Annotated in this window: 106 protein-coding genes and 1 other RNA gene (2 of these 107 running past the window's edge); 56 read left to right on the top strand and 51 right to left on the bottom strand. The window is 31.9% G+C overall.

Translation table 11 applies throughout. The features are described from left to right. On the top strand, nucleotides 1–694 hold the 3' portion of the coding sequence (locus GQR97_RS14595; protein ID WP_158849678.1) for an AraC family transcriptional regulator. It extends 203 nt beyond the left edge of the window; only the last 694 of its 897 coding nucleotides appear in the window; its start codon lies off the left edge, out of view; its stop codon occupies nucleotides 692–694. Nucleotides 695–702: 8 nt separating this feature from the next. Here the strand turns inward: GQR97_RS14595 and GQR97_RS14590 are convergent, their stop codons facing one another. Continuing rightward, nucleotides 703–3,075 (bottom strand): tail fiber domain-containing protein, encoded by a 2,373-nt coding sequence (locus GQR97_RS14590; protein ID WP_158849676.1) that lies wholly within the window; start codon nucleotides 3,073–3,075, stop codon nucleotides 703–705. A gap of 95 nt (nucleotides 3,076–3,170) precedes the next feature. Between GQR97_RS14590 and GQR97_RS14585 the strand changes: the two genes are divergently transcribed. Then, the gene (locus GQR97_RS14585) at nucleotides 3,171–3,401 is read left to right on the top strand and encodes a hypothetical protein (protein WP_158849674.1); all 231 of its coding nucleotides are present in this window, start codon (nucleotides 3,171–3,173) and stop codon (nucleotides 3,399–3,401) included. Between the two features lie 26 nt (nucleotides 3,402–3,427). On the opposite strand, the gene GQR97_RS14580 is transcribed toward GQR97_RS14585, so the two are convergent. The 7 genes from GQR97_RS14580 to GQR97_RS14550 all read right to left on the bottom strand — a co-directional run bounded on the left by GQR97_RS14580 (nucleotide 3,428) and on the right by GQR97_RS14550 (nucleotide 8,866). Then, entirely contained in the window at nucleotides 3,428–3,829 is a 402-nt protein-coding gene (locus GQR97_RS14580) for a group III truncated hemoglobin (RefSeq protein WP_158849672.1), read from the bottom strand. A 10-nt stretch (nucleotides 3,830–3,839) separates the two neighbouring features. Continuing rightward, complete coding sequence (locus tag GQR97_RS14575) at nucleotides 3,840–6,062, bottom strand: nitric-oxide reductase large subunit (protein ID WP_158849670.1); 2,223 nt, start codon at nucleotides 6,060–6,062, stop codon at nucleotides 3,840–3,842. Between the two features lie 33 nt (nucleotides 6,063–6,095). Continuing rightward, the gene (locus GQR97_RS14570) at nucleotides 6,096–6,437 is read right to left on the bottom strand and encodes a cupin domain-containing protein (RefSeq protein WP_158849668.1); all 342 of its coding nucleotides are present in this window, start codon (nucleotides 6,435–6,437) and stop codon (nucleotides 6,096–6,098) included. Between the two features lie 59 nt (nucleotides 6,438–6,496). Further along, nucleotides 6,497–6,808 (bottom strand): hypothetical protein, encoded by a 312-nt coding sequence (locus GQR97_RS14565; protein ID WP_158849666.1) that lies wholly within the window; start codon nucleotides 6,806–6,808, stop codon nucleotides 6,497–6,499. Beyond that, nucleotides 6,792–7,265 carry a hypothetical protein gene (locus GQR97_RS14560; protein WP_158849664.1) on the bottom strand — a complete coding sequence of 158 codons (474 nt, stop codon included), beginning with the start codon at nucleotides 7,263–7,265 and terminating at the stop codon, nucleotides 6,792–6,794. Before GQR97_RS14560 ends, GQR97_RS14565 begins: the two co-directional genes overlap by 17 nt. Before the next feature lie 41 nt (nucleotides 7,266–7,306). Beyond that, complete coding sequence (locus GQR97_RS14555; RefSeq protein ID WP_158849662.1) at nucleotides 7,307–7,738, bottom strand: RrF2 family transcriptional regulator; 432 nt, start codon at nucleotides 7,736–7,738, stop codon at nucleotides 7,307–7,309. 207 nt (nucleotides 7,739–7,945) lie between these two features. Next, nucleotides 7,946–8,866, bottom strand: a complete 921-nt coding sequence (locus GQR97_RS14550; RefSeq protein WP_158849660.1) for a YHYH protein — start codon at nucleotides 8,864–8,866, stop codon at nucleotides 7,946–7,948. Between the two features lie 165 nt (nucleotides 8,867–9,031). Here GQR97_RS14550 and GQR97_RS14545 point away from each other — a divergent pair, with 165 nt between their 5' ends. Together GQR97_RS14545 and GQR97_RS14540 are read left to right on the top strand one after the other, a co-directional pair. Beyond that, on the top strand, nucleotides 9,032–11,416 hold the full coding sequence (locus tag GQR97_RS14545; RefSeq protein ID WP_158849658.1) for an outer membrane beta-barrel family protein: 2,385 nt from the start codon (nucleotides 9,032–9,034) through the stop codon (nucleotides 11,414–11,416). A gap of 11 nt (nucleotides 11,417–11,427) precedes the next feature. Further along, the gene (locus GQR97_RS14540) at nucleotides 11,428–12,192 is read left to right on the top strand and encodes a M15 family metallopeptidase (protein WP_158849656.1); all 765 of its coding nucleotides are present in this window, start codon (nucleotides 11,428–11,430) and stop codon (nucleotides 12,190–12,192) included. 2 nt (nucleotides 12,193–12,194) lie between these two features. On the opposite strand, the gene GQR97_RS14535 is transcribed toward GQR97_RS14540, so the two are convergent. The 6 genes from GQR97_RS14535 to GQR97_RS14510 form a co-directional block, all read right to left on the bottom strand. Continuing rightward, nucleotides 12,195–13,241, bottom strand: coding sequence for a glycosyltransferase family 9 protein (locus tag GQR97_RS14535; protein WP_158849654.1), 1,047 nt, complete (start codon nucleotides 13,239–13,241; stop codon nucleotides 12,195–12,197). 64 nt (nucleotides 13,242–13,305) lie between these two features. Further along, entirely contained in the window at nucleotides 13,306–14,124 is an 819-nt protein-coding gene (locus GQR97_RS14530) for a DMT family transporter (protein ID WP_158851841.1), read from the bottom strand. 16 nt (nucleotides 14,125–14,140) lie between these two features. Then, a complete protein-coding gene (locus GQR97_RS14525) occupies nucleotides 14,141–15,055 on the bottom strand; it encodes an EamA family transporter (protein WP_158849652.1) in 915 nt (304 codons plus the stop codon). 116 nt (nucleotides 15,056–15,171) lie between these two features. Further along, on the bottom strand, nucleotides 15,172–15,624 hold the full coding sequence (locus GQR97_RS14520) for a cold-shock protein (protein WP_158849650.1): 453 nt from the start codon (nucleotides 15,622–15,624) through the stop codon (nucleotides 15,172–15,174). A gap of 208 nt (nucleotides 15,625–15,832) precedes the next feature. After that, a complete protein-coding gene (locus GQR97_RS14515) occupies nucleotides 15,833–16,939 on the bottom strand; it encodes an MBL fold metallo-hydrolase (protein WP_158849648.1) in 1,107 nt (368 codons plus the stop codon). 109 nt (nucleotides 16,940–17,048) lie between these two features. Continuing rightward, the gene (locus tag GQR97_RS14510; protein ID WP_158849646.1) at nucleotides 17,049–18,602 is read right to left on the bottom strand and encodes a DEAD/DEAH box helicase; all 1,554 of its coding nucleotides are present in this window, start codon (nucleotides 18,600–18,602) and stop codon (nucleotides 17,049–17,051) included. A gap of 151 nt (nucleotides 18,603–18,753) precedes the next feature. Between GQR97_RS14510 and mgrA the strand changes: the two genes are divergently transcribed. After that, a complete protein-coding gene (gene mgrA, locus GQR97_RS14505) occupies nucleotides 18,754–19,767 on the top strand; it encodes an L-glyceraldehyde 3-phosphate reductase (protein ID WP_158849643.1) in 1,014 nt (337 codons plus the stop codon). Nucleotides 19,768–19,818: 51 nt separating this feature from the next. On the opposite strand, the gene GQR97_RS14500 is transcribed toward mgrA, so the two are convergent. Then, nucleotides 19,819–20,496 carry a hypothetical protein gene (locus GQR97_RS14500; RefSeq protein ID WP_158849641.1) on the bottom strand — a complete coding sequence of 226 codons (678 nt, stop codon included), beginning with the start codon at nucleotides 20,494–20,496 and terminating at the stop codon, nucleotides 19,819–19,821. Between the two features lie 365 nt (nucleotides 20,497–20,861). Next, nucleotides 20,862–23,216 carry a hypothetical protein gene (locus GQR97_RS14495; protein WP_158849639.1) on the bottom strand — a complete coding sequence of 785 codons (2,355 nt, stop codon included), beginning with the start codon at nucleotides 23,214–23,216 and terminating at the stop codon, nucleotides 20,862–20,864. Nucleotides 23,217–23,772: 556 nt separating this feature from the next. On the opposite strand from GQR97_RS14495, the gene GQR97_RS14490 reads away from it, so the two are divergent. Beyond that, entirely contained in the window at nucleotides 23,773–24,327 is a 555-nt protein-coding gene (locus GQR97_RS14490) for an ExbD/TolR family protein (RefSeq protein ID WP_158849637.1), read from the top strand. Between the two features lie 61 nt (nucleotides 24,328–24,388). On the opposite strand, the gene GQR97_RS14485 is transcribed toward GQR97_RS14490, so the two are convergent. Next, the gene (locus GQR97_RS14485) at nucleotides 24,389–26,380 is read right to left on the bottom strand and encodes a thiamine pyrophosphate-dependent enzyme (protein WP_158849635.1); all 1,992 of its coding nucleotides are present in this window, start codon (nucleotides 26,378–26,380) and stop codon (nucleotides 24,389–24,391) included. 123 nt (nucleotides 26,381–26,503) lie between these two features. On the opposite strand from GQR97_RS14485, the gene GQR97_RS14480 reads away from it, so the two are divergent. From GQR97_RS14480 to GQR97_RS14455, 6 genes are all read left to right on the top strand, one after another. Further along, on the top strand, nucleotides 26,504–27,454 hold the full coding sequence (locus GQR97_RS14480; RefSeq protein WP_158849633.1) for an isopenicillin N synthase family dioxygenase: 951 nt from the start codon (nucleotides 26,504–26,506) through the stop codon (nucleotides 27,452–27,454). Between the two features lie 70 nt (nucleotides 27,455–27,524). After that, nucleotides 27,525–27,854 (top strand): translation initiation factor, encoded by a 330-nt coding sequence (locus GQR97_RS14475; protein WP_158849631.1) that lies wholly within the window; start codon nucleotides 27,525–27,527, stop codon nucleotides 27,852–27,854. A gap of 3 nt (nucleotides 27,855–27,857) precedes the next feature. Continuing rightward, complete coding sequence (locus GQR97_RS14470) at nucleotides 27,858–28,790, top strand: DUF1835 domain-containing protein (protein ID WP_158849629.1); 933 nt, start codon at nucleotides 27,858–27,860, stop codon at nucleotides 28,788–28,790. After that, nucleotides 28,791–29,666, top strand: a complete 876-nt coding sequence (locus GQR97_RS14465) for a nucleoside phosphorylase (protein ID WP_158849627.1) — start codon at nucleotides 28,791–28,793, stop codon at nucleotides 29,664–29,666. It begins immediately after the preceding gene. A 12-nt stretch (nucleotides 29,667–29,678) separates the two neighbouring features. Further along, nucleotides 29,679–30,533 carry a substrate-binding domain-containing protein gene (locus tag GQR97_RS14460; RefSeq protein ID WP_158849625.1) on the top strand — a complete coding sequence of 285 codons (855 nt, stop codon included), beginning with the start codon at nucleotides 29,679–29,681 and terminating at the stop codon, nucleotides 30,531–30,533. A gap of 15 nt (nucleotides 30,534–30,548) precedes the next feature. After that, the gene (locus tag GQR97_RS14455) at nucleotides 30,549–31,925 is read left to right on the top strand and encodes a TlpA family protein disulfide reductase (RefSeq protein ID WP_158849623.1); all 1,377 of its coding nucleotides are present in this window, start codon (nucleotides 30,549–30,551) and stop codon (nucleotides 31,923–31,925) included. Between the two features lie 100 nt (nucleotides 31,926–32,025). On the opposite strand, the gene GQR97_RS14450 is transcribed toward GQR97_RS14455, so the two are convergent. Beyond that, nucleotides 32,026–33,579: an NAD(P)H-hydrate dehydratase gene (locus GQR97_RS14450; protein ID WP_158849621.1), complete on the bottom strand. Its 1,554-nt coding sequence runs from the start codon at nucleotides 33,577–33,579 to the stop codon at nucleotides 32,026–32,028. A 343-nt stretch (nucleotides 33,580–33,922) separates the two neighbouring features. On the opposite strand from GQR97_RS14450, the gene thrA reads away from it, so the two are divergent. The 3 genes from thrA to thrC all read left to right on the top strand — a co-directional run bounded on the left by thrA (nucleotide 33,923) and on the right by thrC (nucleotide 38,740). Next, nucleotides 33,923–36,367 carry a bifunctional aspartate kinase/homoserine dehydrogenase I gene (gene thrA, locus GQR97_RS14445; RefSeq protein WP_158849619.1) on the top strand — a complete coding sequence of 815 codons (2,445 nt, stop codon included), beginning with the start codon at nucleotides 33,923–33,925 and terminating at the stop codon, nucleotides 36,365–36,367. Nucleotides 36,368–36,426: 59 nt separating this feature from the next. Continuing rightward, on the top strand, nucleotides 36,427–37,347 hold the full coding sequence (locus GQR97_RS14440; RefSeq protein ID WP_199269859.1) for a homoserine kinase: 921 nt from the start codon (nucleotides 36,427–36,429) through the stop codon (nucleotides 37,345–37,347). A gap of 100 nt (nucleotides 37,348–37,447) precedes the next feature. Continuing rightward, the gene (gene thrC, locus GQR97_RS14435; protein ID WP_158849615.1) at nucleotides 37,448–38,740 is read left to right on the top strand and encodes a threonine synthase; all 1,293 of its coding nucleotides are present in this window, start codon (nucleotides 37,448–37,450) and stop codon (nucleotides 38,738–38,740) included. 136 nt (nucleotides 38,741–38,876) lie between these two features. Here thrC and GQR97_RS14430 read toward each other — a convergent pair whose 3' ends face one another. Beyond that, nucleotides 38,877–40,613, bottom strand: coding sequence for an ATP-binding protein (locus GQR97_RS14430; RefSeq protein WP_158849613.1), 1,737 nt, complete (start codon nucleotides 40,611–40,613; stop codon nucleotides 38,877–38,879). A gap of 245 nt (nucleotides 40,614–40,858) precedes the next feature. On the opposite strand from GQR97_RS14430, the gene gcvT reads away from it, so the two are divergent. From gcvT to GQR97_RS14400, 6 genes are all read left to right on the top strand, one after another. Continuing rightward, nucleotides 40,859–41,938 (top strand): glycine cleavage system aminomethyltransferase GcvT, encoded by a 1,080-nt coding sequence (gene gcvT / locus GQR97_RS14425; RefSeq protein WP_158849611.1) that lies wholly within the window; start codon nucleotides 40,859–40,861, stop codon nucleotides 41,936–41,938. Nucleotides 41,939–41,941: 3 nt separating this feature from the next. Further along, complete coding sequence (locus GQR97_RS14420) at nucleotides 41,942–42,856, top strand: glutaminase (protein WP_158849609.1); 915 nt, start codon at nucleotides 41,942–41,944, stop codon at nucleotides 42,854–42,856. Nucleotides 42,857–42,896: 40 nt separating this feature from the next. Further along, nucleotides 42,897–43,730 (top strand): sugar nucleotide-binding protein, encoded by an 834-nt coding sequence (locus GQR97_RS14415; protein ID WP_158849607.1) that lies wholly within the window; start codon nucleotides 42,897–42,899, stop codon nucleotides 43,728–43,730. Nucleotides 43,731–43,785: 55 nt separating this feature from the next. Beyond that, entirely contained in the window at nucleotides 43,786–44,082 is a 297-nt protein-coding gene (locus tag GQR97_RS14410; RefSeq protein ID WP_158851839.1) for a 4a-hydroxytetrahydrobiopterin dehydratase, read from the top strand. A gap of 148 nt (nucleotides 44,083–44,230) precedes the next feature. After that, nucleotides 44,231–44,950, top strand: a complete 720-nt coding sequence (locus GQR97_RS14405) for a YebC/PmpR family DNA-binding transcriptional regulator (RefSeq protein WP_158849605.1) — start codon at nucleotides 44,231–44,233, stop codon at nucleotides 44,948–44,950. A 48-nt stretch (nucleotides 44,951–44,998) separates the two neighbouring features. Continuing rightward, entirely contained in the window at nucleotides 44,999–45,973 is a 975-nt protein-coding gene (locus tag GQR97_RS14400; RefSeq protein WP_158849603.1) for a Gfo/Idh/MocA family protein, read from the top strand. Between the two features lie 11 nt (nucleotides 45,974–45,984). Here the strand turns inward: GQR97_RS14400 and GQR97_RS14395 are convergent, their stop codons facing one another. The 8 genes from GQR97_RS14395 to GQR97_RS14360 all read right to left on the bottom strand — a co-directional run bounded on the left by GQR97_RS14395 (nucleotide 45,985) and on the right by GQR97_RS14360 (nucleotide 53,072). Beyond that, nucleotides 45,985–46,731 (bottom strand): NYN domain-containing protein, encoded by a 747-nt coding sequence (locus tag GQR97_RS14395; RefSeq protein WP_158849601.1) that lies wholly within the window; start codon nucleotides 46,729–46,731, stop codon nucleotides 45,985–45,987. 404 nt (nucleotides 46,732–47,135) lie between these two features. Further along, nucleotides 47,136–47,684, bottom strand: coding sequence for a 1-acyl-sn-glycerol-3-phosphate acyltransferase (locus GQR97_RS14390; RefSeq protein ID WP_158849599.1), 549 nt, complete (start codon nucleotides 47,682–47,684; stop codon nucleotides 47,136–47,138). A 1-nt stretch (nucleotide 47,685) separates the two neighbouring features. Further along, nucleotides 47,686–48,768, bottom strand: a complete 1,083-nt coding sequence (locus GQR97_RS14385; RefSeq protein WP_158849597.1) for an iron-containing alcohol dehydrogenase family protein — start codon at nucleotides 48,766–48,768, stop codon at nucleotides 47,686–47,688. Nucleotides 48,769–48,816: 48 nt separating this feature from the next. After that, complete coding sequence (locus GQR97_RS14380; RefSeq protein ID WP_158849595.1) at nucleotides 48,817–49,434, bottom strand: CatA-like O-acetyltransferase; 618 nt, start codon at nucleotides 49,432–49,434, stop codon at nucleotides 48,817–48,819. Nucleotide 49,435: 1 nt separating this feature from the next. Then, nucleotides 49,436–50,140, bottom strand: a complete 705-nt coding sequence (locus GQR97_RS14375; protein ID WP_158849593.1) for an HAD family hydrolase — start codon at nucleotides 50,138–50,140, stop codon at nucleotides 49,436–49,438. Then, the gene (gene kdsB, locus GQR97_RS14370) at nucleotides 50,131–50,859 is read right to left on the bottom strand and encodes a 3-deoxy-manno-octulosonate cytidylyltransferase (RefSeq protein WP_158849591.1); all 729 of its coding nucleotides are present in this window, start codon (nucleotides 50,857–50,859) and stop codon (nucleotides 50,131–50,133) included. Before kdsB ends, GQR97_RS14375 begins: the two co-directional genes overlap by 10 nt. Before the next feature lie 106 nt (nucleotides 50,860–50,965). Continuing rightward, nucleotides 50,966–51,532, bottom strand: coding sequence for a DUF4126 domain-containing protein (locus tag GQR97_RS14365; RefSeq protein ID WP_158849589.1), 567 nt, complete (start codon nucleotides 51,530–51,532; stop codon nucleotides 50,966–50,968). A gap of 103 nt (nucleotides 51,533–51,635) precedes the next feature. Next, nucleotides 51,636–53,072 (bottom strand): ATP-dependent RecD-like DNA helicase, encoded by a 1,437-nt coding sequence (locus tag GQR97_RS14360; RefSeq protein ID WP_158849587.1) that lies wholly within the window; start codon nucleotides 53,070–53,072, stop codon nucleotides 51,636–51,638. A gap of 129 nt (nucleotides 53,073–53,201) precedes the next feature. Here GQR97_RS14360 and GQR97_RS14355 point away from each other — a divergent pair, with 129 nt between their 5' ends. From GQR97_RS14355 to rsmD, 3 genes are read left to right on the top strand one after another with little or no spacing between them, the layout of a single operon-like run. Next, complete coding sequence (locus GQR97_RS14355; protein ID WP_199269858.1) at nucleotides 53,202–53,939, top strand: hypothetical protein; 738 nt, start codon at nucleotides 53,202–53,204, stop codon at nucleotides 53,937–53,939. After that, the gene (locus tag GQR97_RS14350; protein WP_158849585.1) at nucleotides 53,923–54,759 is read left to right on the top strand and encodes a DUF3822 family protein; all 837 of its coding nucleotides are present in this window, start codon (nucleotides 53,923–53,925) and stop codon (nucleotides 54,757–54,759) included. Before GQR97_RS14355 ends, GQR97_RS14350 begins: the two co-directional genes overlap by 17 nt. Beyond that, nucleotides 54,759–55,298: a 16S rRNA (guanine(966)-N(2))-methyltransferase RsmD gene (rsmD, locus tag GQR97_RS14345; RefSeq protein WP_158849582.1), complete on the top strand. Its 540-nt coding sequence runs from the start codon at nucleotides 54,759–54,761 to the stop codon at nucleotides 55,296–55,298. Before GQR97_RS14350 ends, rsmD begins: the two co-directional genes overlap by 1 nt. A 73-nt stretch (nucleotides 55,299–55,371) precedes the next feature. Here rsmD and rnpB read toward each other — a convergent pair. Next, nucleotides 55,372–55,715: RNase P RNA component class A (gene rnpB, locus GQR97_RS14340), an RNA gene on the bottom strand. 343 nt (nucleotides 55,716–56,058) lie between these two features. On the opposite strand from rnpB, the gene dnaX reads away from it, so the two are divergent. Next, nucleotides 56,059–57,792 carry a DNA polymerase III subunit gamma/tau gene (gene dnaX / locus GQR97_RS14335; protein ID WP_158849580.1) on the top strand — a complete coding sequence of 578 codons (1,734 nt, stop codon included), beginning with the start codon at nucleotides 56,059–56,061 and terminating at the stop codon, nucleotides 57,790–57,792. Nucleotides 57,793–57,932: 140 nt separating this feature from the next. Further along, nucleotides 57,933–58,982, top strand: coding sequence for a hypothetical protein (locus tag GQR97_RS14330; protein ID WP_158849578.1), 1,050 nt, complete (start codon nucleotides 57,933–57,935; stop codon nucleotides 58,980–58,982). A gap of 775 nt (nucleotides 58,983–59,757) precedes the next feature. On the opposite strand, the gene GQR97_RS14325 is transcribed toward GQR97_RS14330, so the two are convergent. The 3 genes from GQR97_RS14325 to GQR97_RS14315 form a co-directional block, all read right to left on the bottom strand. Beyond that, the gene (locus GQR97_RS14325; protein ID WP_158849576.1) at nucleotides 59,758–60,234 is read right to left on the bottom strand and encodes a hypothetical protein; all 477 of its coding nucleotides are present in this window, start codon (nucleotides 60,232–60,234) and stop codon (nucleotides 59,758–59,760) included. A 146-nt stretch (nucleotides 60,235–60,380) separates the two neighbouring features. Further along, a complete protein-coding gene (locus GQR97_RS14320; RefSeq protein ID WP_158849574.1) occupies nucleotides 60,381–60,857 on the bottom strand; it encodes an Hsp20/alpha crystallin family protein in 477 nt (158 codons plus the stop codon). A 228-nt stretch (nucleotides 60,858–61,085) separates the two neighbouring features. Beyond that, complete coding sequence (locus GQR97_RS14315) at nucleotides 61,086–62,207, bottom strand: DUF3095 domain-containing protein (protein WP_233267548.1); 1,122 nt, start codon at nucleotides 62,205–62,207, stop codon at nucleotides 61,086–61,088. A gap of 240 nt (nucleotides 62,208–62,447) precedes the next feature. Here GQR97_RS14315 and GQR97_RS14310 point away from each other — a divergent pair, with 240 nt between their 5' ends. Further along, on the top strand, nucleotides 62,448–63,017 hold the full coding sequence (locus GQR97_RS14310) for a hypothetical protein (RefSeq protein WP_158849570.1): 570 nt from the start codon (nucleotides 62,448–62,450) through the stop codon (nucleotides 63,015–63,017). Nucleotide 63,018: 1 nt separating this feature from the next. Then, complete coding sequence (locus tag GQR97_RS14305) at nucleotides 63,019–63,600, top strand: tRNA-(ms[2]io[6]A)-hydroxylase (RefSeq protein WP_158849568.1); 582 nt, start codon at nucleotides 63,019–63,021, stop codon at nucleotides 63,598–63,600. 47 nt (nucleotides 63,601–63,647) lie between these two features. On the opposite strand, the gene GQR97_RS14300 is transcribed toward GQR97_RS14305, so the two are convergent. The 4 genes from GQR97_RS14300 to GQR97_RS14285 form a co-directional block, all read right to left on the bottom strand. Beyond that, nucleotides 63,648–64,175, bottom strand: a complete 528-nt coding sequence (locus GQR97_RS14300) for a porin family protein (RefSeq protein ID WP_158849566.1) — start codon at nucleotides 64,173–64,175, stop codon at nucleotides 63,648–63,650. Nucleotides 64,176–64,261: 86 nt separating this feature from the next. Beyond that, entirely contained in the window at nucleotides 64,262–65,167 is a 906-nt protein-coding gene (locus tag GQR97_RS14295) for a Ppx/GppA phosphatase family protein (protein ID WP_158849564.1), read from the bottom strand. A 1-nt stretch (nucleotide 65,168) separates the two neighbouring features. Beyond that, on the bottom strand, nucleotides 65,169–67,235 hold the full coding sequence (gene ppk1 / locus GQR97_RS14290) for a polyphosphate kinase 1 (protein WP_158849562.1): 2,067 nt from the start codon (nucleotides 67,233–67,235) through the stop codon (nucleotides 65,169–65,171). A gap of 160 nt (nucleotides 67,236–67,395) precedes the next feature. Further along, nucleotides 67,396–67,881: a SixA phosphatase family protein gene (locus GQR97_RS14285; RefSeq protein WP_158849560.1), complete on the bottom strand. Its 486-nt coding sequence runs from the start codon at nucleotides 67,879–67,881 to the stop codon at nucleotides 67,396–67,398. A gap of 451 nt (nucleotides 67,882–68,332) precedes the next feature. Between GQR97_RS14285 and GQR97_RS14280 the strand changes: the two genes are divergently transcribed. From GQR97_RS14280 to GQR97_RS14250, 7 genes are all read left to right on the top strand, one after another. Then, complete coding sequence (locus GQR97_RS14280) at nucleotides 68,333–68,863, top strand: hypothetical protein (protein ID WP_158849558.1); 531 nt, start codon at nucleotides 68,333–68,335, stop codon at nucleotides 68,861–68,863. A gap of 32 nt (nucleotides 68,864–68,895) precedes the next feature. Continuing rightward, nucleotides 68,896–75,585, top strand: coding sequence for an HYR domain-containing protein (locus tag GQR97_RS14275; RefSeq protein WP_158849556.1), 6,690 nt, complete (start codon nucleotides 68,896–68,898; stop codon nucleotides 75,583–75,585). Between the two features lie 11 nt (nucleotides 75,586–75,596). Beyond that, a complete protein-coding gene (locus GQR97_RS14270; RefSeq protein ID WP_158849554.1) occupies nucleotides 75,597–76,523 on the top strand; it encodes a type IX secretion system membrane protein PorP/SprF in 927 nt (308 codons plus the stop codon). A 76-nt stretch (nucleotides 76,524–76,599) separates the two neighbouring features. Further along, entirely contained in the window at nucleotides 76,600–78,525 is a 1,926-nt protein-coding gene (locus tag GQR97_RS14265) for an OmpA family protein (RefSeq protein WP_233267547.1), read from the top strand. Between the two features lie 72 nt (nucleotides 78,526–78,597). Then, entirely contained in the window at nucleotides 78,598–80,529 is a 1,932-nt protein-coding gene (locus GQR97_RS14260; protein ID WP_158849552.1) for an OmpA family protein, read from the top strand. A gap of 227 nt (nucleotides 80,530–80,756) precedes the next feature. Further along, nucleotides 80,757–81,290 carry a DUF3124 domain-containing protein gene (locus GQR97_RS14255; RefSeq protein WP_158849550.1) on the top strand — a complete coding sequence of 178 codons (534 nt, stop codon included), beginning with the start codon at nucleotides 80,757–80,759 and terminating at the stop codon, nucleotides 81,288–81,290. 205 nt (nucleotides 81,291–81,495) lie between these two features. Continuing rightward, nucleotides 81,496–81,975: a hypothetical protein gene (locus tag GQR97_RS14250; RefSeq protein WP_158849548.1), complete on the top strand. Its 480-nt coding sequence runs from the start codon at nucleotides 81,496–81,498 to the stop codon at nucleotides 81,973–81,975. 85 nt (nucleotides 81,976–82,060) lie between these two features. Here GQR97_RS14250 and GQR97_RS14245 read toward each other — a convergent pair whose 3' ends face one another. The 3 genes from GQR97_RS14245 to GQR97_RS14235 are packed head-to-tail and all read right to left on the bottom strand — an operon-like array spanning nucleotide 82,061 to nucleotide 84,686. Next, the gene (locus GQR97_RS14245; protein WP_158849546.1) at nucleotides 82,061–83,554 is read right to left on the bottom strand and encodes a hypothetical protein; all 1,494 of its coding nucleotides are present in this window, start codon (nucleotides 83,552–83,554) and stop codon (nucleotides 82,061–82,063) included. A 12-nt stretch (nucleotides 83,555–83,566) separates the two neighbouring features. Beyond that, on the bottom strand, nucleotides 83,567–84,151 hold the full coding sequence (locus tag GQR97_RS14240) for a hypothetical protein (protein ID WP_158849545.1): 585 nt from the start codon (nucleotides 84,149–84,151) through the stop codon (nucleotides 83,567–83,569). Further along, a complete protein-coding gene (locus GQR97_RS14235) occupies nucleotides 84,135–84,686 on the bottom strand; it encodes an RNA polymerase sigma factor (protein WP_158849543.1) in 552 nt (183 codons plus the stop codon). Before GQR97_RS14235 ends, GQR97_RS14240 begins: the two co-directional genes overlap by 17 nt. Nucleotides 84,687–84,888: 202 nt before the next feature. Between GQR97_RS14235 and GQR97_RS14230 the strand changes: the two genes are divergently transcribed. Next, nucleotides 84,889–85,443: a DUF2911 domain-containing protein gene (locus GQR97_RS14230; protein ID WP_158849541.1), complete on the top strand. Its 555-nt coding sequence runs from the start codon at nucleotides 84,889–84,891 to the stop codon at nucleotides 85,441–85,443. Nucleotides 85,444–85,615: 172 nt separating this feature from the next. Here the strand turns inward: GQR97_RS14230 and GQR97_RS14225 are convergent, their stop codons facing one another. From GQR97_RS14225 to GQR97_RS14190, 8 genes are all read right to left on the bottom strand, one after another. Beyond that, complete coding sequence (locus GQR97_RS14225) at nucleotides 85,616–86,188, bottom strand: phosphatase PAP2 family protein (protein WP_158849539.1); 573 nt, start codon at nucleotides 86,186–86,188, stop codon at nucleotides 85,616–85,618. A gap of 114 nt (nucleotides 86,189–86,302) precedes the next feature. After that, the gene (locus GQR97_RS14220; RefSeq protein ID WP_158849529.1) at nucleotides 86,303–86,530 is read right to left on the bottom strand and encodes a hypothetical protein; all 228 of its coding nucleotides are present in this window, start codon (nucleotides 86,528–86,530) and stop codon (nucleotides 86,303–86,305) included. A 15-nt stretch (nucleotides 86,531–86,545) separates the two neighbouring features. After that, complete coding sequence (locus GQR97_RS14215; protein WP_158849527.1) at nucleotides 86,546–87,922, bottom strand: MATE family efflux transporter; 1,377 nt, start codon at nucleotides 87,920–87,922, stop codon at nucleotides 86,546–86,548. Between the two features lie 94 nt (nucleotides 87,923–88,016). Next, a complete protein-coding gene (locus GQR97_RS14210) occupies nucleotides 88,017–88,958 on the bottom strand; it encodes an NAD(P)H-dependent flavin oxidoreductase (protein ID WP_158849525.1) in 942 nt (313 codons plus the stop codon). Further along, nucleotides 88,958–90,607 (bottom strand): S8 family peptidase, encoded by a 1,650-nt coding sequence (locus GQR97_RS14205; RefSeq protein ID WP_158849523.1) that lies wholly within the window; start codon nucleotides 90,605–90,607, stop codon nucleotides 88,958–88,960. Before GQR97_RS14205 ends, GQR97_RS14210 begins: the two co-directional genes overlap by 1 nt. Before the next feature lie 24 nt (nucleotides 90,608–90,631). Beyond that, nucleotides 90,632–91,819: a tRNA 2-thiouridine(34) synthase MnmA gene (gene mnmA, locus GQR97_RS14200; RefSeq protein ID WP_158849521.1), complete on the bottom strand. Its 1,188-nt coding sequence runs from the start codon at nucleotides 91,817–91,819 to the stop codon at nucleotides 90,632–90,634. Nucleotides 91,820–92,037: 218 nt separating this feature from the next. Continuing rightward, nucleotides 92,038–92,739 (bottom strand): toxin-antitoxin system YwqK family antitoxin, encoded by a 702-nt coding sequence (locus GQR97_RS14195; protein ID WP_233267546.1) that lies wholly within the window; start codon nucleotides 92,737–92,739, stop codon nucleotides 92,038–92,040. Between the two features lie 92 nt (nucleotides 92,740–92,831). After that, nucleotides 92,832–94,409, bottom strand: a complete 1,578-nt coding sequence (locus GQR97_RS14190) for a S41 family peptidase (RefSeq protein WP_158849519.1) — start codon at nucleotides 94,407–94,409, stop codon at nucleotides 92,832–92,834. 311 nt (nucleotides 94,410–94,720) lie between these two features. Between GQR97_RS14190 and smpB the strand changes: the two genes are divergently transcribed. Both smpB and GQR97_RS14180 read left to right on the top strand, forming a co-directional pair. Beyond that, on the top strand, nucleotides 94,721–95,179 hold the full coding sequence (gene smpB, locus GQR97_RS14185; RefSeq protein WP_158849517.1) for an SsrA-binding protein SmpB: 459 nt from the start codon (nucleotides 94,721–94,723) through the stop codon (nucleotides 95,177–95,179). A gap of 6 nt (nucleotides 95,180–95,185) precedes the next feature. Beyond that, nucleotides 95,186–95,743 carry a hypothetical protein gene (locus tag GQR97_RS14180; RefSeq protein ID WP_158849508.1) on the top strand — a complete coding sequence of 186 codons (558 nt, stop codon included), beginning with the start codon at nucleotides 95,186–95,188 and terminating at the stop codon, nucleotides 95,741–95,743. An 18-nt stretch (nucleotides 95,744–95,761) separates the two neighbouring features. On the opposite strand, the gene GQR97_RS14175 is transcribed toward GQR97_RS14180, so the two are convergent. Then, nucleotides 95,762–96,367 carry an SPOR domain-containing protein gene (locus tag GQR97_RS14175; protein WP_158849506.1) on the bottom strand — a complete coding sequence of 202 codons (606 nt, stop codon included), beginning with the start codon at nucleotides 96,365–96,367 and terminating at the stop codon, nucleotides 95,762–95,764. A gap of 297 nt (nucleotides 96,368–96,664) precedes the next feature. Here GQR97_RS14175 and nhaC point away from each other — a divergent pair, with 297 nt between their 5' ends. The 5 genes from nhaC (at nucleotide 96,665) to GQR97_RS14150 (ending at nucleotide 99,936) form a co-directional block, all read left to right on the top strand. Continuing rightward, nucleotides 96,665–98,131 carry a Na+/H+ antiporter NhaC gene (nhaC, locus tag GQR97_RS14170; RefSeq protein ID WP_158849505.1) on the top strand — a complete coding sequence of 489 codons (1,467 nt, stop codon included), beginning with the start codon at nucleotides 96,665–96,667 and terminating at the stop codon, nucleotides 98,129–98,131. Nucleotides 98,132–98,273: 142 nt separating this feature from the next. Further along, nucleotides 98,274–98,912 carry a peroxiredoxin gene (locus tag GQR97_RS14165; RefSeq protein ID WP_158849504.1) on the top strand — a complete coding sequence of 213 codons (639 nt, stop codon included), beginning with the start codon at nucleotides 98,274–98,276 and terminating at the stop codon, nucleotides 98,910–98,912. Nucleotides 98,913–98,978: 66 nt separating this feature from the next. Further along, nucleotides 98,979–99,287, top strand: coding sequence for a thioredoxin family protein (locus GQR97_RS14160; protein ID WP_158849503.1), 309 nt, complete (start codon nucleotides 98,979–98,981; stop codon nucleotides 99,285–99,287). 47 nt (nucleotides 99,288–99,334) lie between these two features. Continuing rightward, on the top strand, nucleotides 99,335–99,592 hold the full coding sequence (locus tag GQR97_RS14155) for a DUF6952 family protein (RefSeq protein WP_042503452.1): 258 nt from the start codon (nucleotides 99,335–99,337) through the stop codon (nucleotides 99,590–99,592). 122 nt (nucleotides 99,593–99,714) lie between these two features. Continuing rightward, nucleotides 99,715–99,936: a hypothetical protein gene (locus GQR97_RS14150; protein ID WP_158849502.1), complete on the top strand. Its 222-nt coding sequence runs from the start codon at nucleotides 99,715–99,717 to the stop codon at nucleotides 99,934–99,936. Nucleotides 99,937–99,956: 20 nt separating this feature from the next. Here GQR97_RS14150 and GQR97_RS14145 read toward each other — a convergent pair whose 3' ends face one another. After that, nucleotides 99,957–100,694 carry an SDR family oxidoreductase gene (locus GQR97_RS14145; RefSeq protein WP_158849501.1) on the bottom strand — a complete coding sequence of 246 codons (738 nt, stop codon included), beginning with the start codon at nucleotides 100,692–100,694 and terminating at the stop codon, nucleotides 99,957–99,959. Between the two features lie 96 nt (nucleotides 100,695–100,790). Between GQR97_RS14145 and GQR97_RS14140 the strand changes: the two genes are divergently transcribed. The 13 genes from GQR97_RS14140 to GQR97_RS19900 all read left to right on the top strand — a co-directional run bounded on the left by GQR97_RS14140 (nucleotide 100,791) and on the right by GQR97_RS19900 (nucleotide 112,027). Beyond that, nucleotides 100,791–101,135 carry a winged helix-turn-helix transcriptional regulator gene (locus GQR97_RS14140; RefSeq protein ID WP_158849500.1) on the top strand — a complete coding sequence of 115 codons (345 nt, stop codon included), beginning with the start codon at nucleotides 100,791–100,793 and terminating at the stop codon, nucleotides 101,133–101,135. 7 nt (nucleotides 101,136–101,142) lie between these two features. Next, nucleotides 101,143–102,411, top strand: a complete 1,269-nt coding sequence (locus GQR97_RS14135; RefSeq protein ID WP_158849499.1) for a hypothetical protein — start codon at nucleotides 101,143–101,145, stop codon at nucleotides 102,409–102,411. A 40-nt stretch (nucleotides 102,412–102,451) separates the two neighbouring features. Further along, a complete protein-coding gene (locus GQR97_RS14130; protein ID WP_158849497.1) occupies nucleotides 102,452–103,687 on the top strand; it encodes a serine hydrolase domain-containing protein in 1,236 nt (411 codons plus the stop codon). 114 nt (nucleotides 103,688–103,801) lie between these two features. Then, nucleotides 103,802–104,830, top strand: a complete 1,029-nt coding sequence (locus tag GQR97_RS14125) for an L-dopachrome tautomerase-related protein (RefSeq protein WP_158849495.1) — start codon at nucleotides 103,802–103,804, stop codon at nucleotides 104,828–104,830. Nucleotides 104,831–104,959: 129 nt separating this feature from the next. Further along, nucleotides 104,960–106,174, top strand: coding sequence for a serine hydrolase domain-containing protein (locus tag GQR97_RS14120; RefSeq protein WP_158849492.1), 1,215 nt, complete (start codon nucleotides 104,960–104,962; stop codon nucleotides 106,172–106,174). A 125-nt stretch (nucleotides 106,175–106,299) separates the two neighbouring features. Further along, nucleotides 106,300–106,662 (top strand): hypothetical protein, encoded by a 363-nt coding sequence (locus tag GQR97_RS14115; RefSeq protein ID WP_199269857.1) that lies wholly within the window; start codon nucleotides 106,300–106,302, stop codon nucleotides 106,660–106,662. Nucleotides 106,663–106,915: 253 nt separating this feature from the next. Next, nucleotides 106,916–107,518: a toll/interleukin-1 receptor domain-containing protein gene (locus GQR97_RS14110; RefSeq protein ID WP_158849490.1), complete on the top strand. Its 603-nt coding sequence runs from the start codon at nucleotides 106,916–106,918 to the stop codon at nucleotides 107,516–107,518. Beyond that, a complete protein-coding gene (locus GQR97_RS14105; protein WP_158849488.1) occupies nucleotides 107,518–108,129 on the top strand; it encodes a TIR domain-containing protein in 612 nt (203 codons plus the stop codon). Before GQR97_RS14110 ends, GQR97_RS14105 begins: the two co-directional genes overlap by 1 nt. A 40-nt stretch (nucleotides 108,130–108,169) precedes the next feature. Beyond that, nucleotides 108,170–108,712 (top strand): TIR domain-containing protein, encoded by a 543-nt coding sequence (locus GQR97_RS14100; RefSeq protein ID WP_158849486.1) that lies wholly within the window; start codon nucleotides 108,170–108,172, stop codon nucleotides 108,710–108,712. Nucleotides 108,713–108,718: 6 nt separating this feature from the next. Next, nucleotides 108,719–109,279: a TIR domain-containing protein gene (locus GQR97_RS14095; protein WP_158849484.1), complete on the top strand. Its 561-nt coding sequence runs from the start codon at nucleotides 108,719–108,721 to the stop codon at nucleotides 109,277–109,279. A gap of 45 nt (nucleotides 109,280–109,324) precedes the next feature. Continuing rightward, nucleotides 109,325–110,497, top strand: coding sequence for a toll/interleukin-1 receptor domain-containing protein (locus tag GQR97_RS14090; RefSeq protein WP_158849482.1), 1,173 nt, complete (start codon nucleotides 109,325–109,327; stop codon nucleotides 110,495–110,497). Nucleotide 110,498: 1 nt separating this feature from the next. Beyond that, a complete protein-coding gene (locus tag GQR97_RS14085; RefSeq protein ID WP_158849480.1) occupies nucleotides 110,499–111,434 on the top strand; it encodes a hypothetical protein in 936 nt (311 codons plus the stop codon). A gap of 134 nt (nucleotides 111,435–111,568) precedes the next feature. Beyond that, nucleotides 111,569–112,027: a VF530 family DNA-binding protein gene (locus GQR97_RS19900; protein WP_158849478.1), complete on the top strand. Its 459-nt coding sequence runs from the start codon at nucleotides 111,569–111,571 to the stop codon at nucleotides 112,025–112,027. Between the two features lie 50 nt (nucleotides 112,028–112,077). Here the strand turns inward: GQR97_RS19900 and GQR97_RS14075 are convergent, their stop codons facing one another. The 3 genes from GQR97_RS14075 to katG all read right to left on the bottom strand — a co-directional run. Then, on the bottom strand, nucleotides 112,078–113,139 hold the full coding sequence (locus tag GQR97_RS14075) for a flavin monoamine oxidase family protein (RefSeq protein WP_158849476.1): 1,062 nt from the start codon (nucleotides 113,137–113,139) through the stop codon (nucleotides 112,078–112,080). Between the two features lie 101 nt (nucleotides 113,140–113,240). Then, entirely contained in the window at nucleotides 113,241–113,711 is a 471-nt protein-coding gene (locus GQR97_RS14070; RefSeq protein WP_158849474.1) for an ankyrin repeat domain-containing protein, read from the bottom strand. Between the two features lie 68 nt (nucleotides 113,712–113,779). Then, nucleotides 113,780–115,343 carry the 3' portion of a catalase/peroxidase HPI gene (gene katG, locus GQR97_RS14065; protein WP_158849472.1) on the bottom strand. Its footprint extends 611 nt past the window's final position, so only the last 1,564 of its 2,175 coding nucleotides appear in the window; the start codon falls outside the window, past its right edge; the stop codon is at nucleotides 113,780–113,782.

Below are 115,343 nucleotides of genomic sequence, written 5' to 3'. Positions count from 1 at the left end.
AATAGCGCAACCTACACAATTTGTATTTCTGAAATTTACAGATTCATTCTTTAAAAATATAAATCGTATTACTATTGATAGAAATGAATGGTTTAAAGAAGCCTCCTATATCTTATCAAATTACAACCAATTACCAGGAGATATTATTAAGAATGATATAGATAGAAACCATCTAGAAAGTTTAATAAGTATGATTTTGCAAGAATCTAGAAACTACGGAGAATCGTCTATAAACCTTGTGACAAGCCTAATGACTAGCATTCTTGAAATACTAATTAGGAACATAAAAAAAGGTAGCTATTTTGAATTACCTAAAAATAATTCGGATGATAGAATTACAAAAATGTTAACTTATATTAATGAAAACATTGATAAAACAGAGTTGCTTAAAGTCGAAAACTTAGCTGATGTTTTTATGATGTCTCCCACTTATGTTAGTGAGTTTTTTAAAAAACAAGTACATATGTCTTTGCGAGAGTATATTATTAAAGCAAAACTTAAACTTGTAGAAATACGTTTATTGAACTCTGATTTCACATTAACACAAATTGCAGACGAGCTTGGTTTTACAGATGTTAGTCATCTCTCTAAAACCTTTAAACGCTACGCTGGTACATCTATCCGAGAGTTTAAAAATAATGGTGAATACATGCTGCTAAAAAGAGGTGCTTGTGCTTCTAGTATTAGAGCTTAACGACTAAATTATTTCTTACTTAATAATAATTTTTTGATTTCTTTTAAATCGTTTTCCATGGTTAACTGCCTTAACTTTAAGGCTTCATTTTCAGATTTTAAAACTTGAATTTCTTTAGTTTGTTGCTGAATAGCTTTTACCATTGGCGCCATTAAATCGTTATACCTTACACTTAACATGCCTTCGGAATCTTCTGTAATAATTCCGTTTATTTTTGAACTACTTGTTTTTAAAGCTTGCTTTAACTCCTGAGCTATAAAACCGTATTCTAATTTATTCCTTTTGTCGTTGTTTCTAAAATAAGATACTGGGCGTAATTTATTAATAAAGTCTAATCCTAAGTCTGAATCTTCAATAGTGTTTTTCCATCTTCTATCTGAAGTAATATCCCACGCTACTTGCACTCCTGCGTATGTTATTGCTGTCCCACCAATTCTTACTTGGTTATCTGCTGTTGGATCTGGCACTGAAGATAAGTAACCTATTGCGGTGTTATTACTACCTGTTGTTACGTTATCTAAGGCTCTGTAACCAATACCTGTGTTATTATTACCTGTAGTATTTAACCTAAGCGACTGATAACCAAATGCTGAGTTAAAATCACCTTCAGTGTTAGCACTAAGTGCTATATATCCCATGCCTGTATTGTTACTTCCAATAGTATTTCCTGATAAAGAGCTATAACCAGAAGTGGTATTGCGCAGTCCTGTAGTATTACTCCCTAGAGAAGCTCCACCAGTAGCAGTATTAAAATCACCTGTGGTGTTAGCATTAAGTGTATTTACACCAATTCCTATATTATAATTACCTTCTAAATTACCACTAAGGGCTCCTTGCCCTATAGCAGTGTTGTATAAGCCAATTGTATTATTTAAAAGTGAATTTACGCCACTAGCTGTATTACCTGATCCTGTAGTATTGTACAACATTGAATTAACACCACTTGTTGTATTATTATTCCCTGTAATATTATTGCTAAGTGCATTAGTTCCCATTGCCGTATTATTAACTCCTGTAGTATTATCCCTAAGAGAAGAACTACCTATCGCTGTATTATTCCCACCTGAAATATTACTGTAAAGTGAATTTGCTCCCATTGCAGTATTACTAGCTCCTGTCAAATTAGAATAAAGCGAATTTGCACCCATAGCTATATTACTACTTCCTGTAGTATTATTTGTTAACGAATTATACCCGTTGGCCGTATTATAACTTGCTGTTGTATTAGATGCCAAGGCATTTACTCCTGTTGCAGAATTATAATGCCCATTATTGGTTGAAAGCGCTAACACTCCTAAAGCCACATTACTACTTCCAGTTGTATTCGATTGAAGTGTGTTTTCTCCAAATGCGGTATTGTTGCTAGCTGTTATGTTCGATTGTAAAGCATTTGTTCCCATTGCTGTATTTCGAGTTCCTGTTGTATTCGAAAAAAGAGAATTTGCTCCAACTGCAGTATTTTCATTAGCAGTCTTATTAGAATACAAAGCATTAGTACCAACAGCGGTATTGTAATCACCACTAGTATTGAGAGTTAAAGATTCTGACCCACTTGCTGTGTTATGTGTTCCTGTTGTATTATCAAATAAAGAGAAAATACCAGTTGCAGTATTATTAGTTCCTGTTGTGTTTTTAGTTAGTGATTGCATACCTATTGCAGTATTGTTTCCTCCTGTAGTATTTTGATTTAAGGTTAACGACCCAACTCCTGTATTACCAGAACCAGAAGTATTATTAACAAGCGAGCTTGATCCAATTCCTGTATTAGAACTCGCAGTATTTGCAATAAGCGTATTAAAACCTACTGCAGTATTACTACCTCCACTTAGGTTATCTCTTAAAGCGTTTTGGCCAACAGCTGTATTTTGTCCTCCAGATGTATTAGAAGACATAGCATTTACACCAAAACTTGCATTATCTGTACCTGTAGTACTAAGCGGTAAACTATTAACCCCAAATGAGACATTATTAGCATCTAATAAACCAGCCTGTACATTATTGCGTTTAAAAACCAAATCTTGATCATCTGTAGTTCCAATAAAATTGACGGTGTCATCAGTTCCAGAATTACCTAAAATACTCCAGGCTCCACCAAATGTTGTCGATGTTGCTAATTTCAACCATTCTGTCCCATTCCAATAATAATATCCTGGAGTTACATCTGCAATAGTAGCGGTATTATAAACTAACAAACTAGTTAAAGGTGAAGTTATGGTAGCAACATCTGTTTTTGATAATAAACTTATTCTTGGAATTAAAATTCCTTTATCGGAACTAGTAACATCTAAAATAGAAGACGGATCTGGTGCAACTGTATTTACACCTACCTGAGAGAAAATATTAATACTAAAAAACAGTATTAATAAGGTTAAGTTTTTCATTTTATATAGCATTTATCTTTAAAAAAGCGAATTTAATCGACAAAAAAGTGCATTACAACGATTTAAATTAAAAAATCAAGCTGATTTAATAAAAAATGCTTTTTAACGAATTAATTTACCTTTTATCGATTTTAAATATAATTTACCATATGATTATAATGTCTCTAAAACCTTTATATAACAAAATAAAAACAGATCCAAAAAACTCAATACCCATAACAACTATTAAAGAAGTTGCTTTTCTGATAAACCGAAAACTAAATAATAATCTTTGGATTAATACAGTAAGTATTGAATTTAAAGGATCCGTTTTAAAAGAATCTTAATAAAATAAATATTCTATTTCATAATTTTAATGTTTACAATCTTCTGGTCTTTTTTTATAAACATGAGCAAATTGCCCCATGGCCATACGTTGTGATGCATCTTTAGCTCGATTTGCTAAAGCGCCTTCAAATAAACTATCAATCGTTGCTGCCCAAAGTTTTAACCAACGATTAAAATGGTCTTGGTGCATACCATAATTTAAGTTTTTATCCACTTTTACGTGCGCTTGGCTTGGATTTCCTTTAAAACAGGCTTCTCCAAATAAACTGGTCACCCAGAAATCGGTAAGTTTTTCAATATGCGGCGGCCATTGTTCATCTGTTAAATGATGATTAAAAATAGGACCTAATAAATCGTCTTTCCTTACAATTCTATAAAATTCGGATACTAGTTTATTTACGTCTGCTCTGTTTTCTATTTGCTTCATTTTAAATTAATTAATTCGTTTTTCTTTTTAAACAGTAAATAGTTTCTTTTATAGTAAACCAGCAGAAATAAAATATACCTACAGAGAAAATTACATCACCTATCATACGCATCCATTTTAAAGTTTGAACTGTTGGAGAGTATAATAAATCGGCACTACGTGCAAACGAATATCCTTTTGTTATAGACGTGTAAGCTTGTATTATTCCAACAGGCAACATACTAAAAACAACCATAGCAACTAAACCAATGTTTAAGAGCCAAAAGGCACGTTTTAGTTTTGTAGACTCCCAAACACGATCGGAATAAAAACGTAAGCAAATAATAATGAATCCCATACCTAGCAAGCCATAAACCCCAAATAATGCGGTGTGAGCGTGTACTGCTGTAGTATTTAATCCTTGAATATAATACAAAGCAATTGGAGGATTAATTAAGAAACCAAACACACCAGCTCCAACCATGTTCCAAAAAGATACCGAAATAAAGAAGAAAATAGGCCATTTGTATTTTTGCATCCATTTATGTTCTTTTAAAAGGTTCCAGTTTTCACGAATTTCAAAGCCCATTAAGGTTAACGGCACTACTTCTAAAGCACTAAACGTGGCTCCTAAAGCAATAGCTTGTACAGGTGTGCCTGAATAATATAAATGGTGAAGTGTTCCTATAATTCCACCGGCTAAAAATATAGTAGCAGAGGCTATAGATGCACGTCCAGCTGTTTTAGCTGAAAGAATCTTCATTCTTAAGAAAATAAACGCGATTATTACGGTTGCAAAAACTTCAAAGAACCCTTCTACCCAAAGGTGAACTAACCACCATCTCCAATAATTAATTACAGGTAAACTACTGTTTTCACCATACATTAATCCTGAAAAGAAAAACATACCAATAGCAATTACAGAAATCAATAATATAATTAGTAAATGTTTAGAATCGTCATTTTTCTTGATAGCAAACACTACATGTCTACCAACCATTAACACCCATAAAACAAGCCCAATGGCTAAGAATATTTGCCAGAAACGCCCAAGATCCATATACTCGTAACCTTGATGACCAAAGAAGAAATTGGTTGTTAAATCTAAAAATTGGTGTACGCCTAACCATTCACCTACTAGCGAACCTAAAACGATTACTAATAAAGCACCGAAAAGGAAATTAATACCAAATACTTGAAATTTCATTTCTTTACCACTAATCATGGGTGCTAAAAATAATCCTGTAGCCAACCATGTCGCAGCTATCCAAAACACGGCTAATTGTGTATGCCAAGTTCTTGTTATTGAATATGGTAAAATACTTGATAAATCCATACCAAAAAAGGCTTGACCTTCTACAGTGTAATGCACTGTTACCGCTCCTAAAACAACTTGCAAAGCAATTAATAATGAAATAACTATGAAATATTTTAAAACCGATTTTTGCGATTTAGTAAGAATAAGAGTGTCTAATGGATCTTCTTTTGGATGAATAATGGCATCCCCTTTTTCATGTTTTCTAAGATAGTAATACGCTAGAATTCCAATAAAAAGAATTAACAATACTACCGAAAATCCAGACCACATTTGAGAGTCGGGAGTTATAGTATTACCAATTAATGGCTCGTGTGGCCAGTTAGATGTATATGTATAATCTTTTTCTGGACGGTTTGTACTTGCAGCCCAAGAAGTCCAAAATAAAAATGCGTTTAATTGTTCTAGCTTTTCAACATCAACTAAAGCGCCTTCTGGAATAGCATATTTTTCATGTCCATTAGAAAAAATATCAGCATAATGTTTTGAGTTTTCTACAATAGCATCATATCTATCTTTTGTAATGGTAACACTTTCATCTAATGGATTATACGTGTTTGTTTTTATTGTTTTAATTAAACGTGCTTTTAAAGCCGCTTTCGGTTCTACATCTAAACTTTCGTAGCTTGTATTAAAGTCTTTTTTCGCCCAAGTATCAAGTAAAAAAATGGCTTCTTTGTGTATCCAATCGGCACTCCAATCTGGCGCCACATAACTACCATGCCCCCAAATGGAACCTACTTCCATACCTCCAATAGACTCCCAAACATTTTGCCCTATTTGAATATCTTCTTTAGTAAATACAGTTTCTCCTGTTTCTTTTATAATAACCGTTTTAGGAATCGGCGGTTGTTTTTGATACACTTCTGTTCCTACCCAAATTAATGCGATAAAGGAAAGAATTACGACGCTGGAAAATGCGATCCAAACTTTTTTCATTGTGATTGTTTTTTATTAGTTTTTTTAAAAAAATTATAATTTAGTAACGTCTTCTACACGTTGTACTTTATCTGCGATAGAAATGGATAGTCTAATAATAGAATCTTCTAATCCCTTTAAATCGTGAGGCACATTGGCGTCTAACGCTAAAATGGCTCCTTTTTTTAATATTTGTTGTTCTCCGTTTACTCCAAATTCAATTTCACCTTCAAAAATCTCCACTACTATAGGGAACGGTGCTTTGTGTTCCTTCATAAGTTGTCCTTTTTTGAACGCAATTCTAATTTCTCTAGTTGTGTCTGTTTTTAATAAAATTGTTACAATTGGTCTATCTTCACTATAAATAAGGTTTTCTGTTATTGATGCTGTTTTCATAATAGTTTCTATTTTAATTGTTATGCAAAATTGCGCTGAGGTTATCAGTTTATATTGTTTTAATCTCTATCTAAAATTCTAAATGTGTGATTGTTTATATTTTTATCAACTATAATCTGGCATGCAAATAAATAGTCCATAGTTTCTGGTGTGTTTATAAAACTTATATTATTTATATCTTTTTCAATTTCATTTTCAATAGGTTCTACAAAACAGGTTTTGCACATAGCACGTCCTTTACAATCCCCAATATCATCATAAGTATTATCGATAATTAGCTCCATGAGGTTAGGGTATTCAAAGCGCTTAAAATTAATGGCATGACTTTCACCTATAGTATCGATTATGGTTACTTTATATAAACAAAGCATAATCATTTTTTATAAATTTTGTTTTACTAATTTTAAATTTCGAAATACCATAAAGTACTAAACACGTCACCTTTATAACTTCACATAAAACAAACCATAAATGCAAACTACTTTTTGGAACGCTTTGGTTATTCATTACTAAAACGGCACGTTCATCTAAAGCTGGTAATAACCAAAAGCTTTGTAATAACACAATAAACACAGTGATAATAAAAAGCCATTTAAAATTATTTTTTGGGTTTTCTTTATAGCTTAAGCTTATTACGATAATTAAGGCAGCACATATAATCTCTACCTTATTAAGCGCATTAAACACTAATTGCCCAATGCCTAAACCTAATTCTATTGTGATACCGGGCGCTCTAAATTTTAGCCATGCTTCCATAAAACTAATGGCACATATATACCCTACCCATATAAAGGTGATTTCAATAATAAATGTTGTTCGCTTTTCCATACAAGACTAAAAGACCTTTTTATCTTTTATTTAATTAAATTTTATCGTTTTAAAATGAAACTACCCAAACTTAAATCATTAGTTAATGCTCTAAGAGACGTGTTTTCTAACATGCTCTTAAGATTATCTCTAATTTCTATAAATTTGAAATGCAGCGGACAAGGCGAGTTTTCATCACACTGTTTCAATCCTAATCCACACCCATTATATATCGAATCACCATCTAACAAACTTACAACTTCACTAAGCTTGGTTTCCATTTTGGGTTCTTCAATAGTAAACCCGCCATAAGGTCCTTTTATAGATTTTACAATGCTACTTTTAGTAAGTTGTTGTAAAATTTTAGCAGTAAAAGCAGGTGGCGAACTAATTTCTTTAGAAATTGTCCCCATACTAACCTTTCCCCCTTTAGAGCTCTGCTCTGCAATAAAAATTACCGCTCGAAGTCCATATTCACAAGATTTTGAAAACATATTTCTATTTATTTATGTGGCAAATATAATCATTTTATATAAAAGACAAAATTATCCGCTATAAAATCATTTAAAAAACACAATTACTTAATTAACTATAAATCAACGCTAAACGCTATATGAAAGAAAAAAAAAGGAACTATTTCTTTTAGAAATAATTCCTTTTTTAAATCATAAATTTTACTTCTATTTATGTTTGATATTTTCTCATCGATTTCTTGGTGGCCGCTGGCCTCTTCCTTCACGTCCAGGAGGTGGACCAGGATGTCTTTCTTCTTCAAACTCACCCATTAAACACCGACCAACATATGGATATGTATCCGTAATAATATACATATAAGTACCATTTAGGTAAATACCATTACATTCATCTAGATCTCCTTTACCTTTAACAAATTCCCAATCGGATACAAAAGTACCATCAAACTCATCACCATCCAATTCAACATCTATACTTGTTTTAGGATTAGAGTATGTACAATCGGTTGCAGAATAAGTACCATTAATAATTTGATAACTCGGTTTATATATTCCGCTTTTTGAATAATATATTGGAAACCCATCTTTAGCAAAACCAAGATGTACTAAATCTTCACTGCTATCAAAAGCCTCTACTAATCCCTCGGCAATACCATGATAATGATATTCTCCTGTAGGTTGCACATGGGCATTATTAAAATCTAAACCTAAATCTATTAAATCTTGTACGGCTTCTACTTTAAAGTTTTCTCCGCTATCACAAATTACCATTTCTGCAGTTTCTGGCTCAAATTTCACACCATTTAAGGCAACACCTGGTTCTCTTGCCCATTTGGCTATTCCTGTAAAAATAGGTTTTAAAGGGATTTTGTAGGTTTTATTTTGTGCAGAAATTTTATTTGGATTCCCTTTTCTTGGGTACTCACCCGTTTCGTGATTTGGTAATGCATTGGTAGTTATTAAACGGTAATCACCATCTATAACTACACTAGTTTTTGTCCCAAACGTTTTGTTATTTAACGTGTAGTTTCCAAAATAGTCGGTATTTGTTTCTGTGGGTTTCTCTTCACTATTTATATTGCTTTTTTGTGCATGACAGCTATAAAAAAGAGCAGATATAAAAATCATTAAAATAATTTTATAATTCATTTTGTTCTTATTTTTAATTAGTTAGACCAGAAAAAACTTAAAAACTTGTGCTACAATCTTTTTATTTTTCAAAATGTCTATTTTCTTCGGAATAAAAGCTTCAAAATTAACATAAAAAGAAATCGATGCCATTTATCTTTGTAAGATAGCCAAATAACTCATTTTATGATTTCAAAATACCCAAAACATATTATTCTTTTCTTATTCTTTATAGGAAGTATTTTGGTTAACGCTCAAAATACTGTTATAGAAATTACGGGAAAAGTGATAGAAACTGAAAGTAAACAGCCCATTGAATACGCCACGATTTCAATATTGGATTCTACTTCAAATAAACCAATAACAGGTACGATAAGTAATGAAAGCGGTGTTTTTTCAATTGATGTAAAAGCTACTAAATTTTATATTGAAGTGAGTTTTTTAGGATTTACAACTAAAACATTTCGAGATTTTAAAATAATAAAGAATAAAATTGATTTAAAAACCATTTCCCTTTCTGAAGATTTAGAAGCTTTAGGTGAAGTTTTAGTTAGAGCCGAAAAATCGCAAACCGAATTTAAACTAGATAAACGTATTTTTAATGTAGGATCGGATTTAAGCTCTACTGGTGCTGGTGCGTTAGAGGTTTTAAACAATGTGCCATCGGTAAATGTTAGTATTGAAGGTGAAGTAAGCTTACGCGGAAACTCGGGTGTGCAAATTTTGATTAACGGAAAACCATCAGTTTTGGCTAGTGCAGATGGTAATGCATTAGGTACAATTACTGCCGATATGATTGAAAAAATTGAAGTTATCACAAATCCATCAGCTAAATATGATGCTGCTGGAACTTCGGGAATTATAAATATTGTAATTAAAAAATCTGAAAAAAAAGGACTTAACGGTTCGGCTTCTTTAAATGTTGGTGTGCCAAATAGTAACAGTTTTGGTTTGAGTTTGAATCGAAGAACTGAAAAATTTAATCTTTTTAGTCAATTAGGTTTTGGTTTACGTACCTACCCTACCGAAACCGAAAGTATAAATCGTGATCTATTAGATAATACCGAAATAAATAGTTTTGGAGATAGCGAGTTTGACGAGAAATTCAGTAATATTCTTATCGGAACAGATTATCACATTAACGATAGAAATGTAATTACCTTAACAGGATCTTATGCTTATGAGGTTGAAGATCAAAATTCGCAACAAAATTATACGGGTTTAGACACTTCAAACAACACAACTACCGATGCCTGGTTGCGTGATGAAAAAACAGAAGCTACAAACCCAAAACTAAGCTACGAATTACAATATAAAAAGGATTTTAAACGTAATAAAGATCAAAGTTTACTTTTTAGTGCATTAGGAAGTTCGTTTAAAAAAGACCAATCGTCTAACTTTAATAACACCACGAGCATTGGAAGTTTGCCCGATTCGGAACAAAATACAAGAACCGATTACAAACTAGAAGATTATACTTTTAAGTTAGATTATGTTCATCCATTCTTAAAACATTACACCATAGAAACAGGTTCTCAATATGTAATTAATCAAGTTTCAAACGATTTTGCAGTAAGTGACTTAGAAAATGGTGTTTGGGTAGACAATGTCGATTTAACTAATGTTTTCAATTTCGATCAAAATGTACTCGGAGTTTATACTACTGCCGCTTACGAAGGCGAAAAATGGGGTGTTAAAATAGGCGTTCGATTAGAAGACACTAAAACTGAAACCTTGTTGGAGACTACAAATCAAAAAGATTCTAACAATTACACCAACCTTTTCCCTAGTGCACATACATCTTATACTGTTAACGAAGATTTCTCATTACAAGCCGGTTATTCTCGGCGAATAAACCGACCTAATTTACGATCCTTAAACCCGTTTTCTAACATTAGAAATAATTATAGTATATCTACTGGGAATCCCGATTTGCAACCAGAGTACACCAATTCTTACGAGTTAACAAGTATTCATAAAATTGGAAAGGCCTCATTAAATTTCAGTTTATACAATCGTTACACTACCGACGTTATTGAAAATATTACTGAATATGAAGACGATATTAGTACCTCGAGACCAGAAAATATAGGAACAAGCAATACTACCGGTTTTGAGTTTAATGGTAAATATAATCCTGTAAATTGGTTTTCTTTAAGTGGTGAATTCAATATTAATTTCTTTGATCGTAATGGTGTTTTTGAAGATGAATCTTTCGATTTTAAGGGTAACAGATGGACGTCTAGCTTAACAACAAAATTTAAATTACCTTTGGATTTTGATTTAGAAATGTCTGGCGATTATCAATCTAAATTTAAAAGTTTACAAGGTGAAACCTATGATAATCTGTATGCCGATTTGGGTATTAGAAAAAAAATATTAAAAGGAAAAGTAATACTAAATATGAGTATTCGAGATGTTTTTGCTTCTCGTAAAAATCAATCTGAAACTACACAACCAGAATTTTATTTATACAACAGTCGTAAACGTGGACGTTTTGTTTCCTTCGGTGTAAGCTATGGATTTGGAAAAGGTGAAGCCATGGAATTTTCTGGCAGACGCCATCGTTAATTATTTTTAATATGAAGAAACCATTATTATACATTTTTGTCGTAATATTAACTGTATTGAATTCGTGTAAAAACGAAAAACCAAAACAAATTGTAGAGAATTTGATAGTTGAAACTATTCCGATAGAAATACCTAAGAAAACCATAGATACAATGATTACCAAAGAATTTGTTTTGGGTAAGTTCGATTACCGAACGCATCATGCATTTGAAAAGGTAAGCGTATCCCATTCATCCAAAACCATCTATTTGAACAAAAAATGTTATGAAGCTTTTATAAAGATGTATAACCATGCGAAAGCAGATAGCATCGATTTAATAATTATCTCAGGAACACGAAATTTTTACGAGCAAAAAAGTATTTGGGAACGTAAATGGAAAAAATATGCCAGTTTAAAACCTAAAACGCGTGCCTTAAAAATTTTAGAATACAGCTCAATGCCTACTTCTTCACGTCACCATTGGGGAACCGATATGGATTTAAATAATCTAAACAATAGTTATTTTGAAAAAGGTAAAGGTTTAAAAATTTATAACTGGTTAGAAAAACATGCCAAAACTTATGGTTTTAGTCAGGTTTACACAGATAAAACAGGTGGAAGAACTGGTTATAATATGGAAAAATGGCATTGGTCGTTTATGCCATTAGCTGAAACATATTTAGAATTTTACAATAACAATATTAGCTATACTGATATTACTGGCTTTGAGGGATCAGAACAAGCAAAAGAGGTTGATATTATAAAAAACTATGTTAACGGAATATCTAAAAAGTAATTCTATCTTAATATACCATCGATAGATTTTATCCAATCCTCAATATCAGTATGGTTAGTATTAAGTGCCACACTTCCGTTTCCGTAAGGTGCATAAATATTTTCATTAGTAACAGAAAAGAAGCCAACGCAAGGTGTTAAACTAGCACTTGCCAAATGCATTACACCATTATCGGCTGCTATGAATATGCTTGTGTTTTTTATAATTCCCGCCATTTCTCGAATATCTTTACTATAGAAATTCGGAGATTTAAAGTTGATTTTAGAAATGTTTTCAATAGGTAGCATTTCGATAATATTAAAATCAGGATATTCCGCTTTTAGACGTTCATAAAAAGTTTCCCACCAAGTCTCCGAATAACATTTATTTCCTGTTGCATTGGTATAAATACAAATGGTTTTTTTATCATTTTTAATAATATCATCTAGGATGGCTTTTCCTTTTGCTATTTCGGATACATCCAACTTTATATCCAAAACAGGTAACGGACTCATATTTTTTTTAAAACCTAACCGTTCTAAATCATATCTTAAATTATAAATGGGATATTTAGAGATATGCCTATGATCGCTATATTCATTCTGAATACTTTCATTTACATCTCCAAAAATTTTGACTTTAGCTTTTGCTAAATTGGTAAGTAAACGCCCAGAAGATGAGTTTTTATCACCGTTAATAACCATATCGTAAGATTTCGATTTAACAGAAATCCAGCTTTTGGCATATTTATATATATTGCTAAATGGTTTTCTAGGCAGTTGGATAATTTTAGAAACCTCATTGTAATTTTCAAACACTGGATATGCTACACCTCCTTTTACAAACAAATCGATTTCGCAATTAGGAAAGGTATTAATAACTTCTTGAACTAGTGGTGTAAGTAACAATTGGTTTCCTAATCTATGATTAGGACGAATAATTAAAACACGTTTAACATCTTCAATTTTAATAGAGCCTTTTTCTGGCTCGTTATAAGAACTGCCCACATTTTTAGTAATGCCGCGCATTATATTTCTTCTTATATTATTAACACGTTTTTTAAAAGTCATCTATTAAATTATCTAGAATAATATTGCGAAATTACAAATAAGGAAACAGCTTGGCAAAAAACTATTAAGACTTATATTTTTCTTTGTACAAAATATTTAAAACAAGACCTCCAATTATTAAAGCAATACCAAGTAAACTCCAAAATGTATAAACTTCTCCAAAAATAAAAGTTCCAAAAAGCAGTGTAAAAACAACTTCAATATATTTTAATGGTGCTACTTGACTTGTAGATGCCATTTGAAAAGCCTTGGTCATGTAAACCTGTCCGAAATAGCCAAACACTCCTAATATGCAAAGTAAAAACCATTCTTTACCAACGGGTATAACCCAATTATTAATAGAGCCAACTAAGCCAACAATTGTAGATATTATCATAAAATAATTAACAACAACTACTGGGTGTTCACTTTTTCCTATTTTACTCAATATAATGTAAACAAGACCACTAAATACAGCAGAAACAAATACGAGTAGTAAGCCATAGCCACTAACCTCTTTATCAAATCCTTTTAAGACTAAAACGCCCGCAAAGGCCAATGCAAAAAATAACCATTGCACTGCTTTAATTTTTTCCTTCAATATTATAACGGCAAAAATAGCTGCAAAAACAGGAGCCAAATAACGTAAAGATACCGCACTTCCAATAGGTAAATATTTGGTAGACATAAAGAACAAACTCATAGAAGTAACTCCAACTAACCCACGAAGAATTAATAATTTCTTGTTATTCCCTACAAATGAAATCTTGTTTTTTATTAAGAAACCAAATGTAAAAAACAAAGAGCCTATAGAACGAAACAGAACAATTTGAAAGGCACTAAAGCCACTTAAATATTTTACCGTTGTATTCATGCAAGCAAAGGCTAATGTACTAATAAGCATGAATTGTAAAGCTTTTTTAACGTCCAAGAGATCGGGGTTTAAATTTACGTTTCGAATTTATAAAATAGACACCAGTTAATAGTATAACGGCAGCAATAATTGATTGTGTTGTTAAATTTTCGTCTAAAACAAACCAACCTAAAAACAAGGCAATCACCGGGTTTACATAGGTTGACGTCGATACTTTTTCTGGTGAAACTTCTTTTAGTAAATAATTAAACGCTGTAAAAGCGATAATACTACCAAAAATAATAAGCATAAGCATAGACCAAAGTACTGGCGTACTCCAAGTTGTTGGCGATGTCCACTCTTCCCCAAAACATACACTTGCTATGGCTAACATTACGCCACCAGAAAGCATTTGGTAGCCTGTGTTCACAAAAAAGTTTTTAGGAAGGTTTGCTTTACCTACAAATATACTGGCATAAGCCCAACTAATCATACATACAAAAATCATGATCATTCCTAAAATTTGTCCGTCTTTGCTAATTATTTGCTTCTGGCTCACTAATAGAAATATACCGATAAAGCCAAGTGCCACACCAATGTAAGACATGGCAGATATCTTTTTGCCTTGTAAAATGCGCATTAATATAAGTACAACAAGAGGTTGAGCAGAAACTTCTAAAGCAGTAAAACCACTATCTACAAACTTGAGCGCCCAAACTACAACGCCGTTGCCAAAAGCCAAAAATAAAAAACCTGCAATAATAGCATTTTTTAGTTGCGTTCTGGTGATGGAGAGATCTAGTTTTAAAATTTTAGCAATTATAAAAATAAGAATACTAGCCGTTATAAAACGCATGGAGCCTAACATAAATGGCGGCAATTCTGTTACCGCTATTTTATTAAGTAAATATGTGGATCCCCAAATAACATAAATAGCAAAAAATGCCAATAAAATAGTAATCGATTTACGTGAAACAGCCATTAAAAACCTTTTTAAAAAGAAATAATCCTCACAGTTTAACTGTTGAGGATTATTTTAAAATTTACTTTAAATAAAACGTGCTTAGCTCTTTAAAAAGAACTGGCTAACGAATAAAATTATATTTTCTTTACTCGAACGGCATTCATACCTTTTTGACCACGTTCAAGATCATAAGTTACTTTGTCGTTTTCTTCAATATCGTCTAATAAACCGCTAACATGAACAAAATATTTTTCTTGATTCACGCTATCGATAATAAAACCAAAACCTTTAGAATGATCAAAAAATGATACTTTACCTTCCTTAATTACTGGTTCTTCTTCAATACGGTCTTCCTTTTTAGGGATTCCCAATTCAATACTTTCGGCTTCAACTTTTTCACGCATAGCCGGGTCTGGCGGCGTATCGGTTAAATTTCCGTTAAAATCAACATAAGCAAACTGGATGCCTTGAGGGTTTTCTTTAGCCTCAGCCTTACGAGCGTCCTTTTTCTTTTGCTTTTCCTCTCTTTTCTTTAAGCGTTTTTTTTCTTTTTCAATTTTGTTAAATGTGACTTGCGATTTTGCCATAGTTTAAAATATCCTACTTTTTTTTGTAAATTAATAAGGGATAAAGATACGGCTTATTTTTATGATGTAATAATATTCAGTATATTAAAAATTAAGCGAGACAAAAATATTTTAAAACCATTGTATTTATTCAATCTTTCTGTGGTTCTCACAAGTCTCAGTCTTTATAATTAGGTTACCATTTAAGAAGTACAAATAATTAACATCTTTATCTACCACTTCCTAACTCATTTTCTGTTATAAACCCATCATTGTTACTATCTCGTTTGGTAAAATTCTCTTTTAATTTACCTTTTGCTTCTGTTTTAGAAATTTTGCCATCTTTATCGGCATCCATTCTATTCAACATATTCCTAAAATTAGGAGATTGATTGGTTTTATTATTATTTCTCGATTGTTTAGATGGTTCTATATTACCTTCCAATTTTGGAAAGCTCATTAAATCTTCAGCATAAAAAATAGTTCCAGTATAGTTTTTATTTAATTCCGCACTAGTTGCCGCTTCATCAATATTAGTAAAAGTAAAATGTGTAAGCACTAGGTTTTTAACTTTAGCCTCGTTTGCCATGCGAGAACTTTCATCTAAATTAACATGTGCATGCTCTTTATTACTACGAGCTTTACCATTTCCTTTTTTTGTATTTGTCTTTCCAAGCTCAAGACTTCCTCCCGAATCTATAATTAAATAATCGGCTTGTTTGGCTAGAATTGGTAAACTTTCGGAATATGATAAATCTCCCGAAATAACAATAGATGTTCCTCCGGCATCAAACCGATACGCCATAGTGGAAATAGTATGTTTTACAGGTGTGCAAGAGATACTTATTTCTCCAATAGAAAACGTTTCCCCTCCTTTTAATTCCTTAACGGAAAAATTAGAAGCAACATCATTAAAAGTGCGTTGTTTTTTAGAAAGACGATAAGCAATGTCCTCTTCGTAGTTTTTTAAAATACTATTAACTAAATCGTTAGTCGGTTTTGGCCCGATAACTTCAAAATCATTTCCGCTTAATAAAGTTTTTATAAAAATTGGAGTAAATTCCTCATTATGATCTAAATGATGGTGCGTAAAAAGTAACGCATTGAGGTCCTTGGTTTTAATGTGTAATTTTTCCAAATTAGCTTGTGCTCCATTCCCCATATCAACCAATATATTGGTGTTTTTATATGAAATTAACACAGAAGGTCCTGCCCGCTCGATATTATATTTTGGCGATCCAGAACCAATAATCGTTGCCGTTAATTGGTTTTGAGAATATGAAAATAATTGAAAACTTAAACAGAAAATTAAAGCAGCTATATACTTCGTCATCATTAAATATTTTCTATTAAGACCTTCAATTTTACAAAAGGTTTAAAATTCTGAATAAAAATAAATAATGTACTTATTAAACTAAGCTAAAAATTAATTAAACTAGATTGGTTTATTCCTCTGGTGGAAATCCATGAATTTGTTCGAAAACTTCATCAAAATTAGTACGTAAATAGGAGTTCAACTTTTTACGATAATCCCCTTTCAACCATTCTACAAAGTTAAATGTACTTTTACTAATACATTTAGTGTAACGCTGTATACGGAAGTCTATATCGTCTCCCAACATTTTAGCCAAGCCTAAAGCATCATAAACATCTTCACTATTTTCTATACAAATTTTAGCATGATGTTCGATAGAACGTTCTAAAACTACTTTTGAAGATTCGCCATTTCTAATAGAGCTTACATACGTTTTTTGAATATCGAAATACACATCTTTAGATTTAGCAAATTCGGCGCGTAAAGCATCCGGCATTTCATATCTAAAATTGCTTTCTAATTCATCATCACTTAAAATAGCATCTAAATAATAGTTTGGTGAACGGAAAATACGTTGCCAATCTAAATCTTCTCCCCAAGGGCCAAATCGATGGAAGTTATTACCTAAATCAATAACAGCAAAGCTCTTCTTATCTTTCAGAATACGAGAACCACGACCAATCATTTGGTAATAAAGTGTTAACGATTTTGTTGCACGGTTTAAAATAATACTTTCTACTGTAGGCTCATCAAAACCAGTGGTTAAAATACTAACCGAAGTTAAAATTGCTCCAGGCGTTTTCTTAAACCATTTCAAGATCATAGAACGCTCCTTTTTGGAGTTCGTATTATCTAAGTGAGCTACAGGGTAACCAGCGCGCCTAAAGGAATCGTAAACGTGCAAAGACGTATTAATACCATTATTAAAAATCAATGTTTTTTTACCTTTGCAACGTTCTTCATAAGCTTGTACTAACTTAGAAAGCATATCGGTTGCCGTATATAAATCTTCAGAAGATTTTACTGTATAATCACCATTGGCACCAACAACTAAAGACGTTAAACCTACATTATATGAAAACATATCGGCACGAGCCAAAAAGCCATTTTCTATAAGAGATTCAATACTTTCTCCAACAATTAACTCATCGTAATTATCGGTCATTGGTAATTCCATACTCGAACTTAAAGGTGTTGCTGTAACTCCTAAAATAAACGATTGGCTAAAGAATTTGAATAATTTTGTAAACGAGTTATAGTGTGCCTCATCAATAATAACTAAACCAATATCCGAGATATCAAGTTTGTCATCGTTCAAACGGTTGTTTAAGGTTTCAACCATAGCCACAAAACAGCTAAAATCGGCTTGATCGCTCAAATCGGCTTTACTATCAACCACTTTATTGTTTACACCAAACTCGGTAAGTACATTCGATGTCTGACGGCACAATTCAATACGGTGCGTCATTACTAACACCTTCTTTTTGTGCGTTTTTAAAAATTGTCGAACAATTTCAGAAAATATTACCGTTTTCCCACCTCCTGTTGGAAGCTGATATAGTAAATGATAATCGGCTGGAGATTCTTCAAAACTTGTAAAAATTTTGTCAATAGCACCTTTTTGGTAACTATATAAATCTTTCCCTGCTTTTCTTTCTTCTAATTCTGTTTTGGAAACGGACATGAAATATTCTTTAAAGTGGCTGCAAAAATAACACCTTTAAAGGGTTTTTACTGTATGTTCTTAGTGAAAATTTAAAATGAATTTTGATTTCTCAGTTTGAAGCAAATTTGAAAACTAATTTATACATTTACATTATCTAAATTTAAAGAACATGCAAATTAACGATAAGTCGGGAGATCAAAGCTATTTAGCAAACCCCAAACGATATGATACCATGACCTATAAAAGGTCTGGAAACAGTGGTGTTTTACTACCTGCTATTTCATTGGGTTTATGGCATAACTTTGGTTTTATTGATAATATTCAAAATGCTAGATCCGTTTTACGATGTGCATTCGATTTAGGAATTACACATTTTGATTTAGCCAATAACTACGGACCTCCTTATGGTTCTGCCGAAGAAAATTTTGGTACCATCTTTAAAAATGATTTTAAAAATTATAGAGATGAAATGTTTATTGCCACCAAAGCAGGTTACGATATGTGGCCTGGACCTTACGGGAATTTAGGTTCTAGAAAATACTTGATTTCTAGTATAGACCAAAGTTTAAAACGTATGAATTTGGATTATGTTGATGTTTTCTATCATCATCGTCCAGATCCTGATACACCTTTAGAGGAAACCATGGGAGCACTTGCCGATATTGTGAGACAAGGAAAAGCCTTATATGTTGGTATTTCTAATTATCAGCCAGCAGAAACACAACGTGCTGCTGAGTTATTGCGCGAATATAATGTACCTTTTATTTTACACCAAGCGAGGTATTCTATGTTAGATCGTTGGGTTGAAGATGGCCTTTTAGATACCTTAGAAGATAATGGCGTGGGTTGCATTACCTTTTCACCATTGGCACAAGGTATGCTTACCGATAAATATCTACATGGTATTCCTAAAGATTCGAGAGCGGCAAAGGATTTAACGTATTTAAACACAGAAACCGTAAACGAGAATATTGAAAAGATAAAGAAACTTGCTGAAATTGCTGAATCTCGCGGGCAAAAACTATCACAAATGGCTATTGCTTGGATTTTAAGACAAAAGCAAGTGGCGTCGGTATTAATTGGTGCGAGTTCTACAAATCAATTAAAAGAAAATGTAAAGGCTTTAGATAATTTAGAATTTACTGAGGAAGAATTAAAACGTATTGAAGAGGTGCTTTCTTAAAGGGAAGACCATACAATTTAAATAAAAAAGTTATTGTTGTTCTGGGTGAAACTAATCCTTAACCACCACAACAGTAACTTTCACTCCTTTTTCTAATGCCCATACTTTACTAGCTATAACAGCGCCTGTATCATCTACAATACGATATTCAGCAGTATTTGGTCCAGAAGCTCCTGTATTGATGGCAAAAAAATCAATTTTATTAGAGCCCTCCAATAATTTTAGCGTAAAACCACTAAAACCTCTGGTTAAATATACATTAGACCTTATAACATCTCCATTTACATAGACACGCAATAAATCACCATCAACAGCACTATAATCCCTATATTTAACTTGTATAGATAAAGATTTTGTATGGTAATCTCCCCAAAATGCATCTTCTTTTAATCCAGCATTTTCACCATAACCATCGGGTAATACTGCTTTAGCTTGTCGGTCTAGATTTTTGGCGTATAATTCTCCAGGGTTTCCAAACTCTTCTTCAGGAAACATAGATAATTGTCTTTTTGGAGTACTTAAATCTATTGAAACTCTTGGAGCATTCATACCACTTAAAGGATCACTCTTTGCTTCAATAGGTGTTGAAGGTTTTGGAATTTCCGCTTTTAAAGAATCATTTTCCCTTTCAATAACAGGGAATGGCGTAGACTTATTTCTACTATCTATTTGGGCAAAACTAGAGATAGTGAAAAATAAAAGTATAAAAAATGAATAATAAAACTTCATTGGTTGTTCGGTGTCTTTTAATTATAATAGGCAACAAATTTGCTATAATTATGTTTCAAAGATAAATGTTATCATTTAAATCGCAATTATACCCGTTTCTATTTAGGAAAAAATTAATACAATAACCGTTCCTAAAATATATCAACGTTTATAATCACATGATTATTAGTGACAAATTATTATATTTCATTTAAATGAACACTTCTTCTAATAAGGAAAATTGAATTTATGAGAATGCTAAACGGCTTATAATATTCTTTGTAAGAATAAATTATATAAAACAACTACATCTGTATAATACATTTTATGGGCATAATTTGTCTTCAATATAATTTTCATAAAAACTTGATGCGAAAAAAATAAGCCTATCTCGCTAAGTTAATAGATTCTCTTTTAGACCATAAATAACCTTCGGCAGACATACCTTCAATATAAAGTTTTATACTATCTGAATCATAATTTGGAACTTTAAAAGTTAATTCTCCTTTATCATTAGGTGTAATATTTGGTATCCAATGAATAGTTCCAAATTTTAAGAACGTATCTGAGCTAGTATTTTTATAATTAGGCTTATAATATTCTTTAGGAACTGAAAATCCAAATATATTATCAATAGTGTGATATTCATCATCGGTAGTACTCACGCCACCTCCGTTTCTGGTAAATATTTTGATGGTTCCAGCTGGTGAATCCCCAGGATTTGGCATGCGACTAATATACATATCTTCAACATCCAAAGCTCTAAGACCTACTAATGTTCTAAAATCATCAAACAGTGGCATGTTATCCACATAAATAGACGGTACTGGATTCCCAGGCACTATTCGTTTGGTACGAATAACCACATTATCAAATGTAGTAACAACATCAAATCCATTTTTTCTAATTATACTTGCTAAAGTCTCATTTTGAAAATCAGATTCGGCTAAATTAATATATTTGGCCCCATGCATGGATATTAATGGCTTGTTTTTAGGTGTCTTATTTTTAGCGCGAGCTTTTAATAATACAGTATCTAAAAGCGTAGACGCTATGAGATTATTAAATGTTTTTTCCGTTTGTTGATTGCGTAATTTATTTTTGGGATAAGTACTTAAATCTTCTAAGTTATCTTTAATACCTTTTGGAAATATATTAACGTATAAAAATGGTTTTGTTAATTTCCCGTTTTTATTTTTTAAACTAAAATTAACACTTGTATCATCCGCTAAAAATAAATTTTCAAAACTAAAAGTTGAATTTTCAATAACGGCTGATTCATGAATTTGATTTGCCGAAGAAGACAACACCATCAAATCTCCTGTTTTTTGTTTGTAATTATTAAGACTTCCCTTTATTTGAAATCCTGTTTCAAATGCATAATTAGCTCTTGGCTGATCTTTAAAGATATTATCCCAATTATACCTACTCCATCCTTGGTTTAATAATAACAAATCTAAATCATATAGCGTCTTGTGATCAATATCACTGAAATAATAATACGGCTTTTCTATATGGCCTTTAATATATGGAGCTAATAAAAATGATACCATTATCGTAGACTGATTCTTGTAGGATTCATTAGACGCTGGCAAAACTGATACACTAAAGCTCGGATTAATTTCTGTTTTAATATTTGTTTTAAGTTTTACCGTGCTCGAATCTTTTTGTGTTACTACACTTGCAACTTCAATGTCTTTAATTGGAGTTTTTAAATTATTAAATATTAATCTTTCTGCTATAGGTTTATAATTTTCATTAACTAAAGTGAGTATATTTATACCTGGTAACAATTCTGGCTTTTTTACATTTAGAAAATAGTTTAGTTTACCTTCTTCAAAATCAATTTTTAATTTTATGATCTGGCTGTCTCTATGTATCAATAAATAGTAAGGTTTACCTATTAAATCATTAATAGTAAATGGGTTGGTTTCCAAAGCAATAATTACATTGTTACCATTGGTAACCGCAACTTTAAAAGAGATACCTTTTTTCTCAATCAATCCAACTGGTTTGCTAATGGTTTTACCGTTTGTCATAGTAACATTAACAGTGTAATTATTGTTTTCTTTAGCATTTAGCACAAATTTCCCTAACCCAAATTGATTGCTTTTAAAAGTTGTAATTATATTTTTGTTTTTATCAAAAACAGTTCCTTCGCTAATTACAACACCATTCCCCTGTTCATCGAGTAATTTAAAACCAATAGTATTGTTTACATTTTCAACAATATGACCACCTTCGGGCAAAAACTGTAAATCATATTTATTTTCACTTACTACGTTTTTAGTGTCTTCTTCTCCTTTGCCCATAATTTCAATTATTTGAACATGAGACAAGTCTTCTTTAAAATTTTTCATCCAATTCGTGGTGGTCTTCACGTAATAAATCCCAGGAGTGAATTTCTTGTCAATTAAAAAATTTCCATTCACATAACCATTTGAGGCATAGAGAAGTTTTGAAGTTATTATACTGCCGGTTTCATTAAAAATACTGACATATATATTAGTGGTGCTTTCGTAAGGTGTTTGATATTTATTATTATTATAAATATAACTTTTAAACCAAATTTCTTCACCTTCAAAAAATATTGACTTATTTAAGTGCGTAAATATTGTTTCTCGTTCTAATTCAAAATATTTATTATATTTTTTTATTAGATCCTCAGAAGATTTAATTTGAGAAAAAACTGTTGAAGAAAAATTAAGAAATATTAGGAGTAAAAGAAAGTGTTTTTTCATAATATTGATTTGCGAAATTACTTATACAAATTTAGAAAAAAATATAAGTTAAGGTGAGAACATTTAAGCTTAAATCGTTTCAGTCCATTAATTTTTTCCATTTGAGAAGGGGTTAAATTATATTTTAATAGAATTATGGATTAAATAATTATTTTAATACGGTAATTTAAAGAACGGTATACTGGGAATAATAATTGATGTCTAGAAACGCTATTACATTATTTTTTTTAATTGATTTATGTTCTATTTACTGTAAAACTAAACAGCGTTATAATATCTCTAAGACCCCATTAACAGCAGGCAATACAATAATTTTAACATTAATATGGTAACCAGTAGTTCCCTTTTAAAAAAGATGAATTTTTAAATAACTTTAAAGATAAAAAAGCCCATTTTCAACAAGAAACTCTCGTTAGAATCTGATTTAAAACACTTTAAACTTCCATACTGTTTATTCGAACAACTAGTGCAATCTTGTTTTTCAGCAATTATCTTCTTTTTATGGTATCGTTTTTGTGTGTCTTGATTTCATATTAACATTTAAATTTTAACATTTATGAGACATTCAAAAGAAGTACCAGAAGTTAATGCGGGTTCTATGGCCGACATTGCATTTTTACTACTTATTTTCTTTTTAGTAACAGCAACTATTTCCTCCGATGCAGGAATTAATCGCGTTTTGCCAGCCGAGTGCCCAACTGGAGATTGTGAAAGCTTAAAACATGAGCGCAACATTTTACGCATTGTTATTAATAATAACGATGAAATTATGGTTGAAAATGAAAAAGTAGCTCTAGCCAATTTAAAAGAGGCTACAAAAGTCTTTTTGGATAATAATGGAGACGCTACTTGTTTGTATTGCAACGGTAATAAATTCCCAAATGCTTCTGATAACCCGAAAGATGCCGTAGTTTCTCTTCAAAACGGAAAACAAACTACTTACAAGCAATTTGTGGCTGTTCAAAATGAATTATCGAAAGCTTATTATGAATTAAGGAGTAATTATGCTGCCAATGTTCTAAAAAAGTCGGTTGATAATCTATCCAAAGCAGATTTACAGAAAGTAAAAAATGCTTACCCGTTTATTCTATCGGAAGCTGAAACCAAATAGAATTAAAACAAGTTAGATATTGAGTTATTTTGCGGCAACAGAATAACTCAATATTATTTTATTAATAATTTAATAACGTAATTAACGCCTCTTCAAATCTATTTTTAGGCAAATATTGATCTTCTAAATCTTTTATAAATGGAATGGGTGTGTCCATACTAGCCACTCGTTTTACTGGAGCATCTAAACTCTCAAAACAATGTTCCATAATTTCTGCTGAAATATCACTAGCAATCCCACCAAATAAGGAGTCTTCTTGAAGAATAATTACTTTTCCTGTCTTTTTTACTGAATTAAAAATAGTTTCTAAATCTAAGGGCTGTAGTGTTCTTAAATCTATCACATCTGCTGAAATATTGGGATTGTTATTTAAAGTTTCTAAAGCCCAATGTACAGCAGCTCCATAACTAACAATTGTAATTTCGGTACCGGTTTTTATTAATGCAGCTTCTCCTAATGGGAGCGTATAATAATCTACAGGAACTTCTTGCCGAAGACTTCTATACAAGCCTTTATGCTCGTAAAACAGCACCGGATTGGGATCGTTAATAGCAGAAGTTAATAAACCTTTAGCATCAAAAGGAAAAGCTGGATATACCACTTTTAAACCTGGAGTTTTTGTAAACCAAGCCTCGTTAGTTTGCGAATGGAATGGTCCTGCACCAACATCTCCGCCACATGGCATTCTAATAACCACATCGGCATTTTGATTCCATCGATAGTAAGATTTAGCCAATAAGTTTACCACAGGGTTAAAGCCTGAACTCACAAAATCTGCAAATTGCATTTCAACAATACTTTTAATTCCTGCAATCGATAATCCATAAGCCGTTTCAATTATAGCAGATTCGCAAATGGGTGTATTCCTTATTCTATCTTTTCCAAAGGCTTCAATAAAACCTTGAGTTATTTTAAATGCGCCACCGTATTCTGCTATATCTTGCCCCATAATAACCAAATCCCCATAACGCTGCATACTTTGTTTTAAACCATCGGAAATAGCATCGATAAAACGAATTTCTTTTGAATTACCACTTGATTTAATTGACTCATTTTTAACTATTTGAAAAACATCATTTATTTCATTATCTACACTTGGAATAATTTTATCTTCATTAAAAGCAATATCTAAATGTTCATTAATTTCATTTAAAATTTCATCTTTTAATCGTTTGTTTTCTTCTTCATCTAAAATATTATTTTCTTTTAAAAACGATTCAAAATTATGGATAGGGTCTTTTTTCGACCAAGATTCTAGAAGTTTATTAGGAACATATTTAGTACCACTTGCCTCTTCATGACCGCGTACTCTAAAGGTTTTAAATTCTATTAAAATAGGTCGAGGATTATTCCGAACGCTTTCAGCAATTTCATTCACTTTAGTATAAACTTCAACTATATTATTCCCATCAATAATATGCGATTCTATGCCATAACCTTGTCCGCGATCGGCAATATTAACACAATTATATTGTTCATTTGTTGGCGTAGATAAACCATACCCGTTATTTTCAACACAAAATAAAACGGGTAACTGCCAAACGGAGGCCACATTTAAAGCTTCATGAAAATCACCTTCGCTTGTACCACCTTCACCAGTAAAAACAACTGTAACTTCTTTTTTATCTTTTAGTTTAGAAGCTAATGCAATACCATCGGCAACACCTAATTGCGGACCTAAATGCGAAATCATTCCAATTATTTTATACTCCTGTGTGCCAAAATGAAAAGAGCGGTCTCGACCTTTAGTAAAACCAGATAATTTGCCTTGCCATTGCGCAAATAAACGCCTTAACGGAATATTCCTCGTAGTAAAAACCCCTAAGTTTCGGTGCATTGGTAGTATATATTCATTTGGCTTTAATGCCATTGTTACACCTACCGATATGGCTTCTTGGCCAATACCCGAAAACCATTTACTAATTTTACCTTGGCGTAATAAAACGAGCATCTTCTCTTCTATAAGTCTAGTTTTCAGCATGTTTTTATATAATGCTAGCAAAAGAGAATGATCCAGATTGTGTTCTTGATAATTGATGTGGCTAGAAGTCATAAAAGAATCCGTTTAGTCTATCAAATATAGTCTAATTAGCCAAATTATGAATATGAAATAGAGATTACAAAACTCCCCAATGTTTTTGTACATTTGTATTACATAGATTAAAATTACTTAATAATGAATATTATACCTAGCGTTAATTTAAAAGATTTTACTTCGGGCGATAGCACCAAAAAACAACAATTTGTTGATGCCATTGGTAAAGCATATGAAGAGATTGGATTTGTAGCATTGAAAGGTCACTTTCTAAATGATGCTCTAGTCGAAAATTTATATCAAGAAGTAAAGAACTTTTTTGAGTTACCAACTGAAACTAAACGGAAATACGAAATCCCTGGAATTGGTGGTCAACGTGGTTATGTTTCTTTTGGAAAAGAAAGTGCTAAAGGTAAAAAAGAAGGTGATTTAAAAGAATTTTGGCATTTTGGACAATATGTAGATGATAATGACGAGCTCAAAGCTGAATATCCAGAAAACGTTACCGTTAAAGAGCTGCCTAATTTTAATAAGATAGGCGAAGAAACCTATAGAATGTTAGAGAAAACGGCTAAATATGTGCTACGTGCATTAGCTTTACACCTTAACCTAGAAGAGACTTATTTTGATGATTATATACACAACGGAAATTCTATTTTACGCCCAATACATTATCCTCCAATTAATGAAGAGCCTAAAGAAGCTGTTCGTGCCGCTGCACATGGTGACATTAATTTAATCACACTGTTAATGGGAGCACAAGGTCGCGGTTTACAAGTACAAAATCACGAAGGTGAATGGATTGATGCCATTGCAGAAGATGATGAATTAATGATTAATGTTGGTGATATGCTATCGCGACACACAAATAATAAATTAAAATCAACAATACACCGTGTTGTAAACCCTCCAAAAGAACTTTGGGGTACATCACGTTATTCTATTCCGTTTTTTATGCACCCTGTAAGTGCCATGAAATTAGATGTTTTAGAAGGTTGCATAGATAAAAACAATCCTAAACAATTTGATGATATTACAGCCGGAGAATTTTTAAACGAACGCTTAATTGAATTAGGACTGAAGAAAAAGTAAAAGACCTTAGTTGTAGTTTTTAGTTGAAAAACAAATGAATGCGACTTATACTGCCACCCAAAAATAAAATATGGATTTACAAGACCAATTAAAAAACCTCTTTCCAGAACATATTGAAGAAGAAACTCCCGAAAGTGAGCAGAAAACTTCTGATATTTGGATGCAAGATGATCCTATTCTTTGCAAATACGAAAAGCGAAAAGGTAAGCCAATAACCATTTTAGAAGGCTATACTGGAGCTACAGAAGATTTTAAAATTTTAGCTAAAGAAATTAAAACAAAACTTAGTGTTGGTGGAAGTTTTAAGGACGATAAAATAATTATTCAAGGCGATTACAGAGATAAAATTATGGCTATGTTAAAAGAAAAAGGATTTAATGTAAAACGCGTTGGAGGATAACTTATGAGCAAAAAAATATTACATATCACCAATGGAGGTCGAGTAACTTCTAGGTTAAATGAATTAAAAATAGAGGGTGAACGTTTTACATTACAAGAAATGTTTTGCGAAGGGCCAACTGTAGAGCAAATAAGAAATCAAGAATTTATAGATCTAAGATCTAAATTTTTTAACGATTTTTACGATATTGATTTAGACTTAAAGAAGGTTAATACTGAAATAAAAAAGCTTAATGATGCCAATGACAAGTATTCCCATATTGTTTTATGGTTTGGGTACGATCTATTTTGCCATATTAACATGATAACTGCAATTAATCTTTTACATCAAGAAAAAATTAAACTCCCCATATATTTAGTTTGTAGCGGACGTATTAAAGGCAGTAAAAATCTACAAAACTTAGCAGAGATAAGTAAAGAACAGTTTTTAAGTCATTATGAAAACAAAGTGCTTTTAAAACCTGAGGACATCGATTTTGTTACTAGCGTTTGGGGAATTTATTGTGGTAAAGATCATAATTTATTAAAACCTTATATAGTAAAACCCTCTAATTTCGCCTATTTAAGTAATTGTTTAAAAGCGCATTTAGAGCGCTTTCCTGATTCCGTAGATGGCCTTAATATTTTAGAGCGCAATATATTATTAATTGTAAATAATAACACCATAAAATCCAAACATCATTTATTAGGTTATGCCTTAAACTATCAAGGATATTATGGATATGCAGAACTTCAACTAACCAGGATTATAGAAAAATTAAATATTTTCTTTACGGAAGAAGAAAATAGTCTTACATTAAATACAAAAGGTCATGAAGCGCTTTTGGGCAAACATAATTTTTCTGCCGAACTAAATAATCAAATGATTTATGGTGGTATTAAAAAGCATGATTTTGAGTTTGATAAAAAATTAAACAAACTAATAAAAACCGTATAGATGCCAATTAAAGAATCTGAACTTATATTAAATCCTGATGGTAGCGTTTATCATCTAAATCTGAAACCAGAAAACATAGCAAGAACTATTATACTTGTTGGTGATCCCGATCGTGTTTCTAAAATAACACAACACTTCGATTCTATAGAATTTACAACGCATAAGCGTGAGTTTAAAACCCAAACAGGTCTTTATAAAGGCAAACGTTTATCAGTAATTTCAACAGGAATTGGTCCTGATAATATAGATATTGTTCTAAATGAATTGGATGCTCTTGTAAACATAAATCTTGAAACCAGAGAAGTTAATAAAGAACTAGTAAGTCTTGATATTATAAGGGTTGGTACTTCTGGATCTTTACAAAGCGATATTCCTGTAGATTCAATTGTGTTGAGTTCTCATGGTTTGGATATTAATGGCACGCTGCATTCATATAAAACAGAAAGTATTTCGCATCCGGAAATTGAAGATGCTTTTATTGAGCAAAGTGATTGGAGTAAGAATAAAGCAAGACCAATTATTGTAGAAAATAGTAATAGTTTAGCAGAGAAATTTCAAGATGCAAATCAAAAAGTTTTTAAAGGCATAACAGTTACGGCAAACGGTTTTTATGGTCCACAGGGTCGCGTACTTCGTTTAGAGCTTCAAGACTCAGGCTTAAACAAAAAAATAGATTCTTTCAAATTTAAAGATTACCGTTTTACAAATCTAGAAATGGAAACATCGGCTATATATGGTTTATCTAAACTATTAGGCCATCGTGCGGTTTCACTAAACGCCATTATTGCCAATCGTGCAAATGGTACTTTCAGTAAAGATCCTAAACAAGTAATTAACAATTTAATTCAATTTTCACTTAATAAGATTGTTGAATAGTAATTCATAAACATGAAAAAAGTAAATATAGGCGGTGTGCCAGAGCATTTTAATTTAGCCTGGTATTTAACCCTTAAAAATGGTGAATACAAAGACGAAAACATCAATTTGCGTTGGCATGATTATTATGGAGGTACTGGAGCCATGTGTAAGGCTTTAAGAGATGGTGATATCGATATTGCCGTTATACTTACCGAAGGTATTGTAAAAGATATTATTGCGGGAAACCCAAGTAAAATTGTACAAACATTTGTACAAACACCTTTAAATTGGGGCGTTCATGTAGCTCAAAATTCAACATATAAAACGGTAGAAGATTTAAAAGGAACAAAAGCTGCTATTAGTCGTTATGGTTCTGGATCTCATTTAATGGCATATATAAATGCCCAAAATAATAATTGGGATTTAGAAAAAGATCTTGATTTTGAAGTTATAAAAAATCTTGATGGCGCTGTAGAAGGTTTAACTAAAGGAAAAGGTGATTATTTTTTATGGGAAAAATTTACCACAAAGCCATTGGTTGATAGTGGTGTTTTTAGACGTATAGATAATTGTCCGTCGCCATGGCCTTGCTTTGTTATTGCAGTTCGCGAAGATTTTATTAAAAACAATGAAGCTGAATTAAAAACAATACTTAAAATAATTAACAATACTACCGAAGAATTTAAAGAGATTCCTAGTATTGATAAAACCATTGCAAATCGTTATGAACAGCAATTAGAAGATGTTCAAGAATGGTTAAGTATTACCGAATGGTCTCAAGAACTAATAGATAAAGAAACACTAAACCATGTGCAAAAAGAATTGTTTGCATTAAATATTATTCCAGAAATTGTAACGTATGAAACGTTAACTCATAAATTATAAAATCTTAAAAGAAAAATGAATAAAGGAACTTACCTCCTACTTGCTTTAGCGATAACGGCGTGTAATAAAAACACTAACCGAGATTACGCCATTATTACCGGTGAAATTTCTAATAATACAGCAAGCGCGCTTACCATAGTTTCTGGTGATAGTTTTAATTCTAAGCATAGCATAAACATTTCTAGCGACGGGCATTTTATTGATACGTTAACTACTGATAATGCAAATTACTCGCTATATATTGATAGACAACCTTTACAATTAAATGTAAAACCAGGTGATAGCATAAATATTAATTACGATGCAAAAGATATTTTTAATACCGTTAAAATTTCTGGAAAAGGTTCGGAAATAAGTAATTATTTGTTCGGTAAAAAACAGATATTCGCAAAACATTTAGGTAGCCCGAATGAAACGTTTTCAAAAAATGAAGCTGATTACAAAGCTCTATTGCAGAGAATAATAAAAGATCAAGAACTCGAATTAGTAAATACAGAAGGAATTCCTGCTGATTATGTTTCTAATGAAAAACGCAATATTAATTACGACTATTACAATTGGCTTTTACGTTACGAGCGTGCACATATTTACTTTACAAAAGAACAAGATTTTAAGGTTTCGGAAGATTTTCTAAATGAAATGAATGATCTAGATTATAATAATGAAAATGATTTTAACTTTTCTAATAGTTATAAAGACATTGTTGCATTACATTACACTGATAAATCTGAAAAAAAGGCAAAACAAGATGTTATTGCAAACGATGTTGCTTTTATAGAGACCGTAAGCGCTATAGAAAATGAAACTATAAAGAATAAACTTTTATTCGATTTCACTAATAAATTTTTAGAATCAAGTTCGAATGCAAAAATACTCTACACATTGTATTCTGAAAATTCTACAAATGAAGAAAACAACGAAATAATAGATAAAAAATACAAAAGGATAGCCGGCTTAGTTGCGGGAAATGCTTCTCCAAAATTTATCGATTATAAAAATCACGAAGGAGGAACAACCTCTTTAGATGATCTAAAAGGTAAATTTGTTTATATCGATGTTTGGGCAACATGGTGTGGCCCTTGTGTTAAAGAAATTCCTTCTTTGAAAAAAGTTGAAGAGCAATATCACGGTAAAAACATAGAATTTGTAAGTATTTCAATTGATAAAGCATCAGACTTTAACAAATGGAAAAAAACAGTAACAGATAAAGACTTAAAAGGTGTACAATTATTTGCGGATAATAATTGGGATTCAAATTTTGTTAAGGATTATCAAATTAAAGGTATTCCAAGGTTTATATTAATTGATCCAGAAGGAAACATTGTAGAAACAAACGCTCCTAGACCTTCGGATTCTAGGTTGATTACCTTGTTTAATTCATTGAATATTTAAAAATTTGCTATAGGTATACCTATTTTCAAAAAAAACATAAATAATGCCCATTATAACAATTGTTGTAATGGGCACTATTTTTTATACTATTGAAATTAATTTAAGGTTTTGGTTGCTCTGCTTCAACTTGTTCAGGTTGCTCAGGCTGCGTAAATAGATCTATAAACGCTTCGCCTAAATAATCTATAACGTGGCTAGCAATTAAACTCTGATAGCCATAGTTTTCAACAGCAATATCGGCAGATTTTCCATGTAAATAAACACCAAAAATTGATGCAACTACAGGATGGTAACTTTGAGCGATTAATCCAGTAATAATACCCGTTAAAACATCGCCACTTCCTGCGGTAGATAATCCAGGGTTCCCTGTAGTATTCACATACAGTGTATCATCGAATACCGTTATAGTATTTGCTCCTTTTATTACAACAATTACCTTGTATAAATTAGAAAATGCTTTTACCTTTTCTAACTTATCAAAATCATTTTCCCATGGTCCAATTAATCGTTTTAACTCTTTTGGATGTGGCGTTAAAATACTTTCTGGAGGTAATAATTTTAGTAAACTTTTCCTTTTAGCCAAAATATTAATCGCATCGGCATCTACAACTAAAGGCGTTTTATTTGCTTTCAAAAAGACTTTAAATGCTTTTTTCGTCTTAGAATCGGTACCAATACCAATTCCTATACCAATAACTGTAGGTTTAATGGTAAAGTTAATGTTGGTTATGTTTTCATCATCAACATCGGTTAAAACCATCGCTTCTGGCAATGCGGTCTGCAAAATGGTATATCCACATTTAGGAATATAAGCAGTAACTAATCCTGACCCTGCTGAAAGTGCTGAACGACTCGCTAAAGTTACCGCTCCTATTTTGCCGTAACTTCCACCAATAATTAATGCATGTCCAAATTGACCTTTATGTGAATATTTATCTCGCGGAATGTAATTAGGTAATATTTCATTTTTACCAATTAACTGAACATCGGTTTGTGTTGCAGATAAAAACTCTGGATCTAAACCAATATCTAAAACTTCCCATTGTACTGTAAACTTAGCTGTTTCCGGTAAAAAGAACACCAATTTAGGCGAAGCAAAACTAAGGGTATAACCTGCATAAACAACAGCATCTTCATCTGTGATGGCTTTATCTGTGTATAATCCAGAAGGAATATCGACAGATAATGTAAATGCTTTCGAAGCTCTAAAGTGAATAAATAAATTCTTAACCCATTCATCAACAGGCCTGTTTAATCCTATTCCAAAAACACAATCAACAATAATGTCTTCTGCCTTTATTTCAGGAAAATCTTCAGTGCAACTTAAGAGTGTAGGCCAATTTTTGGTAACATTTTTAACGCGATCGTAATTAATTAAAAAATCTTTAGATCGTTTATCACTACAATTCACTACAAAGGTATTTACATTATAACCAGCAAGTATCAAATGTCTTGCCAATACTAATCCATCGCCACCATTGTTTCCTATACCGCAAAAAACATGTATTGGTACTTGTGCACCTTGCATGCGTAAATCGATCCAATTAAAAATCTGACTTCCCGCTCGTTCCATTAAATCTGTTGACGAGATTTCTTGTTTTTCCGCAGTAATTTTATCGCCTTCGTAAATTTGTTCTTTTGAAAATATTTTCATTAATCTTTTTATTATTGAATTTTCAATTCTTATTAAAGTTTGTCGTTTTTTTTCTATGAAAACTCAATCTATATAAGAATTCTATAAAAAATTTATTTTAGTTTTTTTATAAGGCTAAAAGTAATACTTTTGAAGTGTATTATATAACAATAATGAATCATTTCAACCAAAATACAAACGCTACTATTTCTTTTTCTACAAAAGGAACGGCTATTATTTTGGCTACAACTACAAACATTACAACCCTTTGGGGTTACTAATTATATATTCTTCGGACAATATTTGCGATTTTAAAAATCGCATAATCACAATATTTTTTTTTAATTTTTCAATTCATTAAAACATGAAAGTTTTAAAATTTGGAGGAACTTCTGTAGGTTCTTCAAAAAACATAAATAAAGTTATCGATATTTTAGAAAATTATGGCAAAACAGATGCTGTAGTTTGTGTAGTTTCTGCTGTTGGTGGTATTACAGATAAATTACTATTAACTGGTAAACAAGCTCAAAACAAAGATATTCGCTATAAAGACACGCTAAATTTGATAAAGGATATTCATTTCAATATTATAAATGAATTGAATTTAGGCAATGGTGAAAAAATTACGCAAGTGGTTGATAATGAATTTCAAGAATTAGAAGATTTACTTAGCGGTATTTACTTAATAAATGAATTATCTCCAAAAACATCGGATAAATTAGTAAGTTTTGGTGAAAAACTATCTTCTTTTATTATTGCTGAAACGATGAAAAATCGTGGGTTATCGGCGGATAGAAAAAATTCTCAAGAGCTTGTTGTTACTAACTCTAACTTCACAAAAGCAGAAGTTGATTTTAAAGTAACCAATGCTAATATTCAAGACTACTTTAAATCGGCATCTCAAAATATTACAATTTTACCTGGTTTTGTTTCAAAATCTAAACTAGGAGAACAAACTACACTTGGTCGTGGAGGATCAGATTTTACAGCTGCTATTGTTGCTGCAGCATTAAAAGTAGATCAATTAGAAATTTGGACAGATGTTAGTGGCATGTATACTACCAACCCAAGAATGGTAAAACAAGCCTACCCTATTTCTAAAATATCCTATCAAGAGGCGATGGAATTATCGCATTTTGGAGCCAAAGTATTATACCCACCAACGGTACAACCGGTTTTGAGTTTAGGAATTCCTATTCATATAAAAAATACTATGGCACCTAATGATGTAGGTACTGTAATTTCTAATGAGAATACTCAAGAAATGACTCCTGTTAAAGGAATTAGCAATATTAGTAATATTGCTTTATTAACTTTACAAGGTAGTGGAATGGTTGGTATCCCAGGTTTTTCTAGACGTTTGTTTGAAACGCTTTCACAGGAAAAAATTAATATCATCATGATTACTCAAGCATCTTCTGAGCATTCTATCTGTTTAGGTATTGATGACAAGGAAGCCGAAGTTGCTCAAATAGCTATTGATACTGCTTTTGAGAATGAAATTGCTTTACAAAAAATTGATCCGATTATAGTTGAAACTGGACTTTCTATTATTGCTCTTGTTGGTGATAACATGAAAAACCACCAAGGTATTAGCGGAAAAATGTTTAGTACTTTAGGAAAGAATAATATTAACATTCGTGCTATTGCTCAAGGAGCTTCGGAAAAAAATATCTCTGCTGTAATTGCAGAAAGTGATGTTAAAAAAGCCTTGAATACATTACACGAACAGTTTTTTGAATCTAAAACAAAACAGCTAAATGTATTTATTACTGGCGTTGGAAATGTTGGTGAGCGCTTAGTTGAGCAAATAAAACAACAAAAAAAATATTTAAAAGATAACCTTAAAATTAATCTTCGTGTTGCTGGATTATCTAATTCTAGAAAAATGATTTTTAATGAAGATGGTATCGATTTAAAAAACTGGAAAGACCAATTAGAAGATGGTGAAAAAGCAACTTTACAAGGTTTCTTTGAAAACACAAAAGCATTAAATTTACGGAATAGTATTTTTGTAGACGTTACGGCTAATGCAGATGTTGCAGACTTATATGCTAAGTACTTACGCCAAAGTATAGGTGTAGTAGCGTGCAATAAAATTGCCTGTTCTAGTGATTTTAAAAACTATAAATTATTAAAAGAATTATCTTTAAAATATAATGCACCGTATTTATTTGAAACCAATGTTGGTGCAGGTTTACCTATAATAGATACACTTAATAATTTAATGGCTTCTGGAGATAAAGTAAATTCTATTCAAGCCGTTTTATCGGGAAGTTTAAACTTTGTTTTTAATAATTTTACAGATAAAACAAAATTTTATGATGTTGTAAAACAAGCTGGAGCTGAAGGATATACTGAGCCAGATCCAAGAATAGACTTAAGTGGCGTAGATGTTGCTAGAAAAATTTTAATTCTTGCCCGAGAGAGTGGTGTTGAAATGAATTTAGAAGATATTAAAAACGCACCTTTCCTATCGGAAGCAGGATTAAAAAGTGATACTGTTGATGATTTCTATCAAACTTTAGTTGAAGACGAAGCGCATTACCAAAGTTTATATGCTTCCGCGAAAGCGAACAACTGTCAGTTAAAATATGTAGCGCAGTTTAATGATGGAAAAGCCAGTGTAGGCTTACAAGAAATTCCAGAAGGGCACCCTTTTTATAATTTAGAAGGCAGCGACAATATTGTGATGTTTTACACACAACGCTACCCAAAACAACCTATGATAATTAAAGGTGCCGGAGCTGGTGCCGATGTTACAGCATCTGGTTTATTTGCCGATATTATTAGAATAGGAAATGATTAAAACTCAAATTAATTAAATTTAGATTTTCTTGAAGAAGGAAATAAAAAAATTAATAATTGATGAACGAAATAAAAATTTTTTCACCGGCAACCGTTGCCAATGTATCGTGCGGATTCGACGTTTTAGGGTTTTGCTTAGATAGTGTTGGCGACGATATGGTGATTAGAAAAACCGATAAAAAAGGAATTTATATTACCAAAATTATAGGTTTCGATTTGCCATATGAATCTGAATTAAATGTGGCAGGTGTTTCGGCATTAGCGATGTATAATGCTATTGATGTAGATTTTGGTTTTGAAATTGAAATCTATAAAAATATAAAACCAGGCAGTGGTATTGGAAGTAGTGCAGCAAGCGCCGTTGGTAGTGTTTTTGGAATGAATGAACTTTTAGGGCGTCCGTTTAATAAAACACAACTGACTGAATTCGCCATAAAAGGTGAAGCCATTGCTAGCAAATGTGAACATGCAGATAACCTAGCTCCTGCTCTTTTTGGTGGATTTACTTTAGTTAAAAGTATAAATCCCGTTCGTATTTTAGAAATCCCATCGCCAACAGATTTATACGCTACTATTATTCATCCACAGATAGAAATAAAAACATCTGAATCTCGTGCTGTACTTCCAAAAGAAGTTGCACTTGCAGATGCCATTACACAATGGGCTAATGTGGGTAGTTTGGTTCACGCATTGCATACTAGTGATTACGATTTAATTCAAAATTCACTGCAAGATGTAATTGTAGAACCCCATAGAAGTAAATTAATCCCACATTACAATGAAGTAAAAAAAGCATCATTAGAAGCGGGATCTTTAGGTTGTGGTATTTCGGGTTCTGGACCTTCAATTTTCTCATTAAGTAAAGGGGTAGAAACGGCTAACAAAGTAAAAGAAGCCATTAATAAAGTATATGCAGAAACAGGAATTGAATTTGATATTCATGTTTCTAAAATTAATACAGAAGGCGTTAAAATAGTTTAGATTTTGATTTAGGTCGGCATTTCGACATTATAAGAAATCATATATAACAATTACGAATTAATAATAAATAGTTTCCTGTATTTACAGGTTTTCATACATCATGAACTACTACTCATTAAACAAACAAGCACCAAACACCTCTTTTAAAGATGCTGTTATAAAAGGATTGGCACCAGATAAAGGTTTATACTTTCCAGAAAGCATTACACCTTTACCAAAATCGTTTTTCGATAATATTGATAGTTTATCGCATACCGAAATTGCTTTTGAAGCTATAAAACAATTTGTTTCACCAGAAATTCCAGAAGCTGTTTTAAAAACGATCGTTGAAGAAACTTTGTCTTTCGATTTTCCTGTAGTGCAAATTAATGAGCATATTTCTACCTTGGAATTGTTTCATGGACCAACTATGGCATTTAAAGATGTTGGTGCACGCTTTATGGCGCGTTGTTTAGGCTATTTTAACCAAAACAACACAAATGAAGTAACTGTATTAGTAGCAACTTCTGGAGATACCGGAGGAGCTGTTGCTAATGGTTTTTTAGGTGTTAAGGGTGTAAATGTAGTTATTCTTTATCCTAGTGGTAAAGTGAGTGACATTCAAGAAATGCAACTTACTACACTTGGACATAACATAAAAGCACTAGAAGTAAACGGTACTTTTGATGATTGCCAAGCCATGGTAAAAACTGCTTTTTTAGATGAAACACTAACGAGTAAAATGCAATTAACATCTGCTAATTCTATTAATGTAGCTCGTTGGTTGCCACAGTTATTTTACTTCATCTTTGCTTATAAACAACTTCATAACAAACATGAAAACATTGTGTTTTCCGTTCCAAGTGGAAATTTTGGAAACGTTTGTGCTGGAATGATGGCTCAGCAATTAGGTTTACCTATTAAGCATTTCATAGCTTCTAATAACGAAAATAATGTGGTAACACGTTATTTAGATTCTAAAAAATACGAGCCAAAACCATCTGTGCAAACTATTAGTAATGCTATGGATGTTGGAGCGCCTAGTAACTTTATAAGAATTCAAGAAATTTATAAAAACAACTTTGAAGGCTTAAAAGAAAACTTATCATCTTACAGTTTTTCTGATAAAGAAACACGTGAAGCGATGCTAGAAATCTTTAACGATTGTAAGTATGTCGCAGATCCACATGGTGCTGTTGGATATTTAGGTTCTAAAGCTTATTTAAAAGAAAATCCTAATGCGCATTGTGTGTTTTTAGAAACGGCTCATCCAACTAAATTTCTAGATGTGGTGGAAGAAGTTATTAAAGAAAAACAACCTTTGCCTGAGCAAATACAAGCTGTTATGGGTGGAGAAAAAGTAGCAGTAAAAATTTCAACTTATAACGATTTGAAAAGCTTCTTACTTAAGTAATTCATTACAAATTTAATATAAAGACTGCGGTTTTATAAGCTTATTAATTTCAAGCTATAAAATCGCTTTTTTTACTTCAAACAGAAGTAGCGATATTTACTCTTTATTAAAAAATAAAATAGTTACCAATATAATTCTAAGCTATCACTTCTGGAGTATATTGTTTCAAAATAGAAAAAAGTTCTTGCTTATTAAAAGGTTTCGAGAGTATATCATCAAACCCTAAATTATCCAATTTATCAATAATTTCAGTACTAGGTATATTTGCAGTAAATGCAATAACTATAACGTCTGGTCTTGCTATTTTAATATGCTCAATGGCTTTAAAACCATTCATTTTAGGCATTTCTAAATCTAAAAGCACTAAATCAATATCATTATGAGCTTTTATTTGATCTATAGCCTCTAGTCCATTTGTACCTTCATAAACTTTATTAACATGTTTTTCCAATAGCTTTTTAGCATACATCATGCTTACCATATTATCTTCTACCAACAATATATTAGAGTTCAATGAAAAATTATCATTGAAAGTTTCTTTATTTTTAAATTTATTTGGTATTGATGCAACACGTTTTAATTTTAAAGGAAACTGAAAACGAGTCCCTTCATTCAATCTGCTTTCTATTTTTATTTCAGAATCCATTGCCGCTATTATCGATTGAGAAATAGCTAAACCCAACCCTGTCCCACCATAAACTGGATTATTTTCATTTTGAATTTGGTGGAAACTATCAAATACTTTCTTTAAATTTTTAGGAGCAATCCCTATTCCAGTGTCATGAACATTAAATAAAACTACCGCACGCTCTTTATCTAGGTCAATTACTTCTGCAGAAAAGGTAATTCTTCCTTGCTCTGTAAATTTTATAGCATTAGATATTAAATTATATATAACTTGAGCAAAACGCTTTTCATCGATATTAACTACTACACCTTTCAATTTAGAATCAATAAAAGAGCTAAGTTCTAAATTCTTCTCTTCTGCCTTACCAATAAAGGGAATTGTAATTTTAGTTAAAAAATCGTAAAGTACTTTTGGCTCGTTAAACAATTCAAAACGGCCCGATTCAATTTTATGAATATCTAACATGTCATTTACTAATAGCAACATATTATTATTGCAATAATCTAATATTTCAAAATACTTTTTGTTTGGTACTTCATCTATCTCCCTACCAAGAATTAATTGTGTGACCCCATTAATACTGTTAATTTGTGTACGTAATTCATGTCCTAGATTAGACAAAACTTTTGTCCTTCTATCCTTTTCAGTTTCAGCAAATTCTTTATCGCTATATATTTTTTTTATAAAATATTTACTACGACTAAGTGCTTGTAATGAAAATACCATAATGAGCACAAAATTTACCAATGAATTTAAAATGAATCTATAATGTATATCTTCTTTAGTTAATTCTTTATAATACTCAGAATACATAGGAGAGATTAAAAAAGACGTAATTAAAAATATAATAACTATAAAATAAAGAATATTAGTGTGTTTCTGAAAATAGATTTCTCTACGAATAACATATGGCAAAGAAAAAATTAAAGCCAATTGAAACCAATAATAACCAGACATTAAACCTTCTAAATATGATAATCCTAAAGTTGCTATTCCTAAAAGAATATAAACAATATAAGGCCCCACTAAATAATTACGTTTAACAATAAAAAGGTAAACACTTACAGCAAAACCAACAAAAGGAAATAAAGTAAGAATTCCAGAAGCCGTAAAACCATTATAAAAACTAATAAATGCATAATATGTGGTAAAAATAAGTGCTGCAAAATAAATACGCATCGCGAGCTTAAAAAAAGTCTTACGTTTTAAATCTGAGAATTTAAGAGTATGTATACTTTGCTCCATGTAGAATTAATTACAGACAAAAGAAGTCTTTTTAACGATTAAAAGCAAGATATGTGTAAGATTTTTGCATTTATTTTGTGTTTTATGCTATCTTTTGTGAGTTTATTCACAAAGAACAAACTCTATAATATCAATTCAAAAGAAAACGAAAACTTAAAGACTTTAAAAAGTAAATCTATATTTTTTCTATACATTTGTTTTCTCAAAAAATCAGAAATCTCTATTAATTATATAAAATTATCTCAATGAAAAATACGGCTTTAACAGAAACTCACAAGGCTCTTGGAGCAAAAATGGTTCCTTTTGCAGGATATAACATGCCTGTGCAATATGAAGGTGTAAATGCTGAACACGAAACGGTGCGCACTAGCGTTGGTGTTTTTGATGTTTCGCACATGGGAGAATTTTTAATTGAAGGTGAACATGCTCTCGATTTAATTCAAAAAGTATCGAGTAATGATGCTAATAAATTAACCATCGGAAAAGCGCAATACAGCTGTTTACCAAATGATAATGGTGGTATTGTTGACGATTTAATTATCTATAAAATAAAAGAAGAAACCTACCTTTTAGTAGTAAACGCTAGCAATATTGAAAAAGATTGGAATTGGATCCAGTCTAAAAATGATGCTGGAGCAGACATGAAAAATTTAAGCGAAGGCTATTCTTTATTAGCTATTCAAGGCCCAAAAGCTATTGAGGCTATGCAATCTATTACAAGTCACGATTTAGCTGCTATTAAATTTTACAATTTTGTAGTCGGAGATTTTGCAGGTGTAGAAAACGTAATTATATCTGCAACAGGTTACACAGGTAGCGGCGGGTTTGAAATCTATTGCAAAAACAGTGAAGTAAAACAAGTTTGGGATAATGTTTTTAAAGCTGGTGCCAATTTCGGTATAAAACCTATTGGTTTAGCCGCTCGTGACACATTACGTTTAGAAATGGGGTATTGCCTTTACGGAAATGATATTGATGATACTACCTCTCCTATCGAGGCTGGTTTAAGTTGGATTACAAAATTCAATAAAGATTTTACAAATTCTGAGGCTTTAAAGGCTGAAAAAGAACGTGGACCACAAAGAAAACTAATTGCTTTTGAATTGGATGAACGTGGTATTCCTCGTCATGGCTATGATATCGTGGATGGCAACGGAAACAAGATAGGCGTAGTAACTTCAGGAACTATGTCACCAAGTTTAGGAAAAGGTATTGGTTTAGGTTATGTATCAACCATTTTTACCGATGTAAATAGTAAGTTAAATATTCAAATTAGAAAAAAAGCGATACCTGCAACAGTAGTTAAGTTACCGTTTTACAAATAATTTATGCCAGATTTTCAAGCTATTTTAGAAAGCATTCATCAAAATGCCATACAAGCGGCCGATAAAGGAACCGTAGCAACTTATATTCCGGAATTAGCCCATATTAGTAAGGATAATTTCGGAATTCATCTACGCACTTCCGACGGAAAAAGTTACGGTGTTGGTGATTTTAATAAGCATTTTTCAATACAAAGTATTTCTAAAGTTTTAGCACTTTCTAAAGCTATGTCACTAATTGGCGAAAACATATGGAAGCGCATGGATGTAGAGCCTTCTGGTCACCCATTTAATCAATTAGCGTTGTTAGAAATTGAAAATGGTATTCCTCGAAACCCATTTATTAATTCAGGAGCCATCGTAATTGCAGATATTCTACTTTCAAATTTAGAAAACCCGAAACAGGATTTTTTAAATTACGTACGCGATTTAACTAACGATAAAACTATTGAATATAACCAAGCAGTTGCAGATTCCGAAAAGCGAACAGGTTTCAAAAATTACGCGGCGGCAAATCTTCTAAAATCATTTAAAAATTTAGACAATCCAGTAAACGATGTTTTAGATTTCTATTTTCAACAATGTTCACTAGAGATGACGTGTAGCCAACTCACCAAAACATTTTCATTTTTGGCAAACAAAGGCACATGTATGTTAGATAAAGTTCGGCTTACCGAAACTCAGGCAAAACGTATAAATGCCGTAATGCTTACATGTGGTTTTTATGATGAAGCTGGAGAGTTTGCTTTCGAGGTTGGTTTACCAGGTAAATCTGGTGTAGGCGGCGGTATTGTAGCGCTTTTACCAGATAATTTCACCATTGCAACATGGTCGCCAGGACTTAATAAAAAAGGAAATTCCAAATTAGGTATGTTGGCTTTAGAGGCTTTTACGACTAAAACAAAGTTATCCATTTTCTAAGTTAATTTCAACTTACCAAATGACTTAAGATGTTTGATGTATGATAAAGCGAGAAAGTAAACATAGAATTCTAGTTTTAGGAGTAAGTGGTTTTTTAGGAAGCGCCATTTACAGGGAGCTCTTCCCCTATTTTAGAACCTATGGTACCTACAATACATCAAACAAAACTTTAGAAAAAAATCATCAATTTTTTCAATATAACTATGAAGAAGATGATATTTACGAAATTTTAGAGATTGTAAAACCAACCATTATTATTTCGGCACTTCGCGGCGATTTCTCTAAACAAGTTATGATGCATCGGCATATAGCAGAATATCTATTAATAGAAAATTCTAAACTTATATTTTTATCGTCAGCAAACGTTTTTGATGCCTATAGCAAATACCCTAGTTACGAGCAAGACAAAACCTTAAGCAATAGTATTTATGGGCATTTCAAAATTAAAATTGAAAATATGCTATTACGTCTACCCAAAAAGAAAGTAGCTATTATTAGATTACCAATGGTTTTTGGGCCACAATCTCCTCGCATAGACGAAATACTTCAGCTTATAGATCTTAATGAACCTATAGAGGTATTCCCTAATTTAATTATGAACGTTACTTCTTCTAATAAATTAACACAACAAATTCATTACATCATCAATAGAAATAAATCGGGTGTTTTTCATTTAGGAAGCAATGATTTAGTACATCATGACGATTTTGTAAAGGAAATTATTGAAACACTTCAACTAGAAAACAAAGTAATATACAAACAAGTTTTCACGACTAACGACGAGCGCTATCTTGCTGTTTTACCAAAATTCAACAAATTACCAAAACACTTACAATTGGTGAGTCAAGATATTTTATCAGAATTACAAAAATGAGCCCTTTATCAGTAAATAAAACACTAATTTAGTCTCTTAAAATAAGATATAAATGATGCTTAAACTCTCGGAAGACGATATAGAAAAAAGATTACTTCAATACCCAGATTGGGACTATTATGAAAACGCACTTCACGCCGAATTTGAATTCGATAATTTTAAAGATTGCTTTAGTGCCATGAGCCGTATTGCCTTTGAGTGCGAAGCATTAAACCATCATCCAGATTGGAGTAATGTGTATAATGTTCTAAATATCACGCTTTCTACGCACGATTCAGATGGTGTTACTGCAAAAGATTTTAAATTAGCAAAAGCAATAGATAGCATTGTAGTACCTGAAGACGAGGAATAATTTGTATTTCTGCCTAAGGTTTTTAACTTTGTGATATTAAATGAATAAATATGTTTTCGCTTTCGCGGAAATGTAACAATAATAAAGTGGTCTATTTATCTCAAATAACCAGATTAATTGAAGCCACAACAACTAAAAGAATGTAATTATGGGAAGAGCTTTTGAATTTAGAAAAGCAAGAAAAATGAAACGTTGGTCTGCTATGAGCAAAGCCTTTACACGTATTGGTAAAGATATTGTTATGGCTGTAAAAGAAGGTGGTCCCGATCCTGCAAGCAATTCGCGTTTGCGTGCCGTAATACAAAATGCTAAGGCTGTAAATATGCCAAAGGATAATGTAGAGCGTGCTATTAAAAAAGCGAGTGAAAAAGGTCAGGGCGATTATAAAGAAGTCATTTTTGAAGGTTATGCACCGCATGGCATTGCCGTATTAGTAGAAACAGCAACCGATAATAATACCCGAACAGTAGCTAATGTACGTAGCTTTTTTAATAAATGCGATGGTAGTTTAGGCACATCGGGGTCGGTAGTATTCATGTTCGATCATACTTGTAATTTTAGAATTGATGCTGAAGGATTAGACCCTGAAGAATTAGAACTAGAATTTATTGATTTTGGAGCCGAAGAAGTTTTTGCCGACGATGATGGTATTTTAATTTACGCACCCTTTGAAAGTTTTGGAGCTATCCAAGCAGAATTAGAATCTCGTGAAATTGAAATTTTATCTTCAGGATTTGAACGTATTCCACAAGTAACAAAACCGTTATCTGCAGAAGAAGCAGCCGACGTAGAAAAACTTTTAGAAAAACTTGAAGAAGATGATGATGTACAAAACGTATATCACACTATGGAAGAAACTACAGATTAATATCTAAAAGAGAACTTAGCGGTTCTCTTTTTTTTTTATACTTTTTATATGAAAACAATTAACTGGGGAATAATTGGTTGTGGTAATGTAACCGAAGTTAAAAGCGGACCTGCTTACAAACTTACAGATGGTTTTAATATTGAAGCCGTGATGCGTCGTGATGTTGAAAAGTTGAAAGATTACGCCCAACGCCATAATATCAATAAAATATATACAGATGCCGATGCACTAATTAATGATAGTAGCATTGATGCTGTTTATATAGCAACCCCACCCGATAGCCATAAACTTTATGCATTAAAAGTAGCTGCCGCCGGAAAACCATGTTGTATTGAAAAGCCATTAAGCCCAAGTTATGCTGATAGTTTAGGAATTTATAACGCTTTTAGCGAAAAAGATACTCCTTTGTTTGTAGCCTATTACCGTAGATCTTTACCTCGGTTTTTAAAGGTTAAAGAATGGCTAGTCCATAATTATATTGGCGATGTTAGACATATAACGGCACATTTAAGCAAACCTGCAAACCAAATCGATTTATTGAAAAAGGATAATTGGCGAACAGATTCTAAAATTGCACCAGCAGGTTATTTTGATGATTTAGCGAGTCACGGATTAGATTTATTAACCTTCTTGCTAGGTGATATAGAAGATGCTAAAGGTTTTAGTTTAAATCAGCAAAATTTATATTCTGCTAAAGATGCAGTTACCGCATCTTGGTTACATAAAAGTGGCATTACAGGCTCAGGAACTTGGAATTTTGGATGTAGTAAACACTTAGACCATGTTACTATTTATGGTAGTAAAGGCACAATTGAATTTTCTGTATTTCATGAAAACCCAATTGTACTAAAAAGCGAATCTAAAAATGAAAGCCTGTTTATCGAAAACCCTAAACACATACAAACACCTCATGTAGAAAATATGAAGCAGGTTTTGTTTAATGAAATAGCTACACATCCTTCTACAGGAAAAACAGCACTTCATACCAGTTGGATAATGGATAAAATTTTAGATAAGCTCTAAATAGATTTTTATTATTTATTTTTCACGTATATCAATTTAAAACGTCCGTTAGTTTGGTCGCGTTGCTCCATTTCAAATTGTGGTAGTGATTTAAACAGCGGTGTTAACTTCTGGAAACCAAAATTTCGAGAATCGAAGTTAGGTTGCTTTTTAAGAATTAAAGAACCTACATCGCCTAAAAATGCCCAACCATCATCGTCTGCGGCATCTTCTACAGAGTTCTTTAACAATTTAATAATTTTTGGTGTTATGTTATATAAATTCTCTTTTTTAGGCTTCACTCCTTTCTTATCCTTATTAGCGTCTTCATCTTCGTCGCTATCCTTTGCAAGGATTTCTAGATAGATAAATTTATCGCAAGCCACAATAAAAGGGTTTGGCGTTTTCTTTTCTCCCATACCGTAAACAACCATAGCGGCTTCGCGTAATCGGGTTGCTAATTTTGTAAAATCACTATCTGATGATACTAAGCAAAAACCGTTTACCTTTTCGGAATATAGAATATCCATGGCATCGATAATCATCGCTGAATCTGTAGCATTTTTACCTGTAGTATAGCCGTACTGCTGGATTGGTGTTATAGCATTTTCGAGCAATACATTTTTCCATTTGGAAAGATGCGGTTTGGTCCAATCGCCATAAATTCGTTTTATTGTTGGTGTGCCGTATTTGGCTATTTCTTCCATCATTTCAGAAATATATCTAGATGGTATGTTGTCGCCATCGATTAAAACGGCAATTTTTGTGTCTTTTATCATAATTATTAAAGATAAAAAAATATAATAGATTCTATATTTTCTTTGAGTTATTTTTTTGAGATTAATTAGCAAATAAGTAATTAATATCTTCTTGGTGACATAAATTGAAGATTACCCGCGTTAGGGATTGTAGCATTGTTGAAGCTCTTTTTGTGTTGTTGCACCTATGCAACACAAAAAAGCGACTGCGGAAAGCCCGACCCTTCGGGAACGCCCAAAATTATGTTTATTTGAAAGTTTTTTCTACTAGAAATTAGTAATAAAAAAAGCTATAACCTTGAGAGAAATAGCTTTTGGGGTTTTAGTTGAAGATATGTTTCTTTTTAGGGACAAACAATTGTTTACTTTATGTTTCATTAACTGCAACTACTATGTTAATGCCAAATACTGTGCCAAATTTGTTTTTATGAATATTCTGACACTTTCCCTTTTACTCCTTTATAGAAATCCTTTATAAATTTAAAGTCTGCCTCGGTGTCATCTGTTGTATAAAATGGTTCTGAAATTCGATTTTGCTTATTTTCAAAATCCAGAGTAAACATAATTATTGGAACATTAGCTTTTTTGGCTATATAATAAAATCCTGTACGCCATTCGGTAACTTTTTTACGAGTACCTTCTGGAGCTAAAGTCATTCTAAACTCTTCCTTTTCGTCAAAAAGTTTAGCAATAGCATCTACTTTATTCTCGTTAGATTGGCGATTAATAGGTGCACCTCCTAAAGCTCTAAAAAACCAACCCACAGGAAATACAAACAACTCTTTTTTGCCAACAAAATTGGTTTTTAACTTAGCAACAGCACGCAATAAAACGCCAATATAAAAATCGTGCCAGCTAGTATGTGGCGCTGCTATTATTATTGCTTTTTTTACTGAGTTTTTAGAAAAATTAGTATTACCAACAACTTGCCAGCCTAATATTTTAAAGTATATAATTTTGGCAAGCCAATACATATTATATTTTTTTATAAATTCCTTTTAATTTTTCTGGTGTTATGGTATCCTTCCAGTTTTTACCCACGGCATTTTCCCAAAGTGGCTCTAAACTTAATGCTACACCAATCATAATATCGAATTGCTCATCGGTTAACTTATCACAAACACCTGTTGGTAGTTCGATACCGTGCTTTTCTTTCATTTGCTTAAAAAGAACAACACCTTCTGGATAAAACTCTTCTAAATGATCGAAAACTAAGCAATTCCCTATACCATGTTTTATACCTAGTAAAAACGATAATCCGTAGCTCATAGCATGAGCAACACCTACTTGCGAATAAGCAATACTCATACCGCCATGCCAGCTAGCCATCATTAATTTATCTTGAGTTTCCTCTACTGATAAATTACCGTTTAAGAATATTTCTTTACATAAATCGAAAGATTTCTCTCCGTAAGTTTTACTGAATTCGTTTAAATACGTCCCGTTTAAAGACTCTACACAATGAATATAACAGTCCATTCCTGTATAAAACCATTGCTGTTTAGGTACTTCTTTTGTAAGTTCTGGATCTAAAAGAACTTGATCGAATGGAGTGAAATCACTATTGATTCCTAATTTAAGTTTTGGACCTGTAAGTATTGCTGTTCTAGATACTTCGGCTCCTGTTCCTGAAATTGTTGGAATACCAACGTGGTATATGGCCGCGTTTTTTATTAAATCCCATCCTTGATAATCCTGTGCTTCCCCTTCATTGGTTATTAAAAGAGCAACAGCTTTCGATAAATCGAGTAAGCTACCGCCACCAATACCAATAATTCCAGACGGACGTTCTTTAGATTTCAATATGATATCTTCTACAAGGTCGTCTACTTGTGTGGTTTTAGGTTCTTCTTTTGCTGAAACGAATATAATTCGATCATCATATGAAAGCTTTATTCTTGATGTTAACCAAGCGTTGCTTTTAAAAACATCGTCTATTAAAAAAATAAAAGGCGCATGAATACTTGAACGCTTTGGGGCTAAAATATCATTTATTTGATTGAAACTACCTCTGCCAAATATAACTCTAGGCACCATTGGAAAGTTTTTGTAAGTCATTTGTTCGGTTTTCTTTTTCGAAATGTAAAAATAGTACTAATTTAAATTCTACTGGTTTAAAAAGTGTTGAAATTTCTTAGAAAAAAGTCCAACGTGGTATCCATCAACTAAAGCATGATTAACGTGTATGGAAACATTCATGATTAATTCGTTATTTATGGAAGTTGCCTTCCCAAATGATAGTTTAGGAACGCTATCCACAAGCCCAGAACTTGGTTCTTTATGGCCTATAAAATTAACCCATGGCATTGCGGAACAATGAATACAATCTAGCCCGTTAACAGGTGGAAACAACTCTTTTGAGTTTTTAATACGTGTTTTCTCGGTTTCTAGATTATTAGAAAACTTCACTAAATCTTCATTATAATTAACAAATGAAAATCCGAAAGTATTATCTTCTCTTAAAATAGTTGGAGATGCATGGATTACATCATACTCCACTATTTTATCATCTTCAATTCTATATCTAAAATTTTCAATTTCGTTAATAGCACGCATGCAATCATGCAAATACCGAGTAAAAAAGCTAGTACGTGTTGCTTTTGATGCTTGATATGCATTTGTAACATTAAACGGAATAGTAACTGCAAACGATGGATCGGTTAAGGCCGAAAAATGTTCGAAATGCTGTTTTCTACTCCAGGTATTTATATCGATTACTTTCAAATTAATTTATTAGTTTTAAAAGGTCTTTTAATGAGTTTATTGTTTTATAAGCCTTACCGTTTGTCTCTTTTTCTGTAACTTGCTCATGCGCCCAAGTGGTGTGAAATGGAACGTGAATAGCCTGAGCGTTTAAATTTACTAAAGGCAAAACATCTGATTTTAGAGAATTTCCAATCATTAAAAACTCTGAAGGCTTAACGTCCAAACGTGTTAATAATTTGGAATAATTATCTTCTTGCTTATCACTTAAAACTTCAATATGATGGAAATAATTAGTTAATCCGGATTTTTCCAATTTACGTTCTTGGTCTAACAAATCGCCTTTAGTCGCTAAAATAATTTTATACTTTTTTGAAAGATTTTCTAGTACCTCTTCTACACCATCTAAAAGTTCCACAGGCTTATTGAGCATATCTTTTCCAATATTTAAAATAGCTTCAATAGTTTTATTTGTTACTGTATAATTTGATAATTCCAAAGCCACTTCCACCATAGATAGTGTAAAGGCTTTTATACCATAACCATATAAAGGTAAATTGCTTATTTCCTTTTTAAAAAGCTCCTGATCTATTTTATTGGGAGTTTCATATTTTGATAATAATCTGCCAATTTCATCTTCTGCCTCTCTAAAATAAGTTTCGTTTACCCAAAGTGTATCATCGGCATCAAAACCAATAACTTTTATGTCTTTATAATTTATTTCCATAATTTTTTGGCTCGTTCTAAATCCTCAGGCGTATCAATCTCAACACCTTGCACATCGGTTTCAACCATTTTTATACGTTTCCCATATTCCAAATAACGAATACATTCTATTTTTTCTGAAGCTTCTAAAGACAACATAGGTAACTTATAAAAATCCATAATGGCCTGTTTTCTAAAAGCATAAACACCTTTGTGTTTAAAGTATCTAACACCGGCATTTTTATCACGTGGATATGGAATAGGGCTTCTAGAAAAATAAAGAGCAAAATTGGATTGATCTACAATAACTTTAACCGTATTCGGATTTTTTATTTCCTCCTCATCGGTTATATGTACCATTAATGATGCTAGGTCTACTTCTTTATTCGGATCATTTTTAAAAACTTCAATAAGTTTTGTTAAAGACTCTTTATCGGTAAAAGGCTCATCACCTTGAACGTTAATGACAATATCTACATCTAAAGATTCCACAGCTTCGGCAATTCTATCACTTCCGCAATCGTGTTCCTTTTTGCTCATCATGGCTTTTCCTCCGTGATTTACAATCTCGTTATAAATAATATCACTATCGGTAACTACAATTACATCATCAAATAATTTAGTAGCTAGGGTAGCTTCGTAAGTTCTAAGGATAACGGTTTTACCTCCTAAGTCTTGCATAAGTTTAGCCGGGAAGCGCGATGCACTGTAACGTGCAGGGATCATTGAAATTATTTTCATTTGAAATATTACTGTTATTAATACCTTTTCTATTTATGCCATGGTTGAAGCAATTCTTCAATTAAAACTTAAATCTTCTTCAAAAATAAGATAAATAATAAATGTTTTAGGTCTTAGTTGGTTTAAACTTTTTATATAATTTGAAAATTATGAATAATATTAGAAGAACCAAAAATATGGCCAAAATTGGCATAAAAATAGAGACAACCGTCATTACTATTGATGTACCTGTTTCTAAAGTAGCCACAATTGGATTCGCTAAACCTCCAGTTGTTGCCGTAGAAGCTAAACGTGTAGTACTAGATGTTCCAGCAACTGCAGCTGCTGTACCTCCACCGGCTATAATAGCTAATGCCCAAGTAACAACAGGACTTAAATCTGCTACTGTAGAAAGCATTACGGCAGTACCTGCTAATGCTGCTAATGGTACTGCTGCCGTATCTAATAAATTATCGACATAAGGAATAAAATAAGCACAAATTTCTACTATTGTAGCCACTCCTAAAGTGATAATAGCTGCTGTACTACCAATCCATTGCCAAGATTCGTTAAGTTCCCAAACATCAAAGTAAGCCGCTAAACTCAAAGCGAATAAAGGCATAAACACACGAAAACCCACCGAAGCGGAAAGTCCGATACCTAAAAAAATACTAATTATTGTTTCTCCAGTCATAAATTATTAAAATCTCTTATCTTAAGTATATTTCAAAGTTACAAAACATATATATAATTTTATGAATGCAATATTTATTTCAAAATAAAAAACTTATAGTTATTTAAGAATTGATGTCTTCCTCGAAAAATTCATCTTTAAAACCTATTAGATATAATTTTTCTTTTGCTCTAGTTGCAGCAGTATATAGCCAACGTAGATAATCTTTATCAATCCCGTTTGGCAAATAAGGTTGCTCCACAAAAACGGTGTTCCACTGCCCACCTTGAGATTTATGACAAGTAATAGCATAAGAGAACTTAACCTGTAACGCATTAAAATGTTTATTTCCTTTTACCTTTAAAAACTTTTTATACTTTGATGTTTCGTTTTCAAAATCCTTCATCACTTCCTGGTAGAGCCTGTTAGATTCTTCATAAGGTAGCGATGGTGTTTCTGCTTCAATAGTATCTAAAAGCAACACGGTTTCAAAAGGTATCATTTTGGGATAATCTACCATTCTAACCTTTACTTCCGCGAAGCGAAAACCATATAATTCCTGAATACTAAAAATTTCTAAAACTTCTATAATATCACCATTAGCAATAAAACCAGCTTCTGTGGTCGGTTTCAGCCAAAAATAATTATTCTTAACCACCATTAAATAATCTCCGGCAGATAATTCGTTTTCATTATATAAAATACGACTTCTAATCTGTTGATTATAAGCATTGGCACGTTTATTACTTCTTACTATAATAGCAGTTTCTTCATTCCCTAAATCGCTGTACGCATCGTTTATAGCGTCCATAATTTCATAACCATCAACAAGCCTAATAATATCTTTAAACCCATTTAAATCGAACTTAAAATAATCGTAAACCTCACGTGCCAATACATCACGCAGAATAGTTGCATTAACCAAAATACCAGAATCTTGACCTTGCCTAACAACCTCGTCGAGTTCCATTCTGGTAACTTCTTTATTATAATTTAATGCTAAAGTATTTTCATCTAAAGCTGGGCTAATATCTAATTTCACAGGTGGCAGTTGGGCCGTATCACCAATTAGTAATAATTTACAATTAAGTCCAGAATATACATATTGCATTAAATCGTCGAGAAGGGAACCGTTTTCTATCAATTTAGAGTCGCTAGGTGTATCTGGTATCATAGAAGCTTCATCTACAATAAAAATAGTGTTTTTATGCTTATTTGGCTGTAAAACAAATTTAACACCACCACCAGAATCTTTTTTCGGAAAATATATTTTTTTATGAATAGTAAAAGCCTCTTTTCCGGAATAATTAGCGATTACTTTAGCCGCTCTGCCAGTTGGAGCCATAAGAACAGCACTCTTTTTTGCCTTCCATAAATTGTTTACAATAGCCCCTACAATGGTAGTTTTCCCAGTACCAGCGTAGCCTTTAAGTAAATAAAGAGCGTTTTTCTCACTTTTAAAAATAAATTCAGAAAGTTGCTGAAGTACAATATTTTGTTTAACTGTTGGATTAAACGGAAACTGCTGTTTTATAAGGGAATAGAATTCGGATGCGGTCATTAATTAAAAATAATTTTAAAAATTATTCAAATATAGGATGATTTTTATTCGCTTTGGTTTTTACGATTAAAAAAAAATTGTAGATTTGCTAAATAACGATTAATAAACTTTTAAATTAAATAACGTATTATGTTGACATTTATTCTTATTGTGGTTGCGGTGATTTTGGCAACAATTGGCTTGGTGAAGTTAGTTGATAAATTTGTTCCTAATAAATTAAAGCCGGTTTTAAATATTGCGCTTTGGGCATTAATTGTGTTTTTTGGTTACCAAACCTATTTGTCAATTTATGAGCCTATTCAATTTAACAAACTAAAAAACGAACGTTATTTAGTAGTTATAGAAAGTTTAAAAGATATTAGAGATGCTGAATTAGCTCACAGACAAGTAACTGGTAGATTTACAGACAGCTTTGATAACTTAATAAAGTTTATTGATACAGCAGAATATACTATTACACAACGTCGTGACTCTAGTATAATTGATGAAGTATTAACAAAACGTTACGGTGTTGATACCACAAAAGATATTATGATTATTGATACTCTGGGCACTGTACCTGTAAAAGATTCTTTATTCAAAAATTCTGATCGTTACAAAAAAATGATGAATGTTCCTGTTGGAAAAGAAGGCACTAAGTTTGATTTAAAAGCTGGTTTTATTAACCAAAACGACATTAACATTCCTGTTTTCGAAACTAAAGTAAAGAAAGATGTTATTTTATTCGATCAAAACCCAGATTTAGTAGCACAAGAAAATCAAGTAATAGCGGTTGATGGAGTTAATGGAGACGCTTTAAAAGTAGGATCAATGAACGAAGTTAATACAACTGGAAACTGGCCAAAAACTTATGGCGATAGCGAATAATAAAAATAATACTGCTAGTATTAGCAAATTAATAAATATAGAACTGTCCATTCAAATAAGCTTGAGTGGACTTTCTTTTTGTACTCTAAATCGGGATAATAATTCCATTTCTAATTTAAAAGAAATAAAGTTTAAAAAGCAATTAAACCCATTAGAAGTATTAGAAAAGCTAAAACATTGCTTTGATACAGAAGCCATATTACAAAACAAATTTGAAGCTATAAACATCATTCATGATAATGAGCTATCAACCTTAGTTCCAAAATCTATTTTTAATGAAGGAGCTATAGCCGACTATTTAAAATTCAATTCTAAAATTTTAAAGTCCGATTTTATAACCTTCGATACCATAGACAGTAACCAAAGCGTAAACGTATATATCCCGTATGTAAACGTGAATAATTACATTTACGATTTATTCGGAGATTTCACATACAAGCACGCCTCTACTGTTTTAATTGAAACTATTTTGGAATCTGAAAAAGAATCCGGAAACTCTCAATTTTACGCACACATTAATCATAATCGTTTCGAAATTGTAATTACAAACAAAGGTGAGCTTCAATTTTACAACAGTTTTGAGTACACCACAAAAGAAGATTTTATATATTACATCCTCTTTACTGCCGAACAATTAAAACTAGATCCAGAAACATTAAATCTTATTTTAATTGGTGATATAAATAAAGACGATGCGCTATACAACATAGCATATAAATACATACGTAATGTAAGTTTAGGTAATCAAAAAAACAACTATGTATTTAATGAAGAACCAGAAACACAATATTCTAATTTCACTTTAATAAATAGCTTTTAATGCGCATAATATCAGGACAATACAAAAGTAGAAGAATATCAGCACCTAAAAACCTACCCGTTCGTCCAACGACAGATATGGCAAAGGAATCGCTATTCAATATTTTAAACAATACGTTTTATTTTGAAGATGTTTCTGTACTAGATTTATTTGCAGGCACCGGGAATATAAGCTACGAATTTGCCTCACGCGGTACCGAACAAATTACCTGTGTAGACCAAGATTTTGGATGTGTAAAATTTATAAACAAAACGGCAGAGCAATTCGATATGCCAATAAACACCATTAAAAGTGATGTGTTTAAGTTTTTAGAAAAATCGACTTTACAAGCCAATATTATATTTGCCGATCCACCATACAATTTCGACGAAGATAAATTTGGAAAAATACCCGAACTAATATTTAAAAACAATATGTTATTGCCAGAAGGTGTATTAATTGTAGAACACTCAAAACATACAGATTTATCTAAACTAAGCAACTACAGCTACTCCAAAAGTTACGGAGGTAATATGTTTAGCTTTTTCGAAAATGCATAAAAATACCACAACTAAACTAAACCATTCTAAACCAGAAAAACCTTCAAAGCGCAAGCTAAGAAGGTTTTTTTTATAAGTAAGTAAATCTATAAGCCGGATTCTGTACCCTTCAAACCCGTTTCAAGAAAACCCAAAACAAGCAAAAAAAGCCCTTATCATTTATCTACGCATTTTGTTACCAAAACACTTTAGCTGCTTACCCTCCAGCATCGGGCGTTCAACCCTCAAGCACTGGTTTACATAACATTGCACCACATAGAGTTTACCTGGTTTCACTACAGCATTACCTGTACATTCTTTCTGTTGCACTGGTCCTAACCTCTCGGCTGGTGGCCGTTAGCCACTATATTGAACTATGGTGTCCGGACTTTCCTCCATCCTAAATAAATTTAAGACAGCGATAAGGCGATCTACTAGCCGTCAAAATTACAACAAACAAATAATAAAATACCACATTATAAACTTAAAAACATTAAAATATAAGTTTGGGCGTTACCCAAGGGTCGGGCTTTCCGCAGTCGCTTTTTTGTGTTGCATAAGTGCAACAACACAAAAAGAGCTCCAACAATGCTGCAATCCCTAACGCGGGTTAATCTGTAAAGGATAATTTCAAATACGTTAACTCAAGCAAACCCATAAAAACATATCGAAAAAGCAAAGCACCAAACTTTGTTAATAACTCCCTTTTATTTTCGTCTTTACAATTTAATTATCCAAATTGAATTTTTAACTTTGTTACTTACTCAATAGCGAAATAAATTTGGAACATTTTATAGTATCGGCTCGAAAATACAGACCCCAAACATTTAAAGATGTAGTTGGGCAGCAAGCCATTACCAATACTTTGTTAAACGCTATAGAAAACAACCATTTAGCACAAGCCCTTCTATTTACAGGTCCGCGTGGTGTTGGTAAAACCACTTGCGCGCGTATTTTGGCTAAAATGATTAACAGTGATGGTAAAGAAACGGGCGATGAAGATTTCGCTTTCAATATCTTTGAACTCGATGCCGCCTCGAACAACTCGGTAGACGATATTAGAAGTCTAACCGATCAAGTTCGCATCCCACCACAAGTTGGTAAATACAAGGTTTATATTATTGATGAAGTCCATATGTTATCTCAGGCAGCCTTTAATGCCTTTTTAAAAACATTAGAAGAGCCACCAAAACACTGTATTTTTATTCTTGCAACCACCGAAAAGCATAAAATAATTCCAACAATTTTATCACGTTGTCAAATATTCGATTTTAAACGTATTACGGTAAAAGACGCTAAAAATTATTTAAAATATATTGCTGATGAACAAGGTATAACTGCCGATGACGATGCATTGCACATTATTGCTCAAAAAGCAGATGGCGCTATGCGTGATGCACTTTCCATTTTTGATCGTGTAGTAAGTTTCTCGGGAAAAGATTTAACCAGGCAAGCCGTAACCGAAAACTTAAACGTTCTTGATTACGAAACTTATTTTGAAAGTACAGATTTAATTCTCGAAAATAAAATACCAGATTTACTCATTCAGTTTAACCATACCTTATCAAAAGGATTCGATGGTCATCATTATATTGCTGGTTTAGCCTCGCATTTTAGAGATCTACTAGTAAGTAAAACACCAGCAACAATAGAATTGCTAGAAGTAGGAGAACAAACGCAGATAAAATATTTAGAACAATCTAAAAAGGCCTCGCAAGAGTTTTTAATGCAAGGTATAAATCTCGCAAACGACTGCGATCTCAAGTATAAAACCAGTAAAAATCAACGGCTTCTCGTTGAATTATGTCTCATGCAACTTGCCTCTATCACTTTCGATGGAGAAAAAAAAAATAGCAAACATTACATAATTCCAGCATCTTACTTTAAAAAGAAAGGTATTACGCCTATTCCGGTAAAAGTTCCAACGACTAAACCGAGCATAGAACCTTCCGCGAAAGCGAATACCGTAAATGCTACTGTTGCTTCCCAAAAAGTAGTAGCAACTCCTAAACCTCCAGAAAAGCCACATATAAAGTTAGATTTATCTCAAGGCAGCAGGCGTAGATCTGGACTTTCTCTAAGTAGTATTCGAGCAAAAAAAGAACATCAAATAAAACAACTGGAAGTAGTTGTCGATGAAGAGAACTTACCGACCGAGCCTTTTACAGATGAAGCTTTTATGAAGGAATGGACCTTCTTTTTAAACAAATTAGAAAAAGACGGTAAACATAATTTGGCTTCTATTTTAAATATGGATACGCCTAAAATTAAAGGTACAGATATTCATTTACAGTTTCCAACCGAAACTAATAAACGTGAAGTGATGCAAGGCCAGTACGACCTAATGACTTACATTAGAACAACCTTGAAAAATTTCGATATTAGTTTGGTGATTTCGGTTAACGAAGTCATGAATAAAAAATACGTTTTTACTCCTCAAGATAAATATGAAAAATTGATAGAGGCCAATCCAAACATTGAGATTTTACGCCGTGTTTTCGATTTAGATGTTTAAACCTTACCTCCCAATTACTTATACCCTTTATTGTTAATTATTTTGTTTAAAACTAAGCTATTGAATAAGAGGTTTCTTGCTTTTATTTGTTAATTTTATGGTTTAAATGAGTTTATTTATTTGTTATGTGTAATAAAAAAATGAAAAATGAAATATTTCTAATTATCTTAATTTTTAGTCTTAATCTTTCTAGTCAAAATTTAATAGGTACAAAATGGTTGAAAATTAATGCAGAAAGAAAAGATGGGAGTGTTATACATGATCGACTCAATACGAAAAATTCATTCACCGAATACCATTTTAAATCAATAGATAAAATTACAATAAACTCAATTAAACCTGCCGCAAATTATAAAATTAAAGACTCTGAATTGACTGTTGGAAATCAAAAATATACTATTGAAAAATTAACCGATACAGAATTAATAATTTGTGAAAAAGGAGATATTAACATTACAGATGACAAAAAAAACAGACTTTATTTTATAGAGTCTAAAAAGTTAATTAATTATTTAATAAAAAACAACTTACTTACTTTTCTGAATGATAGTACTATAAAAGCTAAGAAATATTTAGAACCCAAATTAAAAGAAAATAAAGACTTAAGTACCATTATTTCTAGATCATTAAAAAAAAAGAATTTTAGTACATCAAAAGACAAAAAATTTAAACAAGGCTATTTAATTGGTGAATTTCATATAAATACCTTAGGCAAAATTGATAGTGTTGAAATAAAACAAAATATAGAAATTTTCAAAATCATAGAAAATAGATCAATCAAAGAATTAAAAAAAATAGATTTTATTCCAGTTGAAATTGGAAAAAAGTATAATCATGTTGTGGATTTTGTTGCTTCTTTTACTAGGTTTAGTGGAATGTATGGAATTAGCATAAATACGAATACCAATGAAATAAGCTCAAGAAAAGGAAAAAACTTGTCCATTAAAGATAAGTCGCTAAAACTATATAATGAGGGAATTTTTGATTTCACCAAAAAAAATTATATCGAGGCTATAGATAAATTTAATGAAGTTACTAAAATTGATTCCTTATATTTTGACGCCTATTATAACCGAGCTTATACCAACCTTATTATAAATAACAATAAAAAATCTTGTATAGATTGGGAATACTTAAAAAAAATGGGACAAAAAGAAGGGGAACGTTTATATAATCAAAAATGTAAATAAAAAACTATAATTAATGCGGGTTTTGGTGCTTAAAATCAAGTTTAGTACTTTTTTAACTAAGTCCGTCAAATCTTTTATTTTAGTTTTAATATTGAAAAAGGTAAAACAAAATAAAAAGATCTGGCTAGGTAATTAACCGAAAGTTCAGTGCTTCTAAATCCCGTATTAACAATAGCTAAACGTTGTACCCAATTAAAAACCACCCAATGAAAATATAGGAATAGATAGGAAAGAGAATAAATACAGTTTAGACGACTTGACAGAAATAGTATTGAGAAAGATAACCAAATCAAAGAGATTATTATGACTTATATCTATACTTCGCTTTAGAAGACGGAACACACATCCGATATTCCTTTTGACACAAAAAGAATAGTATATAATTTAGAAACGTATGATTTATCAAAACCGTTATTCGAACTAAGATGTGAGCTAACTGAATTAGGTATTGAAATAGGAAAAGTTATAGGGTTTAAGAAATTTAAGTCAAATTTATCAGAATCTAGAAGAGAAAAAAAAATCTATATTTTCATACTTGTACAGAATATATAGATCAATTAAATAAGGAACGTTCTAATATTCATCAAGAGCTTCGAGGTTATCATAATGTATAGAATACATTAGGTTACAACACGAAATGCAGGATTAAACAATGAAGAGAACATTCCATTTAATCCGAGTATTGCCATGGAAAGGCATTATACAATTAACTGGATTACTTACTATGCCGAAGAATAGGATGAAATAACAACTAACACCTAAAGAATAGCTTTCGCTATTCCTTATCTTCTTCTGGTAAAACAAACTCAGACTGATACTTTTCTAAAAACTGTTTTTGTTTCGAAAGTAGGTCTTGAGTGATATTATCTATATCCATAAAATCTGTCCCGAAATCACTTCCGAAGAAATCATCATTAAAGAAATGATTACTAAAAAGGGAATCTTCAGAAAAAAGGTTTTCAAATCCTTGATGTTCAAATCTTGAGTAATTATTAAAAAACTTCGACTTAAAACTTTGCATTAAACTATCTCTATCCATAGCCGATAACGCGTCTATATTGTTGCTAGAAGACCAAGAATAAATACTATCGTATTTTATTAAATTACCATTTTCATCAAATTCCTTATCTACTTTCCATGAACCTTTAGGTTGTTCTGTACTTGTTATTTCAGCTTTTTTATTTTCATTTTTTTGGCCGCTGCAATTCACACTTAATAATGCAACTGCTAATATTAAAATACACTTTTTCATTAGTTTAAATTTTAAGTTAAACACTTGTTTTATGCATTAAACCATAATTTATTTTCACAATACAGGGTGTTAAATATAGTGAGGCTGAAAAAATCAGCCTCACTAAATAATCTAATATCCCTTTTGCCCTATAGTTTAACTAACCGCTAAGAAATCTCGATACTTCTAGCTGGTTTTTGTTTTGCTTCTTCCTTTTTAGGTAAAAGAATATTTAACACACCATCTTGATAATTGGCTGTAATCTTTTCATCATTTACCGTATCAGGTAAGGTAAAGGTTCTTTTAAAAGAAGTATAACCAAACTCTTTACGGGTGTAGTTTTCTTCTTTTTCTTCATGCTCTTCTTTTTTTTCTGTAGAAATAGATAGCACTTGATTGTTTAGATCTAATTTGAAGTCTGATTTTTTTAAACCTGGTGCAGCCATTTCGACTTCATAGGCATCGGCAGTTTCCTTAATATTTACTTTTGGCAACGAGACATCTGTATTAAAATTAGAAGTAAAAACGGAAGGGAAATCTCTGTTAAAAATATCATCCAACCAATTAGAGGTACTTGGGAAGCTTATATTTGAATTTGTTTTTGCTAAACTTCCGCCTTTAGGAACATTTACTAAATTGCTCATAATTACAAAATTTTAAATTAAACATGTTTTTCAAACTTGAAACCTTTATGATTTCATGCCGTATAAAACAAAAAAAATACCAAACACATTTTTTTAAATTTTAGTTAAATATTTCTGTCATTTTTTCAGAATAACTGTCATAAATTCATATAAAACATTGACATGATGACATTTGAATACCACCAAAATCGTGTATTCAATTTCAAACAAGAAGAAATTTAGTCGGTTTTATCGTCTTAACTCTAGCTTTTTAAGCTTTTCTTTAAACATAACAGCTGCACTGGTGTAACCACCTTCTGTACCATCTACAAAATGAATGTGTTTTTCCTCACGATCTTCTATATAACAAGACATTATAGAGGCATGAGTAATGTGTATACCGTAAATTATTTTATGTTCGGCTTCTAGTCTATTTAAGAAGTTTTTTAAGTTTTCAACCTGCGCTTCGGTTCCTGAAATTACAGTGTTTAGGAAACCATCTAGCATAATGGTATCGGTTAATTGAGCGATACGCTTTTTCTGAAGTTTTCCTGCTTTAAAAAATTTAAAATAAACCACACCAATTAAAGTAATAAACCAATTGCTTATTAAATAACTGAGGCGGTATTTGCCGATTCTAGCATACATCTCTTTTCTGATTTTTTCTAAAGATGGATCTAGTTTTAACTTATCGCTAGAAATGGGGTTTCGGTTAATTAAAGTTCCAAAAACTAAATCAATTTCGGTCATAATCTCACTGTATACTTCTGCTTGTATGTTTTCGTCATCACAATCCACAAGTAGACAAATTACTTTTTTATCAGTTTTATTAGGGTATATTTCGTCCCAACGACATTCCATCCCTTTTAAATTAAGCTTGGTTACTTTTTCGCTATAAATATCTGATGTTTTAAAACTTTCTTTAATAATTTGCTCGGCATATTTAAGACCATTTCCTAAAACCACCGGTGTGGTTAAATATTTATTATGCCTAAGTTTTGTGATTCTTAAAGTCACGTTATTTGCATACACTTTTTCTACTTCTAAATAACCAACTCTTAAATTTAGCTCTGTAGATTTTTTAATATGCTGGCTGTAATTATTTAAAGCCAACAGAATGGGTTTTAAAACTTTATTGGGAACAATAAACGTAGATCCATCGCCACCAAAAAAATAAGGGATTTTTATTTTACTATTCACAGATTTTAAAGTATTTAAAACGGTAATAATACTTCCTGTTGCACTTAAATTTACATCGTTGTGAAATCCTCTAGCTACAGCACCTGTAGAGTTTTCAATATCTGTCACCACGATAGACCAATTCTTTGGAACATTAAAAAACAAACTTTCATCTTTTAAAAGCTCAGCCAATGGCAAGCTGCTTTTAGAAATGTTTTTATAGAAATTTAAATTACTTTTCTTGTTCAAACTAATCGAGGGTATCTAATATATGGATTTAAAGGTAATACTTATCAATGAATAAAAACACCAGAATTTAAAACCTGTCTTTATTACAAGCTTTTCTATTAATCACTCTTTTATCCATTAGAGCATTAGCCTGAATTTTGGTATCTTTGAAAGTCTTTAGTCGTATTAATTTCAATAAAAAACATGAAGAAACTTATATTTTTAATACTTATTATTTCAATTGTTTTTGCGCACTTCGATGGACAAGACCGTAAGTATAGTAATAGCCGTGATGTTTTACAAAGCACAAATTTATTAGAATCTTTTTCTAAAAAAGTAAAGTTTACACCTGAAGAACCTGTTGTTATTGTAACCGATACCATTTTAAGTTCAGGATTTGAAGTAAAATTGAAATACAATTCTATTGAAAACAATTTTATTTCGAATATTATCGCAGCGGAAGACCAAAGCGCTCAAGAAACACTTTATAAAGATTTTGAAGCCGAATTAAAGGTTTTAATACATGGTGAATTAATTACTGAAGGTTTAATAAATAAAGGTCTGTTTAAAAACTATGCTAATACGGAATTTTGGAAGCATGCTATTATGCAACATGTTTGGATAGACCATGAACATTCTACAGAACAATACGTACAATTAAATACGTCTTTTCGAGTTCTAGAAACCGAAACTTACAAAGACTTTAGTATTTTAATTAATTCGTTAGGATCAATTGAAATTAAAGAAATAAATTTGCTCTCAAATACCATTTAATATGTTAGGCTTAAAATTACCAACCGACCCTCGCTGGGTAAATATTGTAGAAAAAAACATTAAAGAAATATTAACCGACCATGCCTTTTGCGAGCAAAAAGCAACGAGTACGGCAATTTCACTAATTGTTAGTTTTCCTGAATATACCGAGTTAGTGCAAGAAATGGTTGCTTTAGTTAAAGAAGAAATTAGCCATTTTAAAATGGTACACGATAAAATTATTGAACATGGCTGGGTTTTAGGTAGAGATCGTCGTGACGACTATGTTATCGAGCTTTTAAAGTTTTTCCCTAAAGGAGGAAGCAGAACAACACAATTAGTGCATAGATTACTTTATGCGGCTTTAATTGAAGCTAGAAGTTGTGAACGTTTCAGATTGCTTTCGGAAGAATTAGAAGATAAAGAACTTGCCGAGTTTTATAGAAATTTAATGGTAAGTGAAGCTAATCACTACACCATGTTTTTAGGCTTTGCGAGACAATACGGCGAAAAAAAAGAAGTTGATGCCAAATGGCAAGAACTTCTTGAATATGAGGCTAAAATTATGCTAAACTTAAGCAAGTCGGAAACTATACATGGTTAAATTACCAAGTTCGTTTTACAACTTAACCAAGCTTAATAATTTTATCTTTAAAACTTGTAACCAACTCCAAGTTGAATGTTTCTGTTTCTTGCAGTTATACCTAAAGGCTCATCGAATACATTAGAAAAACCATAAGTATATCTAACATCTGCAAAGAGCATTAAATTTATTTTATACTCAACAGCAGCAACTCCTGAATAGGCGAAATTTCGAATACCATCTTCAAATTTATTAATCTTTAATCCCACTTGTGGACCAATACCTGCATGAAATTTTTCGCTTATTCGAAATCTAACTAAAATTGGTACTTGTAGATAATCTAAATTAATTTTTTCTTCATTAGCACCTTCTGCAGAAAACTGAAATTCTGGCATTAATGATATTGTTTTATTCAAACCAATAGTTGCAAATGCACCGAAATACAGACTGTTTCTATGTTTGTTTTCTATAGCGTATGGATTATCGAAATCTAAGTTCGAAATATTGTAACCACCACGCACTCCATATTTTACATCTTGCGAAAAACCATAAAATGATAGGCTTATAAAAACTGTAAATAGGACTATTTTTTTCATAACTAATAGTTTGGGTTTATAATATCTATACGAATATATATTATAAAATTAAAAGCACGCGATTATTGAGGGTAAAGTGCAAAATTTTACTGTGTATTGCTCGAAACCGTATCGTAGTATATACTTTTTATGATACCATCGGCTAATCCTATTTTAGGAACGTAAATATTTTTTGCTCTACTCCACTTCATTGCAGACATGTATATTCTCATGGCTGGTATTATTACATCTGCTCTATCTTGATTTAAATCTAATTCGGTAATACGTTCTTCGTAAGAATAACTTTGAAGCGTGTTGTAATAAGATGTCATATAGAAGTAAGTTAGAGGTTTCCCCATCGCTTTACCAGATATTTTAAAAATTTTATTAATATTTCCACCAGAACCAATAACTTCAATTTTTTCAAAGTGTTTGGTGTTAATATCAATCCACATCTCCAGCTCTTTCCATGTTTCCTTACCAACCATATCATTTAAAAGCCTAACCGTACCTATTTTAAACGAACGAGAAATGATGTGCTTTCCGTGGTCAATAACTGTAAACTCCGTACTTCCGCCACCAACATCAACATATAAATATATTTTATTTGGATCTATAAATTTATTTAAATCTGTAGCCGCAATTATTGCAGCTTCCTCTTCTCCATCTATAACATCTATGCTTATGCCAGCGTGTTCTAACACAGCTTCTACTACTTTATTTCCGTTAGCAGATTCTCGCATTGCGGAAGTTGCACAAGCTTTATATTTAACCACCTTATGAGATTTCATAAGTAATTTAAAAGCTAACATAGTGTCTAAAATGCGAATAGTATTCTCTTTAGAAATTTTATTTTTAATAAAAACATCGGCTCCCAAACGAATAGGTACACGAACTAATGAGTTTTTTTTAAACTGAACAGGCTTACCCTTTTGTTCAATAATATTAGATATTAATAACCGGACTGCATTTGAACCAATATCTATGGCCGCATATTTTTTAATTGAAAGCATATTAGTTTTCTAATTTTTTAAGGTAATAATCGTAAACCGCAAATTGAGATCGAACTTTTTCTTTAGTGTTAACTTTATATTGGTTTTCTTGTGAGTTGTTTAATATTCTAGCTTTAACATTATCGTTCCAACTAATATTAAAAGTATCTACTATTTCATTCTGAACATCTTTATCATAAATAGGGCAGCTAACTTCTACTCTATTTTCAATATTTCTGCTCATCCAATCGGCAGATGAAATATATAGTTTTAGATCGCCATTATTTCCGAACATATAAATCCTAGAATGTTCTAAAAATTTATCTACAACACTAATTACTTCAATATTTTCGCTCATCCCTTTAATACCTGGAATTAAACAACAAATACCACGAACAATCATTTGTATTTTAACACCAGCACGACTAGCTTCATATAGTTTATCTACCATAGTGTAACTCGAAACGCTATTCATCTTTAAACGAATTAAGCCTTTTTTTCCGTTTTTAACATGTTCAATTTCCTTATTAATTAATTTGAAAATTGTTTTTTGAGTATAATGAGGAGAAACAATTAAATGTTTGTAGCTGTAAATTTTATAATTAGCTTGGAAAAAACTGAATATTTTATTGACATCTTTTAGTATAAGCTGATCGGCGGTGAACAACGTATAATCTGTATAAATCTTTGCTGTAGATTCGTTAAAATTACCCGTACTTATAAATCCATAACGTTTTAGTTTTTTACCTTCTTCACGCTCTACAACACACATTTTACTATGCACTTTTAGACCAGCAACCCCAAATATCATATTAATACCTTCGCTTTGCATTTGCTCGGCATAATCAATGTTTGCTTGCTCATCAAATCGGGCACGCAACTCAATGGAAACCGTAACCGTTTTTCCGTTAATGGCTGCATTTATAAGAGAACTTGCAACATGAGAAATTTCAGCTAAACGATAAATAGTTATTTTAATAGTTTTAACTTTTGGGTCTAAGGCCGCTTCACGCAAAAATTTAACCACATACGAAAATGTTTGATATGGCGTATGTAGCAAATAATCTTTTTTAGTTATGGCTTTAAAAATACTTTCCTGAAAACTAAGTCCTTTAATTGGTAATGGTTCAATTTTATCATAAAGTAAATCTTGTCTTCCTAAACTAGGGAAACCCATGTAATCTCGACGATTATGATAACGCCCACCAGGAATAATGCTATCTGTACCATCAATACCCATTTTAGACATTAAATACTCTAAAGTTTCCTTATGTATTGTTTTATCGTATACAAAACGAACCGGTTCACCAAGCTGCCTATGTTTTACACTATCAGATATTTTATCAATAAAACTTTTACTTAAATCGCTATCAAAATCTAATTCACCATCTCTGGTAATTTTAATCATATGAGCCGAAATAGTTTTATAATCAAAAATATTAAATATATCTCTTAAACAATAGCGCAATAAATCGTCTATTAATATAATGTAACTATTATTGCCTTGTTTAGGTAACTCAACAAAACGATCTATAGTTTTTGGTATTTCTATTAGCGCAAATTGTTTTTTATCATCACCCATTAACATGCGCACAGCTAAATAGGCCGCACTATCTTTTAAATTTGGAAGTACAACCAAATCGTTAAGAATAATGGTAACTAAAGCAGGACTTACTGTTTTAATAAAATAATTATTAATAAACTCATGCTGCGATGCATCTATTTGAGTTTCATTAATAATATAAATATCTTCTTTTATTAATTCAGATTTTATAATACTCAAAATATCTAAACTTTCGCTTTGCTGTTTAATTACAATTTGAGTAATTATTTCTAGTAACTCTTTAGCTTTTATGCCACCTAATTCGTTTTTCCCACCTTTTCCGGCTTCTACAATTCGCTTAACCGTAGCATAACGCACTTTAAAAAATTCATCTAAATTATTAGAGAAAATACCTAAAAAACGAAGGCGTTCTATTAATGGTACATTGGCAGATGAAGCTTCTTGCAATACTCTTGCATTAAATTGCAACCAGCTTATTTCTCTATTGATATAAGTATTATTATGGACGAGTTCGGATTTTGTCATTGTACTTTTAAGTTGAAAACATGTAAGAAACAAATATATTCTATTTCGATGTAAAAAAACAAAAATTTATAGTTATCAAATTTTTAATTCAAAATAACCTCAAAAACCCACTTTATCGATTAATTATATAAAATCAAGCACTCAACAACACTTAAGTTACTTATTTCAAGTCTTTTGGTGAAATTATCTCAATGGTATTACCTGGTTTTATATCATTCCAATCGCTGGTCTCAAAATCAATAACAACAACACCACAAGTAGGAATATTGTCAATAATTTTATTCCCATAACTATTTGCAAAATCTGTAACAGCATGGTTATGGCCAAAAACCATTAAGCAATCTATAGATTTTGAGCAAGACTTTATAGTTCGCGTGAGCATTTCACCTGAAAAATCATAAACTTCGTGGTTATACTGTACTATTTTGTTAGAAATATTTAAAGTAGAAATAAAAATTTCTGCTGTTGTTTTTGCCCTATTCGCATCACTTGAAATAAGTAAGTCTGGCATGATTTTAAAGGTAGAAAAGTATTTAGAAACAAGATGAGCGTCTTCCAACCCTCTATTATTTAATGGTCGTTCATGATCAATTACATTATGTTTCCAAGATGATTTGGCATGACGGACTAAAATTAATTTCTTCATTATTATCGACAAAGCGTTGTTTTTTATCGACAAAACAGTATTCTATTCAATAAAATTCAACTAATTTATATGGTAAAAATATTAAAAAAAATCAGCAATTATCTTTTTAATGTATTAAACTTTTGCAAACAGTTGATATCATTAAATATGTGTTAAAAACTATTTATAGATGAATAAATAACCTTACAACGATTTTTTTAGTGATTTACCATTTATATTTGATTAACAAGCCTTCAATGCTTTCTTTTGATCAACAAATAGCATAGGAAAATTATGATCCCAAATCTAATTTTAGAGACAAAATTAACATTATTTCACATTGTTTTATCATTTTGTTTTTTCTTCAAAAAAGGTTTTGATATTTTATTTATAGGATGCAAATAGTACATGTTTAAAACTAATTTGTAATTAAGCGTGTAAAGAAATTAAGTTATAGTAAAAATGAATGGCTATGAAAAACAATTTATCTAATATATTAAAAAGCTTTATACTTTTCTGCGGTATATCACTTTTGTCCATCTATGAATGTAATGCTCAAGAAAATGGGATTTATGAATTAAATAATTCTAATCAGTTTTATAGAGTATCTGCAGCAAAGTCTAAAGGAACAAATACTAGAGCGGAATTTTATAATTTATCTCAAAAACTACATCCAACGGTTTATTTAGGAGAAAACAGATTAAAAAACAAATATGGTGATGGCAATATTGTAAAAGTAAATATTGACGATATTTCTTCTTTAAATTTAGTGACACAAGATAGATTGAATTATAATAATGTTGAATTAATTACAATAACCTTAAAAAGCTTGAGTGATTTATATGACCCTATTAGCTTACCAAGCGAAAATGGATTAACAGAATTAAAATATTTATATATTAAATGCCTTTTTGAATGCAGCAATGAGCAAATTAAAGGTTTTGTAAAAAATATATCAAATAGTAAAATTCGTGTTTTTTACACATCAGAAAAACCATCATAAAATAATATTTCGATATTTAATAAAATTAAGAAATGAAAAAATTCTACACTAAACAATTTTCAGAATTTAATACATCATTTGGTTTGATGTGTTTTGCTGTTTTGCTTTTCTCATCAGTTTTTAAAGGGAATAGTCAAGTAGTGGTCGACTTCACTCCTAGAGAGTCTTCATATAACATTAAAGGTGATTTCTCTATGATAGGGAACTCCAACCTAACGTTAGTAAATTATGATGACACCTCTAATAACGGTGAAGACATGCGATATGTCGATATTGATGGAGATGACAAAACATTCAATTCTTCTTCTGCAGTTTTAGATTTTTCAACCGAAAATGGAGCTGACCCAGAATGTTCTAGCATTGTTTTTGCTGGTTTATATTGGACAGGAAGAGCTAGAGTTGATGGTGTTGATGATAACTTCGATGGAGATGGTAATCCAAATACTTTTACAGTTACAAAAGATGGTGAAACTAAAAATTTTGATAAAACTAAAGTATTAATAAAAGGACCAAGCTCTAACTATGAAGAAGTAGTCGCTACCGACATTCAATTCCCTGATGGAAACTATAATAATATGTATGCGGCTTATGCTGATGTTACCGAAATTGTTAGTAATAATGGTGGTGCCGGAGAGTATACTATTGCAGACATTGCTACTGTAGAAGGTAATGGCTACCCTGTTGGTTATTATGGTGGTTGGGGATTAGTTGTTGTTTACTCAAACTCTAAAATGAAATGGCGTGATATTACCGTTTTTGATGGTTATGCGTATGTTGCATCGCAAGGTGGAGAGGAATTTATTGATGTAAATGGTTTTAAGGCTGTACAAAAAGGGGACGTTAATGTAAAATTAGGCGTTATGGCCGGTGAAGGTGATGTCACTATTGGTGGAGACAAATTTTCTATAATTGTGCCAGATGGCAATGATGATAAAAATAATTTAGCAACCTTAAACGATAACACATATCAAGATTTAAGTCACACAGGCAACTCTGCAACTAATTTCTTTAATTCTTCAATATATACCCATAATGGAGTTCCTGGAAAGCGAACGCCAGAGTTAGCAAATAATTCGGGAGTAGATATTGCTTTACTAAATATTGAAAACTCAAGTAAATCGCTAATTGCTAATAACCAAGATTACACTAGGTTTAGATATAATTCTACTCAGGATACATATATTATTTTTAATGTTACCTTTTCTGTAGATGCCTATATTCCTGAACCACAAGGTCTGTTAAGTGTTGCATCATTAAATGGGACTAACCCTAGTGACACCAACACAGAGTTAGAACCATCTGAAAGTGCAGATTATGTTATTGAAATTAAAAATGCAGGATCTGAAGCTACGGATAACACAAAATTAACAATACCGCTTCCTGATTCTGTAGACCCGAACAACTTAAAAGTAACAACTGATGTTGATAGTTCTGTTTCTAATACAACAGATTATGTATATGATAGTACAATTGGAACAAACGGAGCTATAGTTTGGAATATTGGAACCTTACCTGTTCCGAGTGATCCAGATTTTGTTTTAGCAACCATTAGTTTCTCGCTAACGGTAACAACAGACTGTACTTTCTTTTCAGATAATTTAGATAAAATTGTTTCTGTTAATGGTAAAATTAGTGGAGTAGGCGCTATATCTGACGCCCCTTTTAATCTTACTTTAATTCAAGGTTACGAAATGGATGGCAACTGTATTGGAGAAACAATAGCTGCACCAATTATAATACCTATTAATTATCAAGATTATAAAAACTCTCCTCCTACAGGAAAGGCTCCTGAAGATGTTAGTATTATATGTGGTGAAGAACTTCCTGTAGTTGATATCTTAACCGTAACAGATTTAAAAGATAACTCTGGAATAACACCGGTGGTAGCATTTGTTGACGATAAATCTGATAATGGGTCACCTGAAATAATTACAAGAACATATAGTATAACTGATGATTGTGAAAATATTACATATGTAACGCAAAAAATCACAAAAATGCCATCTCCAGCACCAACCGCCATTTGTCAAGATATCGAGGTGTTTTTAGATGCTAGTGGAAATGTAACAATTACGGGAGAACAAATTGACAACGGATCATCTGCTTGTAGTGGTGACGTAACATTATCTGCTGCACCTTCAACCTTTAATTGTTCTAATATAGGAGCCAATACAGTAACTCTAACTGTAACAGATCAATACGGAGCAACTGCTACGTGTGAATCTACAGTAACCGTAACCGATAATATAGCCCCAACAGCTATTTGCCAAAGTGCTACAATTTACTTGGATGCCGATGGAGAAGCTACATTAGAAGCTAGCTCTGTAGATAATGGTTCAAACGATATATGCGGAATTAAATCTCTAGAACTAGATAAAACAACATTTACTTGTACCGATTTAGGAACTAACACAGTAATACTTACTGTAACAGATAATAATGATAATACAGCAACTTGTACTGCTCAAGTTACAGTAGCTGACAATTTATTACCTACCGCTTTATGTAAAACAACAACTATCGAGTTAGATGATGATGGTAATGCTACTTTAAATCTATCGGATATTGATGGTGGTTCTAGTGATAACTGTAGTACAGTTACTCTTTCTGCTTCTCAAACAATTTTTGATTGTTCTAACCTTGGAGATAACTCAATAACACTAACAGTTACAGATGGCAGTAATAACGAATCTACTTGTACCACTATAGTTACAATAGAAGACAATATCGCTCCAGAAGCTAATTGTATTGCATCTATAGATATTAGTATTGACAGTGCTGGAAATGCATCAATAACTCCTGAAGATATTAATAATGGTTCTACTGATAATTGTAGCATAGCTAGTGTTACTTTAGATAAAACTGATTTTAATTGTAGTGATGTTGGTTCAAATACAGTAACACTTTCTGTTACTGATACTGCTGGAAACATTGATACTTGTACTACTACAGTAAATGTTATAGATGATGTAGCTCCCGAAATTATTTGTCAAAATATAACTATTCAATTAGATGAATTTGGTACAGCCTCAATTGTTCCCGGAGATGTAGACAATGGTTCTGGAGATTGTAGCGGACTTAGTTCTTTATCAATATCAAAATCTGATTTTGACTGTTCTAATATTGGACCAAATGAAGTTATACTAACTGTTAGCGATAACAGTGGAAATTCTGAACAATGTACAGCAACTGTTACTGTCCAAGATAACGTTAAGCCAACAGTTATATGTCAATCTTACACAGCACAATTAGATGCTACAGGAAATGTAACAATTACTGCTAATGACATAGATAATGGTTCTAATGATGCTTGCGGAATACAAACGTTATCCATAAATAAAACAGCATTTACCTGTGATAATATTGGTGCAAATACTGTAGAATTAACAGTTACAGATAATAATGGTAATACCGATACTTGTTCTACCACGGTAAATGTAGAAGATAATATTGCTCCTAATGTTGTTTGCCTAGACATCATTGTTCAACTAAATAGTTTTGGAAATGCAACTATTACAGCAGAGGATGTTAATAATGGATCTAGCGATGCTTGTTCCTCTGTTACACTTAGTATTTCTAATACAAGTTTTGACTGTTCAAACTTAGGAGATAATACAGTAACATTAACCGCGGTTGATACCTATGGAAATGAATCATCCTGTGATGCTACTGTAACTGTAGAAGATAACATTGCTCCTACTATTGCCTGCAAAAACATTACAGTTTATTTAGATGAATCTGGTTCTGTAACTATTTTACCTATTGATATCGATAATGGCTCTTCAGATTGTAGTGGCGACGTTTCTCTTTCTGCTTCTCAAACCATATTCGATTGTACAAATATTGGTGCAAATACAGTTACTTTAACTGTTACAGACGCTTATGGAAATGAAGGAACCTGTGATGCTACTGTTACTGTTGAAGATAATGTAGCTCCTACTATTACTTGTCCTGCGGATATTATAGTAGCTGCCGATCCGGGACAATGTACTGCAACTAATGTTGATTTAGGACTTACAACTACCAATGATAATTGTGGAATAGAATCTGTTTTAAATGACGCCTTAGAGCCGTTTGCTTTAGGTGAAACAATTGTAATATGGACCGTAACTGATACTTCAGGAAACGAAACAACTTGTTCGCAAAAAGTAACTATTACAGATACCCAAAAACCTATAATCACCTGCCCAAGTCCTATTAATTTAGAGCTTGATGCAGAAAGTTGTGAATATACTAATGTTAACATTACAGAACCAACAGCAACCGATAACTGTGCAACTGCATTCACTTATACCGCAACCCGTTCTGATGGCTTAGCAATTACAGCTTCTTATCCTATTGGTGTAACAACTATAACATGGATAGCTAACGATGGCACGAATAATAGTGATCCATGTGAACAAATAGTAACAATTACAGATGGTAATGCACCTGAAATAACTTGTCCTGCCGATGTCAATGTTTTTGTTGATGCCGATTCTTGTGAAGCAACAAACGTAGATCTTGGATCAATTAATGCCATAGATTGTACTTCTTTCACCATAGTAAATGACGCTCCTCTTTCTTTTCCTCTTGGAGTAACTGTAGTAACTTGGACTGTGACAGACGAAGCTAATAATATTTCAAACTGTACACAGAACGTAACTGTAGAAGATAACATTTTTCCTACAATTACTTGTCCTTCGGATATTGAAGTAACCGCCGATTTAGGTCAATGTACTGCAACTAACGTCGATTTAGGACTGCCTACTACCGATGATAATTGTGAAATAACATCTGTTTTAAATAACGCCTTAGAACCATTTGCTTTAGGTGAAACAATTGTAACATGGACAGTAACTGATACTTCTGGAAATGAAACAACTTGCTTACAGACAATAACCGTTACAGATGGTAATATACCTCAAGTGGTTTGTCCTGCAGATATTTCAATATTTGTAGATGAAGATTCTTGTAACGCAACAAATGTTGAACTAGGAACTTTAGATATTGAAGATTGTACAAGTGTTATAGTAGAAAACGATGCGCCTGAATCTTTTCCTATTGGAGATACAGAAGTAACTTGGAAGGTAACAGACTCTGAAGGCAATATAAGTAGCTGTACACAAACAGTAACCGTAGTAGATAATATTAATCCAACTTTCGTTGAAGATTTACCAATGGAAACTTTAACGATAGAATGTAATGCTGTTCCTACCCCTGAAACATTAACTGGCGCAGATAATTGCGATACAGCAATTATTACATTTAATGAAGAACGTACAAATGGATCATGTACAAATAATTATATATTAGAAAGGACCTGGACAGTAACAGATGCTGCTAATTTAACAACTAGTTTTACACAAACTATTACAGTACAAGACACTACTCCTCCAGAATTTAGTAGCGATTTACCAAGTCCTAATTTAGTAGTTGAATGTAATGACGTTCCTGCTGCTCAAATAATAGAGGCGGAAGATTCTTGTGGCTCTGCGACAGTTACATCTCAGGATATCATCACACTTGGTGATTGCCCATCTAATTATACTATTACAAGAGTTTGGACAGCAGAAGATAGCTGTGAAAACAAAGCATCTTATACACAAATTATTACAGTGCAAGACACGACATTACCTGTATTTGATGACACCTTGCCAGTTGCAACTCTAAATGTAGAATGCGATGCGATTCCTGATGCTGAAATTTTAACAGCTACCGATAATTGCGGAACTGCAACAGTAGAAGTTAACGACGTAAGAACGGATGGCGACTGCCCTTCAAATTACACTATTACTAGAACTTGGACTGCAACAGATGAATGTGACCTTAAAGTAGAACATACTCAAATAATTTCAATAACAGATACAACTGCACCAACGCCGTCTACAACTTTTGAAACTGTATTAGACGTTAGTTGTACAGATATTCCAGATGCTCCAACTGTTGAGTTTACTGATAATTGTTCAGCTGATATTACTATAGAATACAGCGAAACAAATTCATTTGATAAAACAATTTTAGCAGATTATCAAATAGTAAGATTTTGGAAAGTTAGTGATGCTTGTGATAATACGGAAACTTACACACAAACTTTAAACGTTGCTTTAGACGAGATTTATACAGATATAGTAGCACCAGATTGGTGTTATAAAGAAGGTGTTGTGGATTTAAATGAATTTATTGATGAAACTTTAGATACAGATGGCACTTGGGAAATGCTAGAAGGCGATTTAAAAGCAACCTTATCTAATAACCTATTTGATCCAACAGGACTTGAACTTAGTGCTGATTTTTTACCAAACGATGGAGGTATTGATTATGTATTCAGATATTCAACTACAAATGACGGCTGTATAAGCATTACCGAAATCACCATGAATATTCATGCCGATTGTGATGTATTACCATGTGGAGAAAATGATATAAGTATTTCTACAGCAATCACCCCAAATGGTGATGGTATAAACGATACATTTGATATTTCAGGAATTGATTTATGCGGCTTTGTTGCCAACGTAAAATTATTTAACCGTTGGGGAGCACTAGTTTACGAATCTTCAAATTATACTTTAGGTAGCATGTCTACCTCTGGTAGTCAGGGAGATTGGGATGGGTATTCTCCTAAATCTGCCATTGGAAACAACGGTAAATTACCTAATGGAACATATTATTATATTATTCAATTAAAAGATAGTGGATTGCAACCTTTAACTGGCCCTGTATATTTAGGAACCAAATAAAAAATTAACCTATGAAATTTTTAAAACAAAACATAATTGCTCTTGCATTGTTTACTTGTACGGTTGGATTTGCGCAACAATTACCTCAATTTACGCAGTACATGTACAATACAATCTCAATTAACCCGGCATATGCTGGTAGCCGAGAAGCATTAAGCATTGTTGGATTGCACAGAAGCCAATGGGTTGGTTTTAAAGGCGGCCCAATTACACAAACATTATCGATACATACACCGTTAAGAAACGATCGTATTGGTGTGGGCTTATCTTTTATTGAAGATGATTTAGGGCCTCAGAACTTCTCATATTTGTATGCAGATTTCTCCTACTCTATTCCAACAGGAAAAAACGGGAAGCTAGCATTCGGTTTAAAAGGAGGTTTTACACAATTTAGTTTTGATACTGATTTCAGATTGGAAACCTCTAATCTAACGGATCCATTAATTTTTGGATCTGAAGATAGATGGACACCAAATATTGGTGCAGGTGTTTACTGGAGTACAGATCGTATATATGCTGGTTTATCTGCACCAAGAATATTGAACAACGATATTAATAATAAAAACGATTTCGAAGCCCTTGAAAGAGTCAGTTATTACTTTACAGTTGGTGGAGTATTAGATATCAGTCAAGATTTTAAATTTAAACCAGCTGCTTTAATAAAAGCAACAAACGGTGCTCCTGTTTCATATGACTTAACTGCTAATTTTCTTTATAAAGAAAAAGTATGGCTTGGTGGATCATATAGAATAAACGAACAAACAGCCGCTATTGGTGGTATTGTTGATTTTCAAATATCGAGACAATTGCGTTTAGGGTATGCTTACGAAAAACCAATTTCAGAAATTGCCGATTATACTACCGGAACTCATGAGGTGTTATTAATTTATGAATTCAAATTCTTGAGTTCAAAATTAAAATCTCCTAGATACTTCTAGAAATCATATTATTGCAGCATTATCAAATAACTAATTTAAATAGGCTTAACTAACAAAAAGAAATAAAACCTTATATATGAAACTAAAAAATTACATATTGGTTTGTATCGCCTTAATATTAAGTATTAATGCTTTTGCTCAACAAGGAAAACAAAAAAGAGCGGATACCCTTTTTAATAAATTTTCGTTCGTAAAAGCTGCTAATGTTTATCGCGAACTTATTCAAAAAGATTATAATAGAGATTATGCAACTAGGCAATTAGCAGATTGTTATGCCTTATTACGCGATCCTAGAAATGCATCTAGATATTATAAAAGTGTGGTAAAACAAGATAATGTGCCTGTTGAGTATTACTATAAATACGCACAATCTTTAAGAGGAATGAAAAAATATGACGAATCTAGAAAATGGTTACAAACCTTTAAAGATTCTGGTGGTGTTGTTAATTCTAACGATTTCTCAAAAGACTTAAATTTTATTACAAGTGTCTTTAATTCAAAACAACAATATTTCCTAGATAAAGTAAGGTTTAACTCTAAGTATAGTGATTTTGGTGCTTTTGAACAAGATGGACAAGTATACTTTGCCTCTTCAAGAGATGAAGGTGTAGCTGTTAAAAGATTATATGGTTGGAATGAACAGCCCTTTCTAGATATCTACGTTGCTAAAGCAGGCACAAGAAGAAATGTAAACCACACAGCAAAGCTTAAAGGCGATGTAAATTCTATTTATCATGATGGGCCAGCCGTTATAACCAAAAATGGCCAAACCATGTATTTTTCTAGAAACAACTATAAAGACCAAGTTGAAGTAAAAGATGCTAAGGGTTTAACCAATATGAAAATATTTAGGGCCACATTACGCGACAGTGTTTGGACAGATGTTGAAGATTTATCCATTAATAGTGACGATTTTTCAACACAGCATCCCGCTTTAAATAAAGACGACAACAAGTTATATTTTGCATCCGATAGACCAGGAGGTCATGGTGGATCGGATATTTATGTGGTAGATATTAATACCGATGGTACTTTAGCTGAACCGGTTAATGTTGGTTCTATAATCAATACAGAAGAAGCCGATGGTTTTCCGTACATAAATAATGAAGGCACCTTATTCTTCTCCTCTGCTGGACACGTAGGCCTTGGCTTACTAGATATTTTTGCAACTATTAAAGGTGAAGATGAAAAAGCTGATGAAGTTGTAGATGTAATAAATTTAGGAGTTCCAATAAATTCAAATAAAGATGATTTTTCATTTAGTATGAATCCTAATGGTATCACAGGTTATTTTGCTTCAAATCGAACAGGAGGACGTGGTGACGATGATATTTATGCGTATCATAGAAAACCTGTGTTGCAAGTAGAAGGTGTTGTAACCGATGCTATTAACTCCAAGCCAATTCCTAATTCGGTAATTCAACTTCTGAACTCTAAAGGAGAAAAGATAGCATACATGACAACTGATGAAAATGGTTTCTATCAAATCAATATCGATAGAAATCAAGATTATAAAATTATCGCAAGTCAAAAAAAATATATTGATGACTATAGAACATTTACGTCAAAACATATACAAACTGAGTTAACATCAATTACAGCCAATTTACTTTTAAATCCAGTACCAAATGTAATTAAGCTTGCGGAATTAAATACTATTTATTTCGACTTCGACAAGCATTATATTCGTCCTGATGCCGCTTTAGAATTGGATAAAATTGTAGATCTAATGTTAAACGTGTATCCGGAAATGGTAATACGAATTGAGTCGCATACAGATTCTCGAGGACTTCTATCTTACAACGATAAACTATCTATTGATAGGGCCAATTCCACCTACGAATATCTAGTTTCTAATGGTGTAAAAGCAGAAAGAATTACAGAGCACCAAGGGTTTGGAGAACGCAGATTAACCAATGGTTGTGAAGATGGACAAAAATGTGAAGAAAAAGATCATCAGTTAAACAGGCGTACACAATTTATAGTAATAAAAATGGAATAATATATACATATAATAATGTGTGTTTTACCTAACATAAAACCTACTTATATTTTTTTAATTAAATAAAGACCCATGAAATTAAAAAATTGCTACTTAACAAGTATTCTCTTGCTTGTTTCCATTACTGTGTTCGCACAGTATGGCATGCAAAAAAAAGCAGATAAATTATTCAACTCATTTGCCTTTGCTGATGCAAAAGAGGTATATACTAAGCTAATCCATAAAGATTTTAACGCCGATTACGCTACCAGACAATTAGCCGATAGTTATGCTTTTATGCGAAACCCAGATAGTGCAGTTGTATATTATCAAAAAGCCGTAGAACAAGAAAATATTCCAATTGAATATTACTATAATTATGCACAAGCATTACGTGGTGTAAAAGATTATAAAGGTTATCGCAATTTGATGAAGCGATATAAAAATGAAGGTGGAATTATTAATGAGGCCCAGTTAACCAATGATAAAGATTTCTTAAAATCTGTACTAAACGCCAAACAACAATATTTTTTAACAGATGTAAAATTTAATTCAAAATTTAGTGATTTTGGCGCTATAGAACACGATGGTAATATTTATTTTACTTCAGCTAGAGATGAAGGAGTATTAACAAAACATAGATATGGTTGGAATGAAGAACCGTTTTTAGATATTTATGTAACTGAAAAAAATGCGAATGACAGTTTAATTGATTACAAATCAAAATTAAAAGGTAACATTAACTCTGTTTTTCATGATGGACCAATTACTATAACGAAAGATGGAAAAACTATTTATTTCTCTAGAAACGATTTTAATAAAAATGTTTTAGGAAAAAATGATGAAGGCATTACTAATTTAAAAATCTATCGCGCAACATTAATCGATGGTAAATGGAAAAACATAGAAGATCTTTCTATTAATAGTAGCTCCTACTCTACTGGACATCCTGCTTTAAATAGTGATGAATCAAAATTATATTTCGCTTCGGATATGCCTGGAGGCTTTGGAGGATCGGATATTTATTATGTTTCAATAAATAATGATAGTAGTTTAGGAGAGCCAATAAACGCGGGTAAAATTGTAAATACTAATAAAAATGAAAAATTTCCTTTTTTAAATAAAGAGGATGTCCTTTTCTTTTCATCCGATGGGCACCAAGGCTTAGGATTACTAGATATTTTTGCAACAGTTTCCGATAAGGATAAAAACATTAATAACGTTATAAACTTAGGTGTTCCTGTAAATTCTAGTAAAGATGATTTCTCTTTCTTTTTAAATGAAAATGGACTTTCTGGCTATTTTGCTTCAAATCGTGATGGTGGCGTTGGTAGTGATGATATTTATGCTTTTGATAAAACGCCTCAATTAAAAATAGAAGGAGCTGTTAAAGATGGTGAAACTAATTTACCCCTACAAAATGCGAAAATCAATTTATTAGACACCGTTGGCAACATTATAGCATTTGTTGAAACTGATAGCGATGGTCATTTTGATATAAACATTGATAGAGATACCGATTATATATTGCAGGTTATAAAAGATGGTTATACAGAACAATCACGTAATACAACATCTACAAATACAGATAAGAAAACATCTAAAATAATTGAAGATTTTATTTTAAATAAAATTGAAGATGATAAGATAGAACCTTCCCCAATTATTAAATTAGCCCCTATTTATTTCGATTTCGATAAGGCTACAATTAGAAATCAAGATACTTCTGAATTAAACGAAATTATCGATTTAATGAATAATAAACATCCTAAAATGGCTATTAGAATTGAATCTTTCACCGACTCTAGAGGTCCTGCCAAATATAACAAAGGTCTTTCTATTAAACGTTCTAAATCTACTTACGACTATTTAATTAAAAATGGAGTAGATAAAAATAGAATTATTTCATATGATGGTTATGGAGAAGAAAGACTTGTCAATAATTGTGATGGTAGCATTAAATGTACTGAAGCGCAGCATCAGCTTAACAGACGTACAGAGTTTATTGTTTCTCAAATGGAATAGAGTAACTTTATATTATTAAAAAATAAAAAACCACCAAAGTGTATATCAATTTGGTGGTTTTTCTTTTTAGAATACTAAAATAATCTACATAAAAAATTAAATTCATTTAATCATAAATGCATTACTTGTTATCTTTGTTATATAAAACAACTAAGAATAGTTCGCTTTATATTTCCTTTATGGGAAAAAAGGTTTATTTTAATAACTTATCCTAAAAGCACAAATTTATGTCAATAAAATCTCAACTTAATTCATCCAAATACATACTCTTCCTTTTTTCAATCTCTCTGTTTTTAAGCTGTAATAATGAAACCCAAATAAGCTCAATAAGCACAGAAAACTGGACAAAACGTAAAGCAAACATAAGTTTGAAGGATTCTTTGGAATATGGAAAATCTTACCTATCTATTTATTCTCAAATTTATAGTATGTCGGAGCACAAAACACACAATTTAACTTCTATGGTTAGCTTGAGAAACACTAGTGATGCTGATACTATTTATCTAATGAATGCCAAATATTTCGACACTCATGGAAAGCTAGTTCGAACTTATTTTGATCATCCTATTTTTTTAGCACCAATGGAAACCTGTGAAATTATTATTGATGAAATTGATAATTCTGGAGGAACAGGTTCAAATTTTATTTTCGAATGGAAAATTCCAAAGAACTCTCCCGAACCACTTTTTGAAGGTATTATGAATTCTACAGTAGGTCAACAAGGATTATCTTTTACAACACAAGCAAAGCGAATTAAATAATTTTTAGTTTTAGTCATTCTACCCATCACTAAAATAATTTCGAAAAAATCTGTTTTAACACAAACAGATAAATAACAACTTCAAACGCTTTAATTAACTCAATATAAATAAATATTTTGCGTTATTGCAGTGCATTTCAAATGCATATTAAGAAAGATCTTTTCAACGCAAAAGATCGTATATAAACAACAAATACTATTAAACTATGAAAAAATTATTTTTATTATCATTTGCCATTTTAGGGGTATCATTAATTTCTAACGCACAAGACATTTCAGATAACGCAATTGGGTTACGCTTAGGCGGAAGTAACTCTTACGGCGCAGAAATATCATATCAACGTGCATTAAGCGATTTTAATCGTCTTGAAGCTGATTTAGGCTGGAGAAACGACAATAATTATAGCGCTATAAAATTAACAGGCTTATACCAATGGGTTTGGAATATTGAAGGTGGATTTAATTGGTATGCTGGTGCTGGTGCAGGAATATCTTCTTTTTCTGGAAAAAAATCACTTGACGGAACGGATGATTTTGGATTTTTTGTTGCTGGAGATATAGGTATTGAATATAATTTTGATATCCCTCTTTTAATTTCTCTTGATTTTAGACCTGAGTTTGGGAATAATGATTTTACTGATAATACCATTTTTGATATCGCTTTAGGAGTGCGTTACCAATTCTAACACATTTTGATATCAATAATAAAATTTAAGCGTCTTTTTTAAGGCGCTTTTTTTATGCTGAAAATTTAAGGTTAAATTTAATTACCTACTCCATTTCAACATTACTATATTTAGCATTTATAATAATACTTTTTCCGCTAGAACCACTTTTAGAAAAAGAAGAAGACGATTGATTTTTATCCGATTGATTGGGGTGAGTAAACTTAGAATAACTCCCTTTGTATTGCACGTTAGTATCTACATTTGGTAATTTTATAAAGGCATTACTGTTTTGAAGAATAATATTTAAATTATTAAAACTATCTTCTATTTTAGAAATATTTAAATCACCAATATTACCGTCAATTATAGCACTACCCGTAAGTTTATCGATATCGATATTAGATGATGTGGCATTTAAAACTAATTGTTTCACTTCTTTTATTTTAGCATCTTTTACATAATTTAAATTAAGCTCACCTAAATTCCAAATACTTACATTAACTGGTGAATAAGAAGCATTAATGGAAGTAGAACTTCCATTAATGCTATATGCTGTAAATTTAGAATGTGATAAATTGGCTTTTAAGTCGTTAATGTTAGAAGCAAATTCTACTTCACCATATTTTATATTAACTTTTAACTTCGCATGGTTTGGCATTTTTATCTTAATAGTTTTCTTTACATTAGAATCTCCATGCCCTTTCATTAATTTCTCAATCTCTTTCTGTCGGTTTTTTAATAAAATAGCACGTTCTTGCTGGCGTTCTCTATTCGCCTCTACACGTTTGCCTTGAGCTTCAACGCGATTAGCTTGAGCCTCTATACGCTCAGCTTGCGCTTCCATTTGTGCTCCAAAACGTTCTCCCCAAGCTTCCATTTTTTCTTCAAACTCTTCACTATCAAATCGTTTTTCAAAATCTTCTGCCCATACTTCCATATGCTTTCCAAACTTTTCACCCCATTCCTCTCCAAATCTTTCACCCCAAGCTTCCATTTTGGCTTCAAAATCTTTTCCGTAAGTGGATTCAAATTTCTCTTCATACTTTTTTAAATACTTCTCACCATCCCTTTTATAAGCTTCATAATCAAACTCCATAGCATGCGCGTCCGTCGGTAGCTCTGGCAATTGTGGCATTTCGGGCATAGCAGGCATTTCAGGAACACCTACAGCCAATCCATTCATAATAGCTTGTGGTAAATCGGCCAACTCGTATTTCAATTCATCAAAAATTATTGTTAATAGATCGCCATCGTTATCCTCATTCTTTTCTACCCAAACGACATTAGAATTTGTTTTATTCGTATTTATCGAAACCTTATCATAAGTCGCATCAATATCCACATCCCAAGATTTTAAAACGCTCTTAAGGGCTTCTCCCGATATTTTTTCACCTTCAACATAGGCTTCTATTTCAATAGTATTTTTATTCCATGTATCGAAAACTACATTACAATGGCTTGTGTTTAAATCGATAACCACATCTTTATTCACTTTAATACTTTGCTCTAATTTTGTTAACTTTTGTTGCCCAAAAGCACTTGCCGTTAAAACAAAACTCAGCATTAATAATTTAATTTTTATGATTATACCATTCATTTTTTGATTGATTTAGATTGATTGTTCTTTTTCTGATAAAGCATCAGATGATTTTAATTCTTTTAATTGTGTGCGTAATCGATACATTAAATTTAATCTGAATTTTAAATTATCAATTAATGCATTCACTGTTAATTCCGATGGCCCAGACTCTGTAAGATCTAACGATAATCGTTTGTATTCCTTATCTAACTCGTCTAACTGCGCCAAATAACCATCGAATAATTCTTTGGTTTCTGGCGTGTATTTCATTTTAGACAATTCTAAATTAATACTCGCTAAATAATAGTCTTCTACTTTTTTAAGTCCCGGAGATACATCACCCAAAGTTTTTGTTTCAGTTAACTTTGTAGTTGCAACATTTTCTATAGTTTTGGTTGTTTCAGTATCGCCTTCAAAAAAGGTATAAGCACCAAAACTTAAACCTAAAAACACAACAGCACTAGCCGCAATTTGCATCCATCCTAAACCTGTTTTTTTCGATTCCTGAGGTAATGCTTCATCTAACTTATCAAGAAAACGTGCTTCATGCTTTGCTGGCATACTTTCTTGCTCAACTTTTTCATTCTTAAATAAGTCTCTAATATCTTGTGCCATTATTTTTATGAATTAACAGTTCTTGTAATTTTACTTTTCCACGCGATAATTGTGTTCTCGAGGCTACTTGTGTTATGTTTAAAATCTCCGATATTTCTTGATGGTCGTACCCTTCAATTAAATATAACATGACCACATATTGATATTTCTGTGATAATTCATTAATAGCCTGCTTTATATCTTTTAGCGTTACGCCATCATCTACTAACCATTTGTCATCTTTTGTTGTATCAATCACTTTCAGGTGCACCTCTTCTAATTCTACAAGCTCTTGTTTTTTAGATTTTAAGAAATCGATACTTTTATTAACAACAATACGTTTTAACCAAGCTCCAAAAGTCACTTCCGCTTTATATTGGTGTAGTCTAGAGAATGCTTTTATAAAAGCCTCCTGTACCACATCTTCAGCATCGTTAGCATCCTTTAAAAACCGTTTGGCAACAATATACATCCCGTCGCAGTACTGGTTGTATAACTGCAATTGTGCTTTTCGGTTGTTTTGTTTACATTTTTCAATAATGTCAACTTGAAACATACTAATTTTGCTTTTGGTTTGGTTTAGCCAATTTATCAATATGTTGGCTTTGGTTCATTCTAAAGACGACAAAAAAACTAAAGTGTTGCAAAAACTCTTAAATTTTATTTAAAATATACCAAAATTGAAGAAATGTGCGTTAGGTTTTTAGTAATCCTGACTTTTTAAAGTATCTTTATTCCCTTAATAAATTGCTCCATAAATGAATACCTTTTTAAAACGCCTTTTAATCTTATTATCAGTTATAGCTTTAGGCTTATTTTTATATTCAACTTTCGTTGAAAATATCTTTGCAAAACGCTTAAGTCCAAAAGATACCGTTAAATTTGAATTAAATGATTTAAAATTAAGAGTCTTTTATAATAGACCTTCTAAAAAGAACAGGGAAATCTTTGGTGCATTGGTACCTTTTAATAAAGTTTGGAGAACTGGTGCAAATGAGGCTACCACATTCGATACTAATAAAGCTCTTGAAGTTGCGGGCATGCCGTTACCAGCTGGAGAATATACTTTATGGACTGTTCCAAAAGATTCTGTTTGGACCGTTATTTTCAACTCGAAGCAATATTCTTGGGGTGTAGATTCAGAAATGAAACCTATGTGGGATCCTAATTATGATGCCTTAACCATTGAAGTTCCCGTGCATAAATTAAAAAAGCCTGTTGAACAATTCACCATTGCTTTCGATAATTCTACAGACGATTTATTTTTAACAATGGCTTGGGATACTGTAAAAGTTTCTGTTCCTCTTAAATAAGTTTCCGGTAGGTTGTACTATAAAAACATCTTATCGATTGGTTAAATTTGGAAATCAAGTTTTAAAAGAGAACAAATTAAAACGCCTATTTTTCAATATACCAGAAAATAATATAGGTTCATGAAACTAATCGAAAACTAAGAAAAACCAACCTTTTTGCACAGCCGTTTATTTACTCAGGTTTAATAAACCTATTCAATAAGTATTTAGCTAATTTATAGAATATAAACCCAGAAAAAGCACCAAAAGTTAAGCCACACAAAATATCTAGAGGGTAATGGACACCAACATAAATTCTACTAAAAGCCACAACTCCACTCCAAAACAGCATAATAAAAATTAAATTTTTATAGAAAGGTTTTAGCATTAAACCAGCAAAAACAGCCGCTCCCATCGTGTTAGATGCATGCCCAGAAAAGAAACCATACTTACCACAGCGCACAGCAATAAACCGTACTCTACCAATCAAATCTTCCGCTCCACAAGGTCTTGGTCTTTGAAATCCACGCTTAAAAACATTTGTTATTTGGTCTGTAAATGTTACCATTAATGCTATAACAACAACAAAAACTAACATCGATTTTAAACCAAATTTCTTATAAAGTAAATATAACAGAATTGCATATAAAGGAATAAAAGTGAGCTTATCTGTTATTGCTAACCATAAACCATCCCAAGGTTCCGAGCCTAAATTGTTTAAGAAAACAAATAATTCCGTATCGTAATGTAAAAGCTGATCTATCATTGTATTTTATTTTGGCGTTACCACAAGGGTCGGGCTTTCGGCAGTCGCTTTTTTGTGTTGCATAGGTGCAACAACACAAAAAGAGCTTCAACAATGCCTCAATCCCTAACGCAATTACTCGTCGTATTTAGAAATTTCAGCATCATAAAAAGCAGTCGCTTCTTTAATAGCATTTTCAGTTTCAGTTTCTAATTCTTCTTGATCATCAGCATCAAAATCCTCAAACCATTCTACATCGTCATCTTCAAGATTAATAATGAATCTTGGAAACTCCGTATGAATTACAAATATAGCATTCGGATATTCCGTATTATCGCCTAATATAAATTTTGGTAGTGTCATTTTATTTTTGAATTGTTACTTGTTAGACAAAATTAACCTTTTTGATAAATAATTGAACCTTATAAACAATAAAATAGAAGCCGTTGTTAATCCTGCTATTAAGCCTAGCCAGATTCCGAAACTTCCATAGGCATCTTCTTTTCCAAAAAACCAACTAATAGGAAAACCAATAACCCAATAAGCTATAAACACTAAAAACATTGGTATTTTAACATCCTGCAAACCTCGTAAAGCACCCAAAAAGACCACTTGTATGCTATCACTTATTTGAAAAATGGCTGCTCCAATCATTAATTTAGAAGCAATACTAACCACTTCCGTATTATCGACAAAATTTTTAATATCATCTAAATCCACATATAACCTTGGTAAATAATCGTGTAGCGCAAAAAACATAAGCGCAAAACCAAAGGCGAGAATAATTCCCAATAAAAAGATAGAAAATGCAATACGGCGCAAATCAACAAAGTTCTTTAAGCCTTTTTGGTTTCCAACACGAACCATACAAGCTACACTTAATCCCATAGCCACCATAAATGTCATAGAAGCTAGATTTAAAGCAATTTGATTTGCAGCTTGCGGATTTTTACCTAACAACCCACTAAGCCAAATAGCAGCGGTAAAAATGGCGCCCTCAAAAAACATCTGCATAGCACTTGGCGTACCAAGGTTTATAATTTTTTTAAGCATTAATTTATCAAGTACAAAAAACTTAATATTAGTAACAAAACGCTTAGATTTCTCTTTTCCTTTTAATAAAAACCAGAGATACCAAACCATTATAAATCTAGATGCCAAAGTTCCATAAGCCGCACCAACTATACCCATTTCTGGAAAACCAAACTTTCCGAAAATTAATAAATAATTCAAAACCACATTAACTACATTACCTAAAATTGTGGCATACATAGGGAATTTGGTTAGCGATAAACCATCGCTAAACTGCTTAAATCCTTGAAAAATAATTAGAGGAATAAGTGAAAACGCAACTAAATCCAAATATGGAATAGCCAATTCTACAACCTCAATAGGTTGTTTCATTAAATACATCAAAGGTTTTGCAAAAAACACTAAAAAAAACAGTAAAATCCCCAAAACTGTACATAAAAATAAACCATGCTTAAAAGACGATTTACCTTTTATGAAGTTTTCTTCGGCATCCGCCTCTGCAACTAATGGGGTAATGGCAGTAGAAAATCCAATACCAAGAGACATTGCAATAAACATAAAACTATTACCAAGAGAAACAGCGGCAAGTTGAGCGGTTCCTAACTGCCCAACCATAATATTATCTATAAAACTAACAAAAGTATGACCGAGCATACCTAACATAACTGGTGCTGCTAGCTGCCAATTATATTTAAATTCTTTAGTGTAGTCGGTTAATTGCATTTTGCAAAAGTAATCTTATGCTTTCTCTTAAGCAATTTTGTATTCCTAATTTAAAAGGAAATATTCAACTTATATTTGAATGGAATGTATCTTCTTAAAGTGCAGAAATACTAGCTTTTGCTTCCTCGAATTCAGCAATAATTTCGGTAACAATTTGATCTACAGGTTTTATATCATGAATTAAACCCGCAATTTGACCAATTTCTAGTTCGCCTTCTTCTAAATCACCTTCAAACATTCCTTTTTTAGATCGTCCTCGTCCTAATAAGGACTTTAAAGCATCAATACTTGGTGATGATTTATATAATTCTTGAACTTGATTATAAAATGAGTTTTTTATCAACCGTACAGGTGCCAATTCTTTTAAAGTTAATTGTGTGTCACCTTCTTTACTATCTACAACAACTTGTTTAAAACTTTCATGTGCCGAACTTTCTGTACTTGCAACAAACCGGCTTCCTATTTGTACTGCATCGGCTCCTAAAATCATAGTCGCCAGCATAGCTTTACCTGTGGCTATTCCACCTGCAGCTATTAACGCAATTTTCACCTGCTCTTTCACCATCGGGATTAATGTTAACGTCGTCGTTTCATCTCTACCATTATGCCCACCAGCTTCAAAACCTTCGGCAACAATAGCATCAACACCAGCAGCTTCCGCTTTTAAAGCAAACTTAACAGAGCTTACGACGTGTACAACCGTTATACCTTTTTCTTGTAACCAAGACGTCCAAGTTTTTGGGTTTCCAGCTGAAGTAAAAACAATCTTCACGCCTTCTTGAACTATAATATTCATAATTTCCTCAATGTTTGGGTACAACATAGGAACGTTAACACCAAAAGGTTTATTGGTTGCTTTTTTACATTTCTGAATGTGATCACGTAGTATTTCCGGATACATCGATCCTGCTCCTATTAAACCTAAAATACCAGAATTACTTGCTGCAGAAGCCAATCGCCATCCACTATTCCAAATCATCCCTGCTTGAATTATAGGATATTCTATTCCAAAAAGTTCGGTTATTCTATTTTTCATTATTGCTTTATTAATCTAAATGTATGCGTACCTGTAGACGTTTGAATACGCGCAACATAAATACCATTTGCTAAATTAGCGGTAATTATTGTATTAAACTCATTAGAAACTTGAAACGTATTTACTATTTTACCTAAAATATCAAATAAATTTAAAGTAAACACACCTTCCGTTGGTAAACTAATATATAATTTATCTGTAACAGGATTTGGATAAAGTTTTAAATCGAATTCAGTATTAGAACCTATTAGATATAAAGCATTGATATTATTGAATGCAACTTCTAAATCTGGAATTCCATAGCCTAAATAATAATCGGGGTTATTGTATTGCGATCCAGATTCTCTAACCAAATTAATAATTTCTAAATTGCTTAAGTCAGGAAACACTTGCCATAAACAAGCTACACCTCCAGCCATAATTGGAGAACTGAATGATGTACCACTAGTTGTTGTAATATTATCATTTTCGTCTATAACAAAACTATTTAAGCCTTGTGTTACAACATCTGGTTTTAAAGACGGCTGATATGAGGTACCAATAGAACTAAAAAAAGCAAAATCACCATTAGAATCTACCGCACCAACAGTTAAAGTATTAGGAGAATCGGCAGGAGCACCAATGCTTGTAGCATAAGCATTTCCCGCAGATGTAACCAATAGCATACCTTTATCGAAAGCAATGTTAGCACCTTTTGTTATAAAAGTTGTATTACCATCCATATCAGCATCTGAATAGTCATATTTTGTTCCAGGATCAAAATCGTCGTAACCAAGAGATGTGTTTATAATATCCACACCCAAACTATCTGCGCGTTCCGCAGCTTCTACCCAATAACTTTCTTCTACCGGGTTTTCGTCACTTCCGTCTTCAGTAATAAACAAATAATAAGAAGCATCTGGAGCTGTACCCACAAAGTTTTTCCCATCGCCATTAAAATAGCCGGCCATGGTACTTAGAACCAATGTGCCATGATCTGTAACGGTGCTGGTGTAAACATCATCATCGCGATTAACAAAATCGTAATCATCAATAATTTTCCCTGCATTTCTCAAGTCTTGAAAAGCGCTCATGTTATTTACATTGGGAAAACCACCATCCATAATAGCAATTGTCATTCCTTCTCCAGTATAACCTTCCTGATGTAAAACATCACCATTAAACATTTCAATTTGGTTGGCCGAATTACCATAATCAAAAGTAGTTAGAGTCGTTTCGAGCTTCGTCTTAGTTTTATTGTTTGCACTGCGCTCTAAAGCAGCTTCCGATCTATCGGCAAAAACAATTTTATCTATAAACCGTTTTTCTGGATCTAGTAGACTATTTTGATTGAGGAATAAATTTTCTATATCCGTTTTTTCTCCACGAATATGAACAGTATTAAACCATTTTGACTTGGCCAAAATAGTAATACCATTAGCACTTTTTAAAGCAGAAATATAGGTTTCGTTAACAGGAATATCTCTACTATCAATAGAAACACCGTGCCTTTCTTTTCTATCAATAGCTTTTTGAGAAAGCATTAAAATAGGATCTGCAAGATAAACAGACTCGTTTTCTTTATCTACCAAATAAACCCAAGCATCTTCTTGAGAAAATAGGTTCCACGAAAAAAAAATAATACTTAAAACAATAAATAGTTTTTTCAAGACAATAGATTTAGACCTACTAAGTTACGAAATAACTCCGGAACCAAGCAACTCATCTTCTAAATACCATGCAACAAACTGACCTTCTGTAATTGCAGATTGCGGATTCTCGAATTCTACATACAAACCAGAATCTACTTTATGCAGCGTTGCTTTTTCTAAAGCTTGGCGATAGCGTATTCTAGCAAGAACTTCCATTGTTTCACCATCTTTTAATTCTAAGTCTTGTCGAACCCAATGTAACTCCTCGTTCGTTACAAAAAGTGCACTTTTATATAAACCTGGATGTGTTTTTCCTTGTCCTGTATAAATAACATTTTCGTTTACATCGGTATCAATTACAAATAACGGCTCAATTGTTCCTCCAACACCTAAACCTTTTCTTTGGCCTTTTGTAAAATAATGAGCACCTTGATGCTTTCCTACTATTTTTCCTAAATCGACTTTATAATCAATTTTCCGAGACAAATATGCAAGCTTTTCTTCCGTGGAAGCAAAAGTATCTTCTATTTCGGTATATACAGATTGCTCACTAGGTATTTCTACAATAACACCTTCTTTTGGTTTTAGCTGTTGCTGAAGAAAATCGGGTAATTTTACTTTCCCTATAAAACAAAGACCCTGAGAGTCTTTCTTCTCCGCAGTAACTAAATCCAAATCCATAGCAATTTTACGAACTTCAGGCTTCGTTAATTCTCCAATAGGAAACAATGATTTTGCAAGTTGCTCTTGTGATAATTGGCATAAAAAATAAGACTGATCTTTATTACCATCAACACCTGCCAATAATTGATAAATATCTTCACCATCTTTTTGAAGCGTTCCTTTTCGGCAATAATGACCCGTTGCTACAAAATCTGCACCTAAATCTAGAGCGATTTTCATAAACACATCAAACTTTATTTCCCTATTACAAAGTACATCTGGATTTGGTGTGCGTCCTTTTTCGTATTCATTAAACATATAGTCAACAATACGCTCTTTATATTCTTCGCTTAAATCTACAGTTTGAAAAGGGATTCCTAATTTTTCGGCAACCAACATGGCATCATTACTATCGTCTAACCACGGGCATTCGTTAGATATTGTAACCGTATCATCATGCCAATTCTTCATAAATAACCCAATAACTTCGTAACCTTGCTCCTGCAATAAATAAGCAGCAACGCTAGAATCTACCCCTCCTGAAAGTCCAATTACAACTCGTTTCATTGTTTTTTATTATAAAATATACTTGAAGATATACTTAATAATATTAAGTAAAAATCTACAAATAAAATGTTATGATTAATGGTTTGTCGTCTAAAAAATTAGTTCACAAAGGTAGGTATAATCGATTGGTTTTAAAATTGAATTGTGATAGTAAATAACTATTACCTCGATAAGCAAAAAATATAAGAATTATTACTAATAAAAGCGGAATTAAATTATTACTTCTTTACGTATTTTGGTACATAAGTAAAATCTTTTTCTTCCTTTAAAGCCCCGTTTTCGTAGTATTTCCAAACACCATCTTTTTTATCACGTTTGTACTGTCCTTCGATAAGCAACTCACCTTTTCCGTTATAGATTTTTGAAGGTCCATGAATTTCATCATTTTCGTAAACAAAAGATTTTAAAACCACATTGTTTTCAGAATACCAAAAGGATTCACCATTGAGTTTACCAGCAAGATAACTTTGTTTTTCAGCAATTTCACCGTTTTTATAATAAACAAAACGATCTCCTATTAATTCTCCGTTATTATTGAAATTCTCTAAAATTAAAAGATTATCGTTACTCTTTTGATAGTATTTCCATGTACCAATAAAGGTTTTACCATCCATTTCTCCTTCACTTATAATTTTTCCTTTTGAACCAAGAAAAGTAACTTTAGCAATATTATTTTCTTTGTTGAATACCTTTGTTGCAGATAAAACAGCTTTACCGTTTATATTTTTATAAAACTTAAATTCTCCTACTTCTTTACCGTGCAAAAAAGTACCTTGATAACGTATAACATCTGTACTCTCAAAATTCTTCTTCCAAACCCCATCTCTTTTCCCTGCGCTATCAAATTTATTGATGCTTTGTGCAGAAAGCATAATTGAAGAAAGAAAAAATAGTAAAGACAATAATTTTATTAATTTCATATATAAAATCTTAATTTAAATAGGTTGTATTTGTATTGAAAACGAAATTATTAATTTCAAATTGTTTTATGCAAATACATTGCCAAATATTTTTATTTTTTGGAAATATTATCTAGAATCCAATCGAGTTCTAGATCTTTACCTGAAAGCCTACTAGAAATAGTTGGAGCAATCTCAACATTAGGTTTTATTCCATAACCATCTGGGTTTTGTTTAAAAGGTGCTTCAATTTGCATTAAACCCATTCTTATTTTTAATTTCGATTCTGGCAATCGATAAATTTTATATAAGCCCGCAACACAACCATTATAAGCACCACCAGTTTCTTCTCCAACAAAAACCGCTCTTTTGGTAGCTTGGAGATTCGTTGAAATTAATGAAGATGCCGAGAACGAATTCCCGTTAATTAACACATATAAATTACCTGTATAATTTATTTTTTTAGGGCTTTTTTCTTTTGAATATGGAAATCTATAATACAGTTCTCCATCTTTCTTTTTTGTTTTTAACAGATTGTCCAAAGCCAAGAAAGGAGAAATAATACCAGCAAATATTTTTTGAGGTACACCACTTGTATTATTCATAAAAGCAGGAAAAAAAGATAATCTACTATTTACCTTACTAGGCGCCATAAACGTGTATTTTGTTTTGGATAAATACCCATATAAATAGTTTATCTCTTCTATGCGCCCGCCTCCATTATCACGTAAATCAAGAATTAAATTCTTAGTTTTAGCAGAATCTAACTTTTTAAAACTCTCTTTATAAAATTTACGATAGGTTCCATTGGTAAACCCTCTAATTTTCATGTATGCCGTGGCGCTGTCTTTACCTATAAAATTAAAGTTACGTGTGTATTCTTTTCGTTTAGCAATAAAGCCAAATTTCTTATCTTTTTTACGTTTGTTTTTGGCCGCAATCTTGTTTTGCTTACGTTCTAGTTTAGTGAGTTTTATTGGTGTTTTTTGTTCTACTGAATCGTTTTCTTTAGTTTTTTTCTTTTTTGAAATACGTTTTAATGTTTTTGAAAAAACAGAATCTTTTAGTTTAAACTGAATATTTAAATTATCTAAAAACCCTTTATCTTTATAGTAGAATGTTGAAAAACTCCGGCCAACTAACCTATTTTGCAATGTTTGATTATAACCATCGGAAGCGAAACGCGTTTTAAAAGTTTCTACTAAAACTGAAGCCTTTTCATTATCAATTTTAAGAACTTCTGCGCCTATCATCGATGAGTCTTTACCGCGAGTTTTTACAACCCAAAGTTTGTTGTTTAAATACTCAAAATCGAGATTATAAAACTCAAATTCTTTCTTTTTTAATTCCTTCCGTTCTTTTCTTGTAAACTCTTTGTATGCTGAACCTAAAGAAACATGACCTTGTTTTACTTGTGCCACAACTGGTGCTAATTTTTTATAAAATTCGCGTGAATTAATAGGGGTTTTAATAGATTTTTTTAAGCTATCGAATTTGAAATCTAAATCTTTTTTAGACGTGTATTGATAGAGGTTTGGATGGTGTTTTTTTAGTTGACTATAAACTTTATCGATGTCTTTGTATAAAGACTCTGGCGTATGTAAAGTTTCAATTTGTTGATTGTGTTTTTTTGCACTAACACATGATACAAGTTGAATGATTAAGATTGAAAATATAACTAATTTTCGCATGGAAGTTAAACGGTAATTTATTGATTTGTAAATGTAATTTATTTTTTTGATTGATAATAAACTATCCTTTTATTATCAATTAAAAGAATTTCTGGTTGCAGAAGGTCTACAATAATTTGTTGGTAAACCTAAACTTGGCTTTCGCATTAGGGATAGCAGTGAAAAGCCCACAGTGCTGCCAATGGTAATTGGTGGCACGAGGACTTGTAACGAATAGCCCGACGTTTTTTAAAGCTAGAAGATTTAATTTAAAAAAATCTTCTAGCTTTAAAAAAGGGAATGCCATAATAATTTTTGTAATTTTGTTGGTCATGCAAAATAAGATAAACATACAGAACAAAAAGGCGCGCTTTCTATACGAGATTTTAGATAAGTACACCGCAGGAATTGTACTTTCGGGTACTGAAATTAAGTCGATTAGAAGTAGTAGAGCATCTATTGCCGAAAGTTTTTGCGAGTTTAACGAGGCTGGCGAACTTTTTGTGATAAATATGACTGTTGAGGAATATATTTATGGAAATTATTACAACCATAAACCAAAAGCGGAACGAAAATTGCTGCTTAACCGAAAGGAATTAAAAAAATTATATAAAGAGGTTCAAAATACCGGTTTAACTATTATTCCGTTACGTTTATTTATTAACGATAATGGTTATGCTAAGCTTGTAATTGCTTTAGCTAAAGGTAAAAAACTTTATGATAAACGTGAATCGATAAAAGATCGAGATAATAAGCGAAATCTAGACCGAATTAAGAAAATTTACAAATAAATTACTATGAAAAAATACGTTTTTATACTTCTTTTAACTGTTATTTCTATTACTGCTTCTGCTCAAAAAGGAAAGGAAAAAGAAAAAGGTAACGAGAAAACAGAAAAACCTATTGATTATAAGAAAAATGTAGCTACGGTTGATGACGTTATTAAAACATTTTATAGTGTTGTTTCGGGTGAAAAGGGAAAAAAACGCGATTGGAAACTTTTTAAGTTTTTGTTTTACCCAGATGCAAAACTAATTACCGCTGGAAAAAATAATGACAGAGAATTTCTAGTTAAATTTATGGGATCTGCGGATTATATTAAAAGTTCAGAAAAATGGATGCTTTCTAATGGTTTTATTGAAAATGAAATTAGTAGAAAAACTGAAATTTTTGGTCGTATGGCTCATGTTTTTAGTACTTATGAAACTTTTAATAGTAAAGAGGAAGAGGAACCAAATATGCGAGGTATTAATAGTATCCAATTATTAAATGATGGCAGCCGTTGGTGGATTCTTAATATTTATTGGACAAAGGAAGCTTGGTATAACCCAATTCCGTCGAAATATTTGGATTAGTTAGATCTCTAATTAACTTTACAATACTTCTTCAATTTTTATACGTTTTCCATTTTTGTAAGAAGCAATAAAAGCATCACTAAAACCTATTTTTAAAAGTTCTTTTCTTAGACGCTGTGCTTCGTTAAGATTATCGAATTGTCCAATGGCATATTTATAAAATCCATTTTCTTGAAATTCTTTCAAATTTATTAAAGATTCTGAAGGTGTAGAAACCATGCGCTCTTCAAAAGCACCTACCTGAACGGCGTAAACTACAACATCGTCTGCTACCTTATCTTGAAGTATATTAGGATCTAAAAAATCTTGATTTATCTTATTAAACTCGCCAAGTTTATTCTCAAGTGAATCTACATATACACTCTCATACAATTTAAGGCCTTTATCTTGAAGATGGCTTTCATTATTAAGGCTTGTTGGATTCGTGAAATTTGTAAAAATCACAAAGAGTAAAAACAATAAAAACAGAAATGAAATACCCATAAAAATACTTCGCTGTTTTTTTAAAACTTCTGTTTTTTTACGTTCTCCATAAAAAACGTCTTTAAATTCATTTAGAGTCTTTTCGCTATGCTCTATTTGATCATGCATTGCAACAAGATCCTTTTCTTCAATATGTGGCATTATTTAAGGTATTGGGGTTGTAATAAAGGCAACAAGATAATAAAAATTTTAGTATAGCTTTATACTGCATAATTAATTTTTTTAGACTAAAATGGTCTAGGTCTTCTCAATATTAAAATTAAGAACACCTTTTAATTATTCAAAAAAAACATTATTTTATTGATGGTTTTTCACCTAAAACGATTTGAATTAATAAATATATATTCTGCTCTAAATTTGAAAGGAAAAAGTGAGAAAGTATTTCTTATTTGCATACATTCAACTAAAATCGTAACATTACGGTACTAAATTGATAGTATGCACGACGACAAGAATATTTCCGAAATAAAAGCAGGCCACGAAACAATTATAGAAAATTCAGAGTTAAATATTTGGGAAGCTTTAATTCCGGTAATTCTTTTAATGGGATTATTATTTTATAATATCACCTTCGAAGATGGCGAGTGGTTCGGAGAATACTCTAATCAACTTATTTTACTTATAGGAGCATCTATTGCCGCCATCGTTGGTTTTTATAATAAAGTATCTTTTAATTTAATGATTAAAGAAGTTTGGGAAAACTTAAAAAGTGTTTTTGTACCAATTATGATACTGTTTTTGGTGGGAGCATTAGCTGGTACATGGCTCGTTAGTGGTATAATTCCTGCCATGGTTTACTATGGTTTGCAAGTGCTTAGCCCAAGTATATTTTTACCAGCTTCTGTTGTTATTGCTGCAATAATTTCGATTGCCACAGGAAGCTCATGGACCACCTCGGCTACTGTTGGTATTGCCCTAGTTGGTATTGGTACCGCTTTAGGTATTGCGCCAGGTATGATTGCTGGAGCCGTAATTTCTGGCGCTTATTTTGGAGATAAAATGTCGCCATTAAGTGATACTACTAACCTTGCTCCTGCTATGGCTGGCACAGATTTGTTTACACATATTAGATACATGACGATTACCACCGTACCAACCATAGTAATTACATTAATATTTTTTACTGTTTTAAGTATGAATGTTGAAACTACAGGAACCGCCGATGTTTCTAGTTTGTTAACTACAATTGCAAGTACTTTTAACATTACACCTTGGTTGTTTTTAGTCCCTGTAACCGTAATTGCTTTAATATTATTAAAAACAAAACCTCTTATTGCTTTAATAATGGGTGTTTTATTAGCGGCTGTTTTTGCATTTATTTTTCAACCAGAAATTCTTAATGGTTTAGGAGATTCTAAAATTTCGACTATAATAACATCTATTTTAAGTGACACCCAAATAACAACCGATAACGAAAAACTTAACGAGCTCTTCTCTGCTGGTGGTATGAAAGGTATGCTTTGGACCATCTATTTAATTACTTGTGCCATGGTTTTTGGTGGTATTATGGATGGCATTGGAGCTTTAGCCAGAATTACAAAAGGATTGCTTTCTATAGCAACCTCTGTGTTTGGTTTATTTGCCAGTACGGTAATTAGTTGTTTAGGTTTAAATATTATAGCTTCCGATCAATATTTAGCTATTGTAATACCTGGAAAAATGTTTAAAAAAGCTTACGAAGATCGTGGCTTAGCACCAGAGAATTTAAGTAGAACTTTAGAAGATGCTGGTACAGTAACTTCCGTGCTTATCCCTTGGAATACTTGTGGAGCCTATCAATCTAGTGTTTTAGGTGTTGGTATATCAGAATATTTTGTTTATGCCATTTTCAACTGGTTAAGTCCGTTTACTACACTCCTATTTGCTGCTTTAAATATTAAAATTAAACAACTCGCTTCTAAATAGAGTTATATTATTATTTAGTTTTAATTATATAGACAAAATCTATTCTCAAATAAGAAATTAAAATTTGGTAATTCAGTAAAAATCTTCAATGTGTTTTATATTTGTACCAGCAAAAATAATTAACAAATAAAATATAAAACACATGGCATTAGTAGGAAAAAAATTTCCAGATTTAAACGTTGACGCAATGAACGATATGGGCGATACTTTTAAAGTAAACGTTCTAGAAGAAGCGGTTAACAATAAGAAAAAAGTAGTTTTATTTTGGTACCCAAAAGATTTTACTTTTGTATGCCCAACAGAATTACACGCATTCCAAGCAGCTTTACCAGAATTCGAAAAACGTAATACTATTGTTATTGGTGCATCTTGCGATACTCCAGAAGTGCACTTTGCATGGTTAAGCCAAGCTAAAGATAACGGTGGAATTGAAGGTGTAACTTACCCAATTTTAGCAGATAGCAACAGAAACTTATCAAACATCTTAGGTATTTTAGATATCACTAACGAAACGTTTGATGAAGAAACTGGAACCGTACAAGTTGAAGGTGATAACGTAACTTACAGAGCAACTTACATTATTGATGAAGATGGTGTTGTACAACACGAAAGTATTAATAACATGCCTTTAGGTAGAAATGTTGGTGAGTACATTCGTTTAGTAGATGCTTTAACACATGTACAAGAAAAAGGTGAAGTTTGTCCTGCAAACTGGGAAGAAGGCAAAGATGCAATGGCTCCAAATGCAAAAGGAACTGCTGCATATTTAGCAACTCACTAATAAATTACAAAAATTAAAATCCTGTCTGTTTTTATTTTAAACCAGACAGGTTAAAAAAATATAGTTATGATAAGTGAATTAGACCAAGATAATTTAGGTGAAATCGTTTCGAGTAATGATACTGTAATTGTACAATATTCTGCAACATGGTGCGGTAACTGTAGAATTATGAAACCTAAATTCAAAAAATTAGCAACAGAAAACGAAGGTGTATCTTTTGTTATTGCTGATGCTGAAAAATTTCCAGAATCTAGAAAGCTAGCTACGGTAGATAATTTACCAACCTTTGCGACTTTTAAAGGTGGAAAATTGGTTAAACAAGTACAAACTAACAAATTCGATGTTTTAAAAGAATTAGTTAGCGAAGTGATTTAACACCTATTAAAGATCTTTTTGCGAAAGCAGAATAAAAACCTATTAAAATGAAATTACCAGTAATAAAACATTTAACTCAATTTATTGAAGAAAACGACGAAGATTACGTTGTTGAAACTATTGAAACATTAGAAGCTTTAACCGAAGTATCTTCTCTAAAAGATGAAGAATTAGATGTTATTGGTGAGCTTATTTCTAATATGTACGGCGCCATAGAAGTGAATAAAATGATAAAAGAAGGCACCCCTAAAAAGGAAGCTGTAAACAGTTTTATGCAACGCGTATTAGGATCTATTGATAAATAATTGAAAAAGAAAAATTAGTATTAAAAACCACTTTGCGAAAGCTTAGTGGTTTTTTGTTTTATATGATGTTTGTCTTTGTTTGTTAGAAATGAAGAGTCTTCTACACTATTCAAAGCAAGCTCATGAAAAACTTACTAAACTATATTCAATCGCGATTTACTTTAACAGAAGAAGATACTCGCTTCGTTCAACATTGTTTTATTTGCAAACACCTAACAGCGCAAACCAAACTTTTAGAAGCCGGAAAAGTTGAGCGCTATGTCTATTTTTTAAGTGAAGACATTGTAAAAGGGTATATTAAACCCACCGTAAAATGGGCAAACGCAAATTACAATCTGGAATAAAAGTCTTTTCACATGATTAACTAAAGCGTTGTTCCACCATCGATAACAATTTTTTCATTTCTTAACACTAACGATTTATCCGAAAGTAGAAATTCTACCATGGGTGCAATATCGGTAGGTTGAACAATACGACCAATGGGAGATGTTGCTGAAAAATGCTCTAACAAATTACTAATAGCTTCGTCCGTCATTCCAGATTTTTTTTGAATTGGACTTTCCGTAACACCAGGACTTACTACATTTACCCGAATGCCTCGATCTGCAAGTTCTATATTCAAAACTTGTGATAAACTCTCCAGCGCCGCTTTACTTGCGGTATAAACACTTGTATTCGCAAAGGCTTTAAAAACCACAATAGACGTATTTAAAACAACACTCGATGGATTTTTTAAAATGGAAATAAATTTTTGAATGGTAAAAAAAGCGCCTTTAAAATTAATATTCATGGTGTCATCAAATAATGCTTCGGAAGTACTTTCAAAACTAGACCCTTTAAATATACCCGCATTAACGAACAAACCATCAATGGTTCCGAACTCTTTTTTAACGTTTAGTACTAAATCATCAATAGCACTTAAAGATGATGTGTCTGACAGAATCCCGAATGCTTGATGCCCTAATTTAGAAATGGCACGATCTAAGTTTTCTTGGGTTCTACCCGTTATAATCACTTGGTAATTTAACCCGATGAGATATTCCGCGCAAGCGTAACCAATACCTGTTGTGCCGCCTGTAATCACTATTTTTTTGCTATCCATATTGTTTTTTTGCAAATTTGGTAAATAACTTTACATTTGGCAAGTACTTACTTTTAGGTAAGTAACTAACTAATTGGTCGGAAAATCGCTATTAAAATGAAAACAGAGGAAAAAAAAATTAAAAAAAAATATCAAAAAGCCAAAGAATGCCCAATAACACTATTTATGGAGCAAATTGGTGGCAAATGGAAACCTGTTATTATTTGGCTTTTATTGTTAAACGACGTGATGCGCTTTAATGAATTGGATAAAGCCATAGACGGCATAAGCCAGAAAATGCTATCGCAGCAATTAAAACACTTAGAGGAATTAAAAATAGTAGACCGAAAGGCTTATCCGGTAATTCCACCTAAAGTTGAATACCGATTAACAGAAAAAGGTAAATCGCTAAAAGAAAACTTGACCAAAATAATGGAATGGAGCAATTTGCATCTTAAATAGCAGCAACATGTTTGGAAAATATTTAAACAAAAGAAAATTTCCTAAAGAAGAAAATCTAGGCGAAATTTACATAGCAGAAAACAAAATTATTTGCAGAAGTAACGATGCTTTTAAAAATTGTGAGATTAACATTAATGCTATGCAATACGCCTATATGGTTGTAAATGCACAAGGTGTATCCTCATTATTTATATTTGATCATCATCAAAATTGGTTGCCAACTAATTTTAAAGGCTTCTCCAAAGTTTACAATACATTATCTAAAAAGTTTAATTTTAACGATACAGCTTTTTTCAAAAATATAAATAAAACCACCCAGCAAAAGCATCTAGTTTGGCGTAAATTAAACAATACAACTTTTGAAATTCTTGATGAAAACTATAATGATTACGCATTAGGGTTTGAAATACAATCTCAAGAAAAAACGTTTATAAACTGGAGCACAACCTATCAATATATAGAACAGCATCCTCATGTTTATTTTACCGAGTCGCCTTATGGCCAAAAGATTTTGAATTTTAAATATCCGGTTAGACTTGGGAACATCATTTTAACAGATTTTAAGGCGTATTTTGATAATGCCAGAACAGATGTTCCTGTATTGCATTTTTATACACATGCTTTCAACGTTTCAAATTCAGATAAAAGTTATTACGCTTTAAAAGAACGCTTTCAAAAAGATTTTTCAGAAGAAAACCAATACTTTGGTTATGAGCGCGATGATCAAAACAGCTTTTCATTTAAAGCTAAAGGTATCGTAATTTCCATAGTTTACACTTATGATAGCACGTATCTATTTGATGGAGCATATACATCCCTTTCTGTAAAAAACGAACGTGATTATCCCGAATTATTAGCTAATAGTGATTACGAGAATATCATGGAAGTTGGCGAATATCTTGTTATTAATGCAAGCGTTAAAACATCTTCCGATTACAAAAGAAATAGCAGTATAAAACGCAGACCTGCAAATCTTTTACCGAATAATAACGATGCAGTAACTATTTGGGTCGATCATAAAAATTCTAAAATTGGCTTTGCAGATAAGAACTATTCTCAAGTTTATAATACATGTGATATTTCATCTTTAACTATTCAAAATGTCCTGCCCGCAAAAGGTGGAGGTGCCAGTTATTTAGAATTGAATTTTGAGAACGATAATAGAAGCTATGTCATTCTTTACGGTTCTTGCCACAGTTTTGATGGTTACACAGAAAAAATATCTAAATTAACCGGATTAGAAATAATAACGGCACCAGAATATTACGATTGTTAATCTATACAATTACACATTTAATAAAACAAACTAAGTCAAGATGAAAAATACACTTCTATTTCTTTTAGTATCAACTATATTATTTTCGTGTAAACAAAAAGAAGCATCTCACAAAACACTCAAAAGAGACTATACGGCAATAAACGATACGCTCACTAACAACTTGCAAAGTGCTTTCAAAAAAGATGCTATCATTGGGTTGTCGGTTTCTGTCGTTGATGATCAAGGTTTAATCTATGAAAATGCCTTTGGTTATACAGATATAGCACTAACAAAAAAGTACACACCAAACACCACACAAAATATTGCTTCCATATCAAAAACTTTAATAGGAGTTTCTCTTTTAAAAGCTCAGGAAATGGGAAAATTAAATCTGAATGATCCCATAAATAAATATTTACCTTTCGAAATTACAAATCCTAATTTTCCTGAAACACCCATTTTAATTAAACATCTCGCCTACCACACGAGCTCTATAAATGATCTTGACGAGGTGTATTCTAAATCCTATGTCTTAAAAAAATCTAAGCATAATGAAAACGAAGGTGTATACGATTGGTTTGGCATGCCTGAATCTAAAATTTCGCTTATAGAATTTATTAAAAACAGCCTTACTCCCGAAGGAAAATGGTATAGCAAAGGTATGTTTACCAATAGCAAGCCAGGAAAACTAAGAGCTTATTCAAATATAGGCGCTGCGCTTTGTGCTCAAATTATTGAATTTGCAACAGGACAAGATTACCAAGCATTTACGAAGGACTATATATTAAAACCTTTAAAAATGACATCGTCTGGTTGGTCTTCTAAAGATATTGATACCACGCAGCGTTCTAGACTATTCGCAAACAAAGAGATGCTAATCGCAGAATATTCGCTAATCACCTATGCCGATGGTGGTTTTATTACTTCTAATAGAGATTTAGGCCTGTTTTTAACGGAGTTAATGAAAGGCTACAAGGGAAATGGTGAACTTTTAAGCAAAGCGAGCTATAAAAAGTTATTTGAAAAACAGCAATTCCCGAATATAGAAACGGGAGAACAATTTGGCATTTTTATGGAGTTTAGCAATGCCTTTATAAAAATTAAAGACAACGTTATTGGCCATAACGGATCGGATCCTGGCGTGATGACAGCCATGTATTTTAATCCAATTACTGAAACAGGCAAAATACTTTTAGTAAATACAGACTCCGATTTTGATGATAATTTTTGGCCCGAAGTCGTATCCATTTGGAATGCTTTAATTAAGTACGAAACCGAATTAAAAAAAGAATAGTAAAACAGATAAAACCTATAGTTTTTTCTGAAACCACTTCCCTATTTTCAAAAGCTTTTTAAGTTTCTATTACGGTTATATTTGCTAAATTAGTAGCTTAATTAAATGGAAAACATGAGAAAGATATTTATACTAGTTATTGTCTTTGGAATTTGGAGTTGCACCTCTGAAAAGCCCGAAATTGAAAATATAGCCTCTTTTAAAGGTCAACAAGTTACTGGTGTTACAGTGAGTGATAATGGTCGTGTTTTTGCCAACTTTCCGAGATGGCGCGAACAGGTTAAAAACTCGGTAATTGAAGTTACCAATACTACATCAACACCTTTTCCTAATCAAACTTGGAACAGTTGGGATATTGGAAAAACTGTTACCGACAGTGTATTTGTGGCCGTACAATCGGTAGTTGCTTTCGAAAATACGTTGTATGTTCTCGATACTCGCAACCCGTTATTTAAAGGTGTTATAGTAAACCCTAGAATTTTCGCTTTTAATCTGTCTTCTAATAAACTAGAAAAAATCTATGTTTTACAAGAGGAAAGTTTTCATAAAGACTCTTACATTAACGACTTACGCATAGACAAAAAGAAGGGCAAAATTTACTTAACAGATTCTGGTCATGCTGGCCTTGTGGTGATCGATATAGCTTCCAGAACATCTTTTAGAGCGCTCGATAATCACAAATCTACCTTGGCAGAAACCAACCAATTAACGTTTAATAACGGGATTTGGAAAAATACAGTACATTCCGATGGTATTGCGCTAGATACTAAAAACGATATGCTTTATTTTCATGCACTTACCGGTTATAATCTCTATGCTATTTCAACCGAAAATCTATTGAGCCAAAATAAAGCAACTATTGAAAACGGTGTAAAACATATAGCCAAAACATCTGCTCCAGACGGGATGATTATGGATGCATCAGGACAACTTTTTTATGCCGATTTAGAACATAATAAAATTATGAAGCTAGATGTTACTAGCGGTGAAATAAGTGTTGTTGCAGAAGGCGAACAAGTAAAATGGGCCGATACTTTTAGTATTTATAAAAACGAGCTGTATTATACAAATTCTAGAATTAATGAAGCAAAAGGCGATATAAGCGCATTGGAGTTTACCATAAATAAGCTGAAAATAAACTAAGCATAAAAAGCTATTGGTAAATGCTGTAATAAAAGCTCAAAAATATGTTAATCTCAATAAAATCGAGAGCGTTTTAAAAAAGAACGATATGTATTAAGAACACTTATAATTTCAAAAAAATAGTAAACCATGAATTTAAAACAGCTCAAAATTCCATTTATCATTTTATTGCTAATTATAATAGTAGCAGCTGTGATCTACAACCAGAACAACAAAAAAGCCCAAGAGTTTAAAGACGCTATGGCTATGAAAAATCAAGAATATTCGTTTATACACATGGACGAATATTTGCCTACTAAAACAGTAAAAAAAGCCAATACTCCTTTTCTATTTCCTAAAATAAATAATATAACATTACCCGAAAATTTTAGTCATAATGGTACAACCTACAACACTTTAAAGTACATAGACTCATCGTACACGCAAGGCTTTATTTTTATTCAAAATGATACCATTCAGTACGAGGATTATTGGCGCGGACAAAAAGAAGATGTGCGGCATATCTCTTGGTCTATGGCAAAATCTTATGTGTCGGCGCTTTTTGGCATCGCTATGGAAGAAGGTTATATTAAAAGTATCGATGAAACCGTAGAAACCTACTTACCCGAATTAAAAGGCTCTGGTTACGATGGTGTAAAAATAAAAGATGTTTTACAAATGTCTACAGGTATTAAATTCGACGAAACCTACAGCGACCTCAATTCTGATATTAATAGATATTGGCAAGGTTTTATTACCGGAAAATCTCAAGATGCCTTTGCTAGCACATTAACTAACGACATACCTCCCGGAACTTACAACCATTACGTAAGCATTAACACCCATGTTTTGGGCATGATTATCGTTAAAGCTACCGGCAGAAGTTTAACCGACTATCTAGAAGAAAAAATATGGAAACCTATTGGCACAGAATTCGATGCCTATTGGTTAGCCGATGGCGAAGGCATGGAAATGGCAAACGGCGGACTAAATGCTTGCTTAAGAGATTATGCCAAACTAGGAAAACTGTATCTCCAAAAAGGGAATTGGAATGGCAAACAAATTGTACCGCTAAGTTGGTTTGAAGCTTCCGTAAATTCCAACGAAGAACATTTGCAAGCAGTAAGTAAAAACTCCTCTAGCCCTGGCATAGGTTACGGTTATCAATGGTGGATTAACGATGGTAACGAAGGCGAGTTTATGGCCATTGGCGTATTTAACCAGCATATCTATATCAACCCAACCACAAACACGGTTATTGTAAAAAATTCGGCCAATAAAAATTATTACGATCAAAATAACCCTTATGTGCAAACTCTTGTGCATTTAGAATTATACAGAAAACTGGCGCATTTAAGTGATTAAAAAACAGCAAGTTTTAAATTTACAGACTTCAATAATTATAATTTTAGAACAAACACTTTCCACAAGGATGGTGTTTTTTTTTACTCTTTTTTTTCAAAATTACGGTTACCCGTAAAACATATTTGATGTACTGTTCTAATTTAGCCTTTGTAAAAAAACATGAATTAATTTTTACAAGTATAAAGTCTGAACAAGCCGAAAAAAGACAAAAAAAAGAAGTAGGCAAAATTAAAACCCCAAAAACAGTTCCAAAATGTCTATTATACGCCGTTGCTGGGCTTATGGAATTTAGTAGTAAAATAACTGGAAAAGAACCTTTACTCCAAAGGCATTATCTCGATATGTTTTATGGATTAAAACAAGATTATGATATTAGTGCTTCTAAAAGCGTTTTAGGTTTTAACCCAAAACCATCTAAACAAGCCTTAGAAGAAGCCTTGAAGTGCTTGAAAAATGCAGTAAATTTTATAAGAAAGAAACATACTTAAAACCACTTTGCGAAAGCATGGTGGATTTTATTTTTAATTTTTTGGTTCTACGGTTTACCGTAAAATTCTTAACTTAGAATGTTATAATTTAGCTGTAATTAGAATGAAATATACGTAGATCCACGTATTGATTTACTTACGAATATGAATTAGATTTGATGATGATAGGAATACATGGGCTATAATTTGTTCTATTGTAGGATATGAGCAGTGTTTGTAGTTATAGAACTAGTTGTGCTTAATAAAAAAACGAATGAAAAGGATAAAAGGAATTAACAAAGCTGACGCAATACAAGCTCTAACATTTACATTAGAAACCATAAATTTCACTGAAATTAGAAATAGACCTTGTGTATTTTTAAGTCATAAAAAAGAAGATAAACCAGCTTGTAGAACCATTGCTAAATATCTTTCTGATGCAGAAATTGACTATTTTTTGGATGAGGAAAGTGCAGAGCTGCAAAGTGCTGTATTCAGTGGAAATGCTAATAAAATAACAGAAAACATAAAAAAAGGTATTGCTGAAAGTACACATATGCTAGTTTTAGTTTCTGAGAAAACTTATAAATCTCAATGGGTTCCTTTTGAAGTCGGCTATGGTCATTCAACAATTATTGAGGCAACATCAAATACTGATAATTCTAAACTATCAATTTTAACTTTAAAAGATATTGCTGAAAAAGAATTACCAACATTTATGCAAATAGGAAATATTCTCAAAGGAACTAAATCGCTTAACTCCTATATTTCAATCATCTCCAATCAGCTAGAAAAATCAATGATAAATGAGACTAGAATGTTTTCCCATTATCAACTAAATCACCCATTAGATAATGTATTAAATTGGAAATTATAATGAGCCAAACAAAACACAAAGTATTTATCAGTTATCATCACGATAATGACCAATGGTATAAAAATGAATTATTAAGATTAAATAAGTTACATAATATTTTCATAGATGGTTCTGTAGATACAGGAGACATTGATGATAGATTAGATAATCAAACTATAAGGCAAATAATTAGAGATAATTACTTAAAAGATACAACAGTTACTATTTTACTTGTTGGTACAGAAACTAAGAATAGAAAACATATTGATTGGGAATTAAAATCTAGTATGATAAATGGTTCTCTGAATAAAAAATCTGGTATTCTTGTTCTCAATTTACCTAGCACTGGCTCTACCTATTACACTGCAACTCATTCAGGTGAAAAAGAAAAGGTTCATCCAGAAAATAATTTTTGGACATCAATTGATACAAGAGCAGAATACGAAAGAAGATATCCTTATTTACCTTCAAGAATAATAGATAATTTATTAAAAACAGAAGCTAAAATATCAGTAGTTAACTGGAATGAAATTAATATTGAAAAGCTTAGTTTTTTGATTCACGCAACTTTTGAAGATAAAGCTACTTGTGAATATGATTTAAGCAGAACAATGAAAAGAAACAACTCTTAAAATTAAAAGTGAATTAATAAAAAAATTTTCCTTCAATTAAATGAACATCGAGAAAAAAACAAGAAATTGCTTTATAAGTTATCATCACGATAATGACCAAAAATATCTTTCTAAATTAAGAAAGACTGTAAAGAGTATGAAAGTTTCTGATTATTCTCTTAAAACAGATATTGGTCATTTAACAAATGAAACTATATACAATAAGATTAGAAGTAAAATGAGAACTTGTTCAGTTACAATTATTTTAATAGGAACAAGAACAGGGCATAGAAAATGGATAGATTGGGAAATTTGGGCTTCTTTAAGAGGTTATAATCATCCTTTTGATAAAAAGAAATCATTTAAACCAAATGGTCTTTTAGCAATTTTTCTACCAGGACAAAATCATTCAATTCCAGACAGATTACAAGATAATATAGATTCAGGTTATGCTGTGTCTATGAGATGGAAAAATTTAGAAAGAGATTTTGAAAGCAAAGTAAATTATGCTTATCGGAAAAGAAATAATGCTGCAAATTTAATACGCAATAACAGAAACCGACAAGAAAGTAATGCAATAAACTTTCTAGGAATAAAAATCTAATAAATTATGGCTTGGTCAGGAATAAAAAGAAGAGTTTTTATATCACACTTCAGAGGCGATAGAACTGAAGTAGATAATTTTATAAATCATTTTGCTAATAATCTAGGCATTTTCACACCTTATGTTCTTGGTGCAAACGATAATGATGAATTTATTGACAGTACAAACACTGACTATGTAATGGGACGTATTCGAGAAAAATATTTAAAAGATTCAACTGTTACAATTGTCCTTTTAGGAAGTTGCACCCATAGTAGAAGATATGTAGATTGGGAAATAAAATCATCTTTAAGACAAGGTAATTATACACCAAATGGATTAATAAGTATTGTTTTGCCTAGTCAAAATAACTCTGCTCACCTTCCACCTAGATTTGAAGCAAATTGGAATCAAGAGCATTCTAATTGTTATGGAAGATATTGGTCTTATCCAACAACAGGAAATCAACTTGGAGAATGGATTGATGATGCATACTATGCCAGAAGTACCAGAAATAAATTAATTGTAAATTCACAATCAATTATGAAATATAATACATCTTGTAAAATACACAATCAAACACATTAAAAACTTTAAGTAATATAATGTTTAATTCCTGATAATTATTAATATATGAAATATCCATTAAATATTTATATTGTATGGCATCCAAATTCGCTAATAAGTGAATCAATTGCCAAAGCTCTCTATAATACATTTTGTAGAAATTATAAAGATCCATTATCAAGAGGTTTAGGTATTCCTGTTTATTTTCGGTTTAAAAAAATTGTTGATGAGAAACCTGTTGAAATTAATTTTAATAATGCTGAAAAAAATGCTGTTATTTTACTAATTGATGAGGAATATTTTTTAGATGATGCTTTCAAAGAATACACAAAAGAGTTAGTAAATCTAATAGATGATGATACTAGAATATTCCCTGTTTCTCTATTTGACAAGGCACACACAATTGGATGTGGTTTAAGTAATATCCAATTTACTAATGGAACTGTGTTCCTAGATGAAAAACTAGATTTAGAATTAAGAGAACATTTAACAAAATCGATACGAAAAATAAAATCAGAAATTTTACATGACTGTGCTCGATTATTAATGGCTTTTCATCCAACATATAAAGACAAAGAAGAAGACAGAATTGGATCACCTGTAAAACTTTTTTTAAGCCATGCAAAATATGATGGGGAAATAACTACCCTAAAATTTAAGCGTTTTATTGAAGATAATTTAAAACTAGATGTTTTTTTTGATACTGTGGATATTGCAAATGGTTATGATTTTGCAGAACAATTTAAACAAGAGATTTTAAATTCAGCTCTTGTAGTGTTTCACACAGATGAATATTCAAATAGAGAATGGTGTCGCAAAGAGGTTCTTATTGCAAAAAAATATAAATCCCCAATTGTGGTTGCTCATAACATTAAAGAAGGCGAAAATAGAGCTTTCCCCTACCTTGGAAATATGCCCACAACTGTTTTAAATGATGACGAGACCGAAACTGGTTTCTATAAAATTATTTATTTGACATTATATCAAGTTTTAAACAATTTGTATCAATTCAGATTACTTTCTAACTATCGTAAACTAGTTAAACAAGATGTCGAAGTAAAGATAATTACCTCACCACCCGAACTTTTTAACTTTGTTAACATCAAGAAATATCAGAAAGAGATTGACAAAAAACTAATGATTCTTTATCCAGACCCTCCTATTGGGATTGAAGAATTATCTATATTGAATGAAGTAGATCCTGAAGTTGAATTTATTACTCCAATAAATCTTTTTTAATATGAATGAAGAATTGAATATAACCGGGATAGAAAATGAATTGGTCGATGAAAATATTGAAATTATAAACAGATTTAATCCAATTATTAATAAAAAAATAGCCATTTCTGTTTCAATAAATAAAGATTTAGAAAATCTAGGATTGAGTGAACACCACCTAAATGATATTTCAATTGAGATAGCCCGATATATTATTGCCAATGGTGGAACAGCAATTTACGGAGGAGACTTAAGAGTAAATGGTTTTACAAACTATTTTTCTGAATTAGCTAATCAATATAAAAAAAGTGACGACCCCTCTATACGATTCATTAATTATTTTGCTCTACCTTATAGCAAACAAATAGATAGAAAAGCTGAAATTGATTTTAAGTCTAAGCAAATAGGAATTGAAATAGTAAAACCTAATCCTAATATTGCTTTTGATAAAGAATTTGAATATAAACCATTAAAAAAAGTGAAGGACAGGTATATTTTCTGTGAATGCTTTAAAGCTATGAGAGAAAAAATGGCTATTGATTGTAATGCAAGAATTATTGTTGGTGGAAAAATAACTGGATATTTAGGTTTTATGCCTGGAATTATTGAAGAAGCTTTATACACTCTTATCAATTCAAAGCCATTATTTATTGTTGGCGGTTTTGGTGGAGCAAGCCAATCTTTAGCCAAACTATTTGAAGGGCATAATCCTGAAGAACTAACAAATGAATATCAATATTCGACACCATTTCTTCAAGATTTTAAAAAATATATTTCAGACAAATATGAATTTAGTGAATATTCAAAGATAATATCAACATTTACTGATTTTTCGATTGAAAAACTATCTTTAACTAATAAGTTAAGTATAGATGAAAACAGGGTATTGTTCAGTAGTACAAACATTCATGAAATAACATATTTAATTATGAAGGGACTGAAAAAATCAAGTTTCTAACGACAAATTAAATCTAAAAAAACTGAGTTCAAAAAAAGCTATCAACAGCTAATTTTAAACTCAGTTTTCAATTTTAGTAAAATCAATTATTAACACGTTAGCTACAAGTTAAAACCAGCCATCACCAAAACTAAATGAAAATCAAACAAGTAAGTCTTCAAGATATTGAAAACTTAAAAGCAATTGAAAAACAAACATTTAGGGAGACTTACGCTTCGGTAAACAACGAAGAACATATATCCGCATATACACTAAAAAAGAACAAATTGGCTAATAAACAGACACCATCTAAAACACTCAAAGAAACAGAACTGCAACCAAAGCCTAAACGCATAAGAAGACCAGCAACAGAAGAACAACTAAGCAATCCGTTTCATGGAGTAAAACTAAAACAGGTTTTAGAACATTTGGTAGCACATTATGGTTGGGCGTATTTGGGAGAACGTACTAATCTTCGCTGTTTTATCTACAATCCTACTATGAAATCTAGTCTTGGTTTCTTAAGAAGAACAACTTGGGCAAGAGAGCATGTTGAAGACCTTTATTTAGATATGCTAGACGAAACAAAAGAAGAAAAAGAAGAAGCGAAATAGATTTAAATAGAATGCTATAAAACTTCAGTTATGAAGTTAAAAACCCACTTCTATCTCTTAAATTTTATTTTTAATTGTTTCACAATTTGGTTGCCTCTATAAATGGCACCTTCCATATAACCACCATAGCTTGGTGACGTTTCTGAACCTGCAATTATAAATTTACCATTTAAATAGTTTTGTTGATAGACTGGATGGCCATTGTTTACATGTGGATTTAGAAACCTAGTAGTCGCTGAGTGTAACAAGCTTTCTTTACTCCAAACTTTTTCATCATAATAAAGATAATTTTTTCCGGCTTCACCAAAGAACTTAAAAAGTTGGGCTCTTATTTTTTCTTCTCTATACGCTTTGGTTTCGTTAGCTAAACCTGCATTTAAAAAGCCCATTAATGCAAAATGATTATTTTCAAAATCAGAATGGTCATAGATTTCTGTAAAAGGACCTACATTACTAAAACCAACTCCAGACAGTCCTTTTTCTTTCCAAAACGGCGTTTTATAAACCAATGCAAACTTAATGGAATCTTTCATCCAAGTATGCGTATTATTTGCAATTTCTAAAAGATTGAGGTCTAATTGAGAAGAAAAATCAACCGTATTAACTAAGAGTTGTGGTGGCATTGTAGAAATAACCATATCTGCAGTAAAAGTTGCATTTTCAGTTAGTACGTGTATTGAATTTTCTTGACCCTCAATGCGCAAAACTTTCTGATTGCGTTGCAATTCATCTTCTGAAAAATCGTTAGACAGTTTTTCTAAGATAGTTGCCGTTCCGCCAACAATTCTATAACTAATTTCTTGGTTTCCTGGCAATTGAAAACGTTCTGGCAAATTGGTATTTGAAGCTTCATATAAAGCATCACCTTTCGTGTTTTGCTCAAATAAAGAAATTTGTAGTGTAGCACATAACTTTATAAGTTCTTCATTGTATCTCCAGAGCCAAGTGGCACCTAATTCTACTTTTGTATGATCATTTTTTTTGGTAAAAATTCTTCCACCAATTCTATTATTCGCTTCTAGAATTTGGATAGAGAAGCCTTCTTTTTTTAATTTATATCCTAAATACAAACCGGAAAGTCCACCACCAATAATTACTATTTTTTTCTTCATTAGGTCAAATATAAGTAAGATACCCTAAAAAAAACTGAGTTAAAAAAAAACTTTAACAACCTTAATTCTAAACTCAGTTTTAATTTCAGTCAACGTTTCTACTAGGTTAAAAGCGCAACAATTTCGGTAAACTTCTTTTCTTCAGCGTAAGCTAAAGCTGTTTTTCCTGCGTTATCTTTTATGGTTTTATCAGCGTTATGCTCTAAAAGTAGTTTAACAATGTCTACTTTGTTGTATTGTGTAGCAAAGGTTAAGGCTGTGGTTCCGTTGGTATTCACTTCGTTTAAATCGGCGCCGTTTTCAATTAAATATTTTGCAAAGGCGACGTTACCTTTAAAACTCACACCAATTAAAGCGGTGTTTCCTGAGGCATCTTTAGCATTTATAGGTGCTTGATGTTCTACCAATGTTTTGGTTGCTGCTTCGTTATCAAAATAGGTTGCTAAAATTAATGGTGTAAAACCGCGCTCGTCTGTCGCTTCGGCTAATTTAGGGTTTTCTGATAGTAAGTTTTTTAGAGTTAAAATGTCTCTATTTTTTATGCTTTCAAATAAGTTATTAATGTCTTTCATTTGGATTTTTTTTATAAAAAAAGGAATGGCTATAAAAACCATTCCTCTAAAATCTATGTTTAATGTTATTATTTTATATCGAAACGATCTGCGTTCATCACTTTTGTCCAAGCAGATACAAAGTCTTTTACAAACCTTTCCTTGCTATCATCTTGAGCGTAAACTTCCGCGTAAGCGCGCAAAATAGAATTAGAACCAAATACTAAATCTACACGAGTTGCGGTAAATTTAACTTCGCCAGTTTTACGGTTTTTAATTTCGTAAATACCATTGTTAAGCGATTTCCATTCGAAAATCATATCCGTTAAGTTTACAAAGAAATCGTTTGTTAAAGCGCCTTCATTTTCTGTAAACACACCATGTTTAGTTCCACCATAGTTGGTTCCCATAACACGCATACCTCCAACTAAAACTGTCATTTCTGCAGCTGTTAAGCCAAGTAATTGTGTTTTATCTAGCAGCATTTCTTCTGGGCTAACCACATACTCTTTTTTCTGCCAGTTTCTGTAACCATCTGCAAGCGGCTCCATAGACTCAAAAGATTCTGCATCTGTCATCTCTTGCGATGCATCGCCTCTACCTGGTGCAAAAGGCACATCTACAACCATACCGGCTTTTCTAATGGCTTTTTCTACACCAACATTACCAGCTAAAACAATAGTATCTGCAATGCTAATACCAAATTCTGTAGCAATAGGTTCCAAAACAGACAATACGTTTTGCAATTGTGCTGGCTCGTTACCTGCCCAATTTTTTTGTGGCTCTAAACGAATACGTGATCCGTTTGCTCCACCTCTAAAATCCGATCCTCTAAAGGTTCTTGCACTATCCCAAGCGGTAGATACTAATTCTGAAATACTTAAACCTGTAGCAGCGATTTTAGCTTTTACAGCTTCAACATTATAATCGTAATTTCCTTTTGGAATTGGATCTTGCCAAATTAACTCTTCTTGAGGTACATCGGGTCCAAACCAGCGGTCTTTTGGTCCCATGTCACGGTGTGTTAATTTGAACCAAGCACGAGCGAAAGCATCAGAAAAGGCATCAAAATCGTTTTTAAATCTTAATGAAATTTCTTTATAAATAGGATCCATTTTCATGGCCATATCTGCATCTGTCATCATTGGGTTATGCTTAGTTGTCAAATCTTCAACATCTACAGGCATATCTTCTTCCTTAATATTTACAGGTTCCCATTGGTGTGCTCCTGCTGGACTTTTACGTAATTCCCAATCGTGGTTAAATAACATTTCGAAAAAGCCATTATCCCATTTTGTTGGGTTTGTTGTCCATGCGCCTTCTAAACCACTTGTAACCGTATATCTTCCTTTGCCAGATTTTGTTGGATTAGACCAACCTAAACCTTGTTCTTCTACATCTGCACTTTCAGGATCCGGACCTAAAATACTAGCATCTCCATTTCCGTGTGTTTTTCCAACGGTATGTCCGCCAGCTGTTAAAGCAACCGTTTCCTCATCGTTCATCGCCATACGCTTAAACGTTTCTCTAACTTGCAAAGCGGTTTTTAAAGGATCTGGCTTACCATTTACACCTTCTGGGTTTACATAAATTAAACCCATTTGTACTGCTGCCAACGGGTTTTCCATAGTATCAGGATGATCTACACTTGTG

This window comes from Algibacter sp. L1A34 (genome assembly GCF_009796805.1).
Classification (GTDB): domain Bacteria; phylum Bacteroidota; class Bacteroidia; order Flavobacteriales; family Flavobacteriaceae; genus Algibacter.
The sequence above is the reverse complement of the archived record's forward strand: the minus strand, read 5'-3'. Positions and strand labels throughout refer to the sequence as shown.

What these genes read in the sequence shown, in the direction of transcription:
- GQR97_RS14590 (WP_158849676.1), bottom strand. Translation starts at nt 3,075, where the DNA reads ATGAAAAACTTAACCTTATTAATACTGTTTTTTAGTATTAATATTTTC.
- GQR97_RS14585 (WP_158849674.1), top strand. Translation starts at nt 3,171, where the DNA reads ATGCTTTTTAACGAATTAATTTACCTTTTATCGATTTTAAATATAATT.
- GQR97_RS14580 (WP_158849672.1), bottom strand. Translation starts at nt 3,829, where the DNA reads ATGAAGCAAATAGAAAACAGAGCAGACGTAAATAAACTAGTATCCGAA.
- GQR97_RS14575 (WP_158849670.1), bottom strand. Translation starts at nt 6,062, where the DNA reads ATGAAAAAAGTTTGGATCGCATTTTCCAGCGTCGTAATTCTTTCCTTT.
- GQR97_RS14570 (WP_158849668.1), bottom strand. Translation starts at nt 6,437, where the DNA reads ATGAAAACAGCATCAATAACAGAAAACCTTATTTATAGTGAAGATAGA.
- GQR97_RS14565 (WP_158849666.1), bottom strand. Translation starts at nt 6,808, where the DNA reads ATGCTTTGTTTATATAAAGTAACCATAATCGATACTATAGGTGAAAGT.
- GQR97_RS14560 (WP_158849664.1), bottom strand. Translation starts at nt 7,265, where the DNA reads ATGGAAAAGCGAACAACATTTATTATTGAAATCACCTTTATATGGGTA.
- GQR97_RS14555 (WP_158849662.1), bottom strand. Translation starts at nt 7,738, where the DNA reads ATGTTTTCAAAATCTTGTGAATATGGACTTCGAGCGGTAATTTTTATT.
- GQR97_RS14550 (WP_158849660.1), bottom strand. Translation starts at nt 8,866, where the DNA reads ATGAATTATAAAATTATTTTAATGATTTTTATATCTGCTCTTTTTTAT.
- GQR97_RS14545 (WP_158849658.1), top strand. Translation starts at nt 9,032, where the DNA reads ATGATTTCAAAATACCCAAAACATATTATTCTTTTCTTATTCTTTATA.
- GQR97_RS14540 (WP_158849656.1), top strand. Translation starts at nt 11,428, where the DNA reads ATGAAGAAACCATTATTATACATTTTTGTCGTAATATTAACTGTATTG.
- GQR97_RS14535 (WP_158849654.1), bottom strand. Translation starts at nt 13,241, where the DNA reads ATGACTTTTAAAAAACGTGTTAATAATATAAGAAGAAATATAATGCGC.
- GQR97_RS14530 (WP_158851841.1), bottom strand. Translation starts at nt 14,124, where the DNA reads ATGCTTATTAGTACATTAGCCTTTGCTTGCATGAATACAACGGTAAAA.
- GQR97_RS14525 (WP_158849652.1), bottom strand. Translation starts at nt 15,055, where the DNA reads ATGGCTGTTTCACGTAAATCGATTACTATTTTATTGGCATTTTTTGCT.
- GQR97_RS14520 (WP_158849650.1), bottom strand. Translation starts at nt 15,624, where the DNA reads ATGGCAAAATCGCAAGTCACATTTAACAAAATTGAAAAAGAAAAAAAA.
- GQR97_RS14515 (WP_158849648.1), bottom strand. Translation starts at nt 16,939, where the DNA reads ATGATGACGAAGTATATAGCTGCTTTAATTTTCTGTTTAAGTTTTCAA.
- GQR97_RS14510 (WP_158849646.1), bottom strand. Translation starts at nt 18,602, where the DNA reads ATGTCCGTTTCCAAAACAGAATTAGAAGAAAGAAAAGCAGGGAAAGAT.
- mgrA (WP_158849643.1), top strand. Translation starts at nt 18,754, where the DNA reads ATGCAAATTAACGATAAGTCGGGAGATCAAAGCTATTTAGCAAACCCC.
- GQR97_RS14500 (WP_158849641.1), bottom strand. Translation starts at nt 20,496, where the DNA reads ATGAAGTTTTATTATTCATTTTTTATACTTTTATTTTTCACTATCTCT.
- GQR97_RS14495 (WP_158849639.1), bottom strand. Translation starts at nt 23,216, where the DNA reads ATGAAAAAACACTTTCTTTTACTCCTAATATTTCTTAATTTTTCTTCA.
- GQR97_RS14490 (WP_158849637.1), top strand. Translation starts at nt 23,773, where the DNA reads ATGAGACATTCAAAAGAAGTACCAGAAGTTAATGCGGGTTCTATGGCC.
- GQR97_RS14485 (WP_158849635.1), bottom strand. Translation starts at nt 26,380, where the DNA reads ATGACTTCTAGCCACATCAATTATCAAGAACACAATCTGGATCATTCT.
- GQR97_RS14480 (WP_158849633.1), top strand. Translation starts at nt 26,504, where the DNA reads ATGAATATTATACCTAGCGTTAATTTAAAAGATTTTACTTCGGGCGAT.
- GQR97_RS14475 (WP_158849631.1), top strand. Translation starts at nt 27,525, where the DNA reads ATGGATTTACAAGACCAATTAAAAAACCTCTTTCCAGAACATATTGAA.
- GQR97_RS14470 (WP_158849629.1), top strand. Translation starts at nt 27,858, where the DNA reads ATGAGCAAAAAAATATTACATATCACCAATGGAGGTCGAGTAACTTCT.
- GQR97_RS14465 (WP_158849627.1), top strand. Translation starts at nt 28,791, where the DNA reads ATGCCAATTAAAGAATCTGAACTTATATTAAATCCTGATGGTAGCGTT.
- GQR97_RS14460 (WP_158849625.1), top strand. Translation starts at nt 29,679, where the DNA reads ATGAAAAAAGTAAATATAGGCGGTGTGCCAGAGCATTTTAATTTAGCC.
- GQR97_RS14455 (WP_158849623.1), top strand. Translation starts at nt 30,549, where the DNA reads ATGAATAAAGGAACTTACCTCCTACTTGCTTTAGCGATAACGGCGTGT.
- GQR97_RS14450 (WP_158849621.1), bottom strand. Translation starts at nt 33,579, where the DNA reads ATGAAAATATTTTCAAAAGAACAAATTTACGAAGGCGATAAAATTACT.
- thrA (WP_158849619.1), top strand. Translation starts at nt 33,923, where the DNA reads ATGAAAGTTTTAAAATTTGGAGGAACTTCTGTAGGTTCTTCAAAAAAC.
- GQR97_RS14440 (WP_199269859.1), top strand. Translation starts at nt 36,427, where the DNA reads ATGAACGAAATAAAAATTTTTTCACCGGCAACCGTTGCCAATGTATCG.
- thrC (WP_158849615.1), top strand. Translation starts at nt 37,448, where the DNA reads ATGAACTACTACTCATTAAACAAACAAGCACCAAACACCTCTTTTAAA.
- GQR97_RS14430 (WP_158849613.1), bottom strand. Translation starts at nt 40,613, where the DNA reads ATGGAGCAAAGTATACATACTCTTAAATTCTCAGATTTAAAACGTAAG.
- gcvT (WP_158849611.1), top strand. Translation starts at nt 40,859, where the DNA reads ATGAAAAATACGGCTTTAACAGAAACTCACAAGGCTCTTGGAGCAAAA.
- GQR97_RS14420 (WP_158849609.1), top strand. Translation starts at nt 41,942, where the DNA reads ATGCCAGATTTTCAAGCTATTTTAGAAAGCATTCATCAAAATGCCATA.
- GQR97_RS14415 (WP_158849607.1), top strand. Translation starts at nt 42,897, where the DNA reads ATGATAAAGCGAGAAAGTAAACATAGAATTCTAGTTTTAGGAGTAAGT.
- GQR97_RS14410 (WP_158851839.1), top strand. Translation starts at nt 43,786, where the DNA reads ATGCTTAAACTCTCGGAAGACGATATAGAAAAAAGATTACTTCAATAC.
- GQR97_RS14405 (WP_158849605.1), top strand. Translation starts at nt 44,231, where the DNA reads ATGGGAAGAGCTTTTGAATTTAGAAAAGCAAGAAAAATGAAACGTTGG.
- GQR97_RS14400 (WP_158849603.1), top strand. Translation starts at nt 44,999, where the DNA reads ATGAAAACAATTAACTGGGGAATAATTGGTTGTGGTAATGTAACCGAA.
- GQR97_RS14395 (WP_158849601.1), bottom strand. Translation starts at nt 46,731, where the DNA reads ATGATAAAAGACACAAAAATTGCCGTTTTAATCGATGGCGACAACATA.
- GQR97_RS14390 (WP_158849599.1), bottom strand. Translation starts at nt 47,684, where the DNA reads ATGTATTGGCTTGCCAAAATTATATACTTTAAAATATTAGGCTGGCAA.
- GQR97_RS14385 (WP_158849597.1), bottom strand. Translation starts at nt 48,768, where the DNA reads ATGACTTACAAAAACTTTCCAATGGTGCCTAGAGTTATATTTGGCAGA.
- GQR97_RS14375 (WP_158849593.1), bottom strand. Translation starts at nt 50,140, where the DNA reads ATGGAAATAAATTATAAAGACATAAAAGTTATTGGTTTTGATGCCGAT.
- kdsB (WP_158849591.1), bottom strand. Translation starts at nt 50,859, where the DNA reads ATGAAAATAATTTCAATGATCCCTGCACGTTACAGTGCATCGCGCTTC.
- GQR97_RS14365 (WP_158849589.1), bottom strand. Translation starts at nt 51,532, where the DNA reads ATGACTGGAGAAACAATAATTAGTATTTTTTTAGGTATCGGACTTTCC.
- GQR97_RS14360 (WP_158849587.1), bottom strand. Translation starts at nt 53,072, where the DNA reads ATGACCGCATCCGAATTCTATTCCCTTATAAAACAGCAGTTTCCGTTT.
- GQR97_RS14355 (WP_199269858.1), top strand. Translation starts at nt 53,202, where the DNA reads ATGTTGACATTTATTCTTATTGTGGTTGCGGTGATTTTGGCAACAATT.
- GQR97_RS14350 (WP_158849585.1), top strand. Translation starts at nt 53,923, where the DNA reads ATGGCGATAGCGAATAATAAAAATAATACTGCTAGTATTAGCAAATTA.
- rsmD (WP_158849582.1), top strand. Translation starts at nt 54,759, where the DNA reads ATGCGCATAATATCAGGACAATACAAAAGTAGAAGAATATCAGCACCT.
- GQR97_RS14330 (WP_158849578.1), top strand. Translation starts at nt 57,933, where the DNA reads ATGAAAAATGAAATATTTCTAATTATCTTAATTTTTAGTCTTAATCTT.
- GQR97_RS14325 (WP_158849576.1), bottom strand. Translation starts at nt 60,234, where the DNA reads ATGAAAAAGTGTATTTTAATATTAGCAGTTGCATTATTAAGTGTGAAT.
- GQR97_RS14320 (WP_158849574.1), bottom strand. Translation starts at nt 60,857, where the DNA reads ATGAGCAATTTAGTAAATGTTCCTAAAGGCGGAAGTTTAGCAAAAACA.
- GQR97_RS14310 (WP_158849570.1), top strand. Translation starts at nt 62,448, where the DNA reads ATGAAGAAACTTATATTTTTAATACTTATTATTTCAATTGTTTTTGCG.
- GQR97_RS14305 (WP_158849568.1), top strand. Translation starts at nt 63,019, where the DNA reads ATGTTAGGCTTAAAATTACCAACCGACCCTCGCTGGGTAAATATTGTA.
- GQR97_RS14300 (WP_158849566.1), bottom strand. Translation starts at nt 64,175, where the DNA reads ATGAAAAAAATAGTCCTATTTACAGTTTTTATAAGCCTATCATTTTAT.
- GQR97_RS14295 (WP_158849564.1), bottom strand. Translation starts at nt 65,167, where the DNA reads ATGCTTTCAATTAAAAAATATGCGGCCATAGATATTGGTTCAAATGCA.
- ppk1 (WP_158849562.1), bottom strand. Translation starts at nt 67,235, where the DNA reads ATGACAAAATCCGAACTCGTCCATAATAATACTTATATCAATAGAGAA.
- GQR97_RS14285 (WP_158849560.1), bottom strand. Translation starts at nt 67,881, where the DNA reads ATGAAGAAATTAATTTTAGTCCGTCATGCCAAATCATCTTGGAAACAT.
- GQR97_RS14280 (WP_158849558.1), top strand. Translation starts at nt 68,333, where the DNA reads ATGAAAAACAATTTATCTAATATATTAAAAAGCTTTATACTTTTCTGC.
- GQR97_RS14275 (WP_158849556.1), top strand. Translation starts at nt 68,896, where the DNA reads ATGAAAAAATTCTACACTAAACAATTTTCAGAATTTAATACATCATTT.
- GQR97_RS14270 (WP_158849554.1), top strand. Translation starts at nt 75,597, where the DNA reads ATGAAATTTTTAAAACAAAACATAATTGCTCTTGCATTGTTTACTTGT.
- GQR97_RS14265 (WP_233267547.1), top strand. Translation starts at nt 76,600, where the DNA reads ATGAAACTAAAAAATTACATATTGGTTTGTATCGCCTTAATATTAAGT.
- GQR97_RS14260 (WP_158849552.1), top strand. Translation starts at nt 78,598, where the DNA reads ATGAAATTAAAAAATTGCTACTTAACAAGTATTCTCTTGCTTGTTTCC.
- GQR97_RS14255 (WP_158849550.1), top strand. Translation starts at nt 80,757, where the DNA reads ATGTCAATAAAATCTCAACTTAATTCATCCAAATACATACTCTTCCTT.
- GQR97_RS14250 (WP_158849548.1), top strand. Translation starts at nt 81,496, where the DNA reads ATGAAAAAATTATTTTTATTATCATTTGCCATTTTAGGGGTATCATTA.
- GQR97_RS14245 (WP_158849546.1), bottom strand. Translation starts at nt 83,554, where the DNA reads ATGAATGGTATAATCATAAAAATTAAATTATTAATGCTGAGTTTTGTT.
- GQR97_RS14240 (WP_158849545.1), bottom strand. Translation starts at nt 84,151, where the DNA reads ATGGCACAAGATATTAGAGACTTATTTAAGAATGAAAAAGTTGAGCAA.
- GQR97_RS14235 (WP_158849543.1), bottom strand. Translation starts at nt 84,686, where the DNA reads ATGTTTCAAGTTGACATTATTGAAAAATGTAAACAAAACAACCGAAAA.
- GQR97_RS14230 (WP_158849541.1), top strand. Translation starts at nt 84,889, where the DNA reads ATGAATACCTTTTTAAAACGCCTTTTAATCTTATTATCAGTTATAGCT.
- GQR97_RS14225 (WP_158849539.1), bottom strand. Translation starts at nt 86,188, where the DNA reads ATGATAGATCAGCTTTTACATTACGATACGGAATTATTTGTTTTCTTA.
- GQR97_RS14220 (WP_158849529.1), bottom strand. Translation starts at nt 86,530, where the DNA reads ATGACACTACCAAAATTTATATTAGGCGATAATACGGAATATCCGAAT.
- GQR97_RS14215 (WP_158849527.1), bottom strand. Translation starts at nt 87,922, where the DNA reads ATGCAATTAACCGACTACACTAAAGAATTTAAATATAATTGGCAGCTA.
- GQR97_RS14210 (WP_158849525.1), bottom strand. Translation starts at nt 88,958, where the DNA reads ATGAAAAATAGAATAACCGAACTTTTTGGAATAGAATATCCTATAATT.
- mnmA (WP_158849521.1), bottom strand. Translation starts at nt 91,819, where the DNA reads ATGAAACGAGTTGTAATTGGACTTTCAGGAGGGGTAGATTCTAGCGTT.
- GQR97_RS14195 (WP_233267546.1), bottom strand. Translation starts at nt 92,739, where the DNA reads ATGAAATTAATAAAATTATTGTCTTTACTATTTTTTCTTTCTTCAATT.
- GQR97_RS14190 (WP_158849519.1), bottom strand. Translation starts at nt 94,409, where the DNA reads ATGCGAAAATTAGTTATATTTTCAATCTTAATCATTCAACTTGTATCA.
- smpB (WP_158849517.1), top strand. Translation starts at nt 94,721, where the DNA reads ATGCAAAATAAGATAAACATACAGAACAAAAAGGCGCGCTTTCTATAC.
- GQR97_RS14180 (WP_158849508.1), top strand. Translation starts at nt 95,186, where the DNA reads ATGAAAAAATACGTTTTTATACTTCTTTTAACTGTTATTTCTATTACT.
- GQR97_RS14175 (WP_158849506.1), bottom strand. Translation starts at nt 96,367, where the DNA reads ATGCCACATATTGAAGAAAAGGATCTTGTTGCAATGCATGATCAAATA.
- nhaC (WP_158849505.1), top strand. Translation starts at nt 96,665, where the DNA reads ATGCACGACGACAAGAATATTTCCGAAATAAAAGCAGGCCACGAAACA.
- GQR97_RS14165 (WP_158849504.1), top strand. Translation starts at nt 98,274, where the DNA reads ATGGCATTAGTAGGAAAAAAATTTCCAGATTTAAACGTTGACGCAATG.
- GQR97_RS14160 (WP_158849503.1), top strand. Translation starts at nt 98,979, where the DNA reads ATGATAAGTGAATTAGACCAAGATAATTTAGGTGAAATCGTTTCGAGT.
- GQR97_RS14155 (WP_042503452.1), top strand. Translation starts at nt 99,335, where the DNA reads ATGAAATTACCAGTAATAAAACATTTAACTCAATTTATTGAAGAAAAC.
- GQR97_RS14150 (WP_158849502.1), top strand. Translation starts at nt 99,715, where the DNA reads ATGAAAAACTTACTAAACTATATTCAATCGCGATTTACTTTAACAGAA.
- GQR97_RS14145 (WP_158849501.1), bottom strand. Translation starts at nt 100,694, where the DNA reads ATGGATAGCAAAAAAATAGTGATTACAGGCGGCACAACAGGTATTGGT.
- GQR97_RS14140 (WP_158849500.1), top strand. Translation starts at nt 100,791, where the DNA reads ATGAAAACAGAGGAAAAAAAAATTAAAAAAAAATATCAAAAAGCCAAA.
- GQR97_RS14135 (WP_158849499.1), top strand. Translation starts at nt 101,143, where the DNA reads ATGTTTGGAAAATATTTAAACAAAAGAAAATTTCCTAAAGAAGAAAAT.
- GQR97_RS14130 (WP_158849497.1), top strand. Translation starts at nt 102,452, where the DNA reads ATGAAAAATACACTTCTATTTCTTTTAGTATCAACTATATTATTTTCG.
- GQR97_RS14125 (WP_158849495.1), top strand. Translation starts at nt 103,802, where the DNA reads ATGAGAAAGATATTTATACTAGTTATTGTCTTTGGAATTTGGAGTTGC.
- GQR97_RS14120 (WP_158849492.1), top strand. Translation starts at nt 104,960, where the DNA reads ATGAATTTAAAACAGCTCAAAATTCCATTTATCATTTTATTGCTAATT.
- GQR97_RS14115 (WP_199269857.1), top strand. Translation starts at nt 106,300, where the DNA reads ATGTACTGTTCTAATTTAGCCTTTGTAAAAAAACATGAATTAATTTTT.
- GQR97_RS14110 (WP_158849490.1), top strand. Translation starts at nt 106,916, where the DNA reads ATGAAAAGGATAAAAGGAATTAACAAAGCTGACGCAATACAAGCTCTA.
- GQR97_RS14105 (WP_158849488.1), top strand. Translation starts at nt 107,518, where the DNA reads ATGAGCCAAACAAAACACAAAGTATTTATCAGTTATCATCACGATAAT.
- GQR97_RS14100 (WP_158849486.1), top strand. Translation starts at nt 108,170, where the DNA reads ATGAACATCGAGAAAAAAACAAGAAATTGCTTTATAAGTTATCATCAC.
- GQR97_RS14095 (WP_158849484.1), top strand. Translation starts at nt 108,719, where the DNA reads ATGGCTTGGTCAGGAATAAAAAGAAGAGTTTTTATATCACACTTCAGA.
- GQR97_RS14090 (WP_158849482.1), top strand. Translation starts at nt 109,325, where the DNA reads ATGAAATATCCATTAAATATTTATATTGTATGGCATCCAAATTCGCTA.
- GQR97_RS14085 (WP_158849480.1), top strand. Translation starts at nt 110,499, where the DNA reads ATGAATGAAGAATTGAATATAACCGGGATAGAAAATGAATTGGTCGAT.
- GQR97_RS19900 (WP_158849478.1), top strand. Translation starts at nt 111,569, where the DNA reads ATGAAAATCAAACAAGTAAGTCTTCAAGATATTGAAAACTTAAAAGCA.
- GQR97_RS14075 (WP_158849476.1), bottom strand. Translation starts at nt 113,139, where the DNA reads ATGAAGAAAAAAATAGTAATTATTGGTGGTGGACTTTCCGGTTTGTAT.
- GQR97_RS14070 (WP_158849474.1), bottom strand. Translation starts at nt 113,711, where the DNA reads ATGAAAGACATTAATAACTTATTTGAAAGCATAAAAAATAGAGACATT.